Genomic DNA, 94788 nt, shown 5'->3' on the forward strand with positions numbered 1-94788 from the left:
TGAGAATCAGCGGGTAGCCGATCTCGCTGGCCGCCTCGCGCGCAGCGTCCCACGATGTCACCGCACTGAAAGCGGGATTGGGCAGCCCGGCCTTTTCCAGCGCTTCGCGCACCAGGTGCTTGCGGCGCACCATGGCCACGTTGCTGCTGAACGCCTGCGGCAGTTCCAGCGCCTGCGCCACCTGGGCCACGGTGTCGATGTAGTAGTCGCAGATGGTCACCACACCGTCGAACCTGAGTACGCGGTGCTGTGCGCGCAGGAAGGCGATCAGCGCCGGCACGTCGTTCGTTTCGGTCGTGAGCACATTGGCGGCGTGCGCCAGCACCGGGTGGATAGGGGCATCCTGGCCGTCCAGGTAGTGGCCGCGGTTGCGCGTCACGAAGGTGTAGGTGTGGCCGGCGCCGGTGATGGTGGCGGGGAAGATGCGGCCGGTGCCGCCGACCCAGCTTTCGATCATTAACAGATGTGCCATGGTGTGATTACTCCCTTTTCAGTTGAATGTTTCGGTGGCGGTGCGGCGGTTCCAGGCCATCACGGACCAGGGCAGCACTAGCTGCTCGTGCGAGTCGACGTGGACGGGCGCCAGCGAATGCAGTTCCAGCGCGTCGGCGTGCTGCGCGAAGACCGCGTCCACGTAGCGGTGGCCGGTATCGGGCGCGATGAACAGCACGTTGCGCTCGGGCCGCAGTTGCGCTTCACGCGCGGCGGCAAGGTAGCAGCAGCCGCTCGACAGGCCGGCGAAGATCGCGTGCCGTCGCAGCAAGGCCACCGCGCCCGCCAGCCCGTAGTCGAAGCCGACCCAGTGGATCTGGTCGTACAGCGCGTGCTGCACGTTGCGAAAGGGGATGCCGGTGCCGATGCCGGCGATGATGATGCCCGGGTCTTCGATGTGGGCGCAGCCGAAGGTAACGCTGCCGAACGGCTGTACGCCGACCAGTTCCACCGCATCGTCGGTACAGCGCAGCGCGCGCGCCAGGCCGCCGGTGGAACAGCCCGAGCCCACGCCGCCGACAATGGTCAGGCCATCGGTACCGAGCAGGCGTTCGATGTCGCTGGCGATCGGCTCGTAGCCGGCGTAGTGAATATCGTCGTGGTATTGCTGCATCCAGTGCACATGCGGACTGGCTGCGCGGATCTCCTGGATGCGCGCCACGCGCAGGCTCTGGTCCATTTTCAGGGTGGCCGATGGCGGCACCTGCTCCACGTTCGCCCCGAGCAGCTGCAACTGCACCATCAGCGTCTTGTCCACCGTTTTCGAGGCGATGATGTGGCACTGCATATCGAACTTGTGGCACGCCAGCGCGAGCGCGTATGCGTAGATGCCGCTGGAGCTGTCGAGCAGCGTGTCGCCGCGCCTGACCACGCCCGCGGCCAGCAAGCGCTCGACCGCCACCAGCGTCGAATACACCTTCATCGTCTCGAAACGGGCGACGTACAGGTTGGGGCCGAGGCGTACGAAGTCCGGCGCCTTGATGGCGTCTGCAATGTGATCGAACATGGTCAGAATCCTGTCTGGACGAAGCGGCTTTGATAGCCAAGGCCGCGAAAGAATGACGAGAGCGCCCCCATTTGCGTGGGGCCCGGTTTGTGGATGTACAGGTAGCCCGCCAGGCTGCCCGTGTGTGCGATGAAGATGCCGTCGGCCCCGTAGCGCGCCTGGTTCTTGAGCAGCACCCCCAGGTTGCGCTTGGGGATGGCGTCCTGCCCCAGCACCGCGCTGACCGTGGCGCAGGCGGCGATGGCTGCCAGGTCGCCGCGTAAAAATGCGTCGACGGCATTATCGAGATTGGCCGTATATGGCGTGAGCCGCTCCTGGTACAGCGCGAGCAGCCGCGCGCCGGTTTTTTCGGTATCGATGCGGTTGCCCTCGTCGATATAGCAGGCATGGAAGGTCGGTGCGCTGCCGAAGCACTGCACCACCTGCTGGCGTCCGCTCAGGTACAGCGCGTAGGTATCCAAGAACACGCTGTCGGAGCGCTCGATGGCGCGCAGGGTGGCCGATATCGATTCGCCGGGCGACTCGATGCCGAAGATCGCATCGAGGCAGCGGATGGTGGCCACGATGTCGGCCGTCGAACTGGCCATGCCTTTCCCTTCCAGCAGTTCGGAATCGTGATTCCAGGTCCCGGGCGGGAGGTGCTTGCGGTGCAGCGCCAGGTAGTGGCCGATCGCCTGCTGGCATTTGGTCTTGGTGGCGAGTGCGTTATCCGCGCCGGCGCGCTCGCCGTGGGTGAAGTGCATGCAGCTGTATTTTTTGACCGGCAGCGAGATCAGGCTGATATGCGCCGCCCCATCTGAAATGTACGGGCCTTGAATCAGCTCGCCCAGGGTGCCGTGGCAGATCCCGCTGCTGATCGTTCCCGGCGCGCTGGCCGGGTCGGTAGGCCAGGCGAAGTCGCGCCGCGCCGCTGGTGTGGATCTGCTGTCTGCGAAGTCGATGGAAGGCACGGGATGATGGCTTTCGTGGTGGAGGTCGGGAGAGCATTACCTGACTGCTTGGCGTTAACGATAATGCATTATCATTAGCGGGGCAAGTGTTTGTTCAGCTTTATGGGATAATAGGTTTTTGCTTCAACAGCCTCGCCATGGAACGTTCTACACGCCAGCGGACAGCGATTCGTACTGTCATCGATGCGGCGGCCCGCCCGCTTACACCTCAGGAAATTCTCGCCGGGGTACGCGAGACCGTGTCCGAAATCGGCATCGCGACCATTTACCGCAACCTCAAGCTGCTGCTCGACGAGGGCACGATCCAGACCGTTAGCCTGCCGGGCGAGAATGCGCGCTACGAAATGAGCCACGCCGCGCATCATCACCATCACCACTTTCATTGCGTGCCGTGCGACCGCGTGTTCGATGTCGAAGGCTGCCCGGGCACGATGGAAAATCTCGCGCCGGCCGGTTTTGTGATCGACCGCCACGAACTGACCTTGTACGGCGTGTGCGCCGACTGCTCGGCGGAGCGTGCGAAGGCGGCGCCGGTGCCGAAACGCCGGGCGCGCGCGCCGAAGACGCACTGACCCGTCGTTCTCCGGCGGCGCTTACACCCTGAACCGCCGCCCGCGCCACAGCATCAGCACCACCGCACACGCCAGCACCCACATATATCCCACCCCCCCGCCGATACTCCCGGCCACGCCTTCGAGCGGCCGGTCAGCCTGAAAGCGCGGTATCTTGTCGTGATCCGTGAAGTTCAGGCGCGCCGCGCAGCCCTGGCATGCATTGGCCGGATTGGCCGCTTCCGCCAGCGCGCGCGGCCAGAAAAACGCCCGCAGTTCGTCCGTATATTCGCCGGTCCGCTTGAGGAAGCGCTTGTGACGTTCCACGCCGCTGCCCGCAGCCTGCTGCAGCAAGGTATCGAACACCATCGCCGGCGACAGCCAGCGCAGCGCGGCCGCCCGCCCCGCCGCGGCCTCGTTCTGGCGCGCCGCAGCCGCAGCGCGCTCCTCGATTTGCCGTTCCACCGCCTGCTGCACCGCGATCTGCTTGGTCGCATACGACACCTTGCCAACCCTGTCCGCCGCCGCCGCATACGCCGGCTCGGCGCGTGCAAACGCGGCAAACAGCGCATCGCGATTGGCCGGCGTAAAGTCGTTCGCACGCCGCAGGTCGTCGAGATAAAGCAGCGGCGATGGCGCCGGATAAGCCGTGTCGATGACCAGCGCGCCAGCCGCTGGTACAAAGAACGTGAATCCGATCCACACCGACACCAGCCGCAGATAGCTTCCCACCACCCCGATGCGGCTTGCCACCAGTGCTGTCAGCGCCACCCAGAACAAGGTGAAGCCGGCCAGCGCGGCGCCCAGCAGCAGCATGGTGCCCGCCGTCTGCATGCTCCAGCATGGCGTGCCCGCCACCAGCAGGGCCAGCACCGTCGCCACGAGCGTGAACGGTACGCACACGATGGCGGCGACGCTAAACTTGAGCATCACCAGTTGGCGGAACGACGGCAGTTGCGCCGCCATCAGCCGCAGCGCGCCGGAATCGCGTTCGGCCGCCAGGCGCGAGGCGCCGATGGCGATCAAGGCCAGCGGCAGCACATACACCAGCACGAACGACAGGTCGAAGTCGCCCAGGCTCAGGATGCGCGGGTTGATGAAGTCGAAGGCGGCAGCCGGCGGCGCCACATAATCGAGATCGGTCTTGATATAGAACGGCAGCAGCCGTGACTGGCCGATGGCAATCCCCGCCAGCGGCGACGGCGGCTTGAGCGCATACGCCGACAGGCCGTAGCGCATGTAGCCGGCGGCGTCGGACGGGTCCTGCCAGTACGGCAGCACCGTGTCGGCGGGGTGGCTGTAGCGCGCCACGGCGGCCTGCTGCTTCAGGACCTTGGCTGCCGCGTGCATCTTCACCCGCTCGACCGTGGATTGCTGCCCGTCGGCGTTGGCCTGGCCGTTGACCGCTCCCCACGCCAGCGCCGCAAACAGCAGTGCGCCGATGATCCATGTGAAGCGCGCCCTGAGCAGCATCGCCAGTTCGAGTCGAAACAGTGCGCGCGTCATGGCTGCACCCCTTTCACCGCGCGCCAGGCGGCAAGGCCGGCAAGGAGGCACCATCCCGCCAGCAGCAGGAAGGGCGCCGCCGCGTTGGCGAGCACGCCGCGCAAAGGCGGCGCGCGGTAGGCAAAGGCCGGCACCGATTCCCAGAACTGCTTGCCGGTCGAGGCGCTTGCGTCCTCGTGTTCCGCATGACGCATCAAATCTCCATTAAGGCGGTTGACCATCGCGCGCCGGTAGGTTTCGGCGGTCTCGATGAAATGCCGGTGCTGGTAAAAGTCGGTGCCGGCAACGGCCGCGCCGGACGCTTGCAGCGCAACGGTCGGCGTGATGGCTCCCAGCCAGCCGAAGGTGCGGTCCTGCTGCTCCACCGAGTCGTAAAAGCGCCCGAGCACGCGGTCGAACACATCGTGCGATTCGCGCTCGGACTGGTCGAGCTGCGCGGCACGCACATTGGTCACTTTGGCCTTGACGAGCGCCTGGCGCCGCGCTTCCCACTTCTCGGCGCCTTCGTACGCGGGCGACTCGTTCTCAACGCGGCTGCGCACCTCCTGGTATGAGGGCACGGGCGCGAACACCTGCGCGGCATTGCCGGCGGCGCGCGGCAGCACCACGCACAGCACCAGCCAGAGCACCAGCATGATGGTCAGCGCCGCGCGCGCACTGGGCGCCTTGAGCGACACCGCCAGTGCGATCAGCAAGAACACCAGCAGGTACATGAAGTTCAGCAGGCTCCAGATGGCCAGCCGGCCCGCGCCGTTCCAGCCGGCGTCGGGCAGCGCCTGCAGCGCGAAGGTCCCCATCGCCACCACGGGAGCGAGCGCCATGCACACCAGCGCGCCCACCATCACCGCGAAACGCGAGAGCAAAAGGCGCCCGGGCGTGGCGCCGTTACCGAAGGCCATGCGCAGGGTGCCGCGCTGGCGGTCCTGGGCGAAGCCGGCAAAACCGAGCAGGATCGCAAACATCGGCCCGAGCACTTCGAGCACCTGCGCCACCGAGGCGGCGCTGCGCATGATCGGATCGGCATCCTGGTTGGGGCGGAAAATCATCTCGTTGCGCTTGTGCGCCTCCAGCCAGACCGACAGGCCGACGAAGGGCTCGATGCCTGGCGCGAGCACCAGCAGCGGCGACGACGGCTTGACCGCCCACACGCCGAAGTGCGCGGCGCTGTGCGGGTCCTTCTGGCCCTGGGCGACCCAGCGCGCGCGCTCGGATGCGGCGAAGCGCGTGCGTTCGTCGGCCAGGCGCGCGGCACCGCTCATGGACGAGAAAAACACGGTCAGCAGCAGCAGCGGCGCCAGGATGGCGACCCAGCGCAGGCGTGGTTCGCGCCACAGGCGCTGGGCTTCGGCGCGCAGCAGCGCCGGATGCAGCGCCCCGCTCATCGCGCCAGCTCGGTGATGTAGACCTGCTCCAGCGCCGCGTGCCCGGTCGTTTGCGGATCGATTTCGCGCTCGATGCGGCCCGCGTGCAGCACGCCGACGCGGGTGGCCACTTCCTTGATGCGGTACAGGTCATGGGTGGCCATCAGAATGGCGACGCCACGCTGCGCCGCCGCGCGCAGAAGGCCCGACAGCTCCGACGCGGCCAGCGGGTCCAGGCCCGAGGTGGGCTCGTCGAGCAGCAGCAGCTTCGCTTCGCGCGCCATCGCGATCGCAATGCCGACCTTCTGGCGCATGCCTTTCGAGTAGTTGCGCGCGTGGCGGTCATGCGCGTCGGCGCGCAGGCCGGACTCGCTCAAGAGCTGGCGCAAGGTAGCGTCGTCCAGCTCCTTTGACGCCAGCAGCGAGAAGTAGCGCAGGTTTTCCAGCCCGCTCAGTTCAGGATAAATCGCCACCTGTTCCGGCAGATAGGCAATCGAGCGGCGCGTGCGGGCCGCGTCGCCCGCCACCGGTTCGCCGCACACATGGATGCTGCCGCCGTCCGGCTGCAGGAAGCCGAGGATCAGATTGAGCGTCGTGGTTTTGCCGGCACCGTTGGGGGCGAGCAGCGCGTACACCTCGCCCGCCTGCAAGGTGAGCGAGAGGCCGTTCAGGGCCACGCGCTCGCCGAAACGGCGCGTGACGTTGTCCATCTGGAGGGCGGGTTTCATCATGTCCATGGGGTTGACTTAACTAAAAGATTGCGGAAGTGTCGAGGACTATACGATAATGAGAGCTTATTATCAATAGGAGTCTTGCCGTGAAATTGAGAAAGCTGCCCTGCGCACTGCTTTGCCTGTATAGCCCCTTGGTCGCATATGCCGACGACGCACCGCCGCCAATGCAGGTGGTCGTCATCGACAGCGCCCGCGCGCCGGCCGGCAGCGACAGCACGGATATCGGCAGCCGCCTCGACCTGACCCTGCGCGAGACGCCGGCGTCGGTCGAAGTGATCAACCGCGACCTGATCGAGGTGCGCGGCGCGCGCAGCCTCGATGAAGCGGTGCGTGGCGCGGTCGGCATCACCCAGGGAGGCAATGCGACCTCGCCGTCGCAGACGTCGTCGCGCGGGTTCAGCGCGGGCTTTGTCAGCTATCTGTACGACGGCAGCCGCATCGCCGTGCCGACCATGAGTGCGCGTACCCAGGACACATGGAATTTCGAGCGCATTGAAGTGCTCAAGGGACCTGCCTCGCTGATGTCGGGCGACGGCGCGATTGGCGGCGCGATCAATTTCGTCACCAAGCGGCCGGAGCGCGCGCTGCCCGCCAGCGAAGCGATGCTGTCGTACGGGAGCTTCAATACCTGGCGCCTCGGCGCGGGCATCAACCGGCCACTGGGCGAGACCAGCGCCGTGCGCATCGATTACAGCCACCAGCAGTCCGATGGCTACATCGACCGCAACAAGCAGCGCTACGACAGCCTGACCTTGGCCACCACCAGCGCGCTGACGCGCGACATCACGCTCGACCTGAGCCTGGACCTGCTGTCCGATAACGTGAAGGCGTATCAGGGCTCGCCGCTGGTGCCGCGTGCTCTGGCGACCGATCCCGTGGGCGCGGTCAGCGATGCTGGCGGGCGCGTGATCGACCGGCGCCTGGCCTTTAAAAACTACAACGTCGACGACGCGGTCATGGAGTCCGACAGCGCCTGGGCGCGCGCCAAGCTGACCTGGAAGCTCGCTCCCGACTGGACCTTGCGCAACGAACTGTCGTACTACACAGCCGACCGCAGCTGGCGCAACGCCGAGAGCTACACCTTCAGCGCGCCGCGCCAGATCGTGCGCGACCTGGTGGGGGTGACGCACGACCACCAGGTGTTCGGCAACCGGCTCGACCTGTCCTACACCGGCAATCTGGCGGGCCTGAAGCACCGCTTCGCCGCCGGCGCGGAATACAGCAAGACGCGCTTTGCCACTGGCCGCAGTTTTTCCAACGGTGCCGGCGCCGCCAATGCCGCGTTGACGGTCGACCTGTTCGATCCAAGCTATGGCAGCTACGAAGCGCTGAGCGCCAACGCCGCGCTGTACACGGGCGCCGGCAACCGCACCAATTTTTCGACCAGTATTCCAACCGTGTCTCTCTATCTGGAAGATGCGGTGTGGGTGACCGACAAGTGGACCGTCGTGGCGGGTCTGCGCCAGGACCGGGTCAAGCTTGGTCGACGCACCGCGGACCTGAACACGGGCGTGGCAACCGCGTACGCGCAGACGTACGACCCGCGCTCGCTGCGCTTCGGGACCGTGTACGCGTTCGACAAGGACATCTCGGTGTACGCGCAGCACACCAGCGCATCGGCACCGGTCGGCTCGGGCAACCTGCTGCTGCTCAGCGCCGCGAATGCCGCCTTTGAACTGTCGAAAGGAACGCAGAGCGAAATCGGCATCAAGCAGTCGCTCTTCGGCGGCACGCTCGACACCACGCTGGCGCTGTACCGGATCGAGCTCGATAACATCCTCTCGCGCGATGCCGCCGTGCCGACCCTGACCGTCAACAGCGGCAAGCAGTCCTCGCGCGGGGTGGAGCTGGCGGCGGCGTGGAGGCCAACTCGCCAGGTGAGCATCAACGGCAACGTGGCGCTGCTCGACGCCCAGTTCGACCAGCTGCTCGAAGCGGGCAAGGTGTCACGCGCGGGGAACCTGCCGCCCAACGTCGCCAAAAAAACCGGCAACCTGTGGGTCGACTACAAGGTGGACCAGATGCCGCTCAAGCTGGGCGCCGCGCTCAATTACACGGGCGAGCGCTACACCAACAACGCCAATACGATCCGCATGAACGCATTCACCACGGCCGACGTGTACGCAAGCTGGCGGCTCGGCACGGGCGACCTGACGCTACGCGTGCGTAATCTGGGCGACAAGCTGTACGCCGGCTGGAGCGGTGCGAATGTGAACAGCCAGGTTATTCTGGGTGCGCCGCGCAGCGCCGATCTGACCTGGCACGCGCGGTTTTGAGCGCCGCTTTGTTACGGCCGGCTTAAAGGAGCGCCCGTTTGCTGTAGCGAAGCCGAAAATCAGAGTAAGATTGCCGTTCTTATCAACTTGCAAACCGGAGTACACCATGAGTTTCGACAATTTTCTGACTCGCCTGAAAACCAAAGCCGGTGAAATGAAAACCGATGTCCTGAAATTCAAGAACAAGGATTTCATGAATGCGGCCATGGCCGGTTCGGCGCTGATCGCCATGGCGGACGGTAACATCACGTCGGACGAGAAGCAAAAAATGGTCAAGTTTATCGAGACCCACGACGCGCTGTCGGTCTTCACGACCAACGACGTGATCAAGGCGTTCCAGGAACATGTGGGCCAGCTTGAATTCGACAAGGATATCGGCGAATCGAAAGCTTACCAGGCACTGGGCAAGATGAAATCGAACGGCGAGGCGGCGCGCCTGCTGGTGCGCATGGTGATCGCCATCGCGTCGGCGGACGGCAATTTCGACGTCAGCGAAAAGGCGGTCGCAATCAAGATCTGCAAGGAACTGGGCGTCAGCCCGTCCGAGTTCGAGCTGGCATAAGAAGATGGGGTGGGCCGCAAGCCCACCCCTTGCTGCGTTATTTGCCTGAGGCGCGTACCTTGCCGAAGGCGTCGCCGGCTTTCCAGGCCGGCATCTTCGGTGCGTCCGCCACGCGGCGGCCCAGGTTCAGGGTGAACTGCGCCTGCTGCACCATGCCCGACAGATCCCAGGCCGGATCGTATTCATCGCCTACCTGGTGGTAGCGCGCGCGGTACGAGGCCTGCTTGGCCTTGGCGCCTTCAATATCCTTCACATAGTCCTTGCCGCCTTCGATCGAGAAGGCCGGAATGCCGGCTTTCGCGAAGCTGAAATGGTCGCTGCGGAAGTAGCCGCCCGCCAGGTCCGGCTCGGGCGTACGCACCACCAGGCCCATGGCCTTGGCGGTCGCTTCCGCCATCGCGCCCAGTTCCGTGCGCTCGCTGCCCTTGGTGCCGATGTCCTTGGCCGCGCCGACGAAATTGAGGCTGTCCAGGTTCAGGTTGGCCGCGGTTTTATTGGCTGGCCACAGCGGGCTGCTGGCGTAGGCCGCGCTGCCCAGCAGGCCCTGTTCTTCGGCTGCCACCCACAGGAACATCTGGCTGCGCTTGGCCGGCGAGCGCACCGCTTCCTGCGCCATGGCCAGCAAGCCGGCGGTGCCGGATGCATTGTCGACCGCGCCGTTGTAGATGGTGTCGGCGCCTTCGCCTTGCTTGCCCAGGTGATCCCAGTGGGCGCTGTAGATTACCACTTCGTCCTTGAGTTTCGGATCGGTGCCCGGCACCACGCCGGCCACGTTGAACTGTTCGACCATGCGCACGGCCGCCTTCATCTCGCCTTTGACTTTGGCTTTCAGGGCCACCGGCTTGAAGTTCTTGTTCTCGGCGGCAGTGCGCAGCGCGTCCAGATCTTCGCCGGCGGCGACGAACAGGGTGCGCGCGGCGGCTTCGGTCATCCAGCCTTCCATATTGGCGCCCAGTTTGCCCTGCGCCAGCTGGAAGCGTTCGCTCAGCCAGCTGTTCTGCACCACGCTCCAGCCATACGAAGCCGAGGCATCGGTGTGAATCAGCAGCACGCCGGCGGCGCCCTGGCGCGCGGCTTCTTCAAATTTGTAGGTCCAGCGGCCGTAGTAGGTCAGGCCCTTGCCGTTGAAGCGATTCGGCTCGGCTGCCGTCGGCGCCGGGTCGTTGACCATCATGACGACGATTTTACCCTTGACGTCCATGCCCTTGTAGTCGTCCCAGCCTTCTTCCGGCGCGGTGATGCCGTAGCCGACGAACACCAGGTCGGCGTCCATCGCGTGCACGGCCTTGGCGTCGCCCGGCGCCCAGACCCAGTCCTTGCCGAAGGCGAGCGATTGCGCCTTGCCGCCCGCTTCCAGCGCCACGCTGCTGCTGTCCGGCGTGGCCTTCACGCCCGCGATCTTGACCGACTGGCGGAAGCTGTCGCCGTTGCCCGGCTTGAGGCCGACGGCCAGCGCCTGCGCTTCGAGGTAGGCCACGGTCAGGTCGCCGCCACGCTGGCCGGTGCCGCGTCCTTCGAGTACATCGCTCGACAGGAACGACAGGTGGGCGCGCAGCGGCGCTTCCTTGACGGTGGGGACGGATGCGGCGCCGGCGGCGTACGCGGGGAAAGCTGCGGTCAGGCTGGTAGCCAGGGCCGTGCTCACGAGGGAGGAAAGCATCTTTTGCATGGGTTCCTAGTGCGGTAGAAGGTGGTAAATACGGCGCCCACGGCGGGCGGAGCGAAACATTGTATGCCATTCCGCCACCCCGTTTGCAAAGGAAATCGCGCGGCGCTAGCGCAGTACCAGCATGTCGGTGGAAAGTGTGCGGCCGCGCCGTGGCGCGTGGGTGGGCTGGTGGGCAATCGCCTCGGCGGGCAGGCCGGGGATCGATTCCTGGATATGGATGCGCGCGGTGGCGCCGCCTTCCAGCTCCAGCTTGACCGGCAGGCGCCGCTGGCCCATGCCGTGCAGGGTCAGCGTCCAGTCGCCGCCGCGTTGCGTCGCCAGCACGCGCCCATCGAGGCGCGCCGCCAGCACGCGCGCGCCTTTTACCCGCAGTTCGATGGTCGGCGCCGCGTTTTTCGAGGTCAGCGCAAACGCCACGCGGCGCCTGGCCGGCGTGTCCTCGTTTTTCAGCATCTCGATCTGCGGAAAGGCGATGCCGGTGCGCGGCGCCGCCGTCGATGCGCGCGCGCCGGCGCCATCGAGCCAGTACGATTTCCAGGTGGTGGCGTCGGCCAGGTAGGTGATGCTGTCCGGTGGCGCCGTCGTCGGAATTGGGCGGGTGAATACGGCTGCCGCCAGCGGGAGCAGGAGCGCGATTGCCGGCAGCGTGCCGGTGGCCAGGATGGCGGCGCGCGCATGGCGCGACAGGGCGGCAGTAAGCGGCAGGTGCAGCGCACCGGTGGCCAGCAGCACGCCGATCAGCGGCCACGCCAGCAGGTAGGTGGCGCCGGGCTTTGCCGCACTGAGGACGATCAGCGCTGCCAGCAGGCCCGCCATGGCGGCGCTCAGCGCCAGTGGGCCGATGCGTTTCGTGCCATGCCGCAGCGTGGCCCAGCACACCAGCAGGCATAGCGCGCAGGCGACGCGCGTGATGTGCCAGACGATGCGTTCCGGGTAGTGCAGCGCGCCGGCCAGCGGCACGGTGAAGTACACGCGGTCCGGCGCGGCGATTGTTTCGAGACGATGCGCGCCGAATGTGCGCGCCAGCGACACGATCGAGTCGCCGCTGTGCTGCATGGCGGCGCTGTCGGCCGCACCGGCGAAGCGCATGCCGGCCAGGCCGAGCGTGCGCAGTGGTGACTGGCCGGCCACCCCGGCCGGCCGGTACGAGGAGCCGGCCGGCGCCGCGTCCAGGCGCGCCCATGCCGCCACGGTACCGCCATTGCCGCCATGGGTATCGAGCAGCGTCAACGGACCGTGTCCTGGCGCTCCCTCGAAACGCAGTACCAGCCCGATTTTGCGGGCCCACGGATGCTGCTCCACAAAGGCGCGCGCGCCGAGCGAGCCGGCGTGCTCGCCATCGGCAATGAGCACGATCAGGTCATTGACCAGGGGCGCACCCTGGCGCAGGGCGCGCAGCGATTCGAGCAGGGCGGCAACCGCACCGGCGGCATCGGGTGCGTCGGGCACGCTGTCGTAGTGCGAGGCCAGCATCAGCGGATGCCCGCGCACCGGCGCGCTGCCACGGATGCGCACTACGATGTTGTGCACCACCGCGACCGTGAGACGCGCATTGCCGGCGCCATCGCGCGCGCTGCTGCTGACCGTCGCCGTCTGTACCTGCGGGTCGAGGCCGAGCGCGCGCAGCTTTTCCAGCAGGTAGTCGCGTGCGCGCACATTGGCGTCGCTGGCGATGGGGCGCGGCGTCTGCGCCAAAAAACCGGCATGCGCCAGCGCGCGGGTGGCCGAAAACGCCGCCGGACCGGCATCGGGCGGCGCTGCCGGCAGCGGGGCAGGGCGCAGCGCGAGCCAGGCCAGCGCCGCCGCCATCAGCAGCGCGGCGGCCAGTCCTGCGGCGCCGGCTGGAATGGCGGCGAACCTGTTCATGTGCATGGCGAGCAGGGGCCGATCGAACCCCTTGCCGCTTCGCTCAGTCGAGCGTCCAGACGTAGGCGATCTGCGCCCATGCCGGTTCGGCGACGCCGTTCGTCGTGGCCGGCTTGAACTTGCACATGCTCAGGGCCGCGACGGCTGCCTTGTCGAGGTCACGCGATCCGCTCGATTTATCGATGCGGGCGTCGGTCACCTTGCCGTCCACGCCGACCAGCAGCGCGAGACTGACGGTACCGGTGTCGCCATTGCGGGCGGCGCGCGCCGGGTAGTCCGGCTTGACGCAGGCGGAAGCGTCGGCCAGTACGGCGGATCGGGTCTGTTTGGCCGGCTGCACCACGGCTGGCGGAATGACCTGTTCGACCTTGCGTCCCGTTTCGATCGCCGCCGGCGGCGGCACCTTGTCGATGACGGTGCCGGTGATGGTCACGTCCGGTGGCGGCGGCGGGATATCGACAAATGGCTTGGGAATCAGCACCGGCGGCACGACCTGTTCCGTCTTGAACGGCTCCGGTTCCGGCGGCGGATCAATCGGTTTTTCGATCACCGGCGTCACCTCGATCGGCCCCGCTTCGGTGACGCTGGGCGCCGGAACCCGGTTCATATTGTGAATGAGCGCCGCGCCAACGAGGACGTGCAGCGCGGTGACGATGGCCATTTTGGTGAATTTGTTGCCGCTGCCAATGTGCTGTTGAGAGAAATGCATGGTGTGCTCCGTATTGTTGTGTTCACGAAATGGCTCGCATGGTGGAAATCCGCAGCGCTTTTTCCAGTCCATGGATGAAATATATGCTATGTCCTAGCAATTGAAAAGGGTTTTCGTAGTAATTCTATTGCCGTGTTTTCTTCCATCCGGGTGAGCCCGCTGGCAAATCTTGCCCGGCGGGGCACGGCTCGCGTCAGGGGCGGATGTGTGAAATAATCTGGTAGGCGCGGCGTTCCTGCCGTCTGGTCGCATATATTGATGCGATTCAATGGCAAGGCGGGGTAAGCCAACGCAGCCTTTACCCGTGGAGAATGAAAGTGCAGACTGAGCAAAAATCGATTCGGGTCTTGCTGGCGGACGACCATCCCATTGTGATGACCGGTTTCGCCATGTCGCTGGCCGGTGTCGGCATGGATGTGGTGGGGCAGGCCAAGACGCCCGATGAAGCCGAAGAGATGTACGCCGCCCTCGATCCGGATGTGCTGGTGCTCGATATCCGCTTCGGCACCGAGCTGACGGGGCTGGACGCGGCCAAGAGCATCCTGGAGAAGTTTCCGGCTGCGCGCATCGTGTTCCTGAGCCAGTTCGACCAGGATAGCCTGATCAAGGAAACCTACCGCCTGGGCGCGCGCGCCTTCGTCACCAAGGATTGCGACCCGGCCGACCTGGCCACCGCGGTGCGCCACGCGCATGAGGGCAAGCTGTATTTCCTGCCGCAGATCGCCGAGCGCCTGGCCAATCTGTCGGTGCGCGGCGATGCGTCGCCGCAGTCGCAGCTCGACCAGCGCGGGCTGGAGATCTTCAAGCTGATGGCCGAAGGACTGACCAACGCCGAAATCGCCGAGAAGCTCAATCTGTCGACCAAGACGATCAGCAATATCAGCCAGTCGGTCAAGGAAAAGCTGGGCGTGCACCGTCAGGCGTATATCACCAAGCTGGCCGTCAAGTACGGCTTGATCGAGCCGTAGTGGGAGGTCGCGTGTTCGCAGGCTTGAGGAGATGGGTCGCGAATGCGCGGTGTCGCCCGACCGTCGTCCGCCGTCGCGGGGACGACGGTGGCAAGGGTGTACTTTCGGCGATCGCCCTTGCCATCGGCCTCACCCTGTCCGGCACCGCCGGCGCCGCCGGCGTCGTCAGCCCGGCCAGCTCCAGCAACCCCACCGGCTTTCGCTTCGAGATCGTCACCGCCGACGATTCCGGCGTCACCCGCCGCATTGCCGACGATTTGTACAAACAGCTGGTCCCCATCTTCGGTGGCTTTCGCACCGAACTGGCCCAGCACCGGCGCATGGTGTACGTGGCCATCGGCCCGGTCGCGCTGCGCAATGTGGCTGCGCGCAAGTGCGACTGCGTCATCATCGCCGCCTTTACCTCCAGCCAGGTGTGGCGCTCGGTCACCGAAGAACTGCAGCCTTCACGCGCCCTCACCATGACGGCCATCTACGCCGAGCCGGCCCCGGTCGACCAGCTGCGCCTGATCGAGCTGCTCTACAAACGGCCAGTGCGCGTGGCCGCCATCGTCAGCAGTAATACCGGCTTTCTCAAACCGACGCTGCAAGGCATCGCCGAAATCGAACATTACGACCCCAGTGAGGATATCAACGTGGTCCTGAACCGCATCGGCAAAACCGAGGTCCTGCTGGCCATGCCCGACCGCAGCGTCTACAACACCGAGAACGTGCGCAACATCCTGCTCTCGACCTACCGCCACAACCAGGCGGTGATCGGCTTTTCGGCCGACATGGTCATGGCCGGCGCACTGGCCACCACCTATTCCACCATCGAGCAGATCAACGCCCAGGTGGCCGACGTGGCCAACGAATTCGTGGCCACGGGCGAGCTGGCCCCACCCCAGTTCCCGCGCTACTTCAGCACCGTCATCAACGAAGGCGTGGCGCGCTCGCTCGATGTTGCGGTCGACGACGCCGCGCGCAATTTCACGCGCCGTCCACCTGTGAGGCGCCAATGAATCTGCGATTCTGGCAAAGCTGGAGCATCGGCACGCGCATGGCCTTCATCACCATGCTGCCGGTGGTGTTCCTGTTCTCGTCTTTTGTGGGCTACTCCTGGTACTCGCACCGCGCCCAGGTGGCGCTCGAACTCGAAGAGCGCGGCCGCATCCTGGCCAAGGCGCTGGCCGAAACGAGCGAATACAACGTCATCTCGGGCAATCTGTCCGACCTGCGCCTGACCATCAATGGCCTGGTCCAGTCGGACAAGAGCATCCACCGCATCGAAGTGGTCGACGCCAACCAGAAAGGCGCCATCAGCGTCATTTCGCAGAACTCCGCCATCGGCGAGGACCGTTTTTACGAGGCGCCGATCAAGAAGCAGATGATCTGGATTAACCTGTTCTCGGACAACGGCGTGCCGCACGTCTCGGGTTCGAGCGATACCAAGCCGACCACCGTGCCGACCGAAGTGGTAGGCTACGTCAGGGTGACGATGTCGCCGACGAACATGCTGCACAAGCAGGCGCGCCGCTTCCAGGTCGAGCTGGCGATGGCGGCGCTGGCGCTGGTGGTCAGCGGTGCGCTGGCCTACGTGCTGGCGCGCAGCCTGACCATTCCGCTCAAGTCCTCGATCGGCGCGCTGCGCGAGATCCGCGGCGGGAACTACCAGGTGGCGCTGCCGGTCACCACCGGCGGCGAGGTGGGCGAGCTGCAGGAATCGATCACCGAAATGTCGGTCGCGCTGGGCCGCTCGCGCCAGGACCTGGAAAACAAGGTCGCCGAACGCACCAAGGACCTGGTCGAATCGCGCAACGAAGCGCTCAAGGCCGACGCCGACAAGCGCAAGCTGATTCAAAAGGTGAACTCGATCGTCGAAGATGAGCGCAAGAGCATCGCCATCGAGATTCACGACGAACTCAATGCCTCGCTGATCGCCGCGCGCCTGGAGTCGCAAAGTATCCTGCACCTGGCCGGCAAGGTGGAGCAGGGTCCGATGATCGACGAGATCAAGCAGAAGTCGCAAGCGATCACCAAGCTCACGCTCGACCTGTACGCCAGCGGACGGCGCCTGGTGCGGCGCCTGCGTCCCGAGGTGCTCGACATGCTCGGCCTGCACGGCGCGGTGGAAGAGATGATCCGCCACTACGACGCCAGCCATCCCGAATGCCACTTCCAGTTCCACTCCGACGGCGATTTTTCGGGCCTGGAGAGCGAACTGGCCATCTCCGCCTACCGCATCGTGCAGGAAGCGCTGTCGAATGTGCTCAAGCACGCCGGCGCCACGCATGCGCAGGTGGCGATGACCTTGTCCGAGCAGGACGACACGCTGCATATCGAAATCGCCGACGATGGCGCCGGCTTCAGCACCGCCAGCGCGTCGTCGGGCATCGGCATCATCGGCATGCGCGAACGCGTGTACGCGCTGGGTGGCACCATCGACTTCAGCTCCGAGCCTGACAAAGGCACCGTGATCGGCATCGCCCTGCCGATCGCACAAATCGCCTGACTGCTGTGCCTTATCAGCAGCGGTACCGTTCCAACCTTTCATCGCACAACACATAATGTCGAACGAATTGAAAACACCCTACGAACAGGGTAACAAGAATCAGACCACGACCTGGGCTGACTGCATCGCATGGTACGAAGAGCTGGCGCGCCGTTATCCCGGCGTGCTTCACTTCAGCGTCGTCGGCACCTCCGATTGCGGCCTGCCGATCCACGCCGGCGTGGTGACCGCCGACGGCGTGTTCGACCGCCAGCGCCTGAAAGAAGAAGGACGCCCGGTTTTCTTCAACAATAACGGCATCCATCCGGGTGAGCCGGAAGGCGTGGACGCCTGCATGGCGCTGGTGCGCGACTTCTGCACCGAGCCGGCGCGCCTGGCCGCGCTGGGCAAGACGGTATTCCTGTTCGTCCCGCTGTACAACGTCGACGGCAGCATCAACCGCGCCGATACCTCGCGCGTGAACCAGGATGGCCCCGAGCAGTTCGGCTTTCGCGGCAACAGCCGCCACCTCGACCTGAATCGCGACTTCGTCAAGTGCGACAGCCTCACCGCGCAGGTGTTCAACAAGCTGTTCACCGCCTGGGACCCGGACGTGATGGTCGACACCCACACCTCCAACGGCGCCGATTATCCGTACACGATGACTCTGATTCACACGCAGACCGACAAGCTCGGCGGCGCGCTCGGTGAATTTTTGCAGGGCACCATGCTGCCGCATATGTTCGGCGAAATGGCGCGGCGCGGCTGGCCGACCTGCCCGTATGTCAATCCGGTCAAGGACAGCCCGGACCACGGCATTGCCGAATTTTTGGAAACGCCGCGCTTTTCGACCGGCTTCGCGGCGCTGCACCACACCATCGGGTTCATGCCCGAGACGCACATGCTCAAGCCCTTCGCCGACCGCTACGACTCGATGCGCGCGCTGGTCGAAACGGCGCTCGACTTCACGGTCGCGCAGGCGGCCACCATCCAGGTACTGCGCCGCGCCGCGCGTGACGAAGGCAAGGCACGGCGCGAGTGGCCGGTGCACTGGTCCATGGATGCGGACAAGCCATCGACGTTCCCGTTCCGCGGCTATGCGGCCAAATACACGCCCAGCGTGATCGGCAATTACACGCGCCTGTCGTACGACCGCAACGAGCCGTGGGAGCGCGACATCGCCTACTTCAACAGCTTCCCGGCCGATATCGTGGTGGCGACGCCGCGCGCGTACGTGGTGCCGCAAGCCTGGCGCGAAGTAGTCGAGCGGCTGCAGTGGAATGGTGTGGCGATGCAGCGCATCGAGGCCGACCGCGTGGAACAGGTGCAGTGCTACCGCATTGTGTCGGTCGACTCGCGCGCGAATGCGTACGAAGGCCACATGTTCCATGACGACGTGCAGCTGGAGAAATTCACCCAGGCCGTGACCCTGCGCGCGGGCGACTGGTGGATTTCGCTCGACCAGGACATGGCGCGCTACGCGATCGAAACGCTGGAGCCGCAGGGCCACGACAGCTTCTTCCGCTGGGGATTCTTCAACAGTGTGCTGGAGAAGAAGGAAGCATATTCCGATTACGTGTTCGAGGACCACGCGCTGGAACTGCTGCGCGGCGAACCGGCCCTGCAGGCGAAGTTCGAGGCCTGGAAGGCGGCCAATCCAGCCTTGTTGTCGGACCAGTGCGCGGTGCTCGACTTCATCTTCGCCAATTGCGCGCGCTATGTGGAGCCGGAGTGGCGGCGCTATCCGGTGCTGTCGGTGATGTAAGCACGGCGGCGATCCGATGCTGGCGTGTCCAGCCTAAAAAAACGGCACCGGTCTCGCGACGGTGCCGTTTTCACAGGCGCGGATGGTGGCTCAGCACACGATGCCGCCGATGCTCTTCCCGCTTTTCAGATCGAACCCGAAATTGCAGGAATACACGCCCTGCTTGCTGCGGCTGCACCACAGGCGTTCCTGATCCCTCGTACGCACGCGCGTTCCGCTGCCTTCCGTGCACGCGTCCTTGACGTCCTTGCCCATGGCATCGAACATTTCGCGTGCGGCCTTGCCGTCGATGGCAAACATGATCTTGGTGTCGGCAGCGGTGGGCTCGCCCGGGTCTCCGATGCCACGCGAATAGGTTCGGTACGCGCCCTTCAATGTGGTGTAGCCGGAGGCGTCTTCCTGGCTGTTCGCTGGCGACATGCTGGCGAGCGACAGGAGCACGCCGAGCAAAACAGTGTTTTTCATTGCGTCTCTCCCTGGTGTCGTCCCCGACGATGAGCGGATTGGTTCATCGTCGGGGGCATTCATCTTCTTACTGGTTCTTCTCGATCCAGCGATTGACCTTCACTTCCAGCAGCGACAACGGCAAGGTGCCGTCTTCCAGCACGATCTCGTGGAACTTCGGCAGGCTGAATTTATCGCCCAGCGCCGCTTCCGCGCGGCGGCGCAGTTCCGTGATTTTCAGCGCGCCGATCTTGTAGCCGAGCGCCTGTCCCGGCCACACCATGTAGCGCTCCGTTTCGCTGCGTGCCATCGATTCCGGGAAACCCAGGGTATCGCGCATGTACTGGATCGACTGCTCGCGCGCCCAGCCTTTCGCGTGCATGCCGGTATCGACCACCAGCCGCACCGCGCGCAGCATTTCGTCATTGAGGTGGCCGAAATAGTCTTCCGGCTTGTCGAACAGGCCCATCTCCTTGCCCAGGGTTTCCGCATACAGCGCCCAGCCTTCGGTGTAGGCGGTGTTGCCGCTGAACTGGCGGAACTTGGGCAGGTCCAGCTCCTGCAGCAGGGCGATGTGGAAGTGGTGGCCCGGCTGCCCCTCGTGCAGGAACAGCGTCACCATGCCGGTGCTGCCGTACTGTCTGGGGTCGTTCACCACCGACCAGAACACGCCCGGGCGCGAGCCGTCCATGGCCGGCGCGGTGTAGTGGTCGGACGCGGTCGCGCGCGACAGTTCCGGCTCCAGGCGCAGGTCGAGCGGCGCCTTCGGCATGAGCGTAAACAAGGCCGGCAGCTTGGTGCGCAGCAGCGCATCGAGCTTGCGGTACACGTCGATGACTTCCTGGTCGGTCTTGAAGGGCTTGTATTTTTCCTGCTGCGATACCCACGCCGGCAGCTCCGCGGCCGGTCCGGTGTAGCCCATCTTCGGGCCCACCACGCCATACTCGCCCTGGATGCGCGCCACTTCCTTCAGGCCGATCGCATGGATCTGTTCCGGCGTCAGGCTGGTGGTGGTCTGGATCGCCACGTTCTTTTCGTACCACTCCTTCCCCTCGGGCAGGGCGCTCCAGCCGGTGCTGGTGCGCGCCGCCGGCAGGTAATCCTTCTCGATGAAGCTGGCAAGGCGCACCAGCGCCGGCGCCAGCTTGGCGTCGATCGCCTTGCGGTAGCCGGCCGTCAGCGCCGCCTTGTCGCGGGCCGAAAAACTGGCCGGCATCTTGCGGATCGGGGTGTAGTAGATGCTCTCGTCGGCCTTGGCGCTGATCAGCTTCTGGTATTGCGGCAGCATCGATACCACCGTCGCGCGCGGCAGGGTCACGCCTACGCGCATCCCTTCGCGCATGTTGGCGATGGCCTGGTCGATCCATGCCGGCAGCTGCGTCAGGCGGTTCAGGTAAGCCTTGTAATCCTTGACCGTTTTCAGGGACTGGGCGCCGTCGCCGCTGGCGTAGTTGGCGATGGTGACGGGGATGCTGTCCATCTGGTTCAGCGGCAGCATCAGTTCCGGCAGGCTGGCAAACGACAGGAGGCTGTTCAACTCGAATTCGAGCACGTCGTAATTGGTTTGCGAGCGCAGGTCGAGCGCGCGCCGGTCCAGTGCGTGCAAGCGGTTCAGAAAGACGTTGTAGCGCGCATTCTGGCGCGCGCGCTCCCTGGGACCGATGCTCATGCCGATCTGGTCGTCGAAGCGGTTGTCGCCGCGGTCGGTGGCGTTGACCGGGTCGAAGCGCGCCACCGCTTCGTAATATTCCAGGGCCAGCGCATCGAGCTGCCTCTTGGCCTGGGCCGACACCACGCCCGACACTTTGCCGGCCGGTGGCGCCGCCGGCGCAGCGAGTGCGGCATGGGATGCAAAGCTCAGGGCGAGCGCCGCCCACAGGGCGGTCCGGGCGAGACTTTTATGCATAATATATATCCGGGAGAAAAATGAAATCGGCCATCAGGATACGCGATTTTCAGATGGGATAACGCCATCCAAATGAACGATAGATTTGCCTTATCGGCCACGCGCGCACGAATGGGAATTTGTATTGTCGCGCCAGCGCGGGCGCGCGTATGATCGACGCCAGACGACGTGCTTCCGCCGAGCCAGCAAACCGCGAGATGCTGACCGGCCCAGGCAAGCCCGGCTTGCAGCGCCTTGCGCCGAGCCTGTGGCCTCTGCCATTCAAGCCGCTCACCGATTCATGTGAGCGGCTTTTTATTTTACGGTTGCGCGGCGGGTTTCTCGGTGAGAAAGCCACGTCGCTGGTACCAGATTTCCATCGGAATCGTCACCAGCGGCGGCACCGCGGCGAGAATGGCGAGGGTGGTGGCCCACCACGGCCAGCGCAGGCGCAATGCGGCCAGCACCGCCACGACCACGTAGAACATGAAGGCGACGCCGTGCAGGCGCCCGAACAGCCAGACGCCCAGGTCGGTGGTGTCGGTGACGTACTTGAGGAACATGCCGATCAGGAGGCCGGTCCAGGTCAGGCCTTCGATCAGGCAGGCGGCGGCAAAGAGTTTTCCGATGCCTGTTGGTTTTTGTGTGGTCATGCCAGCTCCGCGATAGTCAGATGCGCGAAGCATAGTCAATCCGGCTGAGTCCATCAAGCAAGTTTTTGTTTCAGACGGGCGCAATCCGGTAAACACAACGGGTGGCGCCGGCCAGCACATGCTGTTCGCGCCTCACCGTCGTGCCGGGGCCGGCGATTTCGCTGAACAATTGCAGCTCGGAGCGGCAAAAGCCCTGGCAGGTGCGCGCCGCCGCGCAGATGGGGCAGTGGTCTTCGATCAGCAGCCAGCCCTGCTGGTCGGACTCGATGCGCGCCATGTAGCCTTCGCCGGTGCGGATCGCAGCCAGCTGTTCCAGGCGCTCCGGCACGGTGGCGCCGCCGCAGGCCTGCTGGTACAGCACGCGCGCCTCGCTCTCGCGCTGCGCCACCAGCTTGTCCAGCCCTTCCTCGCCGAACAGCTGGCGGATCGATCCGATCAGCTGCACCGTCATTTGCGCGTGCGTATCGGGAAAGCGCCGGTTGCCGGCCTCGGTCAGCACCCAGTCCTGGCGCGGCCGGCCCACGCCCGCGGCGCCCTGCTGCTGGCCTTCGATCAACCCTGCCGCGACCAGCTTTTGCACCTGCTGGCGCGCCGCTTCGGGCGTCATCTCCAGCATCTGCGCCAGCCTGGCCGTGGCGCTCGGCCCATTGGACTTGATGAAAAACAGGATGCGGTCGGCCGTCTTGCCATCGGCTGAGTTATCCAACGATTTGCTTGCGTAATTCACGGCTCCGCCTTATTATCCAATCAATCTCTTGTATATTAGTCCAATCCCGAATCCCTGTCGATCACCAGCCCATGTCCTCCGCCTCACCCGCTGCCTTACCTTCCACCGCCTCCTGGGGCGAGCTGTTTTCCGGCCAGAACGGCCTGCTGGCCCTGGCCCTGACCGGCGGCGTGGCGCTGCACGCAATCAACGTCCACATCGTCACCACCGTGCTGCCGTCGGTGGTGCAGGACATCGGGGGCCTGGACTGGTATGCCTGGAACACCACCTTGTTCGTAGTCGCCTCCATCATCGGCGCGGCCCTGTCGGTGCGCCTGCTGTCCGATGCCGGTCCGCGTGGCGCCTGCCTGGCGGCGCTCGGCATGTTTGCACTGGGATCGGCCGCCTGCGCCGGTGCCGCGTCCATGCCATGGATGCTGGCCGGGCGCAGCGTGCAGGGCCTGGGTGGCGGCGCGCTGGCCGCCCTGAGTTATTCGCTGATCCGCGTGGTCTTCCCCGCGCCCCTGTGGCCGCGCGCGGTGGCGCTGGTATCGGGCATGTGGGGCGTGGCCACCTTGTGCGGGCCGGCCGTGGGCGGCCTGTTCGCCCAGGCCGGGCACTGGCGCTGGGCCTTCTGGACCCTGCTGCCGGTAGCCTTGCTGCAGGCGCTGCTGGTCGCGCTGCGACTGCGTCCGGCCGGCGCCGCCGCATCCGCGCAGCCGCTCATCCCGGTGGCCCAGATCGCGCTGCTGGCCGCCTCCGTGCTGGCGGTGGCCGCCGGCGGTCTGTCGCGCATGCTGGCCGTGCAGGGCGCGGGCGTGGCGGCCGGGATCGCGCTCGGCGTGGCGGCCATCGCCGTCGAGCGCCGCTCACCGGTGCGCCTGCTGCCTGCCGGGACCACGGCCCTCACGTCGCCACTGGGCGCGGTGTATGCCAGCGTGGCCTTGCTCCTGGTCGGCACCACCACTGAAATCTACGTACCATATTTTTTGCAGACCCTGCACGGCTACACGCCGCTGGCGGCCGGCTACCTGACCGCGGCCATGGCGGCCGGCTGGAGCGCCAGTTCGATGCTGTCCTCGGGCCGCGAAGGCGCTGCCGCGATGATGATGCTGCGCGCCGGCCCGGTGCTGGGCGCAATCAGCCTGTTGGCCCTCGCGCTGCTGGTGCCGGCCGGTGACGCGCTCTCGCCCGCCATGCTGATGCTGCTGTGCGGCCTGGCGCTCGCTGGTGCCGGCGCCGGCGTGGGACTCGGCTGGCCGCATCTGCTCACGCGCGTGCTGACGCTGGCGCCTGCGGGCGAGGGCGGCCTGGCCTCGGCGGCGATCACCACCGTGCAGTTGTACGGCATGGCGATCGGCGCGGCGGTGGCGGGACTGGTGGCCAATGCCGCCGGACTGACCGAGCCGGGAGGCAAAGCGGGCGCGCAGTCGGCGGCGATGTGGCTGTTCGCCAGCTTTGCGCTGGCGCCCGCACTGGCGGCGCTGCTTGCGCGCGCAGCCGGCAAACGATAGGAGAAGACGATCATGCGCGAACAACTGGAAAAACTATTGGCGGCGGGACGCGATAACGCCCTGCTGCGCTTCGGCCTGGGCAACGCCTGCCTGAAAGACGGCGACGCCGCGGCGGCCGCGCTTCACCTGCAGCAGGCGACGCAGCAAAATCCCGCTCACTCGGCGGCCTGGAAGCTGCTCGGCAAGGCGTTGCAAGCGCTGGACCGGCTCCAGGAGGCCGAAGCGGCATGGAATAAAGGACTGGAGGTCGCCGTGAAGCAGGGCGACATCCAGTCCTCGCGCGAGATGACGGTGTTCCTCAAGCGCTTGCGGCGCTGACGGCTATTTGTAGAAGCGCCAGAGCGGCTTGAAGTCGCGCGCGACCTTCTCGTTTTTCAGGCGCGCGCGTACCAGTTCGATGGGCAGCACGCCGCCTTCGAGAATGCGGTCGTGGTATTGAAGCAGCGTCATCTTGCCGCCGTCGACCAGCTCGCGTTTGAGTTCGCGCAGTTGCAGCGCCCCGACCATGTAGCCAGCCTGGTACAGCGGCGGATAATCGCCGTTGAACGAGCGCCGCACCTCGGCGCGCGCATTATCCGGCTCGTGGCCGACGCGCCGAATCAGCATCTCGACCGCCTGCTCGGGCGTGATTTTACCCATGTGGAAACCGAGCGAGAACAGGATGCGCGCCGCCCGGTGATTACGCCAGAACATCATCCCGATCCGGTCTTCCGGCGTGACGGCGAATTTGCGCTCGTACAGCAGCATTTCCCAGTACACGGCCCAGCCCTCCACAAAAAAGGGCGAGTCGAACAGGCGGCGCTGCGGCTGGTAGCGATCCGCCATGAACCCTTGCAGGTGATGGCCTGGAATGAGCTCGTGCTGCACGGTCGCGCGCGAAAAGTGCGGGTTATTGCCGCGCATGGACATGAGCTTTTGCTCGTGCGTCATGTCGGCCGTGGGGTAGGACACCAGGATCGTGTCGCCGCCCAGGAAAAATGGGCTGATCAGCTGCGCTTCGGGCGAGAGCATGTCCATGCGCCAGCTGCGGCGCGCCACTTCCGGCACCGTCACCAGCTTGTTGGCCGCCATGTAGTCGATGGCTTCCTTGGCCAGGCGCCGCACCATGGCCGGCTGCTCGCCCGGCGTCACATACATGGTCTTGACCTTCTCCATGGCCGCATGCCAGTCGCTGCCAAAACCCATCTCGGCCGACGCCACGCGCAGTTCGGCCTCGCCCCAGGCCAGTTCTTTTTCGGCCAGCGCCATCAGTTCTTCCGGCGTGTACGGGATCATGTCGCGCTGCAGGGCGCTCATCAAGCCTTCGCGCCCGATCGGGTCGCCCGTCACATTGAGCAGCTTGACGGACGCCTTGCCCACCAGCCGTTCGTTCAGGCTGGCCGCGTAATCGCTCATGGCCTTGTCCAGGTCCGCGTACGGGCGCTTGACCCACCACGTGAGCTGCGGGTCGTACCCTTCGTAATAGGCGTACCAGGCTTTCAGGTCCCTGGCGGTGGACGCCAGCACCTGCGCGGCGCGGTTGGCCACGCTGCGCGAGGCCATCGGCTTGGGCGCATTGATGTCGGCGCCGGCCAGCAGCGCATCGTGGGCCTTGCGCACCGCCACCAGCGCCTGCTGCAGCACGGCCGCACTGGCCGCGCCATCCTGCGCCTGCATCACGCGGCGCGCTTCGGCCATGTCGATCAGCGGACGCACGAACGGCGCCAGCGGCTCGGCTTCGGCGAAACGCTTGCGCTGTGCCGCCAGTTCGCGCAGCTCGAAGTCGATCTGGCTGCGCATCATGACCACGTCGATGCGGTCTTCCACGCCAAAGCTGTCGAACGGCAGGGCATCGAGCGCCGCGCGCCACTGCTCGAAAAACTCCTGCATCTGGCGCGCGCGCGCCGTGCCGTTGGCCACCGTGTACAGTTTGTCGAGGCTGGCGTAATCGAGCTGGTAGCGCTGGATAAAGGCCGGCATGGCTTGCTGCGCGATGCCGAAGTGCGACAGCGGCGGAGTAAGTGCAGGCGTTTGTGCGGTAACCGGCGCGGTAGCCGACGCGGTAGCCGACGCGGCCAGCGCCGCCGCCAGCAGCAGGGACGCGCGCATCAGTAGGTGGCCAGCGCGGAAGGCACGCCGTTCTTGAAGGTGTAGACGGTCACGGTCGACTGCTTCATATTGCCGTTTGCATCATAAGCATACGAACCCACCACGCCCTTGTAGCTGCTGGCGCGCATGGCCGCGGCCACCACCGACGGATCGAGCGAATTGGCCGACTTCATCGACTGCGCGATGAACATGGTCTGGTCGTAGAACGAGGCCGCATACACGTCCGGCGCCTGCTTGAAGCGCGCCTTGTAGCGCGCCTGGAAGGCCGGGCCGTCGGCCTGCTTGTCGAGGATCGCGCCGCCTTGCGCGCACAGCACGTTTTCGCCGACCGCATCGCCACCGAGCTTGGCCATTTCGGGGCTGCACAGGGTGTCGCCGCCGAGCAGCTTGACCTTCAGGCCGAGCTGGCGCATCTGGCGCACCATCGGCGCGCCCTGGGGCGCGTAGCCGCCGAAGAAGATCGCATCGACGTTTTTCGATTTCAGCTTGGTGAGGATGGCGGCGAAGTCGGTCGCCTTGTCGGTCGTGAACTCGTGGCCCGCCACCGTGATGCCGGATGCCTTGGCCTGCTTGACGAATTCCATGGCGATGCCCTGGCCGAAGGCGGTGCGGTCGTCGATCACGCCGATCGTCTTGAGCTTGAGCTGCTTGGCCGCATAGCCGGCCATCGAGCCGCCGAGCTGGGTATCGCTGGCGACCATGCGGAACACGCCCTTGTAGCCGCTCTGCGTCACCTTGGGATTGGTGCCGACGGTCGACATGATCACGCCGGCGTCGTTGTAGACGCGCGAGGCGGGAATGGCCACGCCGGAGTTGTAGGGGCCGAGCACGAAGCGCACGCCGGCGTCGACCAGTTTTTGCGCGACCGCCACGCCGGCTTTCGGATCTCCCTGGTCATCCTCGGAGTGGAGTTCGAACTTGATGGCCTTGCCGCCGATGCTGACTTTTTTGGCGTTCAGTTCTTCCAGCGCGAGGCGCACCCCGTTTTCGTTGTCCTTGCCGGCAAAGGCGTTGGCGCCCGACAGCGGGCCGGTGATGCCGATCTTGACGACCTGTTCCTGTGCCAGCGCGGCCTGGGATACCAGCAGCAGGGCCGCCGCGGCGAAGGGAATACTCTTATTGTTCGATGCCATACGATGTCTCTCCTCTGATCTGGACAGCGGCATCATCGCACGATTTTGCACAATTTTATATGCCGTTTTAGGCAGGAAGACGCTTCAAAATCAGATCGAGCGGCAGCGCCGTGGTGTACTTGATCTGCTCCATCGAGAACGCCGACGACACGCCCGTCAGGTGCGCCGTCTTGATCAGCTTCTTGTAAAAGCGGTCGTAGCCGCCGATGTCGGTGGTGACGACCTTGAGCAGGTAGTCGACGTCGCCGCTCATGCGGTGAAACTCCATCACCTCGGGCAGGGCGATGACGGCGGCGGCGAAGCGGGTCAGCCATTTTTCGTCGTGTTCGGTGGTGCGTATGCTCACGAACACCGTGACCGGCAGCCCGACCTTGTCGCGGTTGATGATGCTCACGCGGCTCTGGATATAGCCCTCTTCCTCCAGCCGCTTGACCCGCTTCCAGCACGGGGTGCTGGACAAACCGACCTTCTCGCTCAGGGCCGCGATCGACAGGGTGCCGTCGGCCTGCAGGGCCGCGAGGATGGCGCAATCATACTTATCGAGAGAACTCATTCTGCTTTCCGCTGAAATTTGGTATGAATATGCTTGATGAGTGCGAATGCCAGCAAATTTTGGCATATTTTCTCACGTTTAAGACGATAACATATCACGCAAGAATGACCTCCACGTTTCACCATCCTGTTGCCGCTGCCCGGACCTGCCATGCATACTGAAATTTACCTCGACGCCAACGCCACCTCGGCCGTTCATCCGGCCGCCATCGCCGCCGCCGCCCTGGCCATGCGCGACTGCTACGGGAACCCGAGCAGCAGCCATGCCACAGGCCTGAAGGCCAAAGCGATGCTCGACGGCGTGCGCGCACTGGCGCGCCGCGTGCTGGGCGCGGGGCAGGGCAGGCTGACCTTTACCAGCGGGGCCACGGAAGGCATCCAGACCGCGGTGCTGTCGGCGCTGTGCGATATCCGCGCGCGCCGCGCCCGGGGCGAAGCGACCGGCGACCTGCTGCTGTACGGCGCCACCGAACACAAGGCGGTGCCGGAAAGCCTGGCGCACTGGAACGCGCTGCTCGGCACCGGCCTGGAACTGCGCGCGCTGCCGGTCGACGCCGACGGCCGCCACCGGCTCGACGTGCTGCGCGAACTGGCGCCACGCGCGGCCTTCGTGTGCACCATGGCCGCCAATAACGAAAGCGGCACCATCTCCGACCTGGCCGGCATCGAAACGCTCTTGCGCGAGTGCGCGCCCACGGCGCTGTGGATGGTCGACAGCGTGCAGGCGCTCGGCAAGCTTACGCTGGACCTGGCCGCGACCCGCATCGATTACGCGCCGTTTTCGGGCCACAAGCTGTATGCGCCCAAGGGCATCGGCATGCTGTATGTGCGCGAGGGAGCGCCCTACACCGCGCTGATGATGGGCGGCGGGCAGGAAGCCGGCCAGCGTTCCGGCACCGAAAACATGAGCGGCATCGCGGCCCTGGGCGCCGTGCTCGCGGCGCTCGACGATGGGGCGAGCTTTCGCACCCACGCGCAACTGGTCCGGATGCGTGAACGGCTGGCCGCGGCCCTGCGCGCGGCGCTGCCGGGCATCGTCTTCAATGCGCCGTTCGAACACAGCTTGCCGACAACGCTCAATTTTTCCGTGCCTGGCCTGGCCGGCAAGGAACTGCTCGACCTGTTCGACGCCGCCGGCGTGCGCGTCAGCGCGGGGTCGGCCTGTTCGGCGGCCAAGGCCGCGCCCAGCTACGTGCTCACGGCGATGCAGCTGGCCCCGTGGCGCTGCGCCGCGGCGGTGCGCATGTCGTTCGGGCCGATGGCGGACGACACCCTGATCGACGCCGCCTGCGAGCGCATCGCCCGCTGCGGCGCGGCCTTGCGCGCCAGTTGCCTGATCCCGTCGGCGGTGCCTGCGCAGGACAGCGACGGGGTGGTTCAACTGGGCCTTGACGGTGCCTGTACCTGGCTGGTGCTCGACGCGGCCAGCCGCACCTGCGCCATCATCAATCCGCTCGCCGCGCTGGCAGTGCGCATCGCCGACCAGGTGCGCTGCCAGGGCTACCGGGTGCGCGCCGTGATCGACACGCATGGCGGCGCCGGTGGCGGACGCGCAGCCCTGGTGGCGGCGCTGGGCGGCCAGCTTGCCGGCGGCATCAGCCACGAAACGCTGGGCTGGCCCGCGCTGGCCGACGAAGCCACGCTCGATAACGGCCAGGTCGCCAGTGCCCTGATGTTCGGCACCCGCGTGCTGGCGCGCGTGGCGCACGCCAGCGGCGCCAGCTACCTGTTCGGCGAGCGCTCGGCCGCGGGCCTGGCCGCCGGCGACGTGCGCTTTGCCTTTACCGGGCCGGACGCGGTCATTGAACAACTGGCGCAACTGGTGTCGCGCAAGACCATCGTCTGTCCGGCGTGCGAGACGGGCAGCCTGCCGTGCACCACCCTGATGGCCGAAGGCAGCGGCGCCGCACCAGCTGCCAACCCCTTGGCGATGCAGCTCGAGGCGCATGGCCTCGAGCGCTTCTTCAACGACCATCCCGACGCGCTGCTGATCGACGTGCGCGAAGCCTACGAGCATGCGGCGGCGGACGCTGGCCACTGGCACGGGCGCGCGGTGCAGAGCGTGCCCCTGTCGCGCCTGGCCGACCGCCTGTCGATGTGGCTGCGCGCCGAGGAGCGCCCGCTGGTGTTCTTCTGCCGCAGCGGCGCGCGCAGCGTCAAGGCGGCGCAGTGCCTGCACCGCCTGGGCTACCGCAATGCCTGGCATGTGGCGGGCGGCGTGGCACTGGGCGCGATGTTGCCGCTGGCGGCATAAGCGCGGAGGCGGGGGCTCAGGGCGCGCAGCCCTGGAGCGCGTCTCGCGGCCATCGGCACGCGCTTTCAATGACAGCATTCATCGGTTGATGCCCTGTATCACTAGCCATGATGCATGCTGCAATTTCCTGATGACGCGCTCCAAAAGTGTTCAGTTTGCTTCTGACGGACAACCCCGAAATGTTCGCTGGCGCACAGTCGTGAACATGGCATCGTTATAAGATTGCAACAGCCGTACGACCCGGTCGCAACTCGCTGTCCCGCAGCGTGTTGGCTACTCATGCCCACGCGAGGTCTCTGTTGAACCAAGAAAACACTAAATTAGCGGACACGCTCTATGCCTGGCGCAACGTCCTCGACGGCGAACGACACGTCGACGACGAATTCCCCCTGCGCTCGGAATTGTTCAGTGCCGCCCAAATGGCGATGCACGGCAAGCATCTTGCCTCCTCCCACCAGCTCAGCGAGCGCGGCGGCCCCGACCGCCTGTTGCCGCGGCTGACGGAAAACGCGACGGTCATCACCGACACCTGTACGGAACTGACCACCGCGATCAAGGCGGGGCGACAGATTACGCCGGCATCCGAATGGCTGCTCGATAACTTCTACCTGGTCGAAGAGCAGATCCGCATCGCGCGCCGCCACCTGCCGAAGGATTACTCCAAGGAGTTGCCGCGCCTGGTCAACGAGGAGGCCGACGGCAATCCGCGCGTATACCAGATCGCGCTGGAGATCATTTCGCACGGCGATGGCCGGGTCGATCCGGAGAGCCTGTCGCGCTTCGTCGACGCCTACCAGGAAGTGGCGACGCTCAGGCTCGGCGAATTGTGGGCCATTCCGATCATGCTGCGCATCGCGCTGATCGAGAACCTGCGCCGCGTGGCCGCGCGCGTGTACGACAACCGCGTCCAGCGCGACCGCGCCAACACCTGGGCCGACCAGATGGCCGCGACGGCCGAAAAAAATCCGAGCGACCTGATTTTGCTGGTGGCCGACATGGCCCGCTCCGGCCAGCCGATGAACAGCGGTTTTGTGGCCGAACTGGCGCGCCGCCTGCAGGGACAGAGCCCCGCATTGACCCTGGCGCTGCAGTGGGTGACCACGCGCCTGGCCGATGCCGGCCTGACCATCGAACAGCAGATCCAGGCCGAAATCGGCCAGCAGGCCGCCGACCAGGTCTCGATCAGCAACAGCATCGGCAGCCTGCGCTTCCTCGGCACCATGGACTGGCAGGAGTTCGTCGAGACCATGAGCGCGGTCGAACAGACCTTGCGCCTGGACCCGGCCGGCACCTACGGCAAGATGGATTTCTCCACGCGCGACAATTATCGCCACGTGATCGAAAAGCTGGCCAAGCGCAGCGACTTCACCGAAGTGCAGGTCGCCGAAACCGCGCTCGAACTGGCGCTGGCAAACCGCTCGCCGGCCGCCGGCGGCCTGGATGAACGCACCCGCCACATCGGCTACTACCTGGTCGGCAGCGGCCAGGCGCAGCTCGAAAAACGCCTGGCCGTGCGCAATCCGCCGCTCGAAGCGCTCAATAAAAGCGGGCGCGCATCGCCCCTGTCGACCTACCTTGGCGGCATCGTGGTGCTCACCCTGCTGTTTACCGGCACCGCCATCATCCACGCGCGCGCCGACGGCGTCGACGACTGGATGCTGGCGCTGCTGGGCGTGTTCGCCCTGCTCGGATCGAGCCAGCTGGCGCTGGCCCTGGTCAACTTCATGGCCACCCAGCTCACGCGCCCGCACCCGCTGCCGCGCATGGACTTCAAGGAAGGCATCCCGACCGACGCGCGCAGCATGGTGGTGGTTCCGACCCTGCTGTACAGCCGCGACAACGTGGCCTCGCTGTGCGAAGCGCTGGAAGTGCGCTACCTGGCCAACCGCGATCCGAACCTGCGCTTTTGCCTGCTGACCGATTTCGTCGACGCGCCCAAGCAGCACATGCCGGGCGACGAAGAGCTGGTCGAGCAAGCCCGCGCAACCATCGCCGAACTCAATGAGAAATACGGCTGCGACGTCGACGAAGAGATTCTCGGCGCCGATGGCGAGCCGGCCATGTCGCGCTGCCACCTGCAACCGTTCCTTCTGCTGCACCGCCCGCGCGTGTGGAGCGCCAGCGAAAACGCCTGGATCGGGTACGAGCGCAAACGCGGCAAGCTGGCCGCGCTGAACGCATTCCTGCGCGGCGGCGCGCGCGACCAGTTCTCCATGGTCGCCGGTTCCACCGACGGCCTGGCCAACGTGCGCTACGTGATCACGCTCGACACCGACACCCAGCTGCCGCGCGACGCCGCGCGCCAGTTCATCGCCACCATGGCGCACCCGCTGAACCGCCCGACGCTCGACAAGGCTGGAAAACGCGTGGTCGAAGGCTACGGCATCCTGCAGCCGCGCGTGGCCGCGGCGCTGCCGGGCGACACCGCCTCGCGCTACGAGCACCTGTGCGGCGGGGAACCGGGCATCGACCCGTACACCCGCACCGTCTCCGACGTGTATCAGGATGTGTTTTACGAAGGCTCGTTCGTCGGCAAGGGCATCTACGATGTCGATACCTTCGAGACGGTGCTCGGCCACCGCCTGCCCGACAACCAGATTCTCAGCCACGATCTGCTCGAAGGCTGCTACCTGCGCGCCGGCTTGCTGAGCGACGCCCAACTGTACGAAGAATACCCGGCGCGCTACAGCGACGACGTGAGCCGGCGCCACCGCTGGATTCGCGGCGACTGGCAGCTGGCCGGCTGGCTGCTGCCGCGCGTGCCTGGCGCGAACGGCAAGCGCGAATCGAATCCTTTGAGCGCGCTGTCGCGCTGGAAGCTGTTCGACAACCTGCGCCGCAGCCTGATCGCCACCACCCTGACCGCCCTGCTGATCTTCTGCTGGGCCCTGATGCCGACCCCGTTGTTCTGGACCCTGGGCGTGCTGGCGGTGATCTTTTTGCCGACCTTCTTCAGCGCCATGTTCGACATCATCGAAAAACCGCACGACGTCCTGTGGCGCCAGCATCTGGCGACCGCGTTCAAGAGCGCGCGCCTGATGTTCGGCCACTCCGCGCTGCAACTGGCCTTTTTGCCGTACGAAGCGCATTTCAGCCTCGACGCCATCGTGCGCGCCTCGTGGCGCATGCTGGTCACGCGCCGCCGCCTGCTGGAATGGCGGCCATCGAGCCTGAACCGCTCCAGTACCGACATGGAGAGCAACTGGAAGAGCATGTGGATCTCGCCGGTGCTGGCCGTGGCCACCGCCGTCCTGCTGGCTTACTTCCACCGCGAAGCGCTGCCGATTGCCGCGCCCGTGCTGCTGCTCTGGTTCTTCGCACCGGTCGTGGCATGGTGGATCAGCCTTCCGCAAGAACGCGCCGCGACCGAACTGTCGTCGCCGCAGACCCTGTTCCTCGAATCGCTGGCCCGCAAGACCTGGAGCTTCTTCGAGACGTACGTCACGGCGGAAGACAACTGGCTCGCGCCCGACAACATGCAGGAGCATCCGGTCAAGGTGGTTGCGCACCGCACCTCGCCGACCAATATCGGCATGGCGCTGCTGGCCAACCTGACGGCGTGGGACTTCGGCTTCATCACCACCGGACGCCTGCTCAAGCGCACCCGCGACACGCTCAATACCATGGCGCGCATGGAGCGTCACCAGGGTCACTTCTATAACTGGTACGACACGCTGACCCTGAATCCGCTGCACCCGATGTACATTTCGGCGGTCGACAGCGGCAACCTGGCCGGCCACCTGCTCACGCTGGCGCCGGGCCTGACCCAATTGGCCGACCAGCCGATCGTCGGCAAGCAGACCCTGGACGGCATCGCCATCACCTTGAACGTGGTGCAGGAACACGCGCTCGATGCCGGTCCGGCCGTCAAGGCCGCGATCGACGCCATGCGCAGCCACCTGTCGGCCGACCGCGTGCGCGAAACCGAAAGCCTGCCTGGCATGGCCGCCGAACTGGCGCGCCTGTCCGGCTGCGCCGACGCCATTCTGGCCGCCATGCATCCGGTGGGCGAACCGAACCTGCAGGGCTGGGCCGACAAGCTCGCCGAGCAGTGCCACACCGCGCGCGACGAACTGCTGCAACTGGCGCCGTGGATGCGTTCGGCCCAGGAGTACGTGGTCGACACCAGCCTGACGCGCATTCCGACCCTGCGCGAACTGGCCAACTTTGCCCTCACCGGCAGTGCCAGCACCGACCTCGCCCCGAGCGAGCGCGAACGCCAGCAAACCCTCACCGACCTGGTGGCCCAGGGCAGCGCCCGCGCCGCCCAGCGCATCGCGGACATCAACCGCATGGCGTTTGAGGCGCGCGAATTCGCGAACATGGACTTCCGCTTCATGTACAACACCACCACCAACCTGCTGGCGATCGGCTACAACGTATCCGACCGCCGCCTGGACGCGGCCTGCTACGACTTGCTGGCGTCCGAAGTGCGCCTGTGCAGTTTCGTCGGCATCGCGCAGGGCCAGTTCCCGCAAGAGCACTGGTTCGCGCTGGGCCGCCAGCTGTGCATCATCGGCAACGAGCAGCTGCTGCTGTCTTGGAGCGGCTCGATGTTCGAGTACCTGATGCCGCTCTTGGTCATGCCGACCTACCAGAACACGCTGCTCGACCAGACCTACCATTCGGTCGTCAATGCGCAGATCGAGTACGGCAAGCAGCGCGACGTGCCGTGGGGGATTTCCGAATCCGGCTACAACACCGTCGACGCCAGCCTCAATTACCAGTACCGCGCGTTCGGCGTGCCGGGCACGGGCCTGAAACGCGGCCTGGCCGACGACCTGGTCATCGCCCCGTACGCAACCATGATGGGCTTGATGGTCCATCCCGACGCCGCCGTCGAAAACCTGCAGCGCATGGCCGACCTGGGCTTCATGGGCAAGCATGGCTTCTACGAAGCGATCGACTATACCGCCGCACGCCTGCCGCGCGGCCAGACCTTTGCCGTGATCCGCTCCTTCATGGCGCACCACCAGGGCATGGGCTTCCTGGCCCTGAGCTATCTGCTGCACGACCGTCCGATGCAGCGCCGCTTCGAGTCCGACCCGCTGTTCCAGGCCACCTTGCTGGTGCTGCAGGAACGCGTGCCGCGCGCCGGCGCCTTCTATTCCAACACCGCCGAACTGGCGGTCATGCGCGCCCCGGCGCAGGAAGTGTCGACCGCCGCCACCCGCATCATTACCCAGACCACCACGGTGCAGCCGGAAGTGCAGCTGCTGTCGAATGGCCGCTACCACGTGATGGTCACCAGCGCCGGCGGCAGCTACAGCCGCTGGAAGGACCTGGCCGTGACGCGCTGGCGCGAAGATGGCACCTCCGACAACTGGGGTAACTTCTGCTACGTGCGCGACGTCGACAGCGGCCATTTCTGGTCGACCGCCTTCCAGCCGACGCTGGTCGAACCGAAGTCGTATGAAGTCATTTTCTCGGAAGGACGCGCCGAATTCCGCCGTCATGACCGCGGTCTCGACCTGTACACCGAAATCGTGGTGTCGCCGGAAGACGACATCGAACTGCGGCGCACGCGCATCACCAACAAGTCGAACGTCAGGCGCACCATCGAATTCACCAGCTACGCCGAAGTGGTGATGGCGCCGGCGGCTGCCGACAATGCCCACCCGGCGTTCAGCAAGCTGTTCGTGCAGACCGAAATCCTGCGCAACGAGAATGCGATCCTGTGCACCCGCCGTCCGCGCGCCAAGGACGAGCAGATGCCATGGATGCTGAACCTGATGACGGTGCACGATGGCGTACTGATGGACGTTTCGTACGAAACGAGCCGCAGCGAATTCCTCGGCCGCGCCAACAGCACGGTCGCCCCGCGCGCCATGCTCGAACCGCAGCCGCTGGGCGGCAGCGAAGGCTCGGTGCTCGATCCGGTGGTCGCGATCCGCTACAAGGTCACGCTGGAGCCGGACCAGATGGTGGTGCTCGACATCGTTACCGGCATGACCGAAACGCGCGAACAGGCCGTGCACCTGATCGACAAATACCAGGACCGCCATCTGGCCGACCGCGTATTCGAACTGGCATGGACGCACAGCCAGGTCGTGCTGCGCCAGCTGAACGCCACCGAATCGGACGCGCAGCTGTACAGCCGCCTGGCCAGCACGGTGATCTACCCGAATGCCTCGCTGCGCGCCGATGCCGGCATCTTGATTCGCAACCAGCGCGGCCAGTCCGGCCTGTGGGCGTATGCGATTTCGGGCGACCTGCCGATTGTGCTGATGCAGATCAAGGACCCGGCCAACATCGACCTGGCGCGCCAGATGGTGCAGGCGCACGCTTACTGGCGCCTCAAGGGCCTGGTGGTCGACCTGGTCATCTGGTACGAAGACCAGTCGGGTTACCGCCAGCTGCTGCACGACCAGATCATGGGCCTGATCGCCTCCGGCATCGACGCGCAGGCGATCGACCGTCCGGGCGGGATCTTCGTGCGCCTGCTCGACCAGATCGCGCAGGAAGACCGGGTGCTGATGCAATCGGTGGCGCGCGCCATCATTTCCGACAGCCGCGGCACCCTGGCCGACCAGGTCAAGCGCGCCGTTCCGGTGGCGCCGAAACTGCCGCTGCTGGTGGTCGAAGCGCGGAGCGAGGAGTACCAGCCACGCGCCGGTATTCCGGTTGCCGCACGCGACCTGATCCTGCACAACGGGCTGGGAGGCTTCAGCGCCGACGGCACCGAATACGTGATCCGCACCGATGGCCAGAACCGCACGCCGGCGCCGTGGTCCAACGTGCTGGCCAACCCGAATTTCGGCAGCGTTGTGTCGGAGAGCGGCCAGGCCTACACCTGGAGCGAAAACGCGCACGAGTTCCGGCTCACGCCGTGGGCCAACGACCCGGTGTCGGACAGCAGTGGCGAGACGTTCTATATCCGCGACGAGCAGACCGGCCGCTTCTGGTCGCCGACCGCGCTGCCGGTGCGCGCGGCGGGTGAATACATCACGCGCCACGGTTTCGGCTACAGCGTGTTCGAGCACAGCGAAGAGGGCATTCACACCGAACTGTCCACTTTCGTGGCGTTAGATGCCTCGATCAAGTACTCGGTCATCAAGATCCGCAACGACAGCACCGTGCCGCGCCGCCTGTCGGCGACCGGCTACGTGGAGTGGGTGCTGGGCGACCTGCGCGCCAAGTCGGCCATGCACGTGACCACCGAGCAGGATCCGATGAGTGGCGCGATCTTCGCGCGCAACGCCTACAACACCGAGTTCACGGGCCGCGTGGGATTCTTCCACGTCGACGCGCAGCAGAAAACGTTCACCGCCGACCGCAATGAATTCATCGGCCGCAACCGCACGCTGGCCAGTCCGGCGGCGATGGGACGCGCGCGCCTGTCCGGCAAAATCGGCGCCGCGCTCGACCCGTGCGCCGCGCTGCAGGTGATGGTGGAACTGCAGCCGGGCCAGGAACGCGAACTGGTGTTCATGCTCGGTGTTGGCGGCCGCCGCAATGCGGACGCCAGCGGCCTGGTTCAGAAATACAGCGGCAGCGTCGCTGCTGCGGCGTCGCTGGCGATGGTGCGCAAGCACTGGGACCACACGCTCGGCGCGATCCAGGTGCAGACGCCCGATCCGTCGCTCGACGTGATCGCCAACGGCTGGCTGATGTACCAGACCATCGCCTGCCGCCTGTGGGCGCGCAGCGGCTACTACCAGTCCGGCGGCGCATTCGGCTTCCGCGACCAGCTGCAGGATGCCATGTCGATGATCCACACCGAGCCGCACCTGCTGCGCGAGCACCTGCTGATGTGCGCAGCCCACCAGTTCGTGGAAGGCGACGTGCAGCACTGGTGGCATCCGCCATCGGACCGCGGCGTGCGCACCCATTGTTCGGACGACTATCTGTGGCTGCCGCTGGCGGCGCACCGCTACGTCATCGGCACCGGGGACCGCAGCGTGCTGACCGAACCGGCGCCGTTCCTGGAAGGGCGCCCGCTCAAGCAGGAAGAAGAGTCTTATTACGACATGCCGGGGCGTTCGAGCCAGACCGGCGACCTGTACGAGCACTGCGTGCGGGCCATCAAGCGTGGCTTGCGCTTCGGCGAACATGGCTTGCCGCTGATCGGCACCTGCGACTGGAACGACGGCATGGACCGGGTCGGCAACGAAGGCAAGGGCGAGAGCGTGTGGCTGGCCTTCTTCCTGTACGAAGTGCTGCAGCGCTTCGCCGAAGTGGCGGTGGTGTACGGCGACCACGCGTTCGCGGAAACCTGCAAGAGCGAGGCTGCCACGCTGGCGGCCAACGTGGAAGCCAATGCCTGGGACGGCCAGTGGTACCGCCGCGCGTACTTCGACGATGGCACCCCACTCGGATCGCACACCAACGACGAGTGCCAGATCGATTCGATCTCGCAGAGCTGGGGTGTGATTTCGGGCGCGGCCGATCCGCAGCGCACGGCGTCGGCCATGAAGGCGGTCGACGAGCGCCTGGTGCGGCGCGACTACGGCCTGGTGCAGCTGCTCGATCCGCCGTTCGACGATGGCGTGCTCAATCCCGGCTACATCCGCGGCTACGTGCCGGGGGTGCGCGAGAACGGCGGGCAGTACACCCACGCCGCGATCTGGACCGCGATGGCGTTCGCCAAGATGGGCGACACCGAGCGCGCCTGGGAACTGCTGCGCATGATCAATCCGGTGCAGCATGGCAGTACGCCGGAAAGCGCGGCCCTGTACAAGGTCGAACCGTATGTGGTGGCGGCGGACGTGTACGCGGTCTCGCCGCACATCGGCCGTGGCGGGTGGAGCTGGTACACCGGTTCGTCGGGCTGGATGTACCGCCTGATCGTCGAGTCGCTGCTGGGCGTGAGCCTGGCCGGCGACAAGCTGACCATGACGCCGCACCTGCCGGCCGACTGGCCGGGCTTCAAGCTGCAGTACCGCTATCGCGAGACGATGTACGCGATTTCGGTGCAGGCCGCCGAGGCCGATGCGATGACGGTCGACGGCGTGCCGCAGCCGATGAATGTGATTCAGTTGGTCGATGACGGCCGGCCGCACCAGGTGGAACTGCGGGTGCGCCGCCAGGCGTCGTCAGCATAGGCATAAACACCGCCGATTCCCGCGCGCGGCTCAGGCCCGCGCGGGATTTTTTGTCCTAAATTAGACATTTTCGTGTTTCATACAACAAATGTTTAATTTAGTTTTCCACAGGCGCGCCGCGCTGCCCCACAGCAACAAATCCTATTCTCCCTGCTAAGTCCGCTAGAAATGTGTTGACTTGCGGAAAAATACGTGTCGATTCACGTAACAAAACTCCATTTTGCCAGGTAAATTATTTCCAAATGTAAATACACTGTCATGTTTACGTCATGCATAGTTGCGAGAATTCATTTGTCTGTAACTATTAACGTAAACGGGATTCCCATGCGCCACCTCACGACATTCAAGCTGTTTCGCCCACTCGCCATCGCCCTGGCGCTTTCCGCCAGCCACGCCGTCATGGCGTCCGAAGCGGACCATCAAGAGTTCGAGGCGACCCTGCACGTCCCGTACGCCACCGGGTCCCAGGCCCGCGTGTTCACCCTGGCCTTCGAGTACCCGCACGTCGAGCGCCAGCAGGAAGTGAGCTGGAAGCTGGAACTGGTCAGCCCGGCGGGCCAGGTGGTCCAGCGCTGGCACGGCGTGCAGCGCATGTTCCAGAAACCGGTCGACGTCAAGGTGCGCTGGGCCGGCCGGGCCGGCTTGCCGGACGGCGTCTATCAAGTACGCATGCAGGCCGTCTCCAATGATGCCGCCGAGCGCGGCCGCGAGCCGGATCTGTCGGAAGAATCGGTCGACCGCCTGCTGGCGGCTGGCGCGGGCGAACTCGTCGAGCAGAGCTGGGACTTGGTGGTGGGCAAGACCGCCAAGCCGGCCATGCCCGCCTTCCGCGCCTTGCCGACCAATAAGATCGACAGCAAGGTCGAGAGCAAGGCCGAGAGCCGGTCAGGCGATATGTCCTCAGTGCAAATGGCCACCCCCGCGCCCGGCTCGCTGCCGTATACCATCTACTTTGCCAACCTGCACAGCCAGACCAACCACAGCGATGGCGGCGGGGCGCTGGGCAGCTGCAGCGGCTCGCAAGCGCCGCAAAGCGCCGCCCTCGGCCCGGCCGACGCCTTCGCGTATGCCCGCAACAAGGGCCTGGACATCCTCGCCACCACCGAGCACAACCACATGTATGACGGTTCCGACGGCACCAACACCTCGGCCAGTCCGGCCACCGCCAAGGACCTGTTCAAGGCGGGGCTCAATGCCGCTGCCGATTTCAATGCCGCCCATCCCGATTTCCTCGGCGTGTACGGCCTCGAGTGGGGCGTCATCAGCAATGGCGGTCACCTGAACATCTTCAACTCGCCGGAACTGCTGCAATGGGAACGCAACAGCAGCGGCCAGCTGATCGGCGACACGCCCACGCCCAAGGGCGATTACAGCGGCCTGTACACCATGATGCGCCAGCGCGGCTGGGTCGGGCAGTTCAACCATCCATCGTCGAGCGGGCAGTTCCTCATCAATGGCGTGCCGCTCGGCTACACGGCCGATGGCGACCAGGCCATGGTCCTGTGCGAAGTGCTCAACACCTCGGCGTTCTCGACCAATACCACCGAAACCGAAACCGGCCGCAGCAGCTTCGAGGGTGCCTGCAACAAGGCGCTCGAATCGGGCTTTCACATCGCCTTTGCCACCAACCAGGATAATCACTGCGCCAACTGGGGCGCGTCCTACACCAACCGCACCGGCGTGCTCATTCCGAACGGCATCCCGCTCACGCACGCCAGCTTCATCGACGCACTCAAGGCGCGGCGCGTGTTCGCCACCATGGACAAGACCTCGCAACTGGTGCTCACGGCCAACGGCCGCGTCATGGGCGAGCGCTTCAGCAACAGCGGCCCGCTCAACCTGATGGCCAACTTCGCCAGCACCAGCGGCAAGACGGTGTCGACGGTGTCCATCGTCGAAGGCGTACCGGGGCGCAACGGCACGGTCAGCCAGCTGTCCACCACGGCGAACACCACCATCACCCCGTCCGTGGGCGAGCACTTCTACTACGCCAAGCTGACCCAGGACGACGGCAAGATCCTCTGGTCGGCGCCGATCTGGGTGACCCAGACCAATGGCGGCGGCGACACCACGGCTCCACGCGTGAGCGCGGGTCAATCTGGCAGCAGCGGCAACATCAGCTTCAGCGCCAGTGCCAGCGACGACGTGGGCGTGACCCGGGTCGAATTCTACGTCGACAACCAGCTCAAGGCGACCAGCAGCGCGGCGCCGTACAGCGCCACGATCGACTCGGCGACCCTGAGCAATGGCAGCCACAGCCTGGTGGCCAAGGCCTACGACGCCGCCGGCAATGTCGGCACCTCGGCCGCGGTGACCTTCAGCGTCAGCAACGCCAGCGGTGGCGACACCACGCCGCCGGTCGTCAGTGCCAGCGCGAACGGCAGCAGCGGCACCATCAGCCTGGCGGCGACGGCGAGCGACAACGGTGGCATCAACCGGGTCGAGTTCTACGTCGACAACGTCCTCAAGGGGACGGATAGCACCTCGCCGTATTCATTGAGCCTGAACTCGGCGACCCTGAGCAACGGCAGCCACCAGTTGACGGCCAAGGCGTTCGACGTGGCGCTCAACAGCGCGGTATCGGCGCCGGTCAGTTTCAGCGTGAGCAACGCCGGCGTGGCGCAGCAACTGCTACTCAATAGTGGATTCGAATCGGGCGCGAGCGCGTGGGTAGCCACCAGCGGCGTGATCACCTCGTCGGGGCAGGCGGCGCGTGGCGGCAGCTGGAAGGCCGCGCTCAACGGCGCCGGCTCGGCCAACACCGACAGCGTGTACCAGCAGGTGACGATCCCATCGACGGCGACGAGCGCCAACCTGGCGTTCTGGCTGAAAGTGGTTTCGAGCGAAACGACGACCACGAGCGCCTACGACAAGCTCAAGGTGCAAGTACGCAGCGGCAGCAATGCCGTGCTGGCCACGCTGGCGACGTACTCCAACCTGAACAAGGGCAGCAGCTACGTGCAAAAGACGTTCGACCTGTCGGCCTACAAAGGGCAGACGGTGCGCATCTATTTTGAAGGCGTGGAAGGCTCGACGATCCCCACCGCCTTCCTCATCGACGATGTGACCCTCACGACCCAGTAACCAATCGCAACAATTTCCCAACCGGGGTCAGAGCTCCGACTCGAAACTTTTTTTGTTGCTCAACCGGGGTCTGACCCCGGTTGAGCAACAAAACGTCGTCAAGTGGCTACGTCAAGCCACGAAAACCGTAAAAACTTGCACAACCGGGCTCCGTCCCCGCTTTGAAAATGTTTCGAATCGGAGGTCTGACCCCGGTTAGGAAATGTTTCGATTCGGAAGTCTGACCCCGGTTAGGAAACTAAAAGCCGAAGCGGGCGCCGGCGCCAAGCAGGGTGGCGATGCCGAGCACGGCAAACATGGCGGCGGCAATGCCGTGCACCAGTCTCAACGGCACCTTGTTGGCAATCCGCTCGCCGAAATACACCGCCGGCACGTTCGCCAGCATCATGCCGAACGTCGTGCCAGCCACTACCGCCAGCATCGCGTCGTAGCGCGCCGCCAGCGCCACCGTGGCGATCTGCGTCTTGTCGCCCATCTCGGCCAGGAAGAAGGCGATCAGGGTGGTCAGGAAAACGCCGTAACGCCCGATTCCCGGCTGGTCGTCGCCATCGAGCTTGTCCGGCACCATGGTCCACGCGGCCATCGCGAGGAAGGACACGCCCAGCACCCAGCGCATCACATTCGGTCCCAGCAAAGTGCTGATCCAGGCCCCCACCGCCGCCGCAAACGCGTGGTTGGCGATGGTCGCCACGAAGATGCCCAGCACGATCGGCACCGGCCGCCGGAACCTGGCCGCCAGCAGAAACGCCAGCAGCTGCGTCTTGTCGCCGATTTCGGCGAGGGCGACGATGCCCGTTGAGACAAGAAAGGCGTCCATGCAGATGATCCGATGCGCTAAAACGCGGATCATAGCAGAGCCGCCGGCGCGGCCACACGCGCCAGCCGTCCGTCAATACACGCCCGCGCGCTTTCGTCCGGCCAGCGGAAGTGATATTCTGCCTGCGCCAATTCACACGCCACCGAACCCGGAAAGACCATGAAGACATCGACCCTCCTGCGCGCCGCCGCCTGCGCCCTGTTTGCCCAATTGAGCGCCCACGCGTACGCCCTCGATCCCCTCAGTTACGCGCGCTACGACCAGGTGAAAACCAGCGCCGTGCACATTGACCTGAAGGCCGATTTCGCGAAGAAGACCTTGTCCGGGCATGCCGAACTGACGCTGAACTGGCTCGATAAGTCGGCCCGCATTCTCGATCTCGATACGCGCGCGCTGACCATCTCGAAGGTGCAGGCGCAGGGCGCCAACGGCAAGTGGGTCACCGTGCGCCACTCGCTCGACAAGTTCGATGACGAAAAAGGCCAGGCCATGCACATCGACCTGGCCGCGCTGCCCGCGCAGCCGCAGAAGGTGCGCATCTATTACCGCACCTCGCCCAAGGCGACCGCGCTGCAGTGGCTCGCGCCGGTGCAGACCATGTCGGGCAAGCGCCCGTTCATGTTCAGCCAGTCCCAGACGATCGACGCGCGTTCCTGGGTGCCGCTGCAGGATACGCCTGCCGTGCGCTTCACCTACAGCGCGCGCATCGACGCGCCCAAGGACCTGCGCGTGGTCATGAGCGCCGATAACGATCTCAATGCCACCGGCAAGGGCGGCTGGAACTTCAAGATGCCGCAGCCGATTCCATCTTACCTGCTGGCCATCGGCATCGGCGAGATCGACGTGCGCGCGCTCGGTGCGCGCACCAGTGTGTACGCCGAGCCAAAGCGCATCGGCGCGGCCGCCTACGAATTCGGCGATACCGAAAAGATGGTCGCCGCCGCCGAATCGCTGTACGGCCCTTATCGCTGGGGGCGTTACGACATGCTGGTGCTGCCGCCATCGTTCCCTATCGGCGGCATGGAAAACCCGCGCCTGACCTTCCTCACGCCGACCATGATCGCGGGCGACCGCAGCCTGGTCGACCTGATCGCCCACGAACTGGCGCACAGCTGGTCGGGCAACCTGGTCACCAACGCGTCGTGGAAGCACTGGTGGCTCAACGAGGGCTTCACCACCTACGTCACCACCCGCATCCTGGAGTCGCTGTACGGCCCCGAAGTGGCGGACATGAACCTGCAGCTGGAGCAGGAAGAGGCCATCGCTTCACTGGCAACCATCCCGGTCGCCAAGCAGGCCTTGCTGACCAAGGACCCGGATACCTCGTCGGCCAACTACACCGATGAAGGCCTGGCTTATCCGAAGGGCGCGTGGTTCCTGCGCACCCTGGAGCAACGCGCCGGCCGCGCGGTGTTCGATCCCTTCCTGCGCGGCTGGTTCGACCAGCATGCGTTCCAGAGCGTGACCACCGAGCAGTTCGTCGATTACCTGCGCAAGAACCTGCTGGCCCAGCATCCGACGGTGCTCAGCGAGGCCGAACTGGAAGAGTGGCTGCATGGCGCCGGCATTCCGGCCAGCGCCAAACGCGCGGTTTCGACCCGCCTGGCCGCACTTGATGCGACCCGGGCCAGCTGGCTGTCGGGCGCCACGCCCACCGCCAAACTCGATACCAAAAAATGGAATGCCACCGAGTGGATGAAGTTCCTGAACGATATCGACAACAAGGCCAGCGCCGCCCAGCTCAAGGAACTCGACCAGGCGTTCGGCCTGGCCAGGAGCACCAATAACGAGGTGGCCTTCCGCTTCTACCGCGCCGCCATCAATGCCGGTTACAGCGAGGTGCGTGCGCCGCTCGAAGCCTTCCTCATGAGCGTCGGCCGCCAGAAGTTCGTGGTGCCGCTGTACGGCGCGCTGCGCTCCAAGCCGGCCGACAAGGCCTTCGCGGAGTCGGTCTACAAGAAGGCGCGCGAGCGCTACCACCCGGCCACGCAGAGCAGCGTCGACAAAAAAATGGCTGGCAAATAAAAGGACCGACACGTGCTCCATATGAACCGTATCGCGGCAGCGATCCTGCTCGCATTCACCAGCTTCGCGGCCGTTGCCCAGGCACCCGCAGTTCCCGCAGCTTCCGTCAGCGCCAGTGCGCCGGCACGCGCCTATGACCTGGAGGCTGACGTCACCCGCGTGATGAAGACCTTCGATGTTCCCGGCATCGCGATTGCCATCGTCAAGGATGGCAAGGTAGTCGCTGCGCGCGGCTTCGGCGTGCGCAAGCTGGGCGAGCCGGCACCGGTCGACGGCAAGACCATCTTCGAGGTGGCGTCGAACTCCAAGGCCTTCACCGCCGCCGCGCTGGCGATGCTGGTCGACGAGGGCAAGCTGGAATGGGACGACAAGGTCACCAGGCATTTGCCGGACTTCCAGATGTACGACGCCTACGTCACCCACGAGATGACGGTGCGCGACCTGCTGGTGCACCGCAGCGGCCTGGGACTGGGGGCCGGCGACCTGCTGTGGTGGCCAACCACCAGTTTTACGACCGATGAAATCATTGGGCAGCTGCGCTACGTGCGCCCGGCGACGAGCTTTCGCAACAGCTATGCCTACGATAATCTGCTCTACATCGTGGCCGGCAAGATCATCGCGCAAAAGGCCGGCAAGCCATGGGGCGATGCGGTGCGCGAGCGTATCCTCAAGCCGCTCGGCATGAATGCGACCACGACCAGCCTGGCCGAGAACGCGGGCAATGCCAACGTCTCGGCCCCGCACAGCAAAATCAACGGTAAAGCCGCCGCGGTGCGTGCGCTGCCGGTGCCCAATGCCGTGGGCGCGGTCGGCATCAATACCAACGCCGAGGATATCGCGCGCTGGATGACGGTGCTGCTCGACGGCGGCGCCATCGCCGGTGCGCCGAAAGACGCGCAGGGCAAGGAAGCGCGCCTGTTCAGCGAGGCGCAAAGCCGCGAGATGTGGACCGCGCAAACGCCGATGAAAATCAGCGAGCCGAAACCGACGCTGGAGGCGACCAAGCCGAATTTCTTCGCCTATGGCCTGGGCTTCCAGCTGCGCGACTACAAGGGCCGCAAGCTGGCCTTGCACGGCGGCGCGCTGCAGGGTTTTTATTCGCGCGTGGTGATGGTGCCGGAAGCGAAGCTGGGCATTGCGATTTTTACCAATGCCGAAAGCGGCGGGGCGCTCACGTCGCTGCAGTATCGCCTGCTCGATCATTATCTCGATGCGGCGCCGAGCGACTGGATCAAGCTCATTAGCGATGTGGAAACCCAGACGCGCAACAAGGACCTGGCCAAGCAGAAGAGCGCCAGCGCCACCCGGGCCGCGGCCTCGCGCCCGTCGCTGCCGATTGCGGCGTACGACGGCGAGTACAACGACGCCTGGTACGGCGCGGTGACCATCAAGCCGGTGGGCGGCAAGCGGGTAATGAGCTTTGCCCGCACGCCGGACCTGACCGGGGAACTGGAGCACTTCCAGCACGATACCTTCATCGTGCGCTGGAAGGAACGCAATTTCAACGCCGACGCCTATGTGACGTTTTCGCTGAACCCGGACGGCAGCATCGAGCGCATGAAGATGGCGCCGGTGTCGTCCGAGACCGATTTCAGCTACGACTTCGCGGACCTGCTGTTCACGCCCGCGAAGAAGAAGGACGCGAAGGAAGCAAAGTAATCTTCGCTTAGCCCTTCGGCAGGGCGGCGGTCAGGTCAACCCAGCTTTTCGGCTGCGGTTGGCCGCGTTCGCGCACACCGAAAAAGCTCACTACCTGTTCGCCCTCGTTGTCGTAGAACTCGACCGAGGTCACGCCGGCGCGCCGCACCACCCAGCCGCTCTTGAAGGCGGTTTCGCGCAGGTGCAAGTTGAAGGCCGGATCGAGCACGTTGTACCAGCCCGGGCTCGCCGCCGTCTTGGTGATCTTGCCGCTGAAGATCTGGATCACCGCGCCGTTGCCCAGGAATGACATGATCGGCAGCTGCTGCTTGGCCGCTTCATCGAGCAGGGTGCGCACCGCTTCGGGTTTGAGGCGCTGCACCATGCCGGCCGGCGCCAGGCGCATCGCCTGTTCGCGCGTGATCTTGAACTCGGTCAGCAGGCGGTTGAACTGGTGCACATCGCTCATTTCGTTCCAGGCCTGCTGGAATTCCTTCACATCGACCTTGCTGTCGGCCAGTGCGGCGGCCTTGGGTGCGCGCGCCGGCACTTTCAATGCCGCGTTCTGGTCGGGATGGCGGAAGTCGGCCACCAGCTTGTCGAACACGGCCACGCCGGCGGCGTCTTTCGGATAGATCTTGTGGATCGCGGCGCCGTTCTCGTCGAAGAACTGGAGGCTGCGTTTGACCACGCCATCGGCGCCCGGCTGCGCCACCGCGAAGGCGTGCTTCCACTTCGAGAACGTGAAGCGCAGGTCGATCTCGCCACCGAGGTAGCCGCCGGCGATGTTGCGCTGGCGCGCTTCGCGTTCCTCGTCCTTCACCGCTTCCTTCGCTTCCTTGTCGTCCTCCGGCTGCGGCTTGACCTTGGTGGCCACGCCGGTGCGTTCGATCACGCCGTTCTCGTTGCGCGTCAGTGCCAGCACGGTGCCCAGGTCGAGCGCGCGGCGCATGATCTCGCGCGGATCGTTGCCGTCGCTGCGCAGGCGGATGACGGTGCTGCCGATGCCGATGCCGGTGGCCAGCAGTTCGGCTTCCGATACGCCGAGCGTGCGTGCGGCGTCGCGGATCATCACCTTGGGCTGTTCGGTGCGCAACGCGCTCCAGCGCTCGGACAGGGTGGCGGCGCCGGCGTGGCCCGCCAGGACAAGCAGGGCGCCGGCAATGGCCAGCGGAAGGGTGCGTAGGCGTTTCATGGAGTCTCCGGTGTGGTGAAAAAAAGGGGTTAATACTGGAACGTCAGCATGGCCGCCGCATTGCGGCCGGGGCGCGCCTGGCGTTCGATGTCGGCCAGCGTGGCGGCGTCGACGCCGGCAGCGAGCGAGCGCGAGGTCGCGTAATCCCAATAGCGCTTGTCGCCCAGGTTGTAGATGCCCACATGGAGCTTGACGTGCTTGCCGATGTTCCAGTACGCGGCAAGATCGGCCACGGTGGCGCCGGCGATACGGAAGCGCCGCGTGCCGGCGTCGCCGACGGTGTCCGACGCCGGCTGCTTGCCGGCGGTGGCGACGGCGCTCAGCGAGACGCCGTACGCATCGTTCGGCGCATCGTAGGCGAAGGTGGCGCTGGCCTTGCGCGGCAGGGTGGAGGCCAGTTCGCCTTCCTTGCCGGTGCTGCTGTCGCGCGCCTTGCCGTGCGAGACGCCGGCCGCCGCGGCGATGCTGTAGCCGGCCAGCGGCGCCGACCACGTGCCCAGTTCCGCGCGCAGCGAGGCTTCGCCGCCCCAGGTACGCGCGCTGCCATTGTTCTGCGGCCGGTACAGGCCGCGCGTGATGGTCGGATAATTGACCGGGTCCGGTGCCTGCGTCACGTAGTCGATGAAGTTCTTGTACTCGGTGCGAAACACCGATGCGCTGATCTGCATGCCCTTGGCCGGGCTGCTTTTCAGGCCCGCTTCGAAGGCTTGGCTGGTTTCCTTCTTCAGGTTCGGGTTGCCCAGCACGGCGTAGCCGACGCCCGATCCGGTGTAGCTGAACGAGTCGTAGGTGCCGGTGCGTTCGGCCGCCGTGGGCAGGCGCGCGCCGCGATTGAGGCGCGCATACACCGACAGGTCGGGCGCCAGGACGACGGCCAGGTTCAGGCTAGGGGTGGCGTAGGCATCGCTCTCTGTCTTGATTTCGCCGGCCGCCGCAGGCACCGCGATCAGGTAGCCGGCCAGGTTCCTGGGTGTGAGCTTGCGGTATTCCGCGCGCACACCCGGCGTGAGCGTGGCCGCGTAACCGCCCAGCGTGAAGCCGAATTCGCCGCGCAGGTAGGCGCTGGCCTTGTCGCTGTCCATATCGGCCATGCGGTTTTTCATCATGATCTGGTGCGCGCCGCTGGCGATGACGGTGCGGTCCTCCAGCCATGGACGGCGCGTTTCGGACTGCTCGTACGCGGCGCCGTAAGCCACGCTGAGCGACTCGCCCAGCTTCAGGATGGCGTCGGCCCCCGCTCCGGCACTCTTGTTGAAGTAGCCGGTGTCGATGTTGCGCAGGTAGGGCTGGTTGCCGGTGATGTAGCGCGCGCGGGTGCGGTCGTCGACGCTGGCGTCCTGCACATACACGCGGCTCTCCAGCGTGTCGAACAGGCCGTGGGTGGCGCCGGTCATGCGGTGTTCGAGGCTGACGCGGGTGCGTTTGGTGCGCGAATCCTGCAGCACGCCATTCGGGTACAGGCCGCCGGTCTTGTTGACGTAGCTGCGCGCGTTGTCGCGTTCATAGCCGTCCAGGGTCAGGCCGATGCGCTGGCCCTGCATCGGGGTCCACTGGAATTTGGCCAGCAGCGCGTTCGAGTCCCAGTCGTCCGGATTGGCCGGCACGCTGCCCTTGTTGTCGGTTTCCCTGCCGCTGCGGTGCACGGCCACCGCCAGCGCATCGAGTGCGCCCATGCGGGCCGCACCGGTCAGGCTGTGCGAGCGGCTCTTGTTGGCATCGCTGTAGCCGAGCGCATACGCCAGGTAGCTGCGTTTGTCGCCGCTCAGATAGTCGCCTGGCGACTTGGTGACAAAGGCGACGCTGCCAGCCAGGCCGGGCGTGCCCGCCGCCGCCGCGCCCGTGCCGGAGCCGATCCGCACTTCGCGGAACATGGCCGGATCGAAGTAATCGCGCCCGATGCCGAAGGTGTTCATGGCGGTGCCGTCCGGCTTGGGCGCGGCGTCGGGCAGGGCGATGCCGTCGATGTCCAGGCTGACCCGGTTGCCTTCGACGCCGCGGATATTGAAGCCGGTGTTCCCCGCCCCATCCCACACGCTGCCGCTGCCGCTGAACGCCGCCGGCACGCCGACCAGCGGCTCGTAGCGCGCGATGGCGCTCATGTCGCCCGCGTTACGGCGCGCCAGTTCCTCGGCGCTGATGACGACCACGCTGCCTTGCAGCGCGTCGGGCGTCTTCTCGCGCGCTTGCGTGACGACGATGCCGGACAACTGCTGCGGTGCGCGCAGGCTTTGCGCTTGGGCCGCGCCGGTGCCGATCACGGCCAGCAGCGTGGCATTGAGGGTGGTGCCGAGAACACGGCGCAGTGGTGCGGAAGCAGGCCGGCGCGCAGAAGCGCGTGCCGGCGTCGGGGTCGGAGTGGTCATGGTAGTCCAGGTCGGAGAGTATCAGGCTGGCTCTCGGACCTGGCGGCGCGGATGCGTCGGGAAGGAACACTTGCTGGCGGGTGTCAAATGATAACAAGAATCATTATCATTTGCAATGCATCCCGCTCAGTGGCTGTTTGACGACGATTTACTTGCGATTCCAGACATCCATCATGTCCTGGCTGCCCTGCAGGCGGATGCCGTTATCGGACAGGATGCTTTCGGTGGCGTCGATCATGTCCTTGCGCCGCACCACGATGGTTTCGCCGCCGCGCTGGTCGAAGTGCAGCACGATCAGCTCATCCTTCGAGTCGCGCAGCAACTGCACCATGTGGGCCAGGCTGCGCACGGGGACCTTGTTGACCGAGTAGATCACCGAGCCGAAACGGTTGGAGTAGCCGGCCACCGATTTATGCGGGAAGAAGGGCGAGCTGACCACGACCAGTTCCTGGCGCTCCGGCGTCGGCGGCTCGCCGCGGCGCGTCACCAGCGGGTTGGCCATGTAGCTGGCCGCCGCCATGTTGGTAACGTTCGCGTTGAGGAAGGCCAGGAAGTCGGTGCTGGCGCGCGAGAACACGATCGGCCCGTAGATGAAGTACGACGGGTAGCCGTTGTTCAGGTCCGGAATGAGCAGCTTGCGTCCGCTCACGGCCGGCACCTTGACGTTCATGCTCTTGCCGGCGCGGACAATCGTCAGCGGCACCGCGCCATCTTTGGTCGCCTGCTGCACGCGGTACTGGTAGCGCACGCGCAGGTTGGTGCCCAGCTTGACCATGCCCTGGTTGTCGATCGGCGAATCGCCGATATGGGTGATCACGTCCCATTCCTTGAGCGGATAGGCGGCGTCGTTCTGGGTGGGACGCTGCACCACGGCGCCGGAGACGTCCTTGCCGAGCTTGAGGAATTCGCGCAGGACCGGGTTTTCGAGCGTCTGCACTTCGTCCGTGAGGGATGGCTTGCCGTCGTACTTGCCGTCGGCGACGTCGCGCAGGAACAGGTCCACTTCTTCGTTGGGGATGATGTAGCCGATGTTCTGCGTGTTGGCGGCGCCGCCGAAGGCCAGGCCTACCATCTTGTCGTTGGCAATCGCCGGGCCGCCGCTGTTGCCCGGGTTGATCGCGGCATCGATCTGGATGCGCAGGCCGGTGGTGCCCATGCTGTAGTTGGCGAATTCGATGCGCGAGACGATCCCCTTGGTGATCGACAGCGAGGTGCCGCCGGTCGGGTAGCCGTAGGCGAATACCTGGTCGCGCACGTCCGGCAGCACGCTGGCGCGCGACACTGGCGCGTGGGTGTCGAAGAACGACTCGTCGTCGAGCTTGAGGATGGCCAGGTCGATTCCGCGCGCGACCGCCACCACCGTGGCCGACACCTTGCCGCCGGCCTGGCTGGCCTGCACCTGGACCTGGCTGGCGTAGCCGACCACGTGGGCGTTGGTAAGAATGCGCTTGCCTTCGATGACCACGCCGGAGCCGGTCACCTCTACCGGCGAGGTCTTGGTCCATGGCTTGTACGGGTCGGGACGGCGCAGCGTGGCAAACACCTTGACGACCGAGTTTTCGAGATTGGCGGGAATGGCGGCCACCGGCGCGGCCGGCGACGCGCTGCTGGTGGCGTCTTGTGCGGCGTGGGCCAGCAGGCTTGCCGCGGCAAGAGCGGCGGCAACGGCGATACGCGATATGTTCATTGGATAATTTCTTGTTGGAGGAAGGAGCGACGAGCGTTAATCATACACGCGCATGGCGTGCCGCTCCAGCGTCCCGCCTGTGCCGGACAGGCAGACAAAAAAACGGCCCCTTGCGGAGCCGTCATCACCTGTCAAGGCTTTACGAACTTGAGCGTCATGCGGTCGCTCTCGCCGATCGCCAGGTACTTCTCGCGGTCGACATCCTTATTGGCCAGCACCGGCGGCAGGGCCCACACGCCCTTGTTGTGGTCAGCCGTGTCCTTGGGGTTGGCGTTCACTTCCGATTTGCCGGCGAGCTTGAAGCCGGCGCTTTCGGCCATCTTGATCACGTACGCTTCCTGCACGTAGCCGGTATCGGCTTTCGGCTCCTTGCCGGCCGGGGCACGGTGTTCCACCACGCCGAACACGCCGCCCGATTTCAGGCTGTCGTGGACCTTCTTGAACACTTCCTTGACCTTGTCGTCGCCATTGCCCATCCAGTTGTGGAGGTTGCGGAAGGTGACCACCAGATCGGCGCTGCCCGGCTTGGCGAAGTCGTACGCGGTCGGTACTTCGAATACGCCGCGCTGGACCTTGTCGAACATGGCCGGTTTCGATTCAAGCTTCCTGGTCAGGTTGGCCGCGTACTTGCGCGCGCCTTCCTTGGCCGACGTCGGCGACTCGCCGGCGGCGATCAGCTTGCCCTTTTCGCGCAGGTAGGGCGCCAGGATTTCGGTGTACCAGCCGCCGCCCGGCGACAGTTCGACCACCGTCATGGTCGGCTTGATGCCGAAGAAGGTCAGCGTTTCGTATGGATGGCGGGCGCCGTCGCGCGCGACGTTGGCGGGCGTGCGCTCGGTATTGGCAATGGCTGCTTTGAGTGCGTCATCGGCATGGGCTGCGCCGGTCATGCCAGCGGCCATCATCGTGGCCAGGATCAGTTGTTTCATGTGTTTTCGTCTCCGGTATTGGTATGTACTACAGGGATAAGCTGCGGCGGGCGATGTGATATCGCCGACAAGCGCGATGATCGAGTATGCACGCTTGAAGGTCAAGCCGAATCTCATATGTACATACTGTCCGCCACAGCGTGCGGACACTGCTTCGGACAGTGCGGACACCGTCCGCCGGACACTCCAGGATTCCCGAATCAAGGACTTAGCCAGTGGCACAATCTTTGCGTATTCTTTTGGCCATTTTGCTGGTAAGGTTCTTTCTGATTTTCGTTCAGGCCCGTATTCGGCATGGTTCAGGTGAGCTGCAAAACAAAGCGCGTTCGCGCAGTCCGGCGGGCCGCTACCTTCGTGGTCAGTGTTAGGAGATACTATGGAACGACGTGCTTTTCTCAATATCAGCGGCCTGGCATTGGGCACGATGCTGGTGCCGGTTTTCGGCAACGCCATCGCCGCTGAAGAATTACTCAATCCCCTCGCGGCAAAGTTCAAGAAGACCCTGGCCGACGTGGCCCTTAACGCCGCCACCGGCGCCGGTGCCAGCTACTGCGACGTGCGTATCGGCCGCTACCTGAACCAGTTCATCACCACGCGCGACCTGAACGTCGAAAGCGTGACCAATACCGAATCGGCCGGCGTGGGCGTGCGTGTGCTGTGCAACGGCGCCTACGGCTTTGCCGCCACCTCCGACATGTCGCCCGATGCGGTGGCCGGCGCCGCGCGCCAGGCGGTCGCCATCGCCAAGGCCAACGCCAAGCTGCAATCCGAACCGGTGCGCCTGGCGCCCGTGAAGGGCGTGGGCGAAGTGGCCTGGGCCACCCCGGTCAAGAAGGACTGGCGCACGGTTCCCATCAAGGAAAAAGTCGAGCTGCTGATCGCCGCCAACAAGGCCGGCATGGACGGCGGTGCGAGCTTCATGCAGTCGCTGATGTTCCAGGTGAACCAGCAAAAGTATTTCGCCTCGACCGATGGCTCCTACATCGACCAGGACGTGCACCGCATGTGGATGCCGGTGTTCGCCACCGCCGTCGACAAGGCCACCAACAAATTCCGCTCGCGCCAGGGCTTGTCCACGCCGGTCGGCATGGGTTACGAATACCTCGAGGCGCGCGCCGAGGACAAGATCAAGGCCGCCGGCGGCGTGTGCACCCTGTACAAGAATTCGTACGACCTGATCGAAGATGCGCGCGCCTGCGGGCGCCAGGCCAAGGAAAAGCTGACCGCCAAGTCGGTCGCGCCGGGCAAATACGACCTGGTGCTCTCGCCCGAGCACCTGTATCTGACGATCCACGAGTCGGTAGGCCACCCGACCGAACTCGATCGCGTGCTGGGCTACGAGGCCAATTACGCCGGTACCAGCTTCGCCACCCTCGACAAGTGGGAAACGAAGAAATTCAAGTACGGCTCCGAGCGCGTCAACATCGTGGCCGACAAGGTCGCGCCAGGCTCGCTGGGCGCGGTCGGCTATGACGATGAAGGCGTGCCGGGCAAACGCTGGGACATCATCAAGGACGGCATCCTGGTCAACTACCAGGCCACCCGCGACCAGGCCCACATCATCGGCGAGAAGGAGTCGCACGGCTGCTCGTACGCCGACAGCTGGAGCAGCGTGCAGTTCCAGCGCATGCCCAACATTTCGCTGCAGCCGGGTAAAGCCAAGCTCACGCCCGACCAGATGGTCAAGGATGTCAAGAAGGGCATCTACATCGTCGGCGCGGGCTCGTTCTCGATCGACCAGCAGCGCTACAACTTCCAGTTCGGCGGCCAGCTGTTCTACGAAATCAACAACGGCAAGATCGGCGCACCGCTCGAAGACGTGGCCTACCAGTCGAACACCCAGGAATTCTGGAACGCCTGCAGCGCCATCTGCGACGAGAGCGACTGGCGCATGGGCGGCTCCTTCTTCGACGGCAAAGGCCAGCCAAGCCAGGTCAGCACGGTGTCGCACGGCTCGAGCACGGCCCGCTTTAACGGCATCAACGTCATCAACACCGCACGCAAGATCGGCTAAGCCAGGGAACCGCATATGAAAGTTCTGACTCAAGAAGAAAGCAAGCGTATCGTCGAGCGCGTCATGTCGCTGACCAAGGCGGATGAATGCACCGTCCGCGTTTCCGGCGGGCGCACCGGTAACATCCGCTATGCGCGCAACAACGTCTCGACCGCGGGGCTGGTGGACGACGCCTCGCTGGTGGTGCAGGTCGCGTACGGCAAACGCCAGGGCACCGCCAGCATCAATGAATTCGACGATAAGTCGCTCGAAAAAGTCGTGCGCCGTGCCGAGGACCTGGCGCGCCTGGCGCCGGAAAACCCGGAGTTCATGCCGGCCGTCTCGAAGCAGGCGTACAAGGCGTCGGAGACGTTCAGCCGCGCCACCGCCGCCATCGATCCCGAATTCCGCGCCCAGGCCGCGGCCTACAGCATCGAGGCAAGCCGCAAGAACAAGCTGGTATGCGCCGGCTTCTTCACCGACAGCCACTCGTTCCAGACCATCGCCAATTCGAACGGCGTGTTCGGACACCAGGAAGAGACCAACATCGACTTCACCTGCACCGTGCGTACCGAAGACGGGCGCGGATCGGGCTGGGTCAAGCGTTCCGCCACCGACGTGGCGCGCTTCGATGCGCGCGAAGCATCCGACGTGGCGATCGAAAAAGCCCTGCGTTCGGTCGACGCCAAGGCGCTCGAGCCGGGCCGTTACACGGTCATCCTGGAGCCGGCCGCAACGTCGGACCTGATCGGCTTCATGCTCGGTGGTTTCGACGCGCGCCAGGCCGACGAGGGCCGCAGCTTTTTGTCGAAGAAGGGCGGCGGCACGCGCCTGGGCGACAAGCTGTTCGATGCGCAGGTTAATATCTGGTCGGACCCGTGGGACAAGGATGTGCCGGTCATGCCCTGGGATGCGGGCAACATGCTGGCGCGCGAGCGCATGAACCTGATCAAGGATGGCAAGGTATCGGCGCTCGATTATTCGCTGTTCTGGGCGAACAAGAAAGGCGTGCGCGCCATTGGCGCGCCCGGGAATATGATCATGGGCGGGACCAGCAAATCGACCGCGGAACTGATCGCCAGTACCAGGAAGGGCGTGCTGGTCACGCGCACCTGGTACATCCGCGAGGTGGACCCGCAGTCGGTGCTGCTGACCGGTTTGACGCGCGACGGCACGTTCTACATCGAGAACGGCAAGATCAAGTATCCGATCAAGAACTTCCGCTTCAACGAAAGCCCGGTGACGATGTTGAACAATATCGAGGCGATCGGCAAACCGCAGGTGATCGCGGGCGACGAGGTGCCGTATTCGATGCTGATTCCGCCGATGAAGGTCAGGGATTTTAACTTTACGTCCTTGTCGGACGCAGTGTAATTGTGGCTTTCGCGCGGGCGCTGGTCCTGCGCGGAGGCATGCAGCAAGCAGGAGTAAACAGTGGAACGACGTACCTTCCTCAGAATCAGCAGCGGCGCCGCCGGCGCGATCATGGTGCCCATCTTCGGCAACGCCATCGCGGCCGAAGAATTAATGAACCCGGTCGCGATCGCGTTCAAAAAGTCGCTGGCCGACGCTGCGATGAACGCCGCCACCAAGGCCGGCGCGAGCTACTGCGATGTACGCATCGGCCGCTACCTGAACCAGTTCATCACCACGCGCGACCTGAGCGTGGAAAACATCGTCAATACCGAATCGTCCGGCGTGGGCGTGCGCGTGATCGCCAACGGCGCCTACGGCTTCGCTTCGACCAACGACATGTCGGTAGATAGCATCGCCGCCGCCGCGCGCCAGGCGGTCGCCATCGCGCGTGCCAACAGCAAGCTGCAAAGCGAGCCGCTGCGCATGGCGCCGGTCAAGGGCGTGGGCGAAGTGGCATGGGCCACACCGTTTACGCGAGACTGGCGCACGGTGCCCATCAAGGACAAGGCCGATATGCTGATCGCGGCCAACAAGGCGGGCCTGGACTCGGGCGCCAGCTTCATGACCTCGACCCTGTTCCAGGTCAACCAGCAAAAGTACTTCGCCTCCACCGACGGCTCCTACATCGACCAGGACATCCACCGCCTGTGGGCGCCGCTGACCGCCACCGCCGTCGACAAGGCCAGCAACAGGTTCCGCACGCGCGACAGCCTGGCCGCACCGGCCGGCATGGGCTACGAATACTTCGACGCCCGCCCGGCCGACAAGATCAAGGCCGCCGGCGGCGTCGCCACGCTCTACACCAGGTCCTACGATATCGTGGAAGACGCGCGCGCCGCCGGCCGCCAGGCGCGCGAAAAACTCGGCGCCAAGACGGTCGAGCCGGGCAAGTACGACCTGGTGCTCTCGCCGGAACACCTGTTCCTGACCATCCACGAGTCGGTCGGCCATCCAACGGAACTGGACCGCGTGCTGGGCTACGAAGCCAATTACGCCGGCACCAGCTTCGCCACGCTCGATAAATGGCAGACCAAAAAATTCAAGTTCGGCGCCGACCGGGTCAACTTCATCGCCGACAAAAACGAACCGGGTTCGCTCGGTGCAGTGGGCTACGACGATGAAGGCGTGCCGGCCAAGCGCTGGGACATCATCAAGGACGGCGTGCTGGTGAACTACCAGGCCACGCGCGACCAGGCCCACATCATCGGCGAGAAGGAGTCGCACGGCTGCTCGTATGCCGACAGCTGGAACAGCGTGCAATTCCAGCGCATGCCGAACATTTCGCTCGCCGCCGGCAAGGAACGCCTCACGCCCGACGAGATGATCAAGGACGTCAAGAAGGGCATCTACATCCTCGGGCGCGGCTCGTACTCGATCGACCAGCAGCGCTACAACTTCCAGTTCGGCGGCCAGCTGTACTTCGAGATCAAGAACGGCAAGATCACCGGCCCCCTGGAAGACGTGGCCTACCAGTCGAATACCCAGGAATTCTGGAACGCCTGCAGCGCCATCTGCGACCAGCGCGACTGGCGCATGGGCGGCTCGTTCTTCGACGGCAAAGGCCAGCCCAGCCAGGTCAGCGCGGTCTCGCACGGATCTAGCACCACCCGTTTCAACGGCATCAACGTCATCAACACCGCCCGCAAGATCGGCTAAGGAGAAAGAGCAGCATGAAACAGCTGAACCAGGAAGAAGCAAAACGCATCTGCGACCGCGTGCTCGGGTTTTCCAAGGCCGATGAATGCCGCGTGGTGCTCAACGGCACCCGCACCGGCAATATCCGCTACGCGCAGAACAGCGTGTCGACGGCGGGCCTGAACGAAAACATGCAGCTGACCGTCAGCGTCGCCTTCGGCAAGCGCCAGGGCACCGCTTCGATCAATGAGTTCGACGACAAGTCGCTCGAAAAAGCCGTGCGCCGCGCCGAAGACGTGGCCCGCCTGGCGCCCGAGAATCCGGAATTCATGGCGGCGATCGGCAAGCAGGAGTACAAGGCCTCGAACGCGTTTGCCCGCGAGACCGCCGCCATCGACCCTGAGTTCCGCGCCGAAGTGGCGTCGCACAGCATCCTCGCGGGGCGCAAGAACAAGCTGGTGACGGCCGGCTTCTTCGTCGATAACACCGGTTTCGAGACCATCGCCAATTCGAACGGCGTGTTTGGCCACCACGAATTCACCAACGTCAGCTTCACCTGTACCGCGCGCACGGAAGATGGCCGCGGTTCCGGCTGGGTGACCCGTTCGGCCAATGACGTGCGCAATTTCGATGCGCGCGAAGCTTCGGCCGTGGCCATCGAAAAGGCGCTGCGCTCGGTCGACGCCAAGGCGCTGGAGCCGGGCCGTTACACGGTGATCCTGGAGCCTGCCGCCACGTCGGACCTGGTCGGGCGCATGTTCGGCGCGTTCGATGCGCGCCGCGCCGACGAAGGCCGCAGCTTCCTGTCGAAAAAAGGCGGCGGTAACCGCCTCGGCGAAAAGCTGTTCGACGAACAGGTCAACGTGTGGGCCGACCCGTGGAACAAGGACGTTCCGGTGCGCCCATGGGACACCGAATCGATGCTGCCGCGCGAACGCACCGACATCATCAAGAATGGCAAGATCGTCTCGCTCGACTATTCCCTGTTCTGGGCCAACAAGCAAAAGATGAAGGCGCGCGGCCGTCACGGCAACATGATCATGTCGGGCGGTAGCAAGTCGCTCGACGAGTTGATTGCCTCGACCAGGAAGGGCATCGTCGTCACCCGCACCTGGTACATCCGCGACGTCGATCCGCAATCGCTGCTGCTCACGGGCCTGACGCGCGACGGCACCTTCTACGTCGAAAACGGCAAGATCAAGCATCCGGTCAAGAACTTCCGCTTCAACGAAAGCCCGGTTTCAATGCTCAACAACCTCGATGAACTGGGCAAGCCGCAGATTCTCGGCGGCGACGGCATGAACTTCCAGATGATGATCCCGCCGATGAAGATCCGCGACTTCAACTTCACGTCGCTGTCGGACGCGGTGTAAGGCGGGACCGGGCGATGCGCAGCTACGATTTCTACTTCACGCGCCTGATGTACGAGTCGGGCGACTGGGACGTGGACATCCGCATGCCCAGCAACGTGCTCAATTCGCTGGTGGAGTACACCACCCTGCGCGTCGATCCGGTGGAACGGGTGATCGCGCTGGCCGATGCCAAGATGCTCGAGTCGCCCTTCTGCTACCTGGCCGGGCACAAGCTGGTGCAATTCACGCCCGCCGAGCGCAAGAACTTCGAGCGCTACGTGCGCGGCGGCGGCTTTGTGTTCGTCGACGACTGCAACCACGATATCGACGGCCTGTTTGCCAAGTCGTTCGAGGCAGAACTGGCGCGCATCTTCGGCCCCAAGGCGTTGAGAAAAATCCCCAACAATCACCCGGTGTATTCGAGCTTCTTCCAGTTCGACGGTCCGCCCAACACGGGCAACGAACTCAATGGCTGGGGCGACGACCTGGTACACGATTACCTCAAGGCGATCGAAATCAACGGGCGCGTGCGGGTGCTGTATTCGAACAAGGACTACGGCTGCGAGTGGGATTACGACTTCCGCAACAAGCGCTGGCTGGTCGTCGACAACACCCGCTTTGCGGTCAATATCATTCAGTATGCTTTGGGAGCGTGACAGTGTCAGTAGCCTGGGAAGAGAAAGAAATCGCCGATCTGACGGCCAAGATCGGCGCGCTCAAGGCGAGCATGTCGAGCGTGATCATCGGCCAGGAGAGTGTGATCGAGTCGCTGATCATCTGCCTGCTGGCCGGCGGCCACGCGCTGGTCGAGGGCGTGCCCGGGCTGGGCAAGACCTTGCTGGTCAAGTCGCTGGCGCAGGCCACCGACCTTAAATTCCAGCGCGTGCAATTCACGCCCGACCTGATGCCGTCCGATATCATCGGCACCGAAATCCTCGAAGAGAACCAGGCCACCCGCCAGCGCGTGTTTCGCTTCCAGCCTGGTCCCGTGTTCACCCAGGTGCTGCTGGCCGACGAGATCAACCGCGCGCCGCCCAAGACCCAGTCCGCGCTGCTCGAAGCGATGCAGGAGCGTGCGGTCACCTTTGCCGGCGTTACCCACCGCCTGGAAAAGCCGTTCTTTGTCCTCGCGACCCAGAACCCGATCGAGCAGGCCGGCACCTATCCGCTGCCGGAAGCGCAGCTCGACCGCTTCTTGCTGCGCATCGACGTCGGCTACCCTACCGAAGATGAAGAGATGATGATGGTCTCGCGCACCACCCACGCGGGGCTTGCCGACGCACCGCGGGTGATGGACGTGGACAGTTTGCTGCGCCTGCAAAAGCTGGTGCGCGACATCGAAATCGGCGAGCATCTGCTGCGCTATGCCACGCGCCTGGTGCGCGCCACGCGCCCGCAGGACACGCATGTTTCCGCCGTCATCAAGCATGTCGGCTGGGGCGCCGGCCCACGCGCCGGGCAGGCGCTGGTGCTGGCCGCCAAGGCGCGCGCGCTGATGCACAACCGCCTGGCCGTCACGCGCGACGACATCGGCGCGATGCTGTTGCCGGTGCTGGCGCACCGCGTGCTGCGCAACTTCGAGGCCGAAGCCGACGGCGTGGCCATCGCCGACATCCTGCTCGCCCTGCGCGCCGAGATCAAGGCCGACAAGGATTAGCCATCGCATGCTGTCGACGTCCGCGCTGCTCGCGCACACCAATGACCTGAACCTGATCATCCGCCATGTGCTGGCGGGGCTCGGTCACGGCATCCATGCGGGCCGCGAGCGCGGTGCGGGCGTCGAATTTTCCGAATACCGTGCCTACGCGCCGGGCGACGAATGGCGCCGCGTCGACTGGAAGCTGCTCGCGCGTGCCGACCGTTACTACGTGCGCGAGGCGGAGCGCGACAGCCACGTCGCCGTCTGGCTCTGGCTCGACGCCACCGCATCGATGGCCGAACCGAGCCGCAGCGGTGTGTCGGGGCTCGACAAGCTCTGGTACGCGCGCACCATCCTGGCCTGCATCGCCGCCGTCGCCCAGCGCCAGGGCGACGCCTTCGGCCTGGTCATCTGCAGCGGGGAGCGCGTGCAGTTCACACCCGCCGCGCGCGGGCCGCGCCAGATGCAGCGCGTGCTGGCCCAATTGCAGCGCACTCAGGCCGGCGGCACCCTCCCGAACAGCGAGACCCTGCGCGCCAGCATGCCGTTCGTGCGCGCGCCGGGCCTGGTGTTCGCCGCCAGCGATTTTCTCGACTGGCCTTCCGGCCAGGCCGAAGCCCTGCTGCGCCTGCGCCGCATGCGCCACGACGTGCGCCTGCTTTGCCTGCAGACGCGGGCCGAGTGCGACGCCAGCTTTCCGCCCGAAACCACGTACCGCGATCCCGAAAACCCCGATGGCGTTTTCCGCTTCGCGCCCGATACGGTCGGCGTGTACCGCAAGAACCGCGACGAGCACTTCGCCCGCATGCTGGCGCAATGCCGCAGTAACGATATCCCGGCGCTGGCCGCGTGCATCGAGCAGCCGCTGCCCGCCGTGCTGCGCGCGTGGCTGCGCCAGGGCGGACGCGCATGAACACCCTCTGGTGGCTCGGACTGGGCTTGCTGGCACTGCCGGTGCTGTGGCACCGCCAGCGGCGCCAGCGCATCCGCCAGGAGCTGCTGGCCACGGCGCGCTTCCTGCCGCGTGCCGATCCACAGCAACTGCGCGTGTGGCGCTGGACCGAGCGATTGCTGCTGCTCGCACGCTGCCTGCTGATCGTCGCCGTGGTTGCCTGGCTGGCCGACCTGGTGCTGCCGTGGCGCCGCGACGCGGTGCTGATAGCGGCCGGTACCGACAGCGTCTGGGCCGAGCGCCAGATCAAGCAGGCCGGCTTGTACGATGCCAGCTGGGTCGCGGTGCCCAGCGGCGATCCCTTCGCCTGGCTGGCGCGCCATGACCGCGAATGGCGCCCCGATGCGCGCCTGCTGGTACTCGGCAACGTGCCCATGCCCGCCATGCTGCCACGCTCGCGCCACCGGGTCGAGGTGCGCAGCAAGGCGGCGGCGTTCGCAAGCACCGAACAGCGCGTCGTCGTCGTCAGCAAGCGCGCCGCGCAATGGCGCACCATGTTCGCCGCGCTTGACGGACCGCGCCGCTACAAGGTGGACGACGCGCCGGACGGCGCCGCCGAACTGGTGGTCTGGGACGTGCCGCAAGCGCCGCCCGCAAGCCTGCGCGCGCCGCTCTGGTGGGCCGGCGACGAATCGTCTTTTCCGGAACTGAAAAAGGCCGCGCAGGCCGACGGCATCCGTTATGCCGACAGCGCGCGCGGGCGCGTCTGGGCATCGAATGCATGGCCGCCGGCAGGCCCGCAGGCCGCGCGCCGCTTGTTCGAGAGCTGGCAGCGCCTGCATTACGCACCCGTGCCCTACACCATGCCGTCGCAATCGATCGCGCCGACGGCGTCGGCCACGCCATCTCAATCCAGCGGCGCCTTGCGCTACCTGCTCACGCTGATCCTGCTTGGCTTGTTTGCGGTGGAACGGATACTGGCCCATGCAAGCCGACGCTGACATCATCGACCAGTTGCAGTTCGCCGCCACGCGCCGGCGCGCGCCGCTGTGGATCGCGGTAATCCTGCCATGGGTGCTGCTGCTGTCGTTCCCCGGCATCGTGCTCTGTAGCGCGTGGGCGGTATGGGATTGCCGGCGCCTGCGCGCGCGCGTGCGGCGCCACTGGAGCGGCTGGATCGATGCCACCGTGCCCGCGCTGGAAGACAGCAGCGCGCTGCTGGCGGGAGCCACCAGCGCCATCGGCCAGCTCCAGCGCCGGCGCCTGCTGGCGCGCATCGCCACCGTACTCACCGACGACGTGCTGGCGGCGATTGCCAGGGAGCGGGTGCGCTTCGATGCGCGCTGGTTCGCGTTAAGCGTGTGCGCGGCACTGGCCCTGTTCGCATGGCGCCAGGTGCAGGCCTTGCCGCCCACGCCGCACGAAGTCAAAGCCCTGATTGCGAAGCAGACCAGCGAGATCACCGTGCGCGTGACGCCGCCCAAATACACGGGCGTGGCCATGTCCGTTGGTGCGCCGCGCGAACTGCAGGTGCCGGAGCACAGTGTCGTCGAATGGTGTCTGCGCGCTCCACAACCGGTGGATACGCCCATTGAACTGAGCGACGGCCAGTCGCTCAAAATAGGCCGCGCATGCGCGCGCTGGAATGCGACGGAGTCGGTGTTCTGGCGCTGGCGCGGTGCGCGCTACAACCTGCGCGTAATTCCCGACCAGCCGCCCGAGGTCAGCATGTCCGCGCCGCGCGAGATGATCCACACGCTCGCGCGCGAGGCTGCCAGCGCCACCATCACGCTGGCGGTGCGCGACGATTACCAGGTCCGCCGTGCCACCCTGCACCTGACACTGGCGCGCGGCAGCGGCGAGAACATCCGCTTCAGCGACCGCGAACTGCCGCTGCCCGAGTCGAGCGACCCGCGCACGCGTACCTGGAACAAGCAATGGACGCTGGCGGAACTGGGCATGGAGCCAGGGGACGAACTGTATTTCTTTGTGCGCGCGACCGACAATGCCGAGCGAGCGCACACGACCGTCTCGCCCACCTACACCCTGCGCCTGCCCGGACCGGTGGAAGAGAGCGACGAATCGTCGGCGCAGCCGATGCTGGTCAAACCCGAGAACCTGCGCAGCCAGCGCCAGATCATCATCGACACCGAGCAGCTGCTGGCCGACCTGAAAGCGACGCCCGGCATGAACCCGGCCACCGTGCGCTCGCGCAGCGAAGCCATTGCCGACGACCAGGCCCAGTTGCGGCGCCGTTACGGCCAGTTCCTCGGCGAGGAGTCGACCCTGTTCGGCGGCGAGGAGCATCACGACGAGGACGAGAAGCATGACGTGGTCGCCGAGTTCGGCCACATGCACGACCAGGCCGAAAACGCGACCCTGTTCGACGAGTCGACCAAGAAAATCCTGCGGCGCGCCCTGAGCGCCATGTGGGACGCCGAAAAAGCCCTGCGCGCGATCGCCCCGAAAACTGCACTGCCGCCCGAACACAAGGCGCTCGATGCGATCAAGCAGCTGCAGCAGGCCGACCGCATCTACCTGCACAAGACCGCCTTTGTGCCGCCCGCGCTCAAGGAAGACATCCGCATGACCGGCGATATCGTCGGCGCCAAGAGCTACCGCCGCGAACAGGGCGCTCCGGCCGTGCCGATTCCCGACGGCGTGCGGCGCCTGATCGAAGCGCTCGATGGCGACGGCGCCTTGCCGGCCCTGTGGAGCCGCGACGCGCACGCATGGATTCGCGAGCGCATCGCCAACGAAGAACAGCGCCTCGAAGCGCAGCGCGCCGTGCAGGACGTGGCAGACGGCTGCGCCGCGTGCCGTCCGGTGCTGCGCGCCTGGCTGCGCGGCGCCATTACCCAGGCGCCGGTGCTGTTGCAGGCCAGGGCTGTCCCGCAAACCCCATTTACCCGCGCCCTGCGCAACGGAGTTCCCCGATGATCGCTGCCGGCCTGATTTTTTTGATGGGCATCGGCAGCGCCGCGGTGTACTTGTGGCGGCGCCAGTGGATCGACGCGCTGCTGATCGTGGTGGCCGCGGCGGCGCTGGGCGTGATCGTCGGCGACTTCCCGATGCCGGCCGGGGTGGCCGCCACGCTGTCGATCGATTCCGAGGCCGAGGCCATCGACCTGAACGAGGCGGCGGCGGTGAGGCTCATTGGCGATGGCCTGAGCGCCGCGCAATGGCACGACCTGCCGGCGCGGCCCCTGTTGTGGGAGACGCCCACCAGCGAGGTACTGCACCTGGATTTTCCGCGCGAACTGACCCTCGGGCGCATGTTCGCGCTGACCGTGCGCCGCAGCCAGGCGGCCAGCTGGCGCCTGCAGCTGCTGGCCGAGAACAAGCAGGTGATCGCCGATGTCGCCGGCGACGGCGCGGCGCTGACCGTGCAGTGGCTGCCACCGGTGGCCGAAACGCTGGTACTCAGTGCGCGCATGCTCGATGGCAGCGGCAAGGTGATGGCGCACGGCCCGGTGCCGTTTTCGGTATCGGCGCCGGTGCCGCTGCAGGTGTTGGGGCGCTTCGGCGCGCCGTCGTTCGATGCGCGCGCGCTCAACGATTTGCTGGTCAACAGCCATGCGGCGCTGGACTGGCAGGTCACCCTGGGCAAGACCGTCACCCGCGGCGAAAGCCCGGCGGCGGGCCTTACGCAGCCCAATCTGCTGGTGGCCGACGCCGCGCACATCGAGCATCTGGGCGACGGGGCACGGGCAGCCTTGCTGGCCCAGGTGGCGGCGGGCATGCCGCTGGTGATCCTGGCGGCGAACGCGCAGGACAAGCAGGTGTGGGCACGCGCCGTGCGGCTGGAATTGCGGGAACAGGCCGACGCCCGGCCTTCCGGCACGCCGCTGGCGCTGGCGTCGGCGCCGCTCAATCCGGTGGCGGCCTCGGGCCCGTGGAGCGTGGCGGGCGACAGGATCTGGACGCGGCCGTGGGAAAAGGGCCGCATCGTCTGGCTTGGCGTCGCCGACTGGCACCGCTACGCGATCAGCGAGCCGCAGGCGCTCGGCCTGTGGTGGCAGGGGGTGCTCGACCGCGCCGGCATCGAGCGGGCGCAGGACGTGGCCTGGCTCGACCCGCAGGAGATGCCGCTGCCCGGCCGGCGGCTGGAAGTGTGCGCGCTCGGCGTGCAGGGCGACGTCACCTTCCCCGAACTGAAACAGACGCTCGCCTGGCAGCGCCGGCCGGACAAGGCCGACGCCTCCTGCGTGGCAGTATGGCCGCGCAAGGCCGGCTGGCTGGCGATGCACGCCGGCGGCGCGAAGCCGCAGGCCGGCAAGCTGTATGTGTACGACAAGGCCGACTGGCCCCTGTGGCAAAAGGCGCAGCGCCGCGAAGCCACCGCGCGTTATGCTGCGCGCACGCCGGCACCGGCGCAAACGGGCACGGTGCCGGTGCCGGCGTGGCCGTTTGCGCTGCTGTTCGCGGCGGCGATGCTGCTGCTGTGGTGGCGCGAGCGGCGCTATGAGTCTGCGCGGCATACAGTTGGTTAAATGAAACAGGAACCTGAGGACGGAGATTGGCCGGATTTTTGTCCTGCGAGCTTCCACTCGGCCTGCGCCCTGGCCAGTCTTGGCATGCTAAATTGCCGGAACCCCGGACGTTTTTCACCCAGCCCGCTCGTCGTCGTTCGACAAGTTGACCTTGTCCGCCTTTGGATTTCATCAGTTTCTGCCACGCAGGCTCCCGCCCGTCTGAACGCACTTTCAGTTCCAGAATTCACGGTTCCACGATAACTGGAATCGCGCTGATTCAGCTCACATGGATTGCCTCGCATCCATCGTTGCCCCGATGCCGCGACGCCCCGATGATGGTATGGCTTGTTCCAGCAAGTTCGACCAAACCACTGCGGCCATCGGGCCGTTTCGGGAGTGAAAAATGATGAAATCGTCAATCAGGGCGGCCGTGTTCTGCACGTTGGCTGTGGTACCGCTGAGCACATTGGCAACGGAATATTGGATCAACTTGCCGGCCAAGGCCGGCTTGCTGCCCGGCGACGAACTTTATTCGCCAAACAAAAAATATGTGTTGACGCTGCAAGCGGGCGACGGCAACCTGGTCGTCTATCGCAAAGCCGACATGAAGCCGGTATGGGCGACGTATGCGTATAACGGGAAATTCGCAGTCGTGCAGCCAGATGGCAATTTTGTTGTGTACGACACGGCGGTGACACCGGCGCTTGCGGTCTGGAGCACAGGCACCTGGGGCCCAACCTTCACCGACGATGTGCACCTCTATCTGGAAGACAGTGGGGCGCTCGTTCTCAAACGCGAGGGCGTGTCGACCTGGCGTTCCAAGTCCGATCTTTCGTGCTCGGGAGGCGGCAACATACAGTTTTTCCCGATATGCATTACGAACGGCTCGCTTCGGTGGACTGAGTCCGTCCCTGTCTGCAGTTGGGCGGAGGCCCTTGAATATGGGCGGCAGAAAGGCTCGGCGAGGGCTGGAGCATGCAGATAAGGGTTCGCGGCAATCTCCCTATTGTCGGCCGACAATGAGGGGCAGCGACACAACCCGGAACAGCCAGACAAGGGGAGTGTTGCTGCCTGCACCGCGCTGGGGCCGGCGCGGCGACCGGCTTCGGGTATGATGCCGTTGCCAACTTGATCATCCCGTCTTCACGCCGTCACCCTGGAGTTTTCATCCGCATGGCCGCCCACATTCTGTCCCGGCTGTTTTCGTTGCGCCCAAGCGCGGTCGATGCGCATCTGCTGGCATTTCATCCCCGGCCCGGGCTCACCGGCCTGTCGCGCCTTGGCGTGGAATTTCTCTACTTCGGCATGAAGGAGGCGCGCGCCTGCCTGTTCGTGGGCCTGTTCTTTGCGGCGGTGTTTTTGGTGCCGCGCGCGGGCCTGTGGGGCATCCCGCGTTACGACCTGCTGCTGGTCGTCGCTCTTGCCATCCAGGGCTGGATGATGTGGGCAAGGCTGGAGACGCGCGATGAACTCATGGCGATCACCTTGTTTCACCTGATCGGCTTTGCGCTGGAAGTGTTCAAGACCTCGGGCAGCATCCAGTCATGGTCCTACCCGGACTTTGCGTACACGAAGCTGTTCGGCGTGCCGCTCTTTGTGGGATTCATGTATGCGGCCGTCGGCAGCTACATCATCCAGGCATGGCGTCTGTTCGATTTGCGGGTCGTGCATCATCCGCCGCACTGGATGGGTGTGGTGATCGCGCTCCTCATCTACGTCAATTTTTTCACGCACCACTACATCGGCGACTATCGCTGGTATGTGGCGGCGTGCGCGCTCGGGCTGTATGCCAGGTCGACCGTCATCATGCGCCCGCTCGACGTGGAGCGCCGCATGCCTTTGCTGCTGGCCTTTGTGCTGATCGGCTTTTTCATCTGGCTGGCCGAAAACATCAGTACATTTTTCGGCATCTGGAGGTACCCCAACCAGCTGGGCGCGTGGTCGATGGTGCATGTCGGGAAGTGGAGCTCGTGGTCCTTGCTCGTCGTGATGACCTTCACGATCATCGTCAACCTCAAGCACATCAAGGCGCGCATTCACGTGCCGGCATAGACAGTGAATGAAAAAAGGCCACGCCGTCGCCGGCGTGGCCTTGTCATGCGAGGTAGAAAAGCTTAGAAAGCCCAGTCAAGCTTCGCGTACATCTGGCGGCCGTTGATGCCGATCGGGCAGGTTTCCCAGCAGTGGGTGAAGCCCAGTTGCGGGAACGGTGCGGCCTTGGTCTTGTCCCACTCGGTCGGGTAGGTGTCGAACAGGTTGTTTACACCGATCGATGCGCTGATCTTCTTGGTGAAGGCATAGCGCAGCGACATGTCGACCAGCCACTTCGCTTCCCAGGTCTGGATGTATGGGGCGGTAAAGCCCTGGCCCTGCACGGCGCCGTAGTAGTTGGCGCGGGTGTTCACGTTCCATGGGCCGGTGGTGTAGTCGGCCGCGAGCACGTGCTTCTTGCGCGGCTGGCCGCGTTCGATCAGGGTTACTTGCGCGTCGTCGAACAACTGGGCGCCGGTCAGCACCGGCGACTGCGATTTGCGGGCCTTGACTTCGGTCTTGCTGAAGCTCATCTGGCCGGACAGCACCAGGGTCGAGCCGCTCCACTTGGTGGTGTGCTCGGCCACCATGTCCAGGCCATCCGTGGTGGTGTCGATCGCATTGGTGAAGAACTGGGCCTGGCCGACCTTGAGCGGATCGAGGATCGACTTGATCGGGCACTTGGATGCCGGCACGCAGGCGCCGGATTCCGGTGCGATATTGCTCGAGAAGACGATGCGGTCGTCGATGTCGATGCGGTACAAGTCGGCGGTCACCGAAAAGTTGGGCATCGGGCGCACGATCATGCCGATGCTGGCGCTCTTCGAGGTCTCTTCCTTGAGCGGGGAGATGCCGAAGGCACGCGTGACCGGGCTGCCTTCGCGCGCGGTCAGCGTTTCGGTCAGCACGCCGGCCGAATTGAGGTTGGTCGACACGGAGCTGTAGAACTTCTGCTGCACGCTCGGTGCGCGGAAACCGGTGGACACGCTGCCGCGCATGCCGAACTGGCGCGACGGATCGTAGCGCATGCTCAATTTGCCGGTGGTGGTGTTGCCGAAGTCAGAGTACTTTTCAAAACGCATCGCGGCTGCGACCAGCAGCTTCTCGGTGATGTTGTGTTCCGCATCGAGATACAGGGCGATGTTGTGACGGCCCTGGTCAACTTCGGTGCCCGGGGTGTAGCCAGGGAAGCCTTGCGCGCCGGAGGCCGCGATGCCGCCGACCTGGTCGAAGATCTTGATCGCCGGGTTGTTGGTGCGGCCGTACTGGTACGAGACCGGGTCGCCCGCTTCGATGGCGTAGTTGTCGCTGCGGTACTCGAAGCCGGTCGCCAGCTGCACGGTGCGGTCGCCAAACTTGATCGGGCCGCGGATGTCGGCGTTGAAGGTGGTCTGGTTGAATTTCAGCTTGCCGGTATCGGCTTCCAGCGGCGATTCGGCATAGATGCCGCCACCCGGTTTCGGCTCGTACCAGTAGCTGACGTTGATCGAGTTACGTTCATGGAAACCGAGTTCGCTGCGGCCGTGGTTCACGCTCACGTCGAACTTCCAGTCGTTGGCCAGCTCGCGCTTGTAGCCGACCGCGAACGAGACGTCTTTCACCGTCGTCAGGATGTTTGGCAGGTAGCCGTTCGGGTACACGGCAGGCACGGTGCGGCCGTCGCCCGGCGAGCGGAAAAAGCCCGCCGAGTCGCCGGTGCGCTTGGAGATGCCGCCGAAGGAGTAGATTTCGCTGCTGTCGTCGATCGGCAGCGCCGCGTTCCACCACAGGTAGGCGTCTTTCGCCAGGCTGTCGCCGATGCGCTGGGTCACGCGCGGCGGGTCGACCCGCAGGGTGTCCGGGCCGGCGCGGTTGGTTTCGTTGCGGCGGCGGCCTTCGACCGACAGGTTCAGGTAACCGTTTTCACCCAGTTTGAAGCCCTTGTTGGCGCTGCCGGAGATCAGGTCGCCGTCGCCTTCGGACGTGGTGCCGACGCTGCTGCTCAATTGCGTTTCTTTGGTCTGGGTCTTGAGGACGATGTTGATCACGCCGGCGATCGCGTCGGAGCCGTATTGGGCCGCCGCGCCATCGCGCAGCACTTCGATGTGGTGGATGGCCGACAGCGGAATGGCGTTGATGTCGGTACCGGCCGAGCCGCGTCCGACGGTTTGCTGCACATTGACCAGCGCCTGCTGGTGGCGGCGCTTGCCGTTCACGAGCACCAGCAGCTGGTCGGGACCGAGACCGCGCAGGGTCGCAGGGCGGATGATGTCGGTGCCGTCGCTGATGAACGTCGACGAGAAGTTGAACGACGGGTCCAGCGTTTGCAGCAGCTTGCCCAGTTCCAGCGGGCCTGCGGTCTGCATGTCTTTGATGTTGATCAGGCCGACCGGCGCGGCGGTGTCGAGCGAGGTCTTGGCGGTCGAACGCGAACCGAGGATCACGACGGAAGCGGGGGTGTCCTCGCCACTGCGGGCGGCGGGGGCAGTGCCCTGCTGCGCGTAGGTGCTGTTCAACGCGAGCAGGAGGGCCGATGCGAGCAAGGTGCGTTTGAGGTGAGGGCTGCCTGGGTAATTCGTCATGTAGATGTCTCGTTTCTTTTCATTTTTAGGGAATTCACTGGACACACCCTCGTGGGGCCAGCCAATGTGAAACGATACTACCTGACGAGTTTTGACACGTGCAACGAGTCATGACAGAGTGTTGTAAATCCGTGCAATGGCAGCAATATTGCGTGCTTCAATTCATAAAACGCTGTAATCTCGACTACGTACACCGCGCGCGCGAGTCACTTATACGCTGCCGTTATATGCTTATTCCTGCTGGTCCTGCATCCATCCTTTCAACCCGGCGACCCAGTTCTTGGCGGGCAGGTTCATGCTCTTCTTGATGGCGCCCGCGCGTTCGTACAAGACCGAAAAATCGATCGACGGCGCGCGCTTGAACGCCAGCACGACGATGTTCGCGTCATGCACTTCGGGCAGCCACACCACGGCGTCGAACACCAGCTCCATGTTCTGCAAATTCTTGTCGTAGTTCGAAAAGTCGCCGAATACATTGGTGGTCATGATGCCGTCGTCGGCCAGGCAATCCATGCAGGCCTGGTAGAACTCGGGCGAGTCGAGCACGGGCCCGCGCGCGTCCTCGTCGTACAGGTCCACCTGCAGCACGTCGACCGTGCCGTGGTTGGCCGCGTCGAGCACGAAATCCATCGCATCCATCTGGCGCACGTCGAGGCGCGCGTCGTTCGGCGGCAGGCCGAAATGCGCGTGGCAGATGTCGATCACGTTGGGATTGAGTTCGGCCACCGTCACGCGCGCCGCCGGAAAGCGCTGGTAGCTGAACTTGGTCAGCGCCGCGCTGCCCAGGCCCAGCTGGACGATGTGCTTCGGATTGTCGAGGAAGAGCATCCACATCATCATCATCTGCACGTATTCAAGCTCGATGTTGTCCGGCTTGGCCAGGCGCATGGCGCCCTGCACCCACGAGGTGCCCAGGTGCAGGAAGCGCACGCCCTTGAATTCGGTGATGGTGGCCGGCGGGTGGCCGGGCGCGTCGAAACGGGAGGAAGCAGGGGTGTCGGACATCGCTGGAGGGGTAGAAAATGGAACCAGATCTTACCATTGCGCCCGCTTAGGCCGGCAGGATCAGGGTCACCGTCAGGCCGCCGCCGTCGCGGTTGCCGAGCGTGATGCGCCCGCCGTGCGCTTCGGCGATTTCGCGCGCCAGCGCCAGTCCCAGGCCGGTGCCACTGCGCTTGGTCGAGTAGAACGGCACCAGCGCATTGGTCAGCACGGCGTCGTTCATGCCCTGGCCGCGGTCCATCACCTCGATGCGCAGCATGCCCGGCGCCAGGCGCACCTGCAGGGTCACGTCGGCGGCCGGCGAACCCGATTCGTGGGCGTTCTTGAGCAGGTTGAGCAAAGCCTGTTCCATCTGGGCCGGGTCGAACCTGGCCGGTTCAGGGGGCAGCGTGCCGGCTACCGTCAGGCCGACCTGCGACGCCAGCTGGCTGACGAAACCCGGCCAAGGGCATTCTTCGATGCGCGGCGACGGCAGCTTGGCGAAGCGCGCGTAGCCGAGGATGAAGCTCTCCAGGTGACGCGTGCGCTCTTCGATCGTTTCAAGGATCTGCGGCAGGCGTTCGGTCTGGCCGCGCCGCACCAGCTCCGCACCGGAATGGGCCAGGGAGGTCAGGGGCGCGAGCGAATTATTCAGTTCGTGGCTGATGACGCGAATGACTTTTTTCCAGGTCTGCACTTCCTGGCGCCGCAGTTCGTGGGTCAGCTGGCGCAGCAGCAGCAGTTCGTGCTTGCGGCCATTGAGGCTGAAGCTGCGGCGCGCCAGGTGATACACCTCTTCGTCCTCGCCGTCGCCGGCCGTGAACAGGCCGTCGCCGCCGCGCGCCAGCGCTTCCACCAGCGCGGGCGAGGCCTGGCTGAGGATCTCGGAGAGGCGATGGCCTTCGAGTTTGCGGCCGTCGCCCAGCATCTGGCGCGCCGCCAGGTTGGCGTACACGATCGCTCCGGCGCCACCAGCACCGTCACCCACGAGCAGCATCGCCACCGGTGTGTTCTGGACCATGGTATCGAGCAGCAGTTCGCGCTGCACCAGTGCCAGGCGCTGTTCGCGCAGCACATTGCCGAGCGCGTTGTGGGCAGCCACCAGGTCGGCCAGTTCATCGTTCTGGGGCCAGTGCAGGCTGAACGAAAAGTCGCCATCCTTGTAGCTGGTGACGGTGCCTTCGAGCGCGCGAAACAGCGACAGGATCGGGGCGATCTGGGCGCGCATGGTAATGACCGCGATCGGCAGAACGCATGTCAGCGACAGGGCCAGCACCAGTAGCGCACGCCCCGGCAGCAGGTGGTCCAGCCCGAGCGCGATGAGGATGCCCAGTGCCAGCAGGGTGCCGACCAGGGCGGTCCAGCGGGTGACCAGGGACAGGCGCAGCGGGGTATGCATAAGCATCGCTAGCGTGCGATCCCGAGGCGCTCCATGCGCCGGTACAGCGCCTGGCGCGACAGTCCCAGGTCGGCCGCCGCCTGCGCCACCACGCCGTTGGCGCGCGTCATGGCACCGACGATGGCGTCGCGGTCCGGCTCCACCTCGGTGCTGGCGGCAACCGTGGGCGTCAGCGGCAGGCCAAGGTCGGTGGCCTTGATGATGTCGCCGCCCGCCAGCAGGCTGGCGCGCGCCATCACGTTTTTGAGTTCGCGCACATTGCCCGGCCAGGCGTGCGCCAGCAGCGCGGCCTGGGCGCAGTTATGCAGGCTCTTGCCGCGCGCGAGAAAAGCGGCCGCCAGCGGCAAGATGTCGGCCGGCCGCGCCGCCAGCGCAGGCAGGCGCAGTTCGATCACGTTCAGGCGGTAGAACAGGTCTTCGCGGAAGGTGCCGGCGCGGATCATCGCGCCCAGGTCGGCGTTGGTGGCGCTGATCACGCGCACCTTCACCTGCCGTTCGCGGTTCGACCCGAGGCGCTCGAAGCGCCCCGTTTCGAGCACGCGCAAGAGCTTCATCTGGCCGGCCAGCGGCAGGTTGCCGATTTCATCCAAAAACAGGGTGCCGCCGTCGGCCGCCTCGAACTTGCCTTCGCGTGCGCGCGAGGCGCCGGTGTAGGCGCCCGCTTCGGCGCCGAACAGTTCGGCCTCGATCAGTTCGGCCGGCAGGGCGCCGCAATTGAGCACCACGAACGGCCCGTCCGCCACCAGCGAATTGGCCTGGATGATCTCGGCGATGCGCTCCTTGCCGGTGCCATTGGGGCCGCTGATCAGCACCGGCACGTCGGCCCGCGCCACCTGGCAGGCCAGGTGCAGGATGCGTTCCGTGGCTGCGTCCTGCCATACCATGCCGCGCAAATCGAAACCCTGCTCCAGGTCGCGCCTGGCGCGCCGGTCGTGCTGCACGCGCTGCTGCAAGGAGCGGTTGGCCTGTCCCAGTTCGATCAGGTTCGTCACCGTCGCGATCAGGCGGTTGTCGTTCCACGGCTTGGACAGATAGTCGGCCGCGCCCGACTTGACCAGGTCGACCGCCGCATCCAGATGGGTCCAGGCGGTCAGCAGGATCACCGGCAGGTCGGGGTGGCGCTTGCGGATTTCGCGGAACAAGGCCGTGCCTTCCTCGCCCGAGGTGGTGTCGGCCGAAAAGTTCATGTCCTGGATGACCAGGTCCACGCAGGTGGCGTCCAGGATGGCCAGGCCTTCTTCGGGTGAGGTGGCGCGCAGCGCTCCGATGTCGTGCAGCGAAAACAGGACATCGAGGGCGATGGCGACGGCGGCGTTGTCGTCGATGATCAATACAGTAGGCATGGCCGCTAGCATACCATCGGAACGCACCTTGTCAGGCACTGCGGGTGGCCGTGGCCGGCGAAATGGAGGCGGCGCGAAACGCCGGTCCATACACCGCGCAGATGCCCAGCGCCCAGAACACGCCGGCGCCCACCGCAAGGTACGCGATTGGCAGCCTGGCCATCTCGAGCTGGCTGACCAGCAGCTGGTTCAGCGCCACCGACGCCAGCACGCCGCACAGCACGCCCACGCTGGTGATCATGAAGTTCTCGGTGATGAAGTAGCGCAGGATGTCGGCGCGGCGCGCCCCGAGCGCGCGGCGCACGCCGATCTGCTTGCGGCGCTGCGTGACCCACAGGCTGGCCATGCCGACGATGCCGCTGGCGGTGATGAGCAGCAGCAGCACGCTGACCCCGATCAGCATCCACGACAGCGCCACGTCGGCGCGGTAGCGCTCCTTGCGGTCCTTGCTGACGGTCTGCATGGTGATGATCGCGCGGCCCCGGGTGCTGGCGCGCAGCGCCGCTTCGGCCTCCTTCATGACCCGGTCCAGCTGCCCCGCTTCGGCGCGCACTGTGTACATGACGGTGCTGAACGTCCTGCGTATCGGCACGATGAGCGCAAACTCGCCGCGCTCGCCCAGTTCCGCGTTCTGCGACTGCAGCGTCGCCACGACGCCGACCACGGTGGCGGCGTTGGCGTCAGGGGCGTTGCCGAAGTAGAGCGTCTTGCCGAGCACCTGCCCAGCGCCCGGCCACAGCTTGGCGGCCAGCGCCCTGGTGACCAGCACCGATTTGGGAAACAGCGTTTCGGGAGAGGTATTGCCGTCGATCTCGACCAGTTCTTCCGGTTTCAGGTCGCGCCCCTCGACCAGTTGCAGGCCCCAGGTAGCGACCAGCGAATCGCTCGAATAGTACATCGAGCCGGGCGACGTTTCGGTGCCGGGGGCGCGCGATGCCGTCACGCTGGTGGTCCAGCCGGAGCGCGAAATCGGGGCCTGGCTGGCAAACGCCGCCGATGCCACGCCGCCGACGGCGCGCAGGGCTTGCGTTTCGGCCTGCTGGCGCGCCAGCTGCTCCTGGTGGCTGCCCTCGACCAGGTGGCGCATTTTGATGTGAAACACATCGCTCTCCGCGGCGATGCCGCTCGGGCGCGCCGCCACGGCCTGGCGCACATTGACGATGTGCAGTGCGTTGGTGAGGATGGCGAGGCTGATCGCCACTTGCAGCGCCACCAGGATGGCGCCGGTTTTGCTGCGCAATAGCGCAGAGAGGATGGGATGGATTTCCATATTTATGACCTTACTGCGATTTGAGTTGAATGGCCGGCGTGACCTGGCAGGCGCGCCAGGTCGGCAGCAGGCCGGCCAGGATGGCCGCGCCCAGCGACAGCACGAAGGTCGCGCCGAGCATCTGCCAGTCCATGTTGGCGACGATCCGCAATTGCTCCGATTGCATGCGGATCAAGGCGAGCGCACCGAATGCCAGCGCCAGTCCGAGCAGGCCGCCGGCCAGGCCGACCACTGCGGTCTCGGTCAGGAACTGGCGGAAAATCTCCTTGCGCGAGGCGCCCAGCGCACGCCGGATGCCGACCTCGGAGGAACGCACCGAAAATTTGGCCAGCAGCAGGCCGATGGTGTTGACCAGGCAAAGCAGCAGGAAGCCGAACGCCAGCCAGGCCGCAAGGCGGTTGTCGTTGCCCACCACCTTGCGGTATTCCAGCCACTGCATGACGTCGAACAGCTCATTGGGCTGCTTGCGCTTCAGGCGTCCCAGCTTGCGCTGGGCGTCGGCGTAGTTGTTCAGATAATCCTGCAGTTCTGCGCGTCCGGCGCCGGTTTTGGTCTCGAAGAAGACCTGCAGCCAGGTGCACTCCGACTTGAGAAAGCCCTGCCAGCCCGGATCGGTGCGCCCCTGGCAGCTGATGCTGCCTTCCGGGTTGGCTTCATGCCGGATCGCGGTGGCGAACGGGATCATGATCTCGTCTTCCCGGCTGAAGGCGCCGCCGCCGATCAGCTTATAGAACTTCGGTACCGGCAGCCACGGCTTGCGCACGCCGACCACCTGGAATTGCGCATCCATCAGGCGGATGCGCTTGCCGACGGGGTTGACCGCGCCGAACAGCTTTTCGGCCAGTGCCTGGCTCAGGACCACCACATCGGCGCCGCCACGCTCGTCGGCGTCGCTCCAGGCGTGCCCGTACAGGAAGGGCACGTCCATCATCGCGAAAAAGTCGCGCGTCAGGGCCATGCCGGTGACCGACATCACCGGCATGTCCTTGCGTTCCGGCTCGAGCGGGGCGGCCACGCCGTACAGTACCGTGCGGCGTTCGCCATGCCCATCCCTGAGAAAGTTCATCGCGTCCATGTAGGTCGATTGCGGATCCTCGTGGTCCAGGTCCTGCGGGTTGAAGCCTTCCAGTTCGCCGTTGTCGATTTTCGGCACGAACAGGCGCTCGCTCTTGTGCGGAATCGGATTGCTCGACATGACGTGCAGGATGGTCAGGGTCGATACGCTGGCCGCCACGCCGATGGCCAGGGTGAGCACCATCAGCGCGGTGAGCGCCGGGTTGCGGCGCAGGCTGCGTACGCCCAGCAGAAAATAGTACGAAAACATGGATGCTCCTTATGCGACCTGGCCGGATACCCGGGCCCCGGCCAGGGTGGACGGCTTGCGCACCAGGTCCGACACCTGGCCGTCGATGATGTGCACGTTGCGCTGCGAACGCACCGCCAGTTCCGGGTCATGGGTGACCATCAGGATGGTGGTGCCCTGGGCGTTGATTTCTTCGAGCAGTTCCATCACGCCGCGCGCCATCTGGGTGTCGAGGTTGCCGGTCGGTTCATCGGCCAGCAGCAGCTTGGGCGAGCCGGCCAGGGCGCGCGCGATCGCCACGCGCTGCTGCTGGCCGCCGGACAGTTCGGCCGGATAATGCTTCATGCGCGAGGCCAGGCCGACCTTGGACAGCGCGTCCTCGATGCGCTCCTTGCGTTCGGCGGCGTTGAAGCCCCGGTAGCGCAGCGGCACGTCCACGTTGTCGAACAGGGACAGGTCGGGAATCAGGTTGAAACCCTGGAAGATGAAGCCCAGCTTTTCGTTGCGCAGGCGCGAGCGGGCGTTGTCGTCCATGCCCTTCACGTTCACGCCGTCGAGCACATACTCGCCGTCGGTGAATTCTTCGAGCAGGCCGGCGATGTTCAAGAAGCTGGTCTTGCCGGAGCCGGAAGGGCCGGTGACGGTGACGAATTCGCCCTGTTTCACGTCGATCTCGAAGCCGCGCAGCGCGTGCGTTTCGATCATGTGGGTGCGGTATACCTTGCTCAGATTGGTCATGCGCAGCATGGACGGTCCTTTCGTTGGGAATCGGTTGATATCAGTTGTTGATCGAGACGCGTGCGGCGTTGGCGAAGGTGTCGGTGCCGGCGATGACGACCTTGTCGCCGGGTTTCAGCCCAGCCAGGATTTCGACCGACGACACGCTGGTCGCGCCCAGCTTGATCGGGGTGCGCACGGCCACGCCGCCCGCAAGCACGTAGGCGAAGCGGCCCCCTTCGTTCTCCACAAACGGGCCGCGCGGCAGCAGGATCACGTCGCGCTTTTCTTCGATCAGCAGGCGCGCGCTGACGCGCTGGCTCTGGCGCAGGCCCTTGGGCTGGGCGCCGTCGAAGCGCACCCGCGCCAGCACCTGGTTCTTGACCACTTCGGGCGAGAGGGCCGACAGCTTGCCGCCGGCAGTGGCATTGCCGAGCGCGATCTCGGCGCTCATGCCCAGGCCCATGTCGTCGACATAGGTTTCCGGGACTTCGAGTTCGACTTCGAGGCGCGACAAATCCACCAGCGTCATGAGCGCCGCGTTGGCCGCCACCACGCTGCGGTTCTGCACCGACAGCGTGCCGATGAAACCGTCGACCGGCGCGCGCACGGAGAGTTCATCCACGCGGCGCTGGGCGTTGGCCATCGACAGGCGCTGGCGATCGAGTTCGGCCACCTTGGTTTGCAGCGCCAGGCCGACGTCGTCGCCTTCCAGCGCGGCCGCCTGGGACGCATGGCGCGCCCGGATGCCGGCCGAGTTGAGTGCGTCCTTCGCCTTTTGATAGTCGATCTTGGCGATGATGCCTTCCTGGGTCACGCTGTCGTAGCGCTCCAGGGTGCGCTGGGCCGACAGGCGGTCGATCTCGGCGGTATCGGCTTCGCGCTGGGCCAGCAGCTTCTGTTTTTTGGCCAGGATGCGCTGGCGTGCCACTTCCGCTTCGAGCTGCTGGTAGCTCGATTGCTCGCGCTTGAGGGCATCGGACAGGTCGGGCGATTCGAGCAGCGCCAGGACCTGGCCTTTTTTGACCGTGTCGCCGGCGGCCACCTGGAGCGTGACCGTGGCCGGCGCGCTGGCGTACAGGGTGGGACTGACGGCAGCCACCACGCGCCCGTTGACCGTGGCGTCGCGCACCAGCGTGCCGCGGGTGACTTCGGCCACGCGCAGGCGCGCAGCGCTGACCGCATGCTCGCTGGTGCGCCAGGCCGACAGCAGCAGCGCCACGCCCCCCAGCGCGCCTAACGCCACCACGGCGGCCACGATGCGGCGCCTGGTTTTCTGTGCGGGCGGCGCGCTGATGGTGGCGTCCTGGGAAGAGGTATCTCGGATCATGGTTGTTGTCTGAACAGTAAATGACAACATCTAAGCAGGAAGCGTGCCAAGTGCCAAGTGATTGATTCATAAGGGATTCGGATATCGATGCGGGGCTGTCCGCGCCGTCCGGACGCGGCGTATGGACAGCGCCCGGACAGTGTGGACTTGCATTTTGTCAATTTACCTACATCTGGCAGGCTGGTTGCGCGACACCCGCGCGGCCGCAGGCCAGAAAGGCAGTATGTCCGCGTTCGTATCGACCTTGTCCGCCGTGTGGACGCAAGCTGTGACCCGGTTGCGCGCGTTCCTGATCATTCCCGACAGGGAGCCGGCCGATTACGGTTTCGTGGCGAGCGACGTGGCGCAGGTGCACCGGCTGTGCGCCGATCCGGCGCGCGGCGCGCTCGATGACGCCACCTGGAAGGACCTGCTGCTCGATACCTACCGCGCGCAGTTATCGAAAGAAGTGAGCATCTTCGGCCAGCAGGTGCTGTACCGGCGCCTGCGCGCGGGGCTGGAGGACGACGCGTGCGCCGCCGTGGGCGAGCGTGTGCGCGACCTGATGCGCGATCCGGAGCGCCTGGCCGCGCTGCACCGCGGCTGCACCTCGCTGCGCCATGCGGACAAGGAGATCGCCACCTTGCTGTTCGAGGATGCCGCGCCGGATACCGCGCCGCCCGCGCCCTGGTGGGTCGGCAAGACCTGGCCGCTGCCGGTGCTGCTGCTGGCGTCGATCGCGGCCGTCATCGTCACGCCGGCCGCGTGGCTGGTCACCGGCGTGGTGGCGTATATATTAATGAGCACCCAGATGCGCTACTGCGACCGGGTCGAGGAGTGGGAGCGCTCGATGAATGCGCTGCAGATGCTGCTGCGGGTCTCCAGCATCCTGGGTGCGCGCAAGGATGCGTTGCTGCTGCCGTTCGCCGGCCCTGCGGCGGCGGCGGGCAAGCTCAATCGCCAGCTTTCGCGCGCACCGATGGTGGCAATGACGCCGGGCGCGCGCACCTATCTGGACTGGTTCATGCTCGACAACGTGAATCACTACTTCAAGGGCGTGCGGCTGGTGCACGGCAAGCTGGACTTCCTGCGTGGGTGCTTCGTGCGGGTGGGCGAGCTGGAAGCCGATATCGCGCTGGCGCGCCATCTGCTCCAGGCGCCCGTGCTGTGCTGGGCCGAGCGCCACACGTCCCGGGCGATTGCGCTCGGGGGCACCGTGCATCCGCTGCTGCCGCAGGCGCAGGCGCTGTCGGTCAGGCTCGATGGCGGCGGCGCCTTCATCTCGGGCCAGAACGGGGTCGGCAAGAGCACCTTGCTGCGCACCGTCGGCGTGAACCTGGTGACGGCGCGCGCCTTCGGCTTTTGCTACGCCGAGAAGGCCAGCGTGCCGGACCTGCCGGTCTACACCAGCATGCAGAGCGAGGATTCGCTGTTCGGCGGCGAGAGCCTGTACATGGCCGAACTGCGGCGCGCGCAGGAGCTGCTGGCGGCGGCCGGCGGCGCGCATCCGGGCATCTGCATCATCGACGAGATTTTCCGCGGCACCAACCACCTCGAATCGGTGTCGGCGGCGGCGTCGGTGCTCGATGTGCTGGCGGCCAAGGGGCTGGTGATGGTCTCGTCGCACAACCTGGTGCTGGCGTCCTTGCTGGCGCACCGGCTATCGCCCCTGTGCGTGCGGCTGGACGATGATGGCCGGCTGGCGCTGGAAGCGGGCGTGCTGGCGCATACCAACGGCATCGCCCTGCTGGCGCAGCGCGGCTTCGGCCCCGCCATCGAAGCGCGCGCGGGCAGGGTGTTCGACTGGCTCAGTGGCTACCTGGCGCATCCGGGCGATTGCGACGGGGTGCTGGCGGGCGACACCATGAGTGAACCGGTATCGCCTTAGCGCAGGCCTTCGATTGCCGTCTGCGCGCGATCATGTCGTCCTTGAGGGCGGTGATGCGCTATTTTTCGCGCTTGAGCGGCGTGCCCTTGTCGATGATCTCGCGGCAGTCGCCTTTCCAGGTGGCGTTGTCGTAGTCGCTCCAGCCGTAGCTGTCGACGTAGCGCTTGTGCTGCTTGAATCCGGGATTGACGAAACTCCATTCCAGGCGCTCGTCGGCGTAGCGGATGTCGGCCAGGTCGAGCAGGGTGTGGAACATGTTCTCGGTCGACAGGCGCGCCTTGCCGTGGCGCTGCAGCTGCGCCACCTTGTCCGGATAGCGCGCCAGGTACTGGTCCGAATACCAGAGCAGCGCGGGCACGTGGAATTCGTACTGGGTATTGTGGCCGTGGAAGGCCAGCTTGCAGCTGTTGTCGTACAGCGTCTGGCCATGGTCGGACACATACAGCATGGCGCTGCGCTGCTGCGAGCCTTTCAGTTGCCCGATTACGCTGGACAGGAACCAGTCGGTGTACAGGATGGTGCTGTCGTAGCTGTTATTGAGCTGGGTCTTGAGCGCCGGGTCGGTGTAGACCGGCTTGTCGATGCCGAACAGGGATGGCTGCCAGCGGTCGAACTGTTTCGGATAGCGCTGGCTGTAGTTCCAGTGGCTGCCCAGCGAGTGCAGCACGATCAGCTTTTTCGGCGCCGGGTCGGCGATGGCATTGCGTAGCGGGTCGAACAGGATCTCGTCGAAATTGGAGTTGTTGGTAAAGCCGCCCAGGTTGAGGAACTGGATCACGTCCGCCTCTTTGGCAAAGACCGAGACGGGCGTGTCGAATTCGCCGAACGAAATCTGGTTCGACAGCCAGTAGGTCTTGAAGCCGGCTTCCTTGTAGGCGGTCAGGAAGGATTTTTCGGCGAAGCCGTCCTTGAGGCTCTTGATGGCCGGTTTGCGCGAGATCATCACCGGCACCGACAGGCGCGTGGCCGAGATGGACGTGATCACGTCGGGCAGGGTGACCAGGTTGGTTTCCTTGGCGAGCAGGGGATTGGTGTCGCGCGTGTAGCCGTTCAGGCTCCAGCGGTCGAAGCGAGACGATTCGCCGATCACCATCACCACGATTTCCGGCTGCGTATCGGGCGCTGCCTGGCGCGCGCCGAAGGTGAAGCCGCTGTTGCGCTGGCCCAGCTCGGCCAGGTGCTTGCGTTCTTTATAGAAGTCGACGCCGCGTGCCGTGATGCCGAAAGGCCAGGATTGCGCGAACGCGCCCAGTTCGAGCGGCAGCACCGCCCAGTGGGGCAGGGGAACGGACTTCCAGCCGGTGTGGCCGGCGCCCGGGGCGGGCTTGCTGGCGCTGGCCGGCGCCGTCTTCGATGCCGCGCCTGGCGCGGCGGCGCGCGGGGCGACGCCGAATTCGTGACCGTAGGCCCACACGCCGGCGCCGATGGCCAGCAGGCCCAGGCTGAGCCAGCGCGAGCTGTCGTCCCAGTCGAGCTCGCGGGCGCGGCGGGCGGCCTGGAAACTCGTCACCCACCAGGCGATGACTGCCGCCATCACGGCCAGCATCAGCCAGACCGTCTTGCCGAGAAATTCGAGCGCTTCCTTGGGACTGGTTTCGGCAATGATGCCGAGATGGTGGGTGGAAATGCTTTGCCCATAGAAACTGAACAGGTAGATTTCGGTCGGCAGGGCCAGGAAAGCCGGGATCAGCAGCCAGTGGAACCAGGCGGGACGCTTGAACAGCGCCCACACCGCCACCCAGGCCACGGCCTCGATGCCGAGCACCTGCCACGGACGGTCGAGCCGCTTGCCCAGCAGCATGGGGAAGAAGGGGATGGCCGACAGTGCCGCGTACGTCAGCAGAAGATAGAGCGGGGCAGGGCGCAGCAGATGTCGCATCAGGGAAACGTGGTCCAGCAAAATTGGCCATTATCCCGGGTTTTTAGTTCTCCCTGCCAAATATTCGATGCGGCAAAGCGTTGTCTGGATTGTAATTATATGTAGTTGGATGCAATTGATGATGCTCCGTGCTGTTACAATGGCAATGTTTTAATACTAATAACCTGAATGAGAGTAACTCCATGACATCCACAATTCGTATTGCCGCGCTGACCATGTTCATCCTGACCTCGGGCGCCGCTTCGGCCATCGACCTCGGCGGCATGCTGGGCGCGGGCAAGGATCTGGCCAAGGCCGCCACCATCAGCGACAAGGACGTGATCGAAGGCTCGCGTCTGATGATGCGCCAGATGGACAAGGAAGAAAAAGTCGCGCCGGCCGGCAGCAAGTACGCCAAGCGCCTGGCGATGCTGACCAAGGGCCTGGAAAATGAAGATGGCCTGAAGCTGAACTTCGCGGTGTACCAGTCCAGTGAAGTCAATGCATTCGCCACGCCGGACGGCAGCATCCGCATTTACGCGGGCCTGATGGACCTGATGAACGACGAGGAACTGCGCGGCGTGATCGGCCACGAAATCGGCCACACCAAGCTGGGTCACTCGGCGTCGCAGATGAAAAAGGCGCTGTTGCTGTCGGCCGGTACCAAGGCGGCGGGCGCGAGCGGCAACCAGATCGGCGGCATGGTCGCAGCCAACGAAGAAACCATCAAGGCCTTCGGCAATGCGCAGTTCTCGCAGTCCGATGAGACCTCGTCGGATGACTATGGCTTCAAGTTCATGCAGAAGCACAAGTACGACGTGCGCGCGATGGAATCGGCCTTCCGCAAGCTGGCCAAGCAGGAACAGGGCGAAGGCAGCATGATGGCGAGCCACCCAGGGTCGAACGCGCGCGCCGATCGCATGAAGGCGGCGGCCGACAAGCTGTAATTTCTAGCGGCTCGCATGTCAAACCGAGTGCGAGCCCTTACCACGACTCATTCCGGGTGGTGGCACACCGCTTCAACGTTGTTGCCTTCCGGGTCAATGACGAAGGCACCATAATAATGAGGGTGGTAGTCCGTGCGCAGGCCTGGGGCACCATTGTCCTTTCCTCCGGCGCTGATCGCGGCGAGGTAAAAAGCATCGACCTGCGCACGAGCTTGGGCCCGCCACGCCAGGTGACAGCCGGTCGTCGCTGCCGGGCCCCCGTAGGGTGATGGGCCGTCGATGAACCAGACATCGGCCTTTTTGCCGTCAGGCTCGGAGGCATCAGGGTACGCGAATCCCAGCATGTTCGCGCCGTAGTTACCTTCAAAGCATATGCTGTAGCCCAATGGCGCAAGTGCCGCGCTGTAAAACGCTTTAGCGCGGCCAATATCGGCGACGCGGAAAGTCATGTGATCAAGCATGGGGAGTCACTCCTGAGGTGGGTTTGTTGTGTGCGTATCGCACCCGTATACTGTACATGCGTACAGTATCTATGGCAAGAGAGTTAACGTTGCCCATACCTCAAGCCGCGTTTCAAGGGCGATTGCAGGAGCACGCAGTGCCTGCGCGGGGACGACGCTTGCGAGGCCGCGCCAAGGCGCGGCGCGCGGGCCAGGCTCGCCATGACGCTTCTGTCTCGCCCCCGCCACAGTCCCCGTTTCCGCTAGCAGCATCGCCCCACATCCGCATTGCCAAGCGTTAAACTGTTTGACTGCCTGCCACATCGCGTCTATACTCGCGAGTTCTCGATTTTATTCTGCGCATTGTTTACGCATTCAGCGCCGCTCCTCGCAGGGCGGCTGTCGGTGCCTCTCCTGCGTAGTCCTCGTCGGGACTCCGTTTTAGTCCCCGGACACTTCGTCCGGGTTATTCATGTTGTAATTTTGTTGGATTTATAACGATGCCAACCATCAATCAACTGATTCGCAATCCACGTGTCGCTCTGACCGTGAAAAGCAAATCGCCGGCGCTGGAAAACAGCCCGCAAAAACGTGGTGTTTGCACCCGTGTGTACACGACGACTCCAAAGAAGCCAAACTCGGCTCTGCGTAAAGTCGCCAAAGTTCGCCTGACCAACGGTTTCGAAGTCATTTCGTACATCGGCGGTGAAGGCCACAACCTGCAAGAACACAGTGTCGTGCTGCTGCGCGGCGGCCGTGTCAAGGATTTGCCGGGTGTGCGTTACCACATGGTTCGCGGTGCACTGGATACCCAGGGCGTTAAAGACCGTAAGCAAGCTCGTTCGAAGTACGGTACGAAGCGCGCTAAAGCAGGCAAGAAGTAATTTTTCGCCCCGCTTTCACTAGAAGTTTAACGAGTTGAACCGACCGTAATGGTCGAGTAAGTGGATGGCTATGATGGCCTCCGCGAGTGCGCACCGCGCGCTCAACTGAAGATAGGAAGGAATTGATATGCCACGTCGTCGTGAAGTACCCAAGCGCGAAATCTTGCCAGATCCAAAGTTCGGTAACCAAGATGTCGCCAAATTCGTCAACGTACTGATGCTGTCCGGTAAAAAATCGGTCGCAGAAAACATCATCTACGGTGCATTTGAGCACATCAAGCAAAAGTCCGGCAAAGACCCGCTCGAAGTGTTTGCAACCGCGATCAACAATGCCAAGCCGATGGTCGAGGTTAAGTCCCGCCGCGTCGGTGGCGCCAACTACCAGGTGCCAGTTGAAGTTCGTCCGGTTCGTCGTATGGCGCTGTCCATGCGTTGGTTGCGCGAAGCCGCAAACAAGCGCAGCGAAAAATCCATGCCGCAACGCCTCGGTGGTGAACTGATGGAAGCCGCTGAAATGCGCGGTGGTGCTATGAAGAAGCGGGACGAAGTTCACCGCATGGCAGAAGCGAACAAAGCGTTCTCGCATTTCCGCTTCTAATCAATTGGCCACGCCCTGGTTTGCACATTTGTGCGAGCCCAGGCGCGGCCATGTATCTGTTGTTCGAGGCCGGGCTCATTTTGTTCACAAAATGCCGCTCGGTTTTGTCCATTAAAAGATTTAGGAATAATTATGGCACGCAAGACCCCCATTGAGCGCTACCGCAATATCGGTATCTCGGCTCACATCGATGCTGGCAAGACCACCACGACCGAGCGCGTCCTGTTCTACACGGGCGTGAACCACAAGATCGGCGAAGTGCATGATGGCGCGGCCACCATGGACTGGATGGAGCAAGAGCAGGAACGCGGTATCACGATTACCTCGGCTGCGACGACCTGCTTCTGGAAAGGGATGGCTAACAATTTCCCTGAGCACCACATCAACATCATCGACACCCCGGGCCACGTTGACTTCACCATTGAAGTTGAACGCTCGATGCGCGTGCTCGACGGTGCCTGCATGGTTTACTGCGCAGTGGGCGGTGTTCAGCCACAGTCGGAAACCGTATGGCGCCAGGCTAACAAGTACAAGGTGCCACGTCTGGCTTTTGTCAACAAGATGGACCGTACCGGCGCCAACTTCTTCAAGGTCTACGAGCAGATGCGCGCTCGCCTGAAGGCGAACCCGATTCCGCTGCAGATTCCTATCGGCGCCGAAGACAACTTCAAGGGCGTGGTCGATCTGGTCAAGATGAAAGCCATCTACTGGGACGACGCGTCGCAGGGCATGAAGTTCGACTACCGCGACATTCCTGCTGAGCTGCAAGAGCAGGCTGCCGAGTGGCGTCTGAAGCTCGTCGAAACCGCTGCTGAAGCGAACGACGAACTGATGAACAAGTACCTGGAAGAAGGCGACCTGTCGGAAGCCGAGATCAAGGCTGCTCTGCGCCAGCGTACCATCGCGTCGGAAATCGTCCCGATGATGTGCGGCACCGCGTTCAAGAACAAGGGCGTGCAAGCCATGCTCGACGGCGTGATCGAATACCTGCCATCGCCAATCGACATCCCGCCAGTCAAGGGCATGGACGAAGATGACCAGCCGACCACGCGTAAAGCAGAAGACGACGAGAAATTCTCGGCGCTGGCATTCAAGATCATGACCGACCCGTTCGTGGGCCAGCTGATCTTCTTCCGCGTCTACTCGGGCATGATCAAGTCGGGCGACACCGTCTACAATCCGATCAAGAACAAGAAAGAACGTCTTGGCCGTATTTTGCAGATGCACGCTAACCAGCGCGAAGAAATCAAGGAAGTCCACGCCGGCGATATCGCCGCCGCGGTCGGCCTGAAAGACGCGACCACGGGCGAAACCCTGTGCGATCCATCGTCGATCATCACGCTGGAAAAAATGGTCTTCCCTGAGCCGGTGATTCAGCAGGCAGTCGAGCCGAAAACCAAGGCTGACCAGGAAAAAATGGGCCTGGCGCTGAACCGCCTGGCACAGGAAGATCCTTCGTTCCGCGTGAAAACCGATGAAGAATCGGGCCAGACCATCATCGGTGGTATGGGCGAGTTGCACCTGGAAATTATCGTTGACCGCATGAAGCGCGAATTCGGCGTCGAAGCGACCGTCGGCAAGCCACAAGTGGCTTACCGCGAAACGATCCGCAAGGTGTGCGAAGAATCCGAAGGCAAGTTCGTCAAGCAGTCGGGCGGTCGTGGTCAGTACGGTCACGTTGTCCTGAAGATCGAGCCGCAAGAAGCCGGCAAAGGCTTTGAATTCGTCGACGCCATCAAGGGCGGCACCGTTCCACGCGAATACATCCCTGCAGTTGAAAAGGGTGTGCGCGGCACGCTGAACGCTGGCGTGATGGCCGGTTATCCAGTGGTCGACGTCAAGGTCACGCTGTTCTTCGGTTCGTACCACGATGTGGACTCGAACGAAAACGCGTTCCAGATGGCCGCTTCGATGGCATTCAAAGATGGCTGCCGTAAAGCATCGCCAGTCATCCTCGAGCCAATGATGGCCGTGGAAGTGGAAACGCCGGAAGACTACGCCGGTACCGTGATGGGCGATCTGTCGTCCCGCCGCGGTATGGTGCAGGGCATGGACGAGATCCCAGGCGGCGGCGGCAAGATCATCAAAGCCGAAGTGCCACTGTCCGAAATGTTCGGTTACTCGACCTCGCTGCGTTCCGCAACGCAAGGCCGTGCTACCTACACGATGGAATTCAAGCACTACTCGGAAGCGCCTAAGCACGTTACCGATGCAATCGTAACGGCCAAGGCCAAGTAATTCAGTCAGGGCCGCGCCATAAGTGCGGCCCTGATCATCGAAAAAAAATTGTAAAAATAGTCTTTAAAGGAAATTCAAAATGGCAAAAGGTAAATTCGAACGGACCAAGCCGCACGTCAACGTGGGCACCATCGGTCACGTCGACCACGGCAAGACCACCCTGACGGCAGCGATCGCTACCGTTCTGTCGAAGAAATTCGGCGGCGAAGCAAAAGCATACGACCAGATCGATGCGGCACCAGAAGAAAAAGCGCGCGGCATTACCATCAACACCGCACACGTCGAGTACGAAACGGCTAACCGCCACTACGCTCACGTTGACTGCCCAGGCCACGCCGATTACATCAAGAACATGATCACCGGCGCAGCACAGATGGACGGCGCGATCCTGGTTTGCTCCGCAGCTGACGGCCCAATGCCACAGACCCGCGAGCACATCCTGCTGGCACGCCAGGTTGGCGTTCCATACATCATCGTGTTCCTGAACAAGTGCGACCTGGTCGACGACGCAGAACTGCTGGAACTGGTTGAAATGGAAGTGCGTGAGCTCTTGTCGAAATACGAGTTCCCAGGCGACGACCTGCCGATCATCAAGGGTTCGGCACGTATGGCCCTCGAAGGCAACACCGGCGAGATGGGCGAAGTGGCGATCATGGCTCTGGCCGAAGCGCTGGACACCTACATCCCAACGCCAGAGCGCGCTATCGACGGTGCTTTCCTGATGCCAGTGGAAGACGTGTTCTCGATTTCGGGTCGCGGTACCGTTGTGACCGGCCGTATCGAGCGCGGTATTGTTAAAGTCGGCGAAGAAATCGAAATCGTCGGCATTTCCGACACCGTCAAGACCACTTGCACCGGCGTGGAAATGTTCCGCAAGCTGCTGGACCAGGGTCAAGCCGGCGACAACGTCGGTCTGCTGCTGCGCGGCACCAAGCGTGAAGACGTACAGCGTGGTCAGGTTCTGGCCAAGCCGAACTCGATCAAGCCGCACAATCACTTCACCGGTGAGATCTACGTCCTGTCGAAAGACGAAGGCGGCCGTCACACCCCGTTCTTCAACAACTATCGTCCACAGTTCTACTTCCGTACCACGGACGTGACTGGTTCGATCGAGTTGCCAGCGGACAAAGAAATGGTTATGCCAGGCGATAACGTGTCGATCACCGTCAAGCTGATCAACCCGATCGCGATGGAAGAAGGCCTGCGTTTCGCGATCCGCGAAGGTGGCCGTACCGTTGGTGCAGGTGTTGTTGCGAAGATTCTCAGCGAAGTCGCTGGTAAGTAATTCGTAGTAAGGGGCAGGAAAGCAGGTATACTTGCTTTCTTGCCTGATGTGCCCAAGCAAAAAATTCATATTGCCGGCTCCATGCCGGTTCGTTCTTTTTAAGGGAATTACCATGTCCGCACCAAACCAGAAAATCCGCATTCGCCTCAAAGCGTTCGACTACAAGCTGATCGACCAGTCCGCACTGGAAATCGTCGACACCGCCAAGCGTACCGGCGCTGTTGTCAAAGGCCCAGTCCCACTGCCAACCCGCATCCAGCGTTTTGACGTCCTGCGTTCGCCGCACGTCAACAAAACCTCGCGCGACCAGTTCGAAATCCGTACGCACCAGCGTCTGATGGACATCGTGGACCCAACGGACAAGACCGTTGACGCGCTGATGAAGCTGGATCTGCCAGCTGGCGTCGACGTCGAAATCAAACTGCAATAATCATTGCAGTGTTGCCGCCAGCGCATTAATATGCGCGGGCGAGTCAGGGCCGGGCGAGTTCGCTTTTAGCGAACGGACCCGGCCCTGATGCGTTTTACGGGCCGCATGCCTGGTGTGTGCCTTGAGCGGCACGACCTCGTACTTCAACTCACCAATGCGGCGCAAGGCTTCGCTCAGTGCAGAGGGGCAGGCTTCATACAAATCGTAGAATTTGCGCCGCGCATGCGCCCAGCAGGCTGCCTCCTGGATCGTGCCGTCCTCGTAGCGGTAAAGCGGCAAAACGTAAAAAATAGTACGCTAAGGCGGGTGAGGCAGAAGTCGAGGGTATGGTTTCGCCTGCGGATTCAATCGGTCCACGCAACCCACTCCTCGAATCGTTGAGCGTGTATCTTGGTCGCAATATGGATAATTTCCATCTAAACTTTCTCATTGGATTTACATGAAACGACTTACTCTGGCAGTCATCTCCATTTCGCTCGTGCTTCTGAGCGGCTGCGCAAGCTCGCCACCGCCTGCGCCGCAGTTCACCGAGTTGGCTATCCAAAGCCTGCCTCCACCACCAACGGACAAGGCGCAAGTCGTGTTCCTTGAGCCGATCAACTCGATCCAGGGTATAGTCCCCGTTGGCTTGTTCGAGGTGAACGGCGATACCCGTACCCACCTTGCCACGACCGGCTCGCACACCAAAGTCGCGCTTAACTTCACGCCAGGGCGCCATCTGCTGATGGCAGCACAGATTGGCATCAAGGCGCACTTTATGGAAATCAATGTCGAAGCCGGAAAGCGCTATTACGTGCTCGAGCGCTTCATCTATGGGAATGGATTCCAGCTGCGCCCTATACGCGTCAATGGCTCTTCGGACTACAGCGTGAACAGCACAGATTTCCCGTCCTGGAATTCAGTCACGCGTTTTGTCGCCATGACGCCTGCTAGTGTCGAGATATTCGAGAAACACAAGGAAAGCGTGAGTAAGACCCAAGCCGAAGGCTGGAGAGTCTGGAACGAAAAATCGCCGCAGCAACGTGCTGAATTAACGTTGAATCCAGAGGATGCAGTTGCGCACTAATCAGGTAACATGACGTAATCAGGCTTCCGCGTCAATCCCGTTGAGTTTGGCCATTCCGATCATTGAGTAAATAGCGGCCGTGCGCTCGCCCCCGCAGTCAGCGGCTATAACGAAGAGCACTGGTGGCCGCAAAGTCTGTCGCGCGACCAAAAGTCGCTGGTGGTGAGGTCGCGCCAGGATCGCGACACGTACGCCTGCTTCCGCTACAGCCTGTAGACGCGCAGCGTCGGCGAGCTGCTCGCCGCGCATCCGACCCAGGACATCTACGTGCCCGACACCGAGACCGACGGACAGTTCCGCCTGGTCGCCAGCGCCGGCATGAAATCTGTTGTCGAATGGTTCGATCCGGCCAGGGCGGCCATGCAGAAAAGCGTCGATGCCGCCTTGCCGGATCGCCTCAACATTACAGCTATGGGGGCTATGCCGCCATGTGGGGCTTGGCCAAGACGCCCGAGTTATACCGCTGCGGCGCCAGCTTTGCCGGCGTCAGCGATATTGCGTACATGCTCAAGGACGACTCCGATACCAATGCCAGGGCGACCGGACGCTTGAACACCAACATCCTGGTGGGCGGGGCAGGGCGTGACAAACAGGTGTTCGACCAGGTCTCGCCGCTCAGGAACGCGGCGCGCATCACGGCGCCGGTGCTGCTGGCCCACGGCGAATGGGACCGGCGCGTGCCGATCGCGCACGGCCGCAAGATGCACAAGGCGCTCAAGGAGGCGAACAAGGAAGTCGAGTGGATGATCCTGGAAAAAGAGGGCCATGGCATTTACCACGAAGACAACCGCGAGAAATTCTATGGCGCCCTGTTCAAGCTGCTCGAGCGCACCATCGGCCCGGGCGCACCGCGTTGATCCCGGTCAGGCCGGCCGGCGTGTGCGGCGGCGCGCACCGAGCATCGCCAGCGCGCCCAGTCCCAGCAAGCCGAGGCTGACCGGTTCCGGCACCGCCGCCACCGTACTCATCGAAAACTCCTGAATATCGCCGTAGAACACCGTGGAGCGGCCCGTGAGCACGTCGTTGTAGCCGAACTGCGACTGCTTCATCGCGTAGTCGTACAGGTCGGGGCGCACGGTGGTCGAGAAGGGCGTGGTCAGGCTGGCGTTGGCGCCGGCGAACAAGTGATCCACCGATTCGATGCCGTGGTAGGCGTACATGCTTTGGTCCTGCGTGGTCCAGTTCACGCCGGCGAACGCCTGGTCGGATCCCCACGCACTCGCGGTCGAGGCGCCGTTGGCGGTCTGCTGCTGGAAATGCCCGGTACGCCGGTAGTTGCGCGTTACGCCGTCGACGGTGATGCTGGCGCTGAACAGATTCAAGCCATACATGCCGTCATACTGGTTCAGGTATTGGTCGCGGGTGGAGCCAGTGTCGTCGAACGTCAGCGTCATCTGGTAGCGCTTGCCGACCAGGTCGCCCGGGCCGAATTCGTCCAGGTTGTTCTGGGCAACGCTGCTGATCACGCCGCGCGAAGTAGTGGTCAGAATGGTCGCGTGGGCGCTGGAGATCCAGGCCGAGGCAACGAGGGCGAACGCGAAGAATGATTTAGCGGACACGATATTCTTTCTTGTGGTTTGATTAAGATGACATAGTTGTTAAGCAAAAAACATGCCACTTGGAAATTAACGTTAGGTATCATCGGCTTAGGATTTTCCGTTAAGAAATGTCGTGAGCTTCTGTAAAATTTTCCGACAAGTGCGGCGCGCGGGCAGGGCGCGGCCCCGGGCCGCCGGTTGACTGGCCTGCGCCGGCCCCGGATACTGTCGCCATGACCACGATGAACGGAAGCGCATGCCTGTAACGATCCTGATTGTGGAAGATGAACTGGCCATTGCCGACAGCATCGCCTATGCCCTGCGCACGGACGGCTTCGTGCCGCGGCATGTGACCCTGGGTGCGCAGGCGCTCGACGCGATGCGCGGCGCCGACCCGGCCGCCGTGCCGGCGCTGGTGGTCCTCGACGTCGGCCTGCCCGACATGAATGGCTTCGAGGTGTGCCGCCAGCTGCGCCAGTTCTGCAACGCCCCGGTGATTTTCCTGACCGCGCGCAGCGACGAGATCGACCGCATCGTCGGGCTCGAAATCGGCGCCGACGACTACGTCACCAAGCCGTTTTCGCCGCGCGAACTGGTGGCGCGCATCCGCGTGGTGCTGCGCCGCCTGGCGCCGCCCGCCGCCGCGCCGGCCGGGCGTTTCGACATCCGCGCGGCCCAGGCGCGCATCCTGTACCGCGGCCAGGTGCTCGACCTGACCCGCTACGAATACCTGCTGCTCCAGGCCCTGTGCGAGCATCCCGGGCACGTGCTCTCGCGCGCGCAGCTGATGGACCGGGTCTGGGCCGACGCGCCCGACACGCTCGAGCGCACCGTCGACGCCCACATCAAGTCGCTGCGCGCCAAGCTGCGCCAGGTCGACCCCGGCGACGACCCGATCCAGACCCACCGCGGGATGGGCTACAGCCTGGCGGGCGCATGAGGATCGGCCTGCGCATCCTGCTCGGCTACTTTCTGATCGTCGGGCTGGCGGCGTGGTTCCTGCTCAATGTGTTCGTGGCCCAGGTCAAGCCGGGCGTGCGCTCCACCCTCGAAGACACCCTGGTCGATACCGCCCACCTGCTGGCCGAAGTGGTGGCCGACGATGTCAAGGCCGGCAAGGTCGGCGACTCGCAGATGCTCGTACGCATCCAGAGCTTCGCCAGGCGCCATGTGGATGTCGAGATCGATGGCCTGAACAAGCGCAGCCTGAACTACCGCGTCTACATCACCGACCAGCACGGGCGCGTCACCTTCGATTCGAGCGGGAAGGATGTGGGCAAGGATTACTCGCTCTGGAACGATGTCTACCTCACCCTGCGCGGCGAATACGGCGCGCGCAGCACGCGCGACGCCGGCACCGACGACACCAGCGCCGTGATGCACGTGGCCGCGCCCATCATGGACGGCGAGCGGATCATCGGCGTGCTGACCGTCGCCAAGCCGGTATCGACCGTGCAACCGTTCGTCGAGCGCAGCCAGCGCATCATCCTGCAGCGCGGCGCCGTGCTGCTGGGGCTATCGCTGCTGATCGGGGTGGCCTTCGCCTGGTGGCTCAACCGCGCACTGCGCACCCTGATGGTGTACATCGCCGATGTCGAGGCGGGCCGCAAGGCCACCTTGCCGGCGCTGGGCAACAACGAGATCGGCACGCTCGGGCGCGCGCTCGAAGCGATGCGCAACAAGCTCGAAGGCAAGGAATACGTGGAAGAATTGATGCACACCCTGGCGCACGAGCTCAAGAGCCCGATCGCGGCGATCCAGGGCTCGGCCGAATTGATGCAGGAAGACATGCCGGCCGCCGAGCGCCAGCATTTTCTCGGCAATATCCTCAACCAGAACCTGCGCCAGAAGCAGCTGATCGACAAGCTGCTGGCACTGATCCGCGTGGAAAAGCAGCAGCGCCTGAGCGCCCCGGAAACGGTGCCGCTGCGCGCGCTGGCCGAGCAGGTGCGCGCGGACGTGTCGGCGCGGCTGCTGGCGCGCGCTCTGACCCTGGAGGCCATCGTCGACAACCTGATCGTCAAGGGCGACCCGCTGCTGCTGCGCCAGGCGGTCGGCAACCTGCTCGACAACGCGATCGATTTTTCCCCGCCGGGCGGCGTCATCACCTTGCGGGGCGAGCAGATGGGCGATGAAACGGTCATCAGCGTGAGCGACTGCGGGGATGGCATTCCGGAATTCGCGCGCGAGCGGCTGTTCGAGCGCTTCTACTCGCTGCCGCGTCCGGACGGCGCCAAAAGCACGGGCCTGGGCCTGCCGTTCGTGCGCGAAGTGATGGCGCTGCATGGCGGCCGGGTGACGGTCGACAATGTCCAGCCGCACGGCGTCCGCGCCAGGCTCTGCCTGCCCATCGTCATCGTTTCCTAACCGGGGTCAGACCTCAATAAGGAAATCTTTCTAATCG

At 64.6% G+C, this 94788-nt stretch carries 69 protein-coding genes and 1 pseudogene (1 of these 70 running past the window's edge); 37 read left to right on the forward strand and 33 right to left on the reverse strand.

Annotated elements, in window-relative coordinates; all coding sequences use genetic code 11:
• The 3 genes in view from RBA41_RS16305 to RBA41_RS16315 are tightly spaced (at most 18 nt apart) and all read right to left on the reverse strand, a layout consistent with a single transcriptional unit that may run on beyond the window.
• Positions 1-472 carry the beginning of an ATP-grasp domain-containing protein gene (locus RBA41_RS16305; protein WP_306625134.1) on the reverse strand. It extends 1604 nt beyond the left edge of the window, so the window shows 472 of its 2076 coding nt (coding positions 1-472); the start codon lies at positions 470-472; its stop codon lies beyond the left edge, outside the window.
• Positions 473-490: 18 nt separating this feature from the next.
• Positions 491-1498, reverse strand: a complete 1008-nt coding sequence (locus RBA41_RS16310) for a pyridoxal-phosphate dependent enzyme (RefSeq protein ID WP_306625135.1) — start codon at positions 1496-1498, stop codon at positions 491-493.
• 2 nt (positions 1499-1500) lie between these two features.
• Complete coding sequence (locus RBA41_RS16315) at positions 1501-2448, reverse strand: GHMP family kinase ATP-binding protein (protein WP_306625136.1); 948 nt, start codon at positions 2446-2448, stop codon at positions 1501-1503.
• Positions 2449-2585: 137 nt separating this feature from the next.
• On the opposite strand from RBA41_RS16315, the gene RBA41_RS16320 reads away from it, so the two are divergent.
• Complete coding sequence (locus RBA41_RS16320) at positions 2586-3020, forward strand: Fur family transcriptional regulator (protein ID WP_099873769.1); 435 nt, start codon at positions 2586-2588, stop codon at positions 3018-3020.
• Positions 3021-3041: 21 nt separating this feature from the next.
• On the opposite strand, the gene RBA41_RS16325 is transcribed toward RBA41_RS16320, so the two are convergent.
• From RBA41_RS16325 to RBA41_RS16335, 3 genes are read right to left on the reverse strand one after another with little or no spacing between them, the layout of a single operon-like run.
• Positions 3042-4505 carry an ABC transporter permease subunit gene (locus RBA41_RS16325; RefSeq protein WP_306625137.1) on the reverse strand — a complete coding sequence of 488 codons (1464 nt, stop codon included), beginning with the start codon at positions 4503-4505 and terminating at the stop codon, positions 3042-3044.
• Entirely contained in the window at positions 4502-5887 is a 1386-nt protein-coding gene (locus tag RBA41_RS16330; RefSeq protein ID WP_306625138.1) for a DUF3526 domain-containing protein, read from the reverse strand. The genes RBA41_RS16325 and RBA41_RS16330 overlap by 4 nt, the downstream gene beginning before the upstream one ends.
• A complete protein-coding gene (locus RBA41_RS16335; RefSeq protein ID WP_306625139.1) occupies positions 5884-6594 on the reverse strand; it encodes an ABC transporter ATP-binding protein in 711 nt (236 codons plus the stop codon). The genes RBA41_RS16330 and RBA41_RS16335 overlap by 4 nt, the downstream gene beginning before the upstream one ends.
• A gap of 89 nt (positions 6595-6683) precedes the next feature.
• Here RBA41_RS16335 and RBA41_RS16340 point away from each other — a divergent pair, with 89 nt between their 5' ends.
• Both RBA41_RS16340 and RBA41_RS16345 read left to right on the forward strand, forming a co-directional pair.
• Positions 6684-8876, forward strand: a complete 2193-nt coding sequence (locus RBA41_RS16340; RefSeq protein ID WP_306625141.1) for a TonB-dependent receptor — start codon at positions 6684-6686, stop codon at positions 8874-8876.
• A 106-nt stretch (positions 8877-8982) separates the two neighbouring features.
• Positions 8983-9438: a tellurite resistance TerB family protein gene (locus RBA41_RS16345; protein WP_306625143.1), complete on the forward strand. Its 456-nt coding sequence runs from the start codon at positions 8983-8985 to the stop codon at positions 9436-9438.
• Between the two features lie 37 nt (positions 9439-9475).
• On the opposite strand, the gene RBA41_RS16350 is transcribed toward RBA41_RS16345, so the two are convergent.
• The 3 genes from RBA41_RS16350 to RBA41_RS16360 all read right to left on the reverse strand — a co-directional run bounded on the left by RBA41_RS16350 (position 9476) and on the right by RBA41_RS16360 (position 13682).
• On the reverse strand, positions 9476-11107 hold the full coding sequence (locus tag RBA41_RS16350) for a M28 family peptidase (protein WP_306625145.1): 1632 nt from the start codon (positions 11105-11107) through the stop codon (positions 9476-9478).
• A gap of 105 nt (positions 11108-11212) precedes the next feature.
• Positions 11213-12973, reverse strand: a complete 1761-nt coding sequence (locus tag RBA41_RS16355; RefSeq protein WP_306625146.1) for a M28 family peptidase — start codon at positions 12971-12973, stop codon at positions 11213-11215.
• 43 nt (positions 12974-13016) lie between these two features.
• On the reverse strand, positions 13017-13682 hold the full coding sequence (locus RBA41_RS16360) for an energy transducer TonB (RefSeq protein WP_306625148.1): 666 nt from the start codon (positions 13680-13682) through the stop codon (positions 13017-13019).
• Positions 13683-13993: 311 nt separating this feature from the next.
• Between RBA41_RS16360 and RBA41_RS16365 the strand changes: the two genes are divergently transcribed.
• The 4 genes from RBA41_RS16365 to RBA41_RS16380 are packed head-to-tail and all read left to right on the forward strand — an operon-like array spanning position 13994 to position 18885.
• Positions 13994-14650: a response regulator gene (locus tag RBA41_RS16365; protein WP_099873777.1), complete on the forward strand. Its 657-nt coding sequence runs from the start codon at positions 13994-13996 to the stop codon at positions 14648-14650.
• Positions 14651-14661: 11 nt separating this feature from the next.
• Complete coding sequence (locus tag RBA41_RS16370; protein WP_306625150.1) at positions 14662-15651, forward strand: hypothetical protein; 990 nt, start codon at positions 14662-14664, stop codon at positions 15649-15651.
• Positions 15648-17141 carry a sensor histidine kinase gene (locus tag RBA41_RS16375; protein ID WP_306625151.1) on the forward strand — a complete coding sequence of 498 codons (1494 nt, stop codon included), beginning with the start codon at positions 15648-15650 and terminating at the stop codon, positions 17139-17141. The genes RBA41_RS16370 and RBA41_RS16375 overlap by 4 nt, the downstream gene beginning before the upstream one ends.
• 55 nt (positions 17142-17196) lie before the next feature.
• Positions 17197-18885: a M14 family zinc carboxypeptidase gene (locus RBA41_RS16380; RefSeq protein ID WP_306625152.1), complete on the forward strand. Its 1689-nt coding sequence runs from the start codon at positions 17197-17199 to the stop codon at positions 18883-18885.
• 90 nt (positions 18886-18975) lie between these two features.
• Here RBA41_RS16380 and RBA41_RS16385 read toward each other — a convergent pair whose 3' ends face one another.
• The 4 genes from RBA41_RS16385 to RBA41_RS16400 form a co-directional block, all read right to left on the reverse strand.
• Entirely contained in the window at positions 18976-19350 is a 375-nt protein-coding gene (locus RBA41_RS16385) for a hypothetical protein (protein WP_306625154.1), read from the reverse strand.
• A 67-nt stretch (positions 19351-19417) separates the two neighbouring features.
• Positions 19418-21235: a DUF885 domain-containing protein gene (locus RBA41_RS16390; protein WP_306625155.1), complete on the reverse strand. Its 1818-nt coding sequence runs from the start codon at positions 21233-21235 to the stop codon at positions 19418-19420.
• Positions 21236-21534: 299 nt separating this feature from the next.
• On the reverse strand, positions 21535-21867 hold the full coding sequence (locus RBA41_RS16395; protein ID WP_306625156.1) for a DUF3817 domain-containing protein: 333 nt from the start codon (positions 21865-21867) through the stop codon (positions 21535-21537).
• A gap of 70 nt (positions 21868-21937) precedes the next feature.
• On the reverse strand, positions 21938-22573 hold the full coding sequence (locus RBA41_RS16400) for a helix-turn-helix transcriptional regulator (RefSeq protein ID WP_306625158.1): 636 nt from the start codon (positions 22571-22573) through the stop codon (positions 21938-21940).
• A gap of 92 nt (positions 22574-22665) precedes the next feature.
• On the opposite strand from RBA41_RS16400, the gene RBA41_RS16405 reads away from it, so the two are divergent.
• Positions 22666-24087, forward strand: a complete 1422-nt coding sequence (locus RBA41_RS16405; RefSeq protein WP_306625160.1) for an MFS transporter — start codon at positions 22666-22668, stop codon at positions 24085-24087.
• A gap of 12 nt (positions 24088-24099) precedes the next feature.
• On the forward strand, positions 24100-24405 hold the full coding sequence (locus RBA41_RS16410; RefSeq protein ID WP_306625161.1) for a tetratricopeptide repeat protein: 306 nt from the start codon (positions 24100-24102) through the stop codon (positions 24403-24405).
• A 3-nt stretch (positions 24406-24408) separates the two neighbouring features.
• On the opposite strand, the gene RBA41_RS16415 is transcribed toward RBA41_RS16410, so the two are convergent.
• The 3 genes from RBA41_RS16415 to RBA41_RS16425 all read right to left on the reverse strand — a co-directional run bounded on the left by RBA41_RS16415 (position 24409) and on the right by RBA41_RS16425 (position 27861).
• Positions 24409-26175, reverse strand: coding sequence for a DUF885 family protein (locus RBA41_RS16415; protein ID WP_306625162.1), 1767 nt, complete (start codon positions 26173-26175; stop codon positions 24409-24411).
• Complete coding sequence (locus RBA41_RS16420) at positions 26175-27308, reverse strand: branched-chain amino acid ABC transporter substrate-binding protein (RefSeq protein ID WP_306625163.1); 1134 nt, start codon at positions 27306-27308, stop codon at positions 26175-26177. Before RBA41_RS16420 ends, RBA41_RS16415 begins: the two co-directional genes overlap by 1 nt.
• A gap of 67 nt (positions 27309-27375) precedes the next feature.
• Entirely contained in the window at positions 27376-27861 is a 486-nt protein-coding gene (locus tag RBA41_RS16425) for an Lrp/AsnC family transcriptional regulator (protein WP_306625164.1), read from the reverse strand.
• 150 nt (positions 27862-28011) lie between these two features.
• On the opposite strand from RBA41_RS16425, the gene RBA41_RS16430 reads away from it, so the two are divergent.
• The 3 genes from RBA41_RS16430 (at position 28012) to RBA41_RS16440 (ending at position 42242) form a co-directional block, all read left to right on the forward strand.
• On the forward strand, positions 28012-30114 hold the full coding sequence (locus RBA41_RS16430; RefSeq protein WP_306625165.1) for an aminotransferase class V-fold PLP-dependent enzyme: 2103 nt from the start codon (positions 28012-28014) through the stop codon (positions 30112-30114).
• 299 nt (positions 30115-30413) lie between these two features.
• Positions 30414-39158: a GH36-type glycosyl hydrolase domain-containing protein gene (locus tag RBA41_RS16435; RefSeq protein WP_374709559.1), complete on the forward strand. Its 8745-nt coding sequence runs from the start codon at positions 30414-30416 to the stop codon at positions 39156-39158.
• Positions 39159-39482: 324 nt separating this feature from the next.
• Positions 39483-42242, forward strand: a complete 2760-nt coding sequence (locus RBA41_RS16440) for an Ig-like domain-containing protein (RefSeq protein WP_306625167.1) — start codon at positions 39483-39485, stop codon at positions 42240-42242.
• 238 nt (positions 42243-42480) lie between these two features.
• On the opposite strand, the gene RBA41_RS16445 is transcribed toward RBA41_RS16440, so the two are convergent.
• A complete protein-coding gene (locus RBA41_RS16445) occupies positions 42481-43059 on the reverse strand; it encodes a TMEM165/GDT1 family protein (RefSeq protein WP_306625168.1) in 579 nt (192 codons plus the stop codon).
• Positions 43060-43218: 159 nt separating this feature from the next.
• Here RBA41_RS16445 and RBA41_RS16450 point away from each other — a divergent pair, with 159 nt between their 5' ends.
• Together RBA41_RS16450 and RBA41_RS16455 are read left to right on the forward strand one after the other, a co-directional pair.
• Entirely contained in the window at positions 43219-45084 is a 1866-nt protein-coding gene (locus RBA41_RS16450) for a M1 family metallopeptidase (protein WP_306625169.1), read from the forward strand.
• 21 nt (positions 45085-45105) lie between these two features.
• The gene (locus RBA41_RS16455) at positions 45106-46743 is read left to right on the forward strand and encodes a serine hydrolase (RefSeq protein WP_306625171.1); all 1638 of its coding nucleotides are present in this window, start codon (positions 45106-45108) and stop codon (positions 46741-46743) included.
• 7 nt (positions 46744-46750) lie between these two features.
• Here the strand turns inward: RBA41_RS16455 and RBA41_RS16460 are convergent, their stop codons facing one another.
• The 4 genes from RBA41_RS16460 to RBA41_RS16475 form a co-directional block, all read right to left on the reverse strand.
• The gene (locus RBA41_RS16460) at positions 46751-47917 is read right to left on the reverse strand and encodes a hemin-degrading factor (protein ID WP_306625172.1); all 1167 of its coding nucleotides are present in this window, start codon (positions 47915-47917) and stop codon (positions 46751-46753) included.
• 29 nt (positions 47918-47946) lie between these two features.
• Positions 47947-50280: a TonB-dependent receptor domain-containing protein gene (locus RBA41_RS16465; protein ID WP_306625174.1), complete on the reverse strand. Its 2334-nt coding sequence runs from the start codon at positions 50278-50280 to the stop codon at positions 47947-47949.
• Between the two features lie 148 nt (positions 50281-50428).
• Positions 50429-51967, reverse strand: coding sequence for a S1C family serine protease (locus RBA41_RS16470; RefSeq protein WP_306625175.1), 1539 nt, complete (start codon positions 51965-51967; stop codon positions 50429-50431).
• Positions 51968-52098: 131 nt separating this feature from the next.
• The gene (locus RBA41_RS16475) at positions 52099-52896 is read right to left on the reverse strand and encodes a class I SAM-dependent methyltransferase (protein WP_306625177.1); all 798 of its coding nucleotides are present in this window, start codon (positions 52894-52896) and stop codon (positions 52099-52101) included.
• 376 nt (positions 52897-53272) lie between these two features.
• On the opposite strand from RBA41_RS16475, the gene RBA41_RS16480 reads away from it, so the two are divergent.
• From RBA41_RS16480 to RBA41_RS16535, 12 genes are all read left to right on the forward strand, one after another.
• On the forward strand, positions 53273-54910 hold the full coding sequence (locus tag RBA41_RS16480) for a TldD/PmbA family protein (protein WP_306625178.1): 1638 nt from the start codon (positions 53273-53275) through the stop codon (positions 54908-54910).
• Between the two features lie 15 nt (positions 54911-54925).
• Complete coding sequence (locus tag RBA41_RS16485; RefSeq protein WP_306625179.1) at positions 54926-56263, forward strand: TldD/PmbA family protein; 1338 nt, start codon at positions 54926-54928, stop codon at positions 56261-56263.
• A gap of 60 nt (positions 56264-56323) precedes the next feature.
• Entirely contained in the window at positions 56324-57961 is a 1638-nt protein-coding gene (locus RBA41_RS16490) for a TldD/PmbA family protein (protein WP_306625180.1), read from the forward strand.
• Between the two features lie 14 nt (positions 57962-57975).
• Complete coding sequence (locus RBA41_RS16495; RefSeq protein ID WP_306625181.1) at positions 57976-59313, forward strand: TldD/PmbA family protein; 1338 nt, start codon at positions 57976-57978, stop codon at positions 59311-59313.
• 14 nt (positions 59314-59327) lie between these two features.
• Positions 59328-59948: a DUF4159 domain-containing protein gene (locus RBA41_RS16500; protein WP_306625182.1), complete on the forward strand. Its 621-nt coding sequence runs from the start codon at positions 59328-59330 to the stop codon at positions 59946-59948.
• Positions 59949-59950: 2 nt separating this feature from the next.
• A complete protein-coding gene (locus RBA41_RS16505; RefSeq protein WP_374709560.1) occupies positions 59951-60949 on the forward strand; it encodes an AAA family ATPase in 999 nt (332 codons plus the stop codon).
• 7 nt (positions 60950-60956) lie between these two features.
• Entirely contained in the window at positions 60957-61844 is an 888-nt protein-coding gene (locus tag RBA41_RS16510; protein ID WP_306625186.1) for a DUF58 domain-containing protein, read from the forward strand.
• Positions 61841-62824, forward strand: coding sequence for a BatA domain-containing protein (locus tag RBA41_RS16515; RefSeq protein WP_306625188.1), 984 nt, complete (start codon positions 61841-61843; stop codon positions 62822-62824). The genes RBA41_RS16510 and RBA41_RS16515 overlap by 4 nt, the downstream gene beginning before the upstream one ends.
• Positions 62808-64763 (forward strand): DUF4175 family protein, encoded by a 1956-nt coding sequence (locus tag RBA41_RS16520; RefSeq protein ID WP_306625189.1) that lies wholly within the window; start codon positions 62808-62810, stop codon positions 64761-64763. The genes RBA41_RS16515 and RBA41_RS16520 overlap by 17 nt, the downstream gene beginning before the upstream one ends.
• The gene (locus RBA41_RS16525; protein ID WP_306625191.1) at positions 64760-66316 is read left to right on the forward strand and encodes a hypothetical protein; all 1557 of its coding nucleotides are present in this window, start codon (positions 64760-64762) and stop codon (positions 66314-66316) included. Before RBA41_RS16520 ends, RBA41_RS16525 begins: the two co-directional genes overlap by 4 nt.
• 385 nt (positions 66317-66701) lie before the next feature.
• A complete protein-coding gene (locus RBA41_RS16530) occupies positions 66702-67283 on the forward strand; it encodes a hypothetical protein (protein ID WP_306625193.1) in 582 nt (193 codons plus the stop codon).
• A 188-nt stretch (positions 67284-67471) separates the two neighbouring features.
• Positions 67472-68350 carry a DUF817 domain-containing protein gene (locus tag RBA41_RS16535; RefSeq protein ID WP_306625194.1) on the forward strand — a complete coding sequence of 293 codons (879 nt, stop codon included), beginning with the start codon at positions 67472-67474 and terminating at the stop codon, positions 68348-68350.
• Between the two features lie 62 nt (positions 68351-68412).
• On the opposite strand, the gene RBA41_RS16540 is transcribed toward RBA41_RS16535, so the two are convergent.
• The 8 genes from RBA41_RS16540 to RBA41_RS16575 all read right to left on the reverse strand — a co-directional run bounded on the left by RBA41_RS16540 (position 68413) and on the right by RBA41_RS16575 (position 79233).
• Positions 68413-70890: a TonB-dependent receptor plug domain-containing protein gene (locus RBA41_RS16540; protein WP_306625196.1), complete on the reverse strand. Its 2478-nt coding sequence runs from the start codon at positions 70888-70890 to the stop codon at positions 68413-68415.
• 231 nt (positions 70891-71121) lie between these two features.
• Positions 71122-71895 (reverse strand): spermine/spermidine synthase domain-containing protein, encoded by a 774-nt coding sequence (locus tag RBA41_RS16545; RefSeq protein WP_306625198.1) that lies wholly within the window; start codon positions 71893-71895, stop codon positions 71122-71124.
• A gap of 46 nt (positions 71896-71941) precedes the next feature.
• Positions 71942-73270 carry a sensor histidine kinase gene (locus tag RBA41_RS16550; RefSeq protein WP_306625200.1) on the reverse strand — a complete coding sequence of 443 codons (1329 nt, stop codon included), beginning with the start codon at positions 73268-73270 and terminating at the stop codon, positions 71942-71944.
• Between the two features lie 8 nt (positions 73271-73278).
• On the reverse strand, positions 73279-74613 hold the full coding sequence (locus RBA41_RS16555; RefSeq protein WP_306625201.1) for a sigma-54-dependent transcriptional regulator: 1335 nt from the start codon (positions 74611-74613) through the stop codon (positions 73279-73281).
• A gap of 31 nt (positions 74614-74644) precedes the next feature.
• On the reverse strand, positions 74645-75883 hold the full coding sequence (locus RBA41_RS16560) for an ABC transporter permease (RefSeq protein ID WP_306625203.1): 1239 nt from the start codon (positions 75881-75883) through the stop codon (positions 74645-74647).
• Between the two features lie 10 nt (positions 75884-75893).
• Entirely contained in the window at positions 75894-77207 is a 1314-nt protein-coding gene (locus RBA41_RS16565; protein WP_306625204.1) for an ABC transporter permease, read from the reverse strand.
• A 9-nt stretch (positions 77208-77216) separates the two neighbouring features.
• Positions 77217-77933, reverse strand: coding sequence for an ABC transporter ATP-binding protein (locus tag RBA41_RS16570; protein WP_306625206.1), 717 nt, complete (start codon positions 77931-77933; stop codon positions 77217-77219).
• Positions 77934-77964: 31 nt separating this feature from the next.
• Complete coding sequence (locus tag RBA41_RS16575; protein ID WP_306625207.1) at positions 77965-79233, reverse strand: efflux RND transporter periplasmic adaptor subunit; 1269 nt, start codon at positions 79231-79233, stop codon at positions 77965-77967.
• A 223-nt stretch (positions 79234-79456) separates the two neighbouring features.
• Between RBA41_RS16575 and RBA41_RS16580 the strand changes: the two genes are divergently transcribed.
• The gene (locus RBA41_RS16580; RefSeq protein ID WP_306625208.1) at positions 79457-81100 is read left to right on the forward strand and encodes a MutS-related protein; all 1644 of its coding nucleotides are present in this window, start codon (positions 79457-79459) and stop codon (positions 81098-81100) included.
• 58 nt (positions 81101-81158) lie between these two features.
• Here the strand turns inward: RBA41_RS16580 and RBA41_RS16585 are convergent, their stop codons facing one another.
• The gene (locus RBA41_RS16585) at positions 81159-82979 is read right to left on the reverse strand and encodes a phosphoethanolamine transferase (RefSeq protein WP_306625209.1); all 1821 of its coding nucleotides are present in this window, start codon (positions 82977-82979) and stop codon (positions 81159-81161) included.
• Positions 82980-83161: 182 nt separating this feature from the next.
• Between RBA41_RS16585 and RBA41_RS16590 the strand changes: the two genes are divergently transcribed.
• The gene (locus RBA41_RS16590) at positions 83162-83905 is read left to right on the forward strand and encodes a M48 family metalloprotease (RefSeq protein ID WP_306625210.1); all 744 of its coding nucleotides are present in this window, start codon (positions 83162-83164) and stop codon (positions 83903-83905) included.
• Between the two features lie 47 nt (positions 83906-83952).
• Here the strand turns inward: RBA41_RS16590 and RBA41_RS16595 are convergent, their stop codons facing one another.
• Positions 83953-84366, reverse strand: a complete 414-nt coding sequence (locus RBA41_RS16595; RefSeq protein ID WP_306625211.1) for a VOC family protein — start codon at positions 84364-84366, stop codon at positions 83953-83955.
• A gap of 479 nt (positions 84367-84845) precedes the next feature.
• Between RBA41_RS16595 and rpsL the strand changes: the two genes are divergently transcribed.
• The 5 genes from rpsL to rpsJ all read left to right on the forward strand — a co-directional run bounded on the left by rpsL (position 84846) and on the right by rpsJ (position 89780).
• The gene (gene rpsL / locus RBA41_RS16600) at positions 84846-85229 is read left to right on the forward strand and encodes a 30S ribosomal protein S12 (RefSeq protein ID WP_025603541.1); all 384 of its coding nucleotides are present in this window, start codon (positions 84846-84848) and stop codon (positions 85227-85229) included.
• Positions 85230-85356: 127 nt separating this feature from the next.
• Entirely contained in the window at positions 85357-85827 is a 471-nt protein-coding gene (gene rpsG, locus RBA41_RS16605; protein ID WP_054265804.1) for a 30S ribosomal protein S7, read from the forward strand.
• 132 nt (positions 85828-85959) lie between these two features.
• The gene (fusA, locus tag RBA41_RS16610; protein WP_166881493.1) at positions 85960-88065 is read left to right on the forward strand and encodes an elongation factor G; all 2106 of its coding nucleotides are present in this window, start codon (positions 85960-85962) and stop codon (positions 88063-88065) included.
• Between the two features lie 79 nt (positions 88066-88144).
• Positions 88145-89350, forward strand: coding sequence for an elongation factor Tu (gene tuf, locus RBA41_RS16615; protein WP_167076263.1), 1206 nt, complete (start codon positions 88145-88147; stop codon positions 89348-89350).
• 112 nt (positions 89351-89462) lie between these two features.
• Positions 89463-89780, forward strand: a complete 318-nt coding sequence (gene rpsJ, locus RBA41_RS16620) for a 30S ribosomal protein S10 (protein ID WP_005663509.1) — start codon at positions 89463-89465, stop codon at positions 89778-89780.
• A 132-nt stretch (positions 89781-89912) separates the two neighbouring features.
• Here rpsJ and RBA41_RS33480 read toward each other — a convergent pair.
• Positions 89913-90044, reverse strand: a pseudogene (locus RBA41_RS33480) (IS66 family transposase); the annotation flags it as partial.
• 175 nt (positions 90045-90219) lie between these two features.
• Between RBA41_RS33480 and RBA41_RS16630 the strand changes: the two are divergent.
• On the forward strand, positions 90220-90846 hold the full coding sequence (locus RBA41_RS16630) for a hypothetical protein (protein WP_306625212.1): 627 nt from the start codon (positions 90220-90222) through the stop codon (positions 90844-90846).
• Between the two features lie 335 nt (positions 90847-91181).
• Positions 91182-91703: an alpha/beta hydrolase family protein gene (locus RBA41_RS16635; RefSeq protein ID WP_306625213.1), complete on the forward strand. Its 522-nt coding sequence runs from the start codon at positions 91182-91184 to the stop codon at positions 91701-91703.
• A gap of 6 nt (positions 91704-91709) precedes the next feature.
• Here RBA41_RS16635 and RBA41_RS16640 read toward each other — a convergent pair whose 3' ends face one another.
• Positions 91710-92405 (reverse strand): PEP-CTERM sorting domain-containing protein, encoded by a 696-nt coding sequence (locus RBA41_RS16640; RefSeq protein ID WP_306625214.1) that lies wholly within the window; start codon positions 92403-92405, stop codon positions 91710-91712.
• Positions 92406-92640: 235 nt separating this feature from the next.
• Here RBA41_RS16640 and creB point away from each other — a divergent pair, with 235 nt between their 5' ends.
• On the forward strand, positions 92641-93324 hold the full coding sequence (gene creB, locus RBA41_RS16645) for a two-component system response regulator CreB (protein WP_306625215.1): 684 nt from the start codon (positions 92641-92643) through the stop codon (positions 93322-93324).
• Positions 93321-94751 carry a two-component system sensor histidine kinase CreC gene (gene creC, locus RBA41_RS16650; RefSeq protein ID WP_306625216.1) on the forward strand — a complete coding sequence of 477 codons (1431 nt, stop codon included), beginning with the start codon at positions 93321-93323 and terminating at the stop codon, positions 94749-94751. The genes creB and creC overlap by 4 nt, the downstream gene beginning before the upstream one ends.
• The last annotated feature ends 37 nt before the right edge of the window (positions 94752-94788 follow it).

Source organism: Massilia scottii (genome assembly GCF_030846495.1).
GTDB classification, from domain to species: domain Bacteria; phylum Pseudomonadota; class Gammaproteobacteria; order Burkholderiales; family Burkholderiaceae_D; genus Telluria_A; species Telluria_A violaceinigra.

What these genes read in the sequence shown, in the direction of transcription:
- RBA41_RS16560 (WP_306625203.1), bottom strand. Translation starts at nt 75,883, where the DNA reads ATGGAAATCCATCCCATCCTCTCTGCGCTATTGCGCAGCAAAACCGGC.
- RBA41_RS16390 (WP_306625155.1), bottom strand. Translation starts at nt 21,235, where the DNA reads ATGCATAAAAGTCTCGCCCGGACCGCCCTGTGGGCGGCGCTCGCCCTG.
- RBA41_RS16570 (WP_306625206.1), bottom strand. Translation starts at nt 77,933, where the DNA reads ATGCTGCGCATGACCAATCTGAGCAAGGTATACCGCACCCACATGATC.
- RBA41_RS16475 (WP_306625177.1), bottom strand. Translation starts at nt 52,896, where the DNA reads ATGAAACAACTGATCCTGGCCACGATGATGGCCGCTGGCATGACCGGC.
- RBA41_RS16510 (WP_306625186.1), top strand. Translation starts at nt 60,957, where the DNA reads ATGCTGTCGACGTCCGCGCTGCTCGCGCACACCAATGACCTGAACCTG.
- RBA41_RS16405 (WP_306625160.1), top strand. Translation starts at nt 22,666, where the DNA reads ATGTCCTCCGCCTCACCCGCTGCCTTACCTTCCACCGCCTCCTGGGGC.
- RBA41_RS16465 (WP_306625174.1), bottom strand. Translation starts at nt 50,280, where the DNA reads ATGACCACTCCGACCCCGACGCCGGCACGCGCTTCTGCGCGCCGGCCT.
- RBA41_RS16635 (WP_306625213.1), top strand. Translation starts at nt 91,182, where the DNA reads ATGGTTCGATCCGGCCAGGGCGGCCATGCAGAAAAGCGTCGATGCCGC.
- RBA41_RS16380 (WP_306625152.1), top strand. Translation starts at nt 17,197, where the DNA reads ATGTCGAACGAATTGAAAACACCCTACGAACAGGGTAACAAGAATCAG.
- RBA41_RS16350 (WP_306625145.1), bottom strand. Translation starts at nt 11,107, where the DNA reads ATGCAAAAGATGCTTTCCTCCCTCGTGAGCACGGCCCTGGCTACCAGC.
- RBA41_RS16595 (WP_306625211.1), bottom strand. Translation starts at nt 84,366, where the DNA reads ATGCTTGATCACATGACTTTCCGCGTCGCCGATATTGGCCGCGCTAAA.
- RBA41_RS16410 (WP_306625161.1), top strand. Translation starts at nt 24,100, where the DNA reads ATGCGCGAACAACTGGAAAAACTATTGGCGGCGGGACGCGATAACGCC.
- rpsL (WP_025603541.1), top strand. Translation starts at nt 84,846, where the DNA reads ATGCCAACCATCAATCAACTGATTCGCAATCCACGTGTCGCTCTGACC.
- RBA41_RS16500 (WP_306625182.1), top strand. Translation starts at nt 59,328, where the DNA reads ATGCGCAGCTACGATTTCTACTTCACGCGCCTGATGTACGAGTCGGGC.
- RBA41_RS16575 (WP_306625207.1), bottom strand. Translation starts at nt 79,233, where the DNA reads ATGATCCGAGATACCTCTTCCCAGGACGCCACCATCAGCGCGCCGCCC.
- rpsG (WP_054265804.1), top strand. Translation starts at nt 85,357, where the DNA reads ATGCCACGTCGTCGTGAAGTACCCAAGCGCGAAATCTTGCCAGATCCA.
- RBA41_RS16440 (WP_306625167.1), top strand. Translation starts at nt 39,483, where the DNA reads ATGCGCCACCTCACGACATTCAAGCTGTTTCGCCCACTCGCCATCGCC.
- RBA41_RS16375 (WP_306625151.1), top strand. Translation starts at nt 15,648, where the DNA reads ATGAATCTGCGATTCTGGCAAAGCTGGAGCATCGGCACGCGCATGGCC.
- RBA41_RS16485 (WP_306625179.1), top strand. Translation starts at nt 54,926, where the DNA reads ATGAAAGTTCTGACTCAAGAAGAAAGCAAGCGTATCGTCGAGCGCGTC.
- RBA41_RS16530 (WP_306625193.1), top strand. Translation starts at nt 66,702, where the DNA reads ATGATGAAATCGTCAATCAGGGCGGCCGTGTTCTGCACGTTGGCTGTG.
- RBA41_RS16365 (WP_099873777.1), top strand. Translation starts at nt 13,994, where the DNA reads ATGAAAGTGCAGACTGAGCAAAAATCGATTCGGGTCTTGCTGGCGGAC.
- RBA41_RS16335 (WP_306625139.1), bottom strand. Translation starts at nt 6,594, where the DNA reads ATGAAACCCGCCCTCCAGATGGACAACGTCACGCGCCGTTTCGGCGAG.
- RBA41_RS16495 (WP_306625181.1), top strand. Translation starts at nt 57,976, where the DNA reads ATGAAACAGCTGAACCAGGAAGAAGCAAAACGCATCTGCGACCGCGTG.
- RBA41_RS16450 (WP_306625169.1), top strand. Translation starts at nt 43,219, where the DNA reads ATGAAGACATCGACCCTCCTGCGCGCCGCCGCCTGCGCCCTGTTTGCC.
- creB (WP_306625215.1), top strand. Translation starts at nt 92,641, where the DNA reads ATGCCTGTAACGATCCTGATTGTGGAAGATGAACTGGCCATTGCCGAC.
- RBA41_RS16360 (WP_306625148.1), bottom strand. Translation starts at nt 13,682, where the DNA reads ATGCATTTCTCTCAACAGCACATTGGCAGCGGCAACAAATTCACCAAA.
- RBA41_RS16320 (WP_099873769.1), top strand. Translation starts at nt 2,586, where the DNA reads ATGGAACGTTCTACACGCCAGCGGACAGCGATTCGTACTGTCATCGAT.
- RBA41_RS16395 (WP_306625156.1), bottom strand. Translation starts at nt 21,867, where the DNA reads ATGACCACACAAAAACCAACAGGCATCGGAAAACTCTTTGCCGCCGCC.
- RBA41_RS16535 (WP_306625194.1), top strand. Translation starts at nt 67,472, where the DNA reads ATGGCCGCCCACATTCTGTCCCGGCTGTTTTCGTTGCGCCCAAGCGCG.
- creC (WP_306625216.1), top strand. Translation starts at nt 93,321, where the DNA reads ATGAGGATCGGCCTGCGCATCCTGCTCGGCTACTTTCTGATCGTCGGG.
- RBA41_RS16420 (WP_306625163.1), bottom strand. Translation starts at nt 27,308, where the DNA reads ATGGCATCGAACAATAAGAGTATTCCCTTCGCCGCGGCGGCCCTGCTG.
- rpsJ (WP_005663509.1), top strand. Translation starts at nt 89,463, where the DNA reads ATGTCCGCACCAAACCAGAAAATCCGCATTCGCCTCAAAGCGTTCGAC.
- RBA41_RS16330 (WP_306625138.1), bottom strand. Translation starts at nt 5,887, where the DNA reads ATGAGCGGGGCGCTGCATCCGGCGCTGCTGCGCGCCGAAGCCCAGCGC.
- RBA41_RS16555 (WP_306625201.1), bottom strand. Translation starts at nt 74,613, where the DNA reads ATGCCTACTGTATTGATCATCGACGACAACGCCGCCGTCGCCATCGCC.
- RBA41_RS16585 (WP_306625209.1), bottom strand. Translation starts at nt 82,979, where the DNA reads ATGCGACATCTGCTGCGCCCTGCCCCGCTCTATCTTCTGCTGACGTAC.
- RBA41_RS16520 (WP_306625189.1), top strand. Translation starts at nt 62,808, where the DNA reads ATGCAAGCCGACGCTGACATCATCGACCAGTTGCAGTTCGCCGCCACG.
- RBA41_RS16425 (WP_306625164.1), bottom strand. Translation starts at nt 27,861, where the DNA reads ATGAGTTCTCTCGATAAGTATGATTGCGCCATCCTCGCGGCCCTGCAG.
- RBA41_RS16540 (WP_306625196.1), bottom strand. Translation starts at nt 70,890, where the DNA reads ATGACGAATTACCCAGGCAGCCCTCACCTCAAACGCACCTTGCTCGCA.
- RBA41_RS16545 (WP_306625198.1), bottom strand. Translation starts at nt 71,895, where the DNA reads ATGTCCGACACCCCTGCTTCCTCCCGTTTCGACGCGCCCGGCCACCCG.
- RBA41_RS16630 (WP_306625212.1), top strand. Translation starts at nt 90,220, where the DNA reads ATGAAACGACTTACTCTGGCAGTCATCTCCATTTCGCTCGTGCTTCTG.
- tuf (WP_167076263.1), top strand. Translation starts at nt 88,145, where the DNA reads ATGGCAAAAGGTAAATTCGAACGGACCAAGCCGCACGTCAACGTGGGC.
- RBA41_RS16310 (WP_306625135.1), bottom strand. Translation starts at nt 1,498, where the DNA reads ATGTTCGATCACATTGCAGACGCCATCAAGGCGCCGGACTTCGTACGC.
- fusA (WP_166881493.1), top strand. Translation starts at nt 85,960, where the DNA reads ATGGCACGCAAGACCCCCATTGAGCGCTACCGCAATATCGGTATCTCG.
- RBA41_RS16460 (WP_306625172.1), bottom strand. Translation starts at nt 47,917, where the DNA reads ATGAAACGCCTACGCACCCTTCCGCTGGCCATTGCCGGCGCCCTGCTT.
- RBA41_RS16480 (WP_306625178.1), top strand. Translation starts at nt 53,273, where the DNA reads ATGGAACGACGTGCTTTTCTCAATATCAGCGGCCTGGCATTGGGCACG.
- RBA41_RS16550 (WP_306625200.1), bottom strand. Translation starts at nt 73,270, where the DNA reads ATGCATACCCCGCTGCGCCTGTCCCTGGTCACCCGCTGGACCGCCCTG.
- RBA41_RS16470 (WP_306625175.1), bottom strand. Translation starts at nt 51,967, where the DNA reads ATGAACATATCGCGTATCGCCGTTGCCGCCGCTCTTGCCGCGGCAAGC.
- RBA41_RS16345 (WP_306625143.1), top strand. Translation starts at nt 8,983, where the DNA reads ATGAGTTTCGACAATTTTCTGACTCGCCTGAAAACCAAAGCCGGTGAA.
- RBA41_RS16415 (WP_306625162.1), bottom strand. Translation starts at nt 26,175, where the DNA reads ATGCGCGCGTCCCTGCTGCTGGCGGCGGCGCTGGCCGCGTCGGCTACC.
- RBA41_RS16455 (WP_306625171.1), top strand. Translation starts at nt 45,106, where the DNA reads ATGAACCGTATCGCGGCAGCGATCCTGCTCGCATTCACCAGCTTCGCG.
- RBA41_RS16515 (WP_306625188.1), top strand. Translation starts at nt 61,841, where the DNA reads ATGAACACCCTCTGGTGGCTCGGACTGGGCTTGCTGGCACTGCCGGTG.
- RBA41_RS16580 (WP_306625208.1), top strand. Translation starts at nt 79,457, where the DNA reads ATGTCCGCGTTCGTATCGACCTTGTCCGCCGTGTGGACGCAAGCTGTG.
- RBA41_RS16385 (WP_306625154.1), bottom strand. Translation starts at nt 19,350, where the DNA reads ATGAAAAACACTGTTTTGCTCGGCGTGCTCCTGTCGCTCGCCAGCATG.
- RBA41_RS16355 (WP_306625146.1), bottom strand. Translation starts at nt 12,973, where the DNA reads ATGAACAGGTTCGCCGCCATTCCAGCCGGCGCCGCAGGACTGGCCGCC.
- RBA41_RS16565 (WP_306625204.1), bottom strand. Translation starts at nt 77,207, where the DNA reads ATGTTTTCGTACTATTTTCTGCTGGGCGTACGCAGCCTGCGCCGCAAC.
- RBA41_RS16525 (WP_306625191.1), top strand. Translation starts at nt 64,760, where the DNA reads ATGATCGCTGCCGGCCTGATTTTTTTGATGGGCATCGGCAGCGCCGCG.
- RBA41_RS16430 (WP_306625165.1), top strand. Translation starts at nt 28,012, where the DNA reads ATGCATACTGAAATTTACCTCGACGCCAACGCCACCTCGGCCGTTCAT.
- RBA41_RS16325 (WP_306625137.1), bottom strand. Translation starts at nt 4,505, where the DNA reads ATGACGCGCGCACTGTTTCGACTCGAACTGGCGATGCTGCTCAGGGCG.
- RBA41_RS16445 (WP_306625168.1), bottom strand. Translation starts at nt 43,059, where the DNA reads ATGGACGCCTTTCTTGTCTCAACGGGCATCGTCGCCCTCGCCGAAATC.
- RBA41_RS16590 (WP_306625210.1), top strand. Translation starts at nt 83,162, where the DNA reads ATGACATCCACAATTCGTATTGCCGCGCTGACCATGTTCATCCTGACC.